The 115343-nt window shown below is 50.3% G+C and carries 103 protein-coding genes, 1 tRNA gene and 1 pseudogene (2 of these 105 cut by a window edge); 59 read left to right on the top strand and 46 right to left on the bottom strand.

The genetic code is table 11. The features are described from left to right. Positions 1-610: the 3' end of a U-box domain-containing protein gene (locus ACY2RQ_RS09665; protein WP_490112761.1), read on the top strand. Its footprint begins 1652 nt before the window's first position; only the last 610 of its 2262 coding nucleotides appear in the window; the start codon falls outside the window, past its left edge; its stop codon occupies positions 608-610. A gap of 190 nt (positions 611-800) precedes the next feature. On the opposite strand, the gene ACY2RQ_RS09670 is transcribed toward ACY2RQ_RS09665, so the two are convergent. Then, a complete protein-coding gene (locus ACY2RQ_RS09670) occupies positions 801-2324 on the bottom strand; it encodes a fumarate hydratase (RefSeq protein WP_490112762.1) in 1524 nt (507 codons plus the stop codon). A 231-nt stretch (positions 2325-2555) separates the two neighbouring features. Here ACY2RQ_RS09670 and ACY2RQ_RS09675 point away from each other — a divergent pair, with 231 nt between their 5' ends. Then, positions 2556-3470 (top strand): 2Fe-2S iron-sulfur cluster-binding protein, encoded by a 915-nt coding sequence (locus ACY2RQ_RS09675; protein WP_490112763.1) that lies wholly within the window; start codon positions 2556-2558, stop codon positions 3468-3470. A 112-nt stretch (positions 3471-3582) separates the two neighbouring features. On the opposite strand, the gene ACY2RQ_RS09680 is transcribed toward ACY2RQ_RS09675, so the two are convergent. The 3 genes from ACY2RQ_RS09680 to ACY2RQ_RS09690 all read right to left on the bottom strand — a co-directional run bounded on the left by ACY2RQ_RS09680 (position 3583) and on the right by ACY2RQ_RS09690 (position 5282). After that, a complete protein-coding gene (locus ACY2RQ_RS09680) occupies positions 3583-4398 on the bottom strand; it encodes a hypothetical protein (protein ID WP_490112764.1) in 816 nt (271 codons plus the stop codon). A 65-nt stretch (positions 4399-4463) separates the two neighbouring features. Next, the gene (locus ACY2RQ_RS09685; protein WP_490112765.1) at positions 4464-4661 is read right to left on the bottom strand and encodes a hypothetical protein; all 198 of its coding nucleotides are present in this window, start codon (positions 4659-4661) and stop codon (positions 4464-4466) included. Between the two features lie 60 nt (positions 4662-4721). After that, a complete protein-coding gene (locus ACY2RQ_RS09690; RefSeq protein WP_490112766.1) occupies positions 4722-5282 on the bottom strand; it encodes a DUF2846 domain-containing protein in 561 nt (186 codons plus the stop codon). Between the two features lie 193 nt (positions 5283-5475). On the opposite strand from ACY2RQ_RS09690, the gene ACY2RQ_RS09695 reads away from it, so the two are divergent. Then, on the top strand, positions 5476-5973 hold the full coding sequence (locus ACY2RQ_RS09695) for a hypothetical protein (RefSeq protein WP_490112767.1): 498 nt from the start codon (positions 5476-5478) through the stop codon (positions 5971-5973). Between the two features lie 18 nt (positions 5974-5991). Here ACY2RQ_RS09695 and ACY2RQ_RS09700 read toward each other — a convergent pair whose 3' ends face one another. Beyond that, on the bottom strand, positions 5992-6216 hold the full coding sequence (locus tag ACY2RQ_RS09700) for a hypothetical protein (protein WP_490112768.1): 225 nt from the start codon (positions 6214-6216) through the stop codon (positions 5992-5994). A 99-nt stretch (positions 6217-6315) separates the two neighbouring features. On the opposite strand from ACY2RQ_RS09700, the gene ACY2RQ_RS09705 reads away from it, so the two are divergent. The 5 genes from ACY2RQ_RS09705 (at position 6316) to ACY2RQ_RS09725 (ending at position 11211) form a co-directional block, all read left to right on the top strand. After that, positions 6316-6888, top strand: a complete 573-nt coding sequence (locus tag ACY2RQ_RS09705) for a TetR/AcrR family transcriptional regulator (protein WP_490112769.1) — start codon at positions 6316-6318, stop codon at positions 6886-6888. Positions 6889-6988: 100 nt separating this feature from the next. Beyond that, positions 6989-7996, top strand: coding sequence for a nucleoid-associated protein (locus ACY2RQ_RS09710; protein WP_490112770.1), 1008 nt, complete (start codon positions 6989-6991; stop codon positions 7994-7996). 73 nt (positions 7997-8069) lie between these two features. Continuing rightward, positions 8070-8720: a cytochrome b/b6 domain-containing protein gene (locus ACY2RQ_RS09715; RefSeq protein WP_490112771.1), complete on the top strand. Its 651-nt coding sequence runs from the start codon at positions 8070-8072 to the stop codon at positions 8718-8720. Positions 8721-8797: 77 nt separating this feature from the next. Next, positions 8798-10750 (top strand): hypothetical protein, encoded by a 1953-nt coding sequence (locus ACY2RQ_RS09720; protein WP_490112772.1) that lies wholly within the window; start codon positions 8798-8800, stop codon positions 10748-10750. 41 nt (positions 10751-10791) lie between these two features. Continuing rightward, positions 10792-11211 carry a hypothetical protein gene (locus ACY2RQ_RS09725; protein WP_490112773.1) on the top strand — a complete coding sequence of 140 codons (420 nt, stop codon included), beginning with the start codon at positions 10792-10794 and terminating at the stop codon, positions 11209-11211. A gap of 24 nt (positions 11212-11235) precedes the next feature. Here ACY2RQ_RS09725 and ACY2RQ_RS09730 read toward each other — a convergent pair whose 3' ends face one another. From ACY2RQ_RS09730 to ACY2RQ_RS09740, 3 genes are all read right to left on the bottom strand, one after another. Continuing rightward, on the bottom strand, positions 11236-11715 hold the full coding sequence (locus ACY2RQ_RS09730; protein ID WP_490112774.1) for a c-type cytochrome: 480 nt from the start codon (positions 11713-11715) through the stop codon (positions 11236-11238). 168 nt (positions 11716-11883) lie between these two features. Then, positions 11884-12975, bottom strand: coding sequence for a redox-regulated ATPase YchF (ychF, locus tag ACY2RQ_RS09735; protein WP_490112775.1), 1092 nt, complete (start codon positions 12973-12975; stop codon positions 11884-11886). A gap of 81 nt (positions 12976-13056) precedes the next feature. Then, complete coding sequence (locus ACY2RQ_RS09740) at positions 13057-13791, bottom strand: hypothetical protein (RefSeq protein ID WP_490112776.1); 735 nt, start codon at positions 13789-13791, stop codon at positions 13057-13059. 277 nt (positions 13792-14068) lie between these two features. Between ACY2RQ_RS09740 and ACY2RQ_RS09745 the strand changes: the two genes are divergently transcribed. The 7 genes from ACY2RQ_RS09745 to ACY2RQ_RS09775 all read left to right on the top strand — a co-directional run bounded on the left by ACY2RQ_RS09745 (position 14069) and on the right by ACY2RQ_RS09775 (position 27218). Then, on the top strand, positions 14069-14218 hold the full coding sequence (locus ACY2RQ_RS09745) for a hypothetical protein (RefSeq protein WP_490112777.1): 150 nt from the start codon (positions 14069-14071) through the stop codon (positions 14216-14218). A 125-nt stretch (positions 14219-14343) separates the two neighbouring features. Continuing rightward, positions 14344-19110 carry a hypothetical protein gene (locus tag ACY2RQ_RS09750; RefSeq protein WP_490112778.1) on the top strand — a complete coding sequence of 1589 codons (4767 nt, stop codon included), beginning with the start codon at positions 14344-14346 and terminating at the stop codon, positions 19108-19110. 207 nt (positions 19111-19317) lie between these two features. Next, entirely contained in the window at positions 19318-20880 is a 1563-nt protein-coding gene (locus ACY2RQ_RS09755) for a hypothetical protein (RefSeq protein WP_490112779.1), read from the top strand. A gap of 300 nt (positions 20881-21180) precedes the next feature. Next, positions 21181-23346: a marine proteobacterial sortase target protein gene (locus ACY2RQ_RS09760; protein WP_490112780.1), complete on the top strand. Its 2166-nt coding sequence runs from the start codon at positions 21181-21183 to the stop codon at positions 23344-23346. Then, positions 23343-23945 carry a class GN sortase gene (locus ACY2RQ_RS09765; RefSeq protein ID WP_490112781.1) on the top strand — a complete coding sequence of 201 codons (603 nt, stop codon included), beginning with the start codon at positions 23343-23345 and terminating at the stop codon, positions 23943-23945. Before ACY2RQ_RS09760 ends, ACY2RQ_RS09765 begins: the two co-directional genes overlap by 4 nt. 162 nt (positions 23946-24107) lie before the next feature. Next, positions 24108-25100 carry a fatty acid desaturase family protein gene (locus ACY2RQ_RS09770; protein ID WP_490112782.1) on the top strand — a complete coding sequence of 331 codons (993 nt, stop codon included), beginning with the start codon at positions 24108-24110 and terminating at the stop codon, positions 25098-25100. A 1107-nt stretch (positions 25101-26207) separates the two neighbouring features. Continuing rightward, on the top strand, positions 26208-27218 hold the full coding sequence (locus tag ACY2RQ_RS09775) for a hypothetical protein (protein ID WP_490112783.1): 1011 nt from the start codon (positions 26208-26210) through the stop codon (positions 27216-27218). A 44-nt stretch (positions 27219-27262) separates the two neighbouring features. Here ACY2RQ_RS09775 and pth read toward each other — a convergent pair whose 3' ends face one another. From pth to ACY2RQ_RS09805, 6 genes are all read right to left on the bottom strand, one after another. Continuing rightward, positions 27263-27862, bottom strand: a complete 600-nt coding sequence (pth, locus tag ACY2RQ_RS09780; RefSeq protein WP_490112784.1) for an aminoacyl-tRNA hydrolase — start codon at positions 27860-27862, stop codon at positions 27263-27265. Between the two features lie 31 nt (positions 27863-27893). After that, complete coding sequence (locus tag ACY2RQ_RS09785) at positions 27894-28520, bottom strand: 50S ribosomal protein L25/general stress protein Ctc (RefSeq protein ID WP_490112785.1); 627 nt, start codon at positions 28518-28520, stop codon at positions 27894-27896. Between the two features lie 578 nt (positions 28521-29098). Continuing rightward, complete coding sequence (locus ACY2RQ_RS09790; RefSeq protein WP_490112786.1) at positions 29099-29545, bottom strand: acyl-CoA thioesterase; 447 nt, start codon at positions 29543-29545, stop codon at positions 29099-29101. 138 nt (positions 29546-29683) lie between these two features. Then, on the bottom strand, positions 29684-31885 hold the full coding sequence (katG, locus tag ACY2RQ_RS09795; protein ID WP_490112787.1) for a catalase/peroxidase HPI: 2202 nt from the start codon (positions 31883-31885) through the stop codon (positions 29684-29686). A 223-nt stretch (positions 31886-32108) separates the two neighbouring features. Continuing rightward, positions 32109-33050 carry a ribose-phosphate pyrophosphokinase gene (locus ACY2RQ_RS09800; protein WP_490112788.1) on the bottom strand — a complete coding sequence of 314 codons (942 nt, stop codon included), beginning with the start codon at positions 33048-33050 and terminating at the stop codon, positions 32109-32111. Positions 33051-33141: 91 nt separating this feature from the next. After that, positions 33142-33216, bottom strand: a tRNA-Gln gene (locus ACY2RQ_RS09805). A 298-nt stretch (positions 33217-33514) separates the two neighbouring features. On the opposite strand from ACY2RQ_RS09805, the gene ACY2RQ_RS09810 reads away from it, so the two are divergent. Continuing rightward, positions 33515-34369, top strand: a complete 855-nt coding sequence (locus ACY2RQ_RS09810) for a hypothetical protein (RefSeq protein WP_490112789.1) — start codon at positions 33515-33517, stop codon at positions 34367-34369. 18 nt (positions 34370-34387) lie between these two features. On the opposite strand, the gene lolB is transcribed toward ACY2RQ_RS09810, so the two are convergent. Both lolB and ACY2RQ_RS09820 read right to left on the bottom strand, forming a co-directional pair. Continuing rightward, positions 34388-35023, bottom strand: a complete 636-nt coding sequence (gene lolB, locus ACY2RQ_RS09815; protein WP_490112790.1) for a lipoprotein insertase outer membrane protein LolB — start codon at positions 35021-35023, stop codon at positions 34388-34390. Positions 35024-35094: 71 nt separating this feature from the next. Then, on the bottom strand, positions 35095-36822 hold the full coding sequence (locus tag ACY2RQ_RS09820) for a tetratricopeptide repeat protein (RefSeq protein ID WP_490112791.1): 1728 nt from the start codon (positions 36820-36822) through the stop codon (positions 35095-35097). Positions 36823-37217: 395 nt separating this feature from the next. Here ACY2RQ_RS09820 and hemA point away from each other — a divergent pair, with 395 nt between their 5' ends. The 5 genes from hemA to ACY2RQ_RS09845 all read left to right on the top strand — a co-directional run bounded on the left by hemA (position 37218) and on the right by ACY2RQ_RS09845 (position 44016). Continuing rightward, positions 37218-38477, top strand: coding sequence for a glutamyl-tRNA reductase (gene hemA / locus ACY2RQ_RS09825; protein WP_490112792.1), 1260 nt, complete (start codon positions 37218-37220; stop codon positions 38475-38477). A gap of 41 nt (positions 38478-38518) precedes the next feature. Next, entirely contained in the window at positions 38519-39607 is a 1089-nt protein-coding gene (gene prfA / locus ACY2RQ_RS09830) for a peptide chain release factor 1 (protein WP_490112793.1), read from the top strand. Positions 39608-39614: 7 nt separating this feature from the next. Next, positions 39615-40502 carry a peptide chain release factor N(5)-glutamine methyltransferase gene (prmC, locus tag ACY2RQ_RS09835; protein ID WP_490112794.1) on the top strand — a complete coding sequence of 296 codons (888 nt, stop codon included), beginning with the start codon at positions 39615-39617 and terminating at the stop codon, positions 40500-40502. Continuing rightward, positions 40492-41238 (top strand): HesA/MoeB/ThiF family protein, encoded by a 747-nt coding sequence (locus ACY2RQ_RS09840; RefSeq protein ID WP_490112795.1) that lies wholly within the window; start codon positions 40492-40494, stop codon positions 41236-41238. Before prmC ends, ACY2RQ_RS09840 begins: the two co-directional genes overlap by 11 nt. Before the next feature lie 546 nt (positions 41239-41784). Then, entirely contained in the window at positions 41785-44016 is a 2232-nt protein-coding gene (locus ACY2RQ_RS09845; RefSeq protein WP_490112796.1) for a DUF748 domain-containing protein, read from the top strand. Positions 44017-44125: 109 nt separating this feature from the next. On the opposite strand, the gene ACY2RQ_RS09850 is transcribed toward ACY2RQ_RS09845, so the two are convergent. Both ACY2RQ_RS09850 and ACY2RQ_RS09855 read right to left on the bottom strand, forming a co-directional pair. Next, entirely contained in the window at positions 44126-46780 is a 2655-nt protein-coding gene (locus ACY2RQ_RS09850) for a spectrin repeat-containing protein (protein ID WP_490112797.1), read from the bottom strand. Between the two features lie 288 nt (positions 46781-47068). Continuing rightward, a complete protein-coding gene (locus tag ACY2RQ_RS09855; protein WP_490112798.1) occupies positions 47069-48208 on the bottom strand; it encodes an acyl-CoA dehydrogenase family protein in 1140 nt (379 codons plus the stop codon). A 162-nt stretch (positions 48209-48370) separates the two neighbouring features. On the opposite strand from ACY2RQ_RS09855, the gene ACY2RQ_RS09860 reads away from it, so the two are divergent. Beyond that, positions 48371-50080, top strand: coding sequence for a hypothetical protein (locus tag ACY2RQ_RS09860; protein WP_490112799.1), 1710 nt, complete (start codon positions 48371-48373; stop codon positions 50078-50080). A 121-nt stretch (positions 50081-50201) separates the two neighbouring features. Here ACY2RQ_RS09860 and ACY2RQ_RS09865 read toward each other — a convergent pair whose 3' ends face one another. The 3 genes from ACY2RQ_RS09865 to ACY2RQ_RS09875 all read right to left on the bottom strand — a co-directional run bounded on the left by ACY2RQ_RS09865 (position 50202) and on the right by ACY2RQ_RS09875 (position 52103). Beyond that, positions 50202-50420 (bottom strand): hypothetical protein, encoded by a 219-nt coding sequence (locus ACY2RQ_RS09865; protein WP_490112800.1) that lies wholly within the window; start codon positions 50418-50420, stop codon positions 50202-50204. Positions 50421-50574: 154 nt separating this feature from the next. Next, a complete protein-coding gene (locus tag ACY2RQ_RS09870; RefSeq protein WP_490112801.1) occupies positions 50575-51066 on the bottom strand; it encodes an FKBP-type peptidyl-prolyl cis-trans isomerase in 492 nt (163 codons plus the stop codon). Between the two features lie 80 nt (positions 51067-51146). Continuing rightward, a complete protein-coding gene (locus ACY2RQ_RS09875; RefSeq protein ID WP_490112802.1) occupies positions 51147-52103 on the bottom strand; it encodes a DUF4062 domain-containing protein in 957 nt (318 codons plus the stop codon). A 112-nt stretch (positions 52104-52215) separates the two neighbouring features. Here ACY2RQ_RS09875 and ACY2RQ_RS09880 point away from each other — a divergent pair, with 112 nt between their 5' ends. Then, the gene (locus ACY2RQ_RS09880; protein ID WP_490112803.1) at positions 52216-53670 is read left to right on the top strand and encodes an alanine/glycine:cation symporter family protein; all 1455 of its coding nucleotides are present in this window, start codon (positions 52216-52218) and stop codon (positions 53668-53670) included. Positions 53671-53797: 127 nt separating this feature from the next. Here the strand turns inward: ACY2RQ_RS09880 and ACY2RQ_RS09885 are convergent, their stop codons facing one another. Beyond that, entirely contained in the window at positions 53798-54157 is a 360-nt protein-coding gene (locus ACY2RQ_RS09885; RefSeq protein WP_490112804.1) for a hypothetical protein, read from the bottom strand. 424 nt (positions 54158-54581) lie between these two features. On the opposite strand from ACY2RQ_RS09885, the gene ACY2RQ_RS09890 reads away from it, so the two are divergent. Genes ACY2RQ_RS09890 through ACY2RQ_RS09900 form a run of 3 tightly spaced genes read left to right on the top strand, consistent with a single transcriptional unit; the run spans position 54582 to position 57492 of the window. Beyond that, positions 54582-54833, top strand: a complete 252-nt coding sequence (locus ACY2RQ_RS09890; RefSeq protein WP_490112805.1) for an exodeoxyribonuclease VII small subunit — start codon at positions 54582-54584, stop codon at positions 54831-54833. 2 nt (positions 54834-54835) lie between these two features. Continuing rightward, positions 54836-55729 (top strand): polyprenyl synthetase family protein, encoded by an 894-nt coding sequence (locus ACY2RQ_RS09895; RefSeq protein ID WP_490112806.1) that lies wholly within the window; start codon positions 54836-54838, stop codon positions 55727-55729. A gap of 26 nt (positions 55730-55755) precedes the next feature. Next, entirely contained in the window at positions 55756-57492 is a 1737-nt protein-coding gene (locus ACY2RQ_RS09900) for a 1-deoxy-D-xylulose-5-phosphate synthase (protein ID WP_490112807.1), read from the top strand. Positions 57493-57529: 37 nt separating this feature from the next. Here ACY2RQ_RS09900 and ribA read toward each other — a convergent pair whose 3' ends face one another. Then, positions 57530-58123: a GTP cyclohydrolase II gene (gene ribA / locus ACY2RQ_RS09905; RefSeq protein WP_490112808.1), complete on the bottom strand. Its 594-nt coding sequence runs from the start codon at positions 58121-58123 to the stop codon at positions 57530-57532. Between the two features lie 277 nt (positions 58124-58400). Here ribA and ACY2RQ_RS09910 point away from each other — a divergent pair, with 277 nt between their 5' ends. Then, positions 58401-58916 (top strand): hypothetical protein, encoded by a 516-nt coding sequence (locus tag ACY2RQ_RS09910; RefSeq protein ID WP_490112809.1) that lies wholly within the window; start codon positions 58401-58403, stop codon positions 58914-58916. Positions 58917-59110: 194 nt separating this feature from the next. On the opposite strand, the gene ACY2RQ_RS09915 is transcribed toward ACY2RQ_RS09910, so the two are convergent. From ACY2RQ_RS09915 to glyA, 11 genes are all read right to left on the bottom strand, one after another. Then, entirely contained in the window at positions 59111-59737 is a 627-nt protein-coding gene (locus ACY2RQ_RS09915; RefSeq protein ID WP_490112810.1) for a retropepsin-like aspartic protease family protein, read from the bottom strand. Between the two features lie 81 nt (positions 59738-59818). Continuing rightward, positions 59819-60286 carry a phosphatidylglycerophosphatase A family protein gene (locus ACY2RQ_RS09920; RefSeq protein WP_490112811.1) on the bottom strand — a complete coding sequence of 156 codons (468 nt, stop codon included), beginning with the start codon at positions 60284-60286 and terminating at the stop codon, positions 59819-59821. A 120-nt stretch (positions 60287-60406) separates the two neighbouring features. Further along, on the bottom strand, positions 60407-60826 hold the full coding sequence (locus tag ACY2RQ_RS09925; RefSeq protein ID WP_490112812.1) for a hypothetical protein: 420 nt from the start codon (positions 60824-60826) through the stop codon (positions 60407-60409). Positions 60827-61192: 366 nt separating this feature from the next. Beyond that, on the bottom strand, positions 61193-62131 hold the full coding sequence (thiL, locus tag ACY2RQ_RS09930; protein WP_490112813.1) for a thiamine-phosphate kinase: 939 nt from the start codon (positions 62129-62131) through the stop codon (positions 61193-61195). Between the two features lie 66 nt (positions 62132-62197). Next, positions 62198-62731, bottom strand: coding sequence for a transcription antitermination factor NusB (gene nusB / locus ACY2RQ_RS09935; protein ID WP_490112814.1), 534 nt, complete (start codon positions 62729-62731; stop codon positions 62198-62200). A 1-nt stretch (position 62732) separates the two neighbouring features. Further along, positions 62733-63209, bottom strand: a complete 477-nt coding sequence (ribH, locus tag ACY2RQ_RS09940) for a 6,7-dimethyl-8-ribityllumazine synthase (RefSeq protein WP_490112815.1) — start codon at positions 63207-63209, stop codon at positions 62733-62735. A gap of 152 nt (positions 63210-63361) precedes the next feature. Next, positions 63362-64471 (bottom strand): bifunctional 3,4-dihydroxy-2-butanone-4-phosphate synthase/GTP cyclohydrolase II, encoded by a 1110-nt coding sequence (gene ribBA, locus ACY2RQ_RS09945; protein ID WP_490112816.1) that lies wholly within the window; start codon positions 64469-64471, stop codon positions 63362-63364. Between the two features lie 84 nt (positions 64472-64555). Further along, a complete protein-coding gene (locus tag ACY2RQ_RS09950; RefSeq protein WP_490112817.1) occupies positions 64556-65233 on the bottom strand; it encodes a riboflavin synthase in 678 nt (225 codons plus the stop codon). 73 nt (positions 65234-65306) lie between these two features. Beyond that, positions 65307-66446 carry a bifunctional diaminohydroxyphosphoribosylaminopyrimidine deaminase/5-amino-6-(5-phosphoribosylamino)uracil reductase RibD gene (gene ribD / locus ACY2RQ_RS09955; protein WP_490112818.1) on the bottom strand — a complete coding sequence of 380 codons (1140 nt, stop codon included), beginning with the start codon at positions 66444-66446 and terminating at the stop codon, positions 65307-65309. Between the two features lie 5 nt (positions 66447-66451). Then, the gene (gene nrdR, locus ACY2RQ_RS09960; protein ID WP_490112819.1) at positions 66452-66931 is read right to left on the bottom strand and encodes a transcriptional regulator NrdR; all 480 of its coding nucleotides are present in this window, start codon (positions 66929-66931) and stop codon (positions 66452-66454) included. 224 nt (positions 66932-67155) lie between these two features. Further along, positions 67156-68424, bottom strand: coding sequence for a serine hydroxymethyltransferase (gene glyA / locus ACY2RQ_RS09965; protein WP_490112820.1), 1269 nt, complete (start codon positions 68422-68424; stop codon positions 67156-67158). A 363-nt stretch (positions 68425-68787) separates the two neighbouring features. Between glyA and ettA the strand changes: the two genes are divergently transcribed. Beyond that, the gene (gene ettA, locus ACY2RQ_RS09970; protein WP_490112821.1) at positions 68788-70455 is read left to right on the top strand and encodes an energy-dependent translational throttle protein EttA; all 1668 of its coding nucleotides are present in this window, start codon (positions 68788-68790) and stop codon (positions 70453-70455) included. Positions 70456-70701: 246 nt separating this feature from the next. Further along, positions 70702-71178 carry an Mpo1 family 2-hydroxy fatty acid dioxygenase gene (locus ACY2RQ_RS09975; RefSeq protein ID WP_490112822.1) on the top strand — a complete coding sequence of 159 codons (477 nt, stop codon included), beginning with the start codon at positions 70702-70704 and terminating at the stop codon, positions 71176-71178. On the opposite strand, the gene ACY2RQ_RS09980 is transcribed toward ACY2RQ_RS09975, so the two are convergent. Then, positions 71172-72359, bottom strand: a complete 1188-nt coding sequence (locus ACY2RQ_RS09980; protein WP_490112823.1) for a dicarboxylate/amino acid:cation symporter — start codon at positions 72357-72359, stop codon at positions 71172-71174. The genes ACY2RQ_RS09975 and ACY2RQ_RS09980 overlap by 7 nt on opposite strands. Before the next feature lie 127 nt (positions 72360-72486). On the opposite strand from ACY2RQ_RS09980, the gene radA reads away from it, so the two are divergent. Then, positions 72487-73866, top strand: coding sequence for a DNA repair protein RadA (gene radA / locus ACY2RQ_RS09985; RefSeq protein ID WP_490112824.1), 1380 nt, complete (start codon positions 72487-72489; stop codon positions 73864-73866). A 20-nt stretch (positions 73867-73886) separates the two neighbouring features. Here radA and ACY2RQ_RS09990 read toward each other — a convergent pair whose 3' ends face one another. Next, positions 73887-75959 (bottom strand): protein kinase domain-containing protein, encoded by a 2073-nt coding sequence (locus ACY2RQ_RS09990; RefSeq protein WP_490112825.1) that lies wholly within the window; start codon positions 75957-75959, stop codon positions 73887-73889. A gap of 155 nt (positions 75960-76114) precedes the next feature. Between ACY2RQ_RS09990 and thiE the strand changes: the two genes are divergently transcribed. The 5 genes from thiE (at position 76115) to coaE (ending at position 80493) form a co-directional block, all read left to right on the top strand. Then, entirely contained in the window at positions 76115-76783 is a 669-nt protein-coding gene (thiE, locus tag ACY2RQ_RS09995) for a thiamine phosphate synthase (protein ID WP_490112826.1), read from the top strand. Positions 76784-76799: 16 nt separating this feature from the next. After that, on the top strand, positions 76800-78083 hold the full coding sequence (hemL, locus tag ACY2RQ_RS10000) for a glutamate-1-semialdehyde 2,1-aminomutase (protein ID WP_490112827.1): 1284 nt from the start codon (positions 76800-76802) through the stop codon (positions 78081-78083). A gap of 13 nt (positions 78084-78096) precedes the next feature. Then, entirely contained in the window at positions 78097-78732 is a 636-nt protein-coding gene (locus tag ACY2RQ_RS10005) for a DUF6962 family protein (protein WP_490112828.1), read from the top strand. A 261-nt stretch (positions 78733-78993) separates the two neighbouring features. After that, a complete protein-coding gene (locus ACY2RQ_RS10010; protein WP_490112829.1) occupies positions 78994-79866 on the top strand; it encodes a prepilin peptidase in 873 nt (290 codons plus the stop codon). Positions 79867-79887: 21 nt separating this feature from the next. Then, positions 79888-80493 carry a dephospho-CoA kinase gene (gene coaE / locus ACY2RQ_RS10015; protein ID WP_490112889.1) on the top strand — a complete coding sequence of 202 codons (606 nt, stop codon included), beginning with the start codon at positions 79888-79890 and terminating at the stop codon, positions 80491-80493. Here coaE and ACY2RQ_RS10020 read toward each other — a convergent pair. Continuing rightward, positions 80451-81311: a histidine phosphatase family protein gene (locus ACY2RQ_RS10020; protein WP_490112830.1), complete on the bottom strand. Its 861-nt coding sequence runs from the start codon at positions 81309-81311 to the stop codon at positions 80451-80453. The two genes, coaE and ACY2RQ_RS10020, sit on opposite strands and share 43 nt — an antisense overlap. Before the next feature lie 93 nt (positions 81312-81404). Here ACY2RQ_RS10020 and ACY2RQ_RS10025 point away from each other — a divergent pair, with 93 nt between their 5' ends. Together ACY2RQ_RS10025 and ACY2RQ_RS10030 are read left to right on the top strand one after the other, a co-directional pair. Further along, complete coding sequence (locus tag ACY2RQ_RS10025; protein ID WP_490112831.1) at positions 81405-82184, top strand: hypothetical protein; 780 nt, start codon at positions 81405-81407, stop codon at positions 82182-82184. Between the two features lie 126 nt (positions 82185-82310). Next, positions 82311-83543, top strand: a complete 1233-nt coding sequence (locus ACY2RQ_RS10030) for a dicarboxylate/amino acid:cation symporter (protein ID WP_490112832.1) — start codon at positions 82311-82313, stop codon at positions 83541-83543. 20 nt (positions 83544-83563) lie between these two features. On the opposite strand, the gene ACY2RQ_RS10035 is transcribed toward ACY2RQ_RS10030, so the two are convergent. After that, positions 83564-83899, bottom strand: a complete 336-nt coding sequence (locus ACY2RQ_RS10035; protein WP_490112833.1) for a hypothetical protein — start codon at positions 83897-83899, stop codon at positions 83564-83566. A 74-nt stretch (positions 83900-83973) separates the two neighbouring features. Next, complete coding sequence (gene bioA, locus ACY2RQ_RS10040) at positions 83974-85269, bottom strand: adenosylmethionine--8-amino-7-oxononanoate transaminase (RefSeq protein WP_490112890.1); 1296 nt, start codon at positions 85267-85269, stop codon at positions 83974-83976. Between the two features lie 446 nt (positions 85270-85715). Between bioA and ACY2RQ_RS10045 the strand changes: the two genes are divergently transcribed. Together ACY2RQ_RS10045 and ACY2RQ_RS10050 are read left to right on the top strand one after the other, a co-directional pair. Beyond that, on the top strand, positions 85716-86630 hold the full coding sequence (locus ACY2RQ_RS10045; protein ID WP_490112834.1) for an endonuclease/exonuclease/phosphatase family protein: 915 nt from the start codon (positions 85716-85718) through the stop codon (positions 86628-86630). 49 nt (positions 86631-86679) lie between these two features. Continuing rightward, positions 86680-87540 (top strand): 6-pyruvoyl trahydropterin synthase family protein, encoded by an 861-nt coding sequence (locus tag ACY2RQ_RS10050; RefSeq protein ID WP_490112835.1) that lies wholly within the window; start codon positions 86680-86682, stop codon positions 87538-87540. Between the two features lie 19 nt (positions 87541-87559). Here the strand turns inward: ACY2RQ_RS10050 and ACY2RQ_RS10055 are convergent, their stop codons facing one another. From ACY2RQ_RS10055 to ACY2RQ_RS10070, 4 genes are all read right to left on the bottom strand, one after another. Further along, positions 87560-88813, bottom strand: coding sequence for a hypothetical protein (locus ACY2RQ_RS10055; RefSeq protein ID WP_490112836.1), 1254 nt, complete (start codon positions 88811-88813; stop codon positions 87560-87562). A gap of 527 nt (positions 88814-89340) precedes the next feature. Further along, on the bottom strand, positions 89341-90993 hold the full coding sequence (gene groL / locus ACY2RQ_RS10060) for a chaperonin GroEL (RefSeq protein WP_490112837.1): 1653 nt from the start codon (positions 90991-90993) through the stop codon (positions 89341-89343). Between the two features lie 56 nt (positions 90994-91049). Continuing rightward, positions 91050-91346 carry a co-chaperone GroES gene (locus ACY2RQ_RS10065; protein ID WP_490112891.1) on the bottom strand — a complete coding sequence of 99 codons (297 nt, stop codon included), beginning with the start codon at positions 91344-91346 and terminating at the stop codon, positions 91050-91052. 240 nt (positions 91347-91586) lie between these two features. After that, complete coding sequence (locus ACY2RQ_RS10070; RefSeq protein ID WP_490112838.1) at positions 91587-92057, bottom strand: FxsA family protein; 471 nt, start codon at positions 92055-92057, stop codon at positions 91587-91589. Between the two features lie 167 nt (positions 92058-92224). On the opposite strand from ACY2RQ_RS10070, the gene ACY2RQ_RS10075 reads away from it, so the two are divergent. Both ACY2RQ_RS10075 and ACY2RQ_RS10080 read left to right on the top strand, forming a co-directional pair. Then, positions 92225-92527: a DUF533 domain-containing protein gene (locus ACY2RQ_RS10075; RefSeq protein WP_490112839.1), complete on the top strand. Its 303-nt coding sequence runs from the start codon at positions 92225-92227 to the stop codon at positions 92525-92527. 38 nt (positions 92528-92565) lie between these two features. Next, positions 92566-93171, top strand: a complete 606-nt coding sequence (locus tag ACY2RQ_RS10080; protein WP_490112840.1) for a class I SAM-dependent methyltransferase — start codon at positions 92566-92568, stop codon at positions 93169-93171. On the opposite strand, the gene ACY2RQ_RS10085 is transcribed toward ACY2RQ_RS10080, so the two are convergent. Next, entirely contained in the window at positions 93159-94400 is a 1242-nt protein-coding gene (locus tag ACY2RQ_RS10085; protein WP_490112841.1) for an ROK family protein, read from the bottom strand. The two genes, ACY2RQ_RS10080 and ACY2RQ_RS10085, sit on opposite strands and share 13 nt — an antisense overlap. 27 nt (positions 94401-94427) lie before the next feature. Then, a complete protein-coding gene (gene nagA / locus ACY2RQ_RS10090; protein WP_490112842.1) occupies positions 94428-95699 on the bottom strand; it encodes an N-acetylglucosamine-6-phosphate deacetylase in 1272 nt (423 codons plus the stop codon). Positions 95700-96025: 326 nt separating this feature from the next. On the opposite strand from nagA, the gene nagE reads away from it, so the two are divergent. Then, the gene (nagE, locus tag ACY2RQ_RS10095; RefSeq protein WP_490112843.1) at positions 96026-97741 is read left to right on the top strand and encodes an N-acetylglucosamine-specific PTS transporter subunit IIBC; all 1716 of its coding nucleotides are present in this window, start codon (positions 96026-96028) and stop codon (positions 97739-97741) included. Further along, complete coding sequence (ptsP, locus tag ACY2RQ_RS10100; protein ID WP_490112844.1) at positions 97738-100290, top strand: phosphoenolpyruvate--protein phosphotransferase; 2553 nt, start codon at positions 97738-97740, stop codon at positions 100288-100290. The genes nagE and ptsP overlap by 4 nt, the downstream gene beginning before the upstream one ends. A gap of 102 nt (positions 100291-100392) precedes the next feature. On the opposite strand, the pseudogene ACY2RQ_RS10105 reads toward ptsP, so the two are convergent. After that, positions 100393-101070: pseudogene (locus tag ACY2RQ_RS10105) on the bottom strand (IS1 family transposase); the annotation flags it as partial. A 140-nt stretch (positions 101071-101210) separates the two neighbouring features. Here ACY2RQ_RS10105 and ACY2RQ_RS10110 point away from each other — a divergent pair. From ACY2RQ_RS10110 to ACY2RQ_RS10185, 16 genes are all read left to right on the top strand, one after another. Further along, positions 101211-102278, top strand: coding sequence for a sodium:calcium antiporter (locus ACY2RQ_RS10110; protein ID WP_490112845.1), 1068 nt, complete (start codon positions 101211-101213; stop codon positions 102276-102278). Positions 102279-102399: 121 nt separating this feature from the next. After that, a complete protein-coding gene (locus ACY2RQ_RS10115) occupies positions 102400-103014 on the top strand; it encodes an HAD family hydrolase (protein ID WP_490112846.1) in 615 nt (204 codons plus the stop codon). Between the two features lie 157 nt (positions 103015-103171). Further along, positions 103172-103639 (top strand): helix-turn-helix domain-containing protein, encoded by a 468-nt coding sequence (locus ACY2RQ_RS10120; RefSeq protein ID WP_490112847.1) that lies wholly within the window; start codon positions 103172-103174, stop codon positions 103637-103639. 112 nt (positions 103640-103751) lie between these two features. Further along, positions 103752-104372 carry a transposase gene (locus tag ACY2RQ_RS10125; protein WP_490112892.1) on the top strand — a complete coding sequence of 207 codons (621 nt, stop codon included), beginning with the start codon at positions 103752-103754 and terminating at the stop codon, positions 104370-104372. Between the two features lie 55 nt (positions 104373-104427). Continuing rightward, entirely contained in the window at positions 104428-104811 is a 384-nt protein-coding gene (locus ACY2RQ_RS10130; protein ID WP_490112848.1) for a DUF4236 domain-containing protein, read from the top strand. A 407-nt stretch (positions 104812-105218) separates the two neighbouring features. Continuing rightward, on the top strand, positions 105219-105740 hold the full coding sequence (locus ACY2RQ_RS10135) for a hypothetical protein (protein ID WP_490112849.1): 522 nt from the start codon (positions 105219-105221) through the stop codon (positions 105738-105740). 64 nt (positions 105741-105804) lie between these two features. Beyond that, positions 105805-106443 carry a VWA domain-containing protein gene (locus tag ACY2RQ_RS10140; protein ID WP_490112850.1) on the top strand — a complete coding sequence of 213 codons (639 nt, stop codon included), beginning with the start codon at positions 105805-105807 and terminating at the stop codon, positions 106441-106443. A 44-nt stretch (positions 106444-106487) separates the two neighbouring features. After that, positions 106488-107150 carry a vWA domain-containing protein gene (locus ACY2RQ_RS10145; RefSeq protein ID WP_490112851.1) on the top strand — a complete coding sequence of 221 codons (663 nt, stop codon included), beginning with the start codon at positions 106488-106490 and terminating at the stop codon, positions 107148-107150. Between the two features lie 14 nt (positions 107151-107164). After that, the gene (locus ACY2RQ_RS10150; protein WP_490112852.1) at positions 107165-108196 is read left to right on the top strand and encodes a TerY-C metal binding domain-containing protein; all 1032 of its coding nucleotides are present in this window, start codon (positions 107165-107167) and stop codon (positions 108194-108196) included. Positions 108197-108348: 152 nt separating this feature from the next. Further along, positions 108349-110079: a PP2C family serine/threonine-protein phosphatase gene (locus tag ACY2RQ_RS10155; RefSeq protein ID WP_490112853.1), complete on the top strand. Its 1731-nt coding sequence runs from the start codon at positions 108349-108351 to the stop codon at positions 110077-110079. Then, positions 110072-111568 carry a helix-hairpin-helix domain-containing protein gene (locus tag ACY2RQ_RS10160; RefSeq protein ID WP_490112854.1) on the top strand — a complete coding sequence of 499 codons (1497 nt, stop codon included), beginning with the start codon at positions 110072-110074 and terminating at the stop codon, positions 111566-111568. Before ACY2RQ_RS10155 ends, ACY2RQ_RS10160 begins: the two co-directional genes overlap by 8 nt. A gap of 151 nt (positions 111569-111719) precedes the next feature. Next, entirely contained in the window at positions 111720-112883 is a 1164-nt protein-coding gene (locus ACY2RQ_RS10165; RefSeq protein ID WP_490112855.1) for a TerD family protein, read from the top strand. A gap of 265 nt (positions 112884-113148) precedes the next feature. Beyond that, positions 113149-113601, top strand: coding sequence for a tellurite resistance TerB family protein (locus ACY2RQ_RS10170; RefSeq protein ID WP_490112856.1), 453 nt, complete (start codon positions 113149-113151; stop codon positions 113599-113601). 217 nt (positions 113602-113818) lie between these two features. Continuing rightward, positions 113819-114391 carry a TerD family protein gene (locus ACY2RQ_RS10175; protein ID WP_490112857.1) on the top strand — a complete coding sequence of 191 codons (573 nt, stop codon included), beginning with the start codon at positions 113819-113821 and terminating at the stop codon, positions 114389-114391. Positions 114392-114450: 59 nt separating this feature from the next. Continuing rightward, positions 114451-115029, top strand: a complete 579-nt coding sequence (locus tag ACY2RQ_RS10180; RefSeq protein ID WP_490112858.1) for a TerD family protein — start codon at positions 114451-114453, stop codon at positions 115027-115029. A 132-nt stretch (positions 115030-115161) separates the two neighbouring features. Beyond that, positions 115162-115343: the beginning of a phosphoribosyltransferase domain-containing protein gene (locus ACY2RQ_RS10185; RefSeq protein WP_490112859.1), read on the top strand. It continues 925 nt past the right edge of the window; only the first 182 of its 1107 coding nucleotides appear in the window; the start codon lies at positions 115162-115164; its stop codon lies off the right edge, out of view.

Consider the following 115343-nt stretch of genomic DNA (forward strand, 5'->3'; position numbering starts at 1 on the left):
GGAACACATCGCTCCGAGGGCGAAACAGAATCAGGATCTGATAAAGCTCGCCAGCCTTATGGCACCATATCCGGAGGCATTTGCCCACGCGCTGGGCATCCACTCTTCAAGCAGCAGCACACTCATTGCTAACTACCCCCATGACAAAAAGCGCGTCATTATTGAACTGATCCAGCACTATAAGGCCAATATGCCTGCCACCCGCCTGGAGATGATGCAGGCTGTGACAAAGGCCGCACAGCTGTGTCTGCATGATGCGCCTTTCAAAACAGAAGACCCGACAAAGGTACCGCTGTTGTCTTCTGAAGCGCTACAGGAGCGTGCGGAAAGCGAATATAGTCAGATGCTCAACAACGCTGTCTTGTCCTGCCTTGAGATTCCCCAGGAGTTTATCTGTCCACTGAGTCTTGAAGTGATACAAGACCCGGTTTTCCTGGAAACAGAACCCACGAAAATCAGACATAACTTTGAACGTGGATACCTTATGAGGGCCTTCCGGATCAAACCGGAAAACCCACTTTCTCGTCAGCCCATCACAGCAGCGGACATTCAGACGGACCATGAGTTCCATCATAAATTACAAACCTGGCTGTGCGAACAACTTACATGACATCCCTTGACAACCGGTACGATGGTTTGTCTGACTGAAACGATCAAACGTTACCTCTCCCCTGTAGCTTTCCCCGTTCCCCTGAATATAGGTGACAGGCCGTTTTTCTATCCGGGTATAAAAAACGCCACAATTAATAATAATTGTGGCGTCTATATTTTGATTACAGAAGTCTCAGGCCAAGCACTAATCAGCCAGTAATCTTGACCGGATCAAATTCAGCTATCTTCGCCTTCCACTCAGCCGGGCCGGTTTCATGGACAGAACTGCCCTTTGTATCAACCGCCACGGTGACCGGCATATCCTTTACATCAAACTCGTAGACCGCCTCCATTCCCAGCTCGGGAAAGGCAATAACTTCTGCCTTTTTCACTGCCTGCGCCACAAGATAAGCAGCGCCTCCGACGGCCATCAGGTAAGAAGCTTTGTTATCCTTGATCGCTTCAATGGCCACCGGGCCGCGTTCGGATTTACCGATCATGCCGATCAGGCCGGTCTCTTCCAGCATGGTGCGGGTGAACTTGTCCATACGGGTTGCAGTGGTCGGGCCTGCGGGGCCAACAACCTCATCACGTACAGGATCAACCGGGCCTACGTAGTAGATAAAGCGGTTCTTCAGATCAACCGGCAGTTCTTCGCCTTTGGCGATCATATCGGTCATCTTCTTATGGGCCGCGTCACGACCTGTGAGCATTTTTCCGCTCAGCAGAACAGTGTCACCAGGCTGCCAGGCTTCCATATCTTCTTTAGTCACAGTGTTCAGGTCGACACGGTGAACATTCTCGCCCACTTCCCAGCTGATATCCGGGTAATCATCCAGACTCGGAGGCGTCAGTTCCGCAGGGCCACTGCCGTCCAGCACGAAGTGCGCGTGACGGGTTGCTGCGCAGTTGGGAATCATGGCCACAGGCAGAGACGCTGCGTGGGTGGGGTAATCCATGATTTTGACATCAAGAACAGTGGTCAGACCACCCAGACCCTGAGCACCAATACCCAGTCTGTTTACAGCATCAAAGATTTCCAGACGCAGCTCTTCCGCACGGTTCTGGGGACCGCGCTCTTTCAGTTCGTGGATATCAATGGGGTCCATCAGGGACTCTTTGGCCATCACCGCAGCTTTTTCTGCAGTACCGCCAATACCAATACCCAGCATGCCGGGAGGACACCAGCCCGCGCCCATTGTGGGAACAGTTTTTACAACCCAGTCCACAATGCTGTCGGAGGGATTGAGCATCACCATCTTGGATTTGTTTTCAGAGCCGCCACCTTTCGCAGCCACCTGAATATCAACGGTATCACCGGGAACCAGTGCGGTATGAATAACAGCCGGCGTATTGTCTTTAGTGTTCTGACGCTTACCCGCAGGATCCGCAAGAATGGAAGCACGCAGAACATTATCAGGGTGGGTGTAGGCCTGACGGACACCTTCGTTAATCAGGTCATCCAGGCTTTTTTCGGTTTCAAAGCGGACGTTCATGCCCACTTTGACAAAAACAGTCACAATACCTGTGTCCTGACACAGGGGACGCTTACCCGTGGCGCACATACGGGAGTTAATCAGAATCTGGGCCATGGCGTCTTTAGCCGCGGGAGACTCTTCACGCTTCCAGGCTTCGTGAACACCCTGGATAAAATCAACGGGGTGGTAGTAGGAAATAAACTGCAGGGCGTTGGCAACGCTCTGGACCAAATCATCTTCACGGATAACCGTCATAGTGAAACCCCGTTCTCAGGCAATGCTTTGCAATCATTATTATCAGGCGCGGCCATTATATCACCGGGATTTCCGCTGTCTGCCCATAGACAATAAAACCTGCAAAACCCTGGCTCTAAAATGCGTTCAGGCAGTGATCCACAGCCATTTATTCAGAATATCCTTTACCCGGACACTCAGGCTTTAATACACTTCACGGGTAACAGACCCGGAACATAATGCTGATTCGCCATGGCTGTTATTCAATTTGAAGAACACATGCTGGATTGCCCGCCGGGTGATTCCGTTCTTGATACCCTTCTGCGTCATAATGTTCAGGTACCCTGGTCCTGCCGGGCCGGTTTATGTCACTCCTGTATGGTTCAGGCGACTGAAGGTGATATTCCCTTATCTGCTCAACATGGCCTGACCCAGGAACAGCGACAGCAGGGTTTATTACTGGCCTGTCAGTGCCACCCGGATTCAAAGCTGGTGATGCAGCCCCTTCGCCGGGCCCTGCAGCCCATGCAGGCCATTATTACCGAGATAAAAGACCTGACTCCCACACTTCGGGAACTGACTTTTTCTCCACGGCTTCCTGTCAATTACCGTCCGGGGCAGTTCTTGAATATCTCCCGCGACAAGAAGGAACAGGGCAGCCGTTATACCCTGGTTTCCCGCCCCTGGGCAGAACCTGATTTAAGGGTTCATATTATCCGCAGGGTTGGGGGATATTTTTCCGCCTGGGTATTTGATGAAGCTAAACCGGGCACCCAGCTCTGGTTGCAGGGACTGGCTGGAGAATGCTGCTATCAAGCGGACCATCACGGACCATTAATTCTATTTGGCACGGAAGTCGGTGCTGACGCAGCACTGGCAACAGCAGAAGATGCCATCTGGCATAATCACTCTCAGCCTGTTCATGTGCTTCTGCAAACAGAACATCTGGAAAACCATACCCACAACCTGTCGAATAATCTTATCCAACAGGTCTCCGGTTCCGATATTCACGAAAAAGCCGCCACCCTTATTAATAATTCAGCATTTCGCCATGCCAGATGGCTGTTGTTTGGTCAATCCAAACTGGTACTTGCCCTGACTGCATGGCTGGGGGAACAGGGAATTACCTCAGACAAGATTTTTCCGCTGGCCTATCGATCGCGGTAACAGAATGGAAAACCCGTAACAGGTATTGATCTCCGAGAGGGGGGAATTTAGTCAAATTTTTATAAATATTTCTGTTCCTGAAACTGATGTGGTTTTTTAAAAATAGAAGTCTTTAATCCTTACAAGTTGCTACCGATACAGCTGGAGGAACTTCGACCGGAGTCGGCGAACCGATTTTCTCAATGTAGATATAGTTTTCAGGGAAATTCCTGGGAAGAGTTCCCCTTAAATAGAAATCATCAGCTGCAACGGTATAGGTTTTGCCTTTTTCCACGAAACCAACCTCATCATTGGTTTCTGGTTCAGGGGTAGTCATATACTCAACGTTATAGCTCCGGAACTCTACATCAGTGGCCCCTGACTTTCTAAACCCCTCCATTATTTTCTTATTTACGGATTCTCCATAACAAATGACCATATCAATCTGCTTAGGCTTTAGTTTTTTAGCTACTGTACCGAGAAGCTCCCCAAACTCCTCTGCCCTGTATTTTATGTATTGATCTTTAAACTCAAACCCTATCATCCCGCTATCTTCCTGCTCTGGTTCTCCTGCATGGGTATTGACAACAATTCGCCCATTATAAGAAATTGTTTCGCCTGAACTGAGTAATCTTAACCACCTTTCACTTGCCTTAATTGATTCACTCTCTGCTGATAATAACTTTGAGTAACGGGCCATTCTTACAGGAATACGCCATCGCCTTGAATCAAATGCGCCAAAATTTAAAAAACCAAGTTCGTTAATTTCCAATGACATCGTAGGTGAATGCATCATAAAGGTAGCGACTTGCTCATAACTGCTTAAAAGAAGAGGACGATCACCATAACTCATGGGGCTTCCCTTAATGGTAAGAGGGAAAATAACCGCCCCCCCTGATTGCACCATTAGAATGCCTGCTATAAACAACAGTTCTTTTCTATATTTCATAAGGTACATCACAAGACTTTAACACTTACACTGCTAGTTTTTAATTCTAGATATGGCTAACTAACTTATCCAAAATTTTCTGTCATCCCTTCCCTGAATACTGCTAATAAATAACGCAGGTTCGGATAAGTATCCGGAATCACTCGCACAGGTGCCGCGATAATAAAACCGGGATTAAGGGTCATTGGCAAAAGAGAACTCCGGCATTGGCCCAGCCAGCGCTCCCTGCCAACGCCCAAAGCAATATTCAAAGCAATGTCCACACCAGCAGTATCTGTACCCTGATGTTCATACTTTTACTGATTGCAGATTTTGCCGAGAGTTTAATCAGTCGTCAGCGTTTTCACCTGTTGGAGACTGCGGGTCTGCTGGAGTTCCTCCTCTGCGGCGTTCAGGCCAATAAACTGTACCGGCCCATCTCCAAGCAGCAGCTCTCCATCATCCGGCGAGTAAGAAGGGGATGTCAGCTCGGAGTAACGGAGATAGTATGTCTTCCCGCCAGTCGCGTTCAGAACAAACTGACTGATACGGTTAAAATTCACAGGCTGGTCTTCAAGAAAAGTATCTTCAAAAAAGAACATGTCCATTCCGAATACCGGCCGTTTGAACAGCAGATTATAAGCGCCGGGCTTAAGGAAAAACATACCGTAGCTATTGCTGCCTATGCTCAGCTCTTTTTTGCCATTGATGTAAACGCTGGGGGCTTCCAGTTCATCTTCTGCCCACTCGCTGTAGGGACGGTAAATCACCAGCAGAGCCTGATCATCACCAGGCAGAGAAACCGGCTGATATCTCAGGGGGGAATGGGACTCCCCAAGAAAACTGCACCCTTGCAGAAAAGCCAGTAAAAATACAAGAAAGCAACCCGTTTTAGCCCTGAGCATTATTTTTATCATTCTCCATCAGGCGGTATTTCAGCAAGAGCTGATTATAGAGCAGCGGTTATTCCCGCAAATTGACCTTATCACATCAGACATGATATCTAATGGTCAATGGCCTTATGTTTCAAACCTGTAAAGTTTATTAATGGAAAGAAGCCCCGGCCATTCCGAGAAAATGCCAAAAAGAATAACAAGAATGCCAATAGTCATGGATCGTGTCCTTACCTCCGCTGTACTGCTTACCTTCTGCCTGTCGAGTAATGCCTGGACAGATGAAGATAACCCGGACAAGCCCGTTTACGATATCGGGGACAACTTCCACCAGTACCCTCCCGATTACCGGGAGCCAGATCCGGAAGCGCCTGTACGCTATGGCCGCACAACCGCAAAAAACTTTCCCCTGCAACCCCTGGAGCAGGAGGAGCTGGCCGCAGCCCAGGTTCCCGGTGCCCTGCAGGTGACCGCCGCAGGTCAGACTCTCAGTGAACAGGAAACAGAAATTATTAACGGTGATGGCGCTGTCACCATTGAAGAACTGGAAAATACTGCTGTTAAACTGAACACGCTGCAGCTGCCATCAGGCCAGGGAGTAAGTAATACCTCAACTATTACCATCAATAACCAGACTTACAGCGTGGGCAACACCAGCAATGTAAACGTACAGCTGGATGCTGTGATTACCACCAGAAATTAAAACCCGTTCAGAGACTGCTCACGACTTTCCAGCAGTCTCATTCTCTTCAAACCAATGCTTTAACGCGACCCGCACCCTGCGGGACTCGATCAGGAACTCCGGATTAACTTCTCCGCTCCCGACACGGATATGTTTATCCAGGGCTTCCAGTTGCCGGACATCAATGCCAATATGATGGCTACGGATATAGTCGATCATGGCCAGGGCCGGTCCATTCAGAATCTGGTGCTCTCGGGTAGTCATAACAATGCCTGCTCATAGTCACATTCAACAAGTTATCGACGGTCCACAGGTTAATATTTAGAGCCTGTTCATGATCCTGGAATCAAGGAAGGTTCTGTTATGGGAAGACCTGCAGGTTTCAGTAAAGAAGATATTCTGGAGCGGGCCATGGACCCGTTCTGGCGTAACGGTTATGAGGGCACCTCCCTGCGCCAGCTGGAAGAAGCCACCGGCCTGAATCCCGGCAGTCTTTACCATCATTTTAAAAATAAGGAAGAACTGTTCCGGGCTGTTCTGGAGCATTACATCGAACATCACCTTCTGGCTCGTCTTGCCCACTATCTGAACAATAATAACCCTTTAGAAGGACTGCGCCTGTTCTTCACCACCAGTTACCGACAGGATGATATAAAAGACTACCGCTGTGGCTGCCTGATGGTGATGGCCATGATGGAGGGTCAGCGCCCTGCCCTTACGCCATTAATCAAAGATGCCTTAACCCGATTAAAAAACGGGTTTTCCGCCGCACTGGGAGATACCCATAAATCATTAGCCAACTCATCATCAGATCAGGGACGTATTCTTCTCGACAACTACCTTTCCCTGCAGCTTTCCGGTCACCTGTACGGCACTCGGAAAAGCCTCGACGCCCATGTCCGGTCTATCTTTGAGCAACTGCCGTCGGGCAACTGAGACTGTATAATGCCCGACTGTATTTTCACCGGTCGCAGCTATAAGCGCCAGCATCTGCACTTTTTATCGAACGATCGAACTATCGAGCATCAGCCAACTTATGAGCATTACCAACCTTATTGTTCACCGTATTGAGCGTCGCCCGGACGCGAACGCTTCCGAGCTGCGAACCCGTACCACACCACTGGCCAGTAACAATATCTGTGAAAGCTTTCTGGAAGACCTGATCGCCGCCTACAATAAAAAAGGCGACAAGGGCCATGGTGCTTTCGGCGGTGAAGCTACTGTGTTCCGCACCCAGATGGAAGCATATCTTATGGAAGAGAGCCTGGAAGGTCGCATGACCTTTACCGAGTTCAGCCTGACAGTGGCCGAAGGTCTGAAAAACAAGCTTGATGAAGCCGGCATGTTCCCCGGTGGTTTTATTCTGGTGGCGCACTACACCAGCGGCCTGACCAATTATTTGATTGTCGCCACACTCCCACCGGCCACCAGCACGACAATTACCGAACAGCTGGAACTGTCTGACACCACTCACCTGGACCTTGCCCGTTTAAGCCTGGCGGCACGCATCAATATCAGCGAATGGCAGAACAATCCCAACAGCTCCCGCTATATCTCCTGGATCAAACCACGGGCCGGGCGTCGTCTGAGTGACTGCCTGACCACTTTTCTTGGCTGTGAGGAAACCGGCGATACCAAGCAGGATACCACCCAGCTGATGACCGCTGTCAGTGACTACTGCAAAACCATCGAAAACGACGGTGAACGCAGTGACGTGAAAAAGAAAGTTTACGAATACTGCGATAACCAGCTGCAGGAATACAAAACCATCTCTTTGGGAGAACTGTCCGCCCATCTGAACGAAGATGCCCCGGAAGGGTTCGAACGGTTCGTGAATACCCGTGACTATGATGTAAACCCCGATATCCAGCCCAGCCGCAGCCAGCTGAAAAAGCTGGTACGTTATACCGGAAGGGACAAGGGCCTGAATATTGCCTTTGACTCTGATGTTCTGGGCACCCGGGTACAGTACGACAAAGAGCGTGACACCATCACCATTATCGGCGTACCCGACGCTCTTAAAGAACAGCTTGCGAACAATTAATTTCGACAGTCACTAAGACCTGTTGAGGTTTTATGATCGGATCAGTGGCTCTCAAATAAGAATGAGGTCAGCTATGGGCGAGCATCGCAGGATTCGCGTCTGGGATTTACCAACACGGCTATTTCACTGGCTGCTGGTGCTCTGCTTTGCCGGACTCTGGTACACAGGCACAGAAGGAGATATGGATAATCACCTGCGGCTTGGGTACACCATGGTCGGCCTGCTGGTTTTCCGTCTGGGCTGGGGTTTTGCCGGCGGACATTTCAGCCGTTTCCGCGCTCTGCTGCTCGCCCCCAGGCACACGCTGAACTACCTCAAAAAAGGCATGCATACGGATTACCCCGGCCATAACCCTCCGGGCAGCTGGGGCGTGGTATTTATCCTTCTGGAACTGATCATACAGGTGGGAACCGGCCTGTTTGCCAATGACAGCATTCTTACAGAAGGTCCACTGGCGCAGTTTGTCAGTGGCAGCACCAGCGACTGGATGACCACAGTTCACTCCTGGAACTTCGATATCCTGCTCTGGATTATCGGGCTGCATATCGTCGCTGTACTGTTTCATATCATCGTCAGGAGGGAAGATATTCTTTCGGGAATGATTACCGGTCGCCGCTGTATCCACCTGAGTTATTCCGAACCTGACCGGCATTCCTGGGAATATTTTATTCTGCTGCTGTTGCTCGTCATCATGGTAGTATCATGGCTCTCCGACCAGGCCTGACGCTCATATAGCCCTTTTCCCTGCCGATATGCCCTTGCAATTGGCGAGTGCATAGCCGGCGGAGAAAAATAATGTCCATGAATGTAGGCAGAGGTGGAGGCGTTGGTCCTCTCCAGCCCCCTGTCACCCAGCCTCAGGAACAACCCCAGATTCGCCAGCCCCAGGAACAGGCTCCTTCTCCGGCCCGGGGCAGAGGACGTGCAGGACGCGCCTTTAATAATGTTCGCAACTTTAACAACCAGCCGATCAGCCAGGATCTGTTGCAGGTTCAGCAGTGGCTGACCAACCTGAGACACGCGGACCAGCCTGGCCGCTCTGCGCCACCACCTCCAGCTCGCCAGGAAGCACCACCCCCGCCACCACAGCCTGAGACACAAAATCTTCAACCCAGAGGCCAGGAAGCCGTAGCTCCGACTCCACAACCTCCTGCCCCGGCATCTACACCTGCGCCTGCGCCAGCAGCACAGGAACCGGCACCCGCTCCAGAGCCTGTACCGTCCCCTGTGGAGACACCTTCACTTGATGACACCCAGAAAGCCACCCTTGCCAGTGGCATACAGAAAATGTCTAAAGCTTTAGGCATGTCAAAGACCGAGGTGTCCCGTTTTGTTCATGCCCGGGCAAAAGGGAATGACCAGCTGCTTGCCTATCATATGGGCCAGCAGGGTATGGACACTGCTGACGCCAAAGGTCGGAAAGTTGTCGCGGCTCTCGACAAGCTGCTGCAGAGTATCAACGGTGCCCCGGAAGCTATTGCCAACCGGACAGCCAGAACCTTTGTACTGGGAGATGCCAAAAAGCTGGCTGAGGTCCTTGAAGTTCCTGCCAGCCTCGCCGTCGATCTCGGTGCCCTTACCCATCAGGAGCATGACCGTTTTCTCCAGCTGGCAGAAACCTCCGGGGTAAGCCAGGAGAAAGCTAACGATATGCTGACCGGTTTTGAGAAACTCGCGAAACAATACGACATACCTCCGCAAAAGCTGGATGAAATGTTTGGCGAAGCCTCACAGGCTGTGAATACCCGAATTGGCAAAAATATGAAGCAGGCTGCCGCAGACCTGAATCTGAATACGGAAACCATGAATACCATGGCCCATGCCGTGCTTACCAAAAACACCCAGAAATTTATTGAAGCCGGGCGACAAATCAGCCTAAGTAATGGTGAACTGAAAACCCTGTTGCCACAGGTGAAGAAACAGGTGGCCGAGATGCAGCAGGGTGCTGTCATTACCGGAGAGAAACTGCTCAGGTTTACCAGCAATACTTCCATCCAGAACCAGATCACCAAAGCCGGAGCTGCATTCAATCTGGAAGACGACCAAAGTCTTCTTCTGGCCGCAGCCTACGCCGATGGTGGGCAACAGAGCTATAACACCCTGGCAGCAGAGCTCGGTCTTGGCGATAACAGCGCGGAGCTGCTTGGCAAATTCCAGGGGTTCAATGCTGGAGACATCAGCCTGGCAACAAACAATGTTGACAACATACTGGTCCAGAATCGTCTGGTCAGAGAGTTAGGGCTACAGGCTGAACCCATACAGTGGCAGACCTCGAAAGAAGTACCCACTCAACAGCCCATGACCTTTATGGCAACGGTTGAGCCAATGGTACAGGCCACAGGGGTTCCCACAAATACAGAAAAAATACCCCAGGAAAATATTGACCAGGTACGCCACGTCAAGCTTGAAGACCGCCAGCAGGAGTTAATGGCCCAGATTGACGAACTGGCGGACAGGCGCAAGGAAGTCTCTCTGCCCCATATTCGGGAAACCATTGACGCCAAAATTAATTCACTGACCGAAGAGCTGAATGGCATCACCAATGAAGTGGATACGATTGAAACGGTGGGCCACGCGCCAACTCCAGCCCAGAGTGCCAGAATGAGACTGGTGGAACAGTTTGAACAGCAGAAAGAAAAACTGGCCTATATTGAACAGCTGGCCGCAGCAAATCCGATGATGGCAGCGATTCATTCCATAACCATCGCCACTCTTAAAATCGGCATTCAGGCCACAGAGAAACAACTTCAGTAACTGGTTCAGTAACTGGATAACACCAGAGCAGGGAAAGCCTCATGTCAGGACAATTTCAAAAGCAAGCCCAGGAGCAGCCCACAGACAAGGCCGTCGCACACGCCATGCAGCGTGTCTACAAACACTATAAAAAGCATTACGACGATGTGAACGTCCTGTGTGAAACCGTCGGCCTTGCCCTGTCCCCAAAAATGCAGTATTCGCATACCTCCGATAACACTATTGATTTACCGGAGATGGCCGCCCGGGCTAACCAGAAACTGGAGCTGTTCCAGAAATACAGTGCGGATATTCAGGACATTACCGCCCTTAACATGGAGAAGAATCCACAATTGGCAAAAGCCCTGGCTGATTACAGGCAGGAACTGGAAGTGCTTTTCGGATCAATACAGGCTGTGCGGGCGAAAGCGCCGAAAACCAAACGGAAAGCCGGCGTCAAGGCCAGAACCAGAAAGTTCTGACCCTGCCGATTCATAAACTCTTAATTACTTATGCTTGAACTTTTTATGGCAGGCACCGCAGTTTTCCCCCATAGCCTTAAACGCAGGAATACTGTCTTTCAGGCTGCCACTGGCTGCGGCCATTTTTAATTTGTCCGCATGCTCCCCCAGTTCGTTCATCAGCTTGTCGAACTCCGCCTTGTTCTTCCAGATATCCTCTTTGGCTTTTGAATCACTGGTCAGGAGATTCTGTTCAAATCCTTCATGAATCCAACGGGTCACTATGGCCAGACGATCAGCATCTGTCTGGAACTGCCTGGCGTCAAACGGCTGCTTGCCTTTTATCATGGCACCCATATCACCGAAGTAGGTGCCAATCAGAGTCATATGGGCCTGGCGAAGGTGAACAGCTTCATCGGCTTTATTAAAGTGCACCGAATGGGCAGACACACTGGCCATCATTGCAACAGTCGCGGCGGTTGCCAGAACATAGCCTTTGCCGAAAAACGCAAGCGGAGTTTTCATAGGAATCCTCATTGGGCGTGTTTTAGTATTTTTGTTTCAGGCCAGTTCAGCTTAGTAGCACAGAGGCAGGCAAACCAATTCACACAGGATAAATATGTCTGACATGAAAAAAGCCACACCGCGAACGGTATGGCTTTCTTAATTAACGATAAAAACTGCGAAAGGAGTTTATACGTTAAAGCGGAAGTGCATCACATCACCATCTTTTACAATGTACTCTTTACCTTCAAGGCGCAGGCAACCAGCTTCCTTGGCACCCTTTTCACCGTTGTACTTGATAAAATCATCGTAGGCGGTCACTTCAGCGCGGATAAAGCCACGCATAAAGTCGGTGTGGATAACGCCTGCAGCTTCCGGCGCGGTTGCACCCACTTTCACGGTCCAGGCGCGGACCTCCTTCACGCCAGCGGTGAAGTAGGTTTGCAGGTTCAGCAGCTCGTAACCGGCGCGGATTACCCGATCCAGGCCCGGCTCATCCATGCCCAGATCAGCCAGAAACTCATCCCGCTCTTCATCGTCCAGCTCACCAATTTCTGCTTCCAGCTTGTTGCATACAGGAACAACAACCGCACTCTCGGCGGCCGCCAGTTCCCGTACCTTATCCAGATAAGAGTTATCTTCAAAACCGTCTTCATCGACGTTGGCAATATACATAGTGGGCTTGGAAGTCAGCAGGAACAGCTGCTTCATCAGCGTTTTTTCTGCGTCATTCAGCTCAAGAGCACGGGCCGGACGGCCTTCTTCCAGGGCAGGAATGATCTTTTCCAGCAGGGCTACCTGGGCTTTTGCGTCCTTATCACCACTCTTGGCCACACGTACCACACGCTTCAACTGCTTTTCACAGCTGTCCAGGTCTGCCAGGGCCAGCTCGGTATTGATGATTTCAATATCCGCGACAGGGTCAATATGATTGGAAACGTGGATGACATTTTCATCCTCGAAGCACCGCACCACATGGGCGATAGCGTCGGTTTCCCGGATATTGGCCAGGAACTGGTTACCCAGGCCCTCACCCTTGGATGCGCCTTCTACCAGGCCGGCAATATCCACAAACTCCATGGTCGTAGGCAGAACCTTTTCAGGATTTACGATCGCGGCCAGTTTATCCAGGCGCGGATCAGGCATAGGCACAATACCGGTGTTCGGCTCAATGGTGCAGAACGGGAAGTTTTCGGCATCAATGCCGGCCTTGGTTAATGCGTTGAACAGCGTGGACTTACCCACATTCGGCAGGCCAACAATGCCGCAGTTAAAACCCATAATGCAATCCTGTCAGGAAATCGAAAAATCAAAGAGCGGAATTATACGAAGCTGTTGGGCAAGGCGCAAAAGATGGATGACTCAGGGAGTGCAGCCATCAGGGGGAGGAATATCTGCCACGGGCGTTACCGGCCCGGGTTTTCCCAGAACTTTGGTGAGTCGAATACCTTCCGGCATGTCAGCAGGGAAGTTGCCCCGGGTTATAAAATCAGACACTGGAGAGGAGTACGTCTTCCCGTCAGGACCATCAACCTCAAAAAACACAGATTCACCTGCTTCACGGGCCATACAGGGTTTTCCGTCCACGGCATTAAACTCCAGATTGGTATAATCTGCCGGAAAAGCATCGAAAAACTCTTTAATCGCTGTATCACCATGGCAAACATTGAGATCCAGCCTTTGGGCCTGGATGCCATAATCCCGAAGCAGGGTATACATCTCAGTGGCCGCAGATGAGCCCGGCACAGTTACATCCATCGTGCCGTCTTCACCTACAGCATATTCAAACGCGATTTTATCCGAGTCTGTCCCATGGTGGGCATCAAGAATAACCCGCCCGTTAAAATCCAGCTTATCGCCAGAACTGCGCAGCTGCCCCAGTAACTTGCGAGACCTGTTAATCAGTTTTAGCTCCTCCGGGGAAGCCCAGGATTTCCTGAACCCCATAGGGGCAAAGGCAGCATAATGGAGAAAGCCGACTGCATTCTCCGGAGCCAGCAGGGTTCCATCACTAAAATAACCCCGCACACCATCCCATGTGCCGATGATCAGGGGCCTGTCACTGAAAGGTAACTGATCTCCATTGAAGTCAATCATTTTGATGGGTGCCCAAACACCCGTAGAAAGAGTCAGGAACAGGGAAAATATAAATAAAAGGCAGGAACAAAACCGAAACATAAGCGACAAAGGGCAAAAGGCGGGAGTTTGAAAAGTATAGATGCATTTATGAATGGCACTTTTCCACTTTTAACAAAGCCTCTACCGAATAATTATATTACCCGAAGTATGACTTCTAACGGACTCCGAAGAGGTGATCTACTGACTTATATGAGGGCAGAGAAAATCTCCGACATAATGGTCGCTGGATGCTTTGATGCTGGCTGTATCGCGAAAACAGCGGGAATCATACGACAGACTACTTGATGATGAATGGCTGGATCTGCTGAAAGAGTTCTGGGCTAAAAACCTTAAAATGGTTTCCAAAAAGCCCCTTAAATCCTGGTACGCCTGTTTCGAGTTTTAAGCCTGCAAAAATTCCCACGCGCTTTTCCAGAGATAAGCTACTTTTACTAACTCTGCTGAGACAGATACCTGTGTCTTTAGCTTTCGTATATCCACCCTGCCTGACATTCAGATGTAGAAGCCACCATGAAGATGAGTGATTACGCCACACTATCCAGGCTTACCCTGGCCATAGTCATGGCCTGCACCAGCAGTTCCAACTTGCTTGCTGGCTCCTGCAATCCGGCCGAAGCCTACGAAGATGCCGCGAACAAACTGAACGACGACACCCAGTCAGTCACCAATGTTGGCGAAGTAATCAAAAAGTCCGGCCCTCCCCAGGAGTGGGTGGAGATGCAGGAAACCCTGATTTCAGGGACACCTTCCGCTACAGAGACTGCGTTCAAGGTTGAGCAGGATCCCATCCTTGGGGATAGTGAGTTTCTGACAGGCTCCCAGATGAGCAAAATGATTGGTGAGGCTGGCTCAAGCGCAGAGCTTAAGCCTGTTATAGATGAAGCCAACCAGTCAATCAGGGATATGGGCCAGGATCTGTCCAATTTCAGGCGCTCCGGTTTACTTGATGCCACCAAGATTTCCTTTGACGATGAATACGCAGGACGTATAGGAGCCCTAACCGACGGAGCCTTTGGCTTGAGCGATATGCTGGAGGCAGCCGCAGGATTTGTAGGGTTTCTTATCCCGATAATCGCCAATGAAATTATCGCTAATATGACCACCGATGATACCCAGCCTCAGCTGCCCTACAAGATGAGCACACTGGATTACCTGAGATTCATGAACGGAATTATAGGGGGGCAGGCCGTTCTTGATGCCTTTGTACTCGACGAACTGGCAGGCTTAGTTACTTTGTTTGTTATTTCAATTATATCTGGCGGTATTGAGGCCGCTGAAGCCGCCCAAATGGGTGTCAAATCCCTGGGGCAATTCGGCATTATTCTCGACAATGTTATGCAGGGCCTGGTCGCCTTAGTTACGTTCGGAGTTACAAATCCATCGGCCAAAGTCCTGAACGGTGCTACTTCCCTTATCATGGCAACGGGTACAGCCCAGCACTTTGTCGATCAGCTCAATGATCAAAATGGTAACTTGCAGCGCTCAGTGCTTGCGTCCATCAAAGATCATTTCAAGCTCTTAGGGATGGACGATGATCCGCTGATTTGTCCACCATTCACCACAGTCGAAAAAACATCAGCCACCAATGGTACACGTCGCTGCCGGGTGGACCGGGTGCCCTACGGACAAATGCCCAATGTAGGGCTGTTCGATCATGTCACCGAATCCTATGGCATGCCCAATCTGTATACCTATGCCCTCGCGGGGAACAAGTGCCCAACAGGATTTACCTTTGACAGTGGCCACTGCTACGCCGATCCACCTATCAATATGACGGACCGGAACGGATTCATTGATAATGGCACCCTTTACGTCAGCGCCCTTCCGGAAGAATGCGAATACGGAACAACCTACGACACAGACACCCAGATGTGCGTTTTTGACGGCATTCCCAAAGGGAGTATGGACGGTAGAAGAGCATGGATAGGGCGACAGGGCAATGTACTGGCCTCAGGATCCAAGGATAATTGCCCCCCCAGTTTCGCGTGGGGTGGCGGAACCAGCTGTTGGGCCAACCAACCCGTAATTAACGGCTCGGGTCGCGGTGTTCATATCCATGACGGCAGACTTTACCTGAGTACCATTCACTCAAGAGGAATGTCCAGCAGAGTCCAGTCTCTCAGGGACCCCTATCTGTACAACAGCGATAAAACACCGAACTACGACTTCTATGGCAAGTTAGGCAAACTCAAGGGAGGAGATAAACTCGTTGCCGGCCTTGACCGGCTGCTTGATGCCGTAAAAGAAAATGTACCTCTGAGTTACATCAATCCTCAGCTGCTTGCTAAAACGGCCTACGAACTGCAATCATTTCAGTACCTGCTGGCATTCCAGACCGTCGCAGCCATGCGTATAGCGATTCTGAAACGGGAGCTGATGCTTCTTTCAGCGTCTGCAGAAATGTCCATGGATAAGTCACTGAATCTGGTATACCGGGGCATGGCAACCTGCTCAGATAATCTGTCAGATCCTTTTGGCTTCAAAACGGACGTGGATGCATTGTCACAACTGAATTACTGCCAGAAAGTCAATACCCAGAGGGATGTCCTGCATTTCACCAGCGAAAATGTAAGTCAGCAGGCAAAAAGCTATTTTGAACAGTACGGCAAACTTCGGGACTTGAAAGAAAAAGCCATTACCAAGGCTGTAGAAGACCTGAAGAAGATAAGGGGCCAGTTGCTGACCCAGTTCCAGAAAAAAGTCGATGCCCTGGCCCAGAAAAAAGACCCAATGGAAGCAGGCAAAGAACAATTGCCGAAAATGCTTACCAAAGCCGGAGCAGACACATTTAACAGTCTGATGAACAGCAATACCCTCTGCTTTGCCGGTGTGGACTCTGGTGATGCTAACTGCACAATCCATGCGACCTCCTATCTTACCGGTCAGGACGCAGAATACGGATATACGGTTTGTATGCCGATTTCATCCCGGGCGGACTTCAGAGCCAGCTGTTTCGGCAATGCTGGTGCTGCTCAGGGTTTTTACGAAAGCCTGGCAAAAAAAATTAACAACAGCATGCCTGACAATGACGAGGATCATGGTAAGTGCCAGAATATTTCCATCATATTCTCCGGAGACTGCGGCAAGAGCAATACCTTCAAGTATCCCTACACCCATGGCAAAGATCCCCTGTTTAACCCGTCCATAATGACAGATCCCAGAGTGGCAAAACTGAGAACGATTCTTCAATTCAATGACGGAAGTATTACTCCCCTGAACAATCTTGCGTACGCCATGGACAGACAAGCCTATATCGATCACCTGACCGGAACCCCTAACTCCAGCCCGATTTTCCCCAACCAGCACAATAGTTACTCCAGCAGCTGGCGTAACCGGTTATTTATGGATTTCAAGGGTGCCGGAGACCCCAGAAACATAAATTGTGTGGATGAAAAAGGCGTGCTCACCCTTACCGAGGATGCAGCTGTTCGGTTTGGCACAGCTGGGCAATACACATTTGCCATGCATAAAAAAGGAGAAAAAGTTAACTGCACGCGGGAGGCATTCGCCTTCAAAGATCCGGCACCGGGAAAAACAAAACAGTGTTGTCAGATCAACGGGGAAAACGCAATTTCGCTGGAACAATATGAATCTGAGCTGTTTTCAACAACACCCAGCTTTATGACGGCGCTGGATAACTACTTCCGCAAGGTATTCCCTGATATTCCCGGCTACCTTGCCCACAACAATCCGGATTTGATGGAATATATCTTCCTTCAGGCATCACAGGCTTACTGCCAGAACCAGAAAAAGCAGAAAAAAACCGGAGATTGCTATCGTCTTGTAGTGCCGGTTGCCCGTGCATTGCTTGATGATGTCACCGCACTGGATATATTACAGCTTGTGAAACAGGGAGAGAAAGGCTCCGAGACTGTTTTCAAAATTGCCAAGAATCGTTCTTCAAAACCTGACTTTGACAAACAATGTGCAGACCATTGCGCCTCAGAGCCAAAAGGTTTCCTAAGAAAAATCTGCTATGCCCTGTGCATGAAAAGAGAACCTGACGAATGGAGTAAAAAAATATATCTGAAAAATATCAAGGTACCCACATCAGGTCTGCCTTCAGGCTTCCAGGTCACCCTGACAAATGCCCAGGCATACGGGATGAAAACCAAGCCGGGTATTCTGTATACCTACAGGGTTATGGAGCAGGCTTATGTTGATTACGGTGGCTGGATGGGTAATCTGGACGATCTGGTCAAAGATATGCGTCCTGATACTACAAACCTGAATGATATTGAGACATTCCTGTCGTCTCTTGTTCAGGACAACCCTGACCTCTACACCCGGGCAAATACTATTCTCAATCATATTGCCAATACCAGCAGAAGCCCCGGCAAGTCATCAAAGCAGAAACCGCCACAGAGTGTTGTTAACACAGCAAATTTAAGAGCTGATGTGTTTAATGCCGCTCTTGATATTACGGTCTCCAAAGAAACGCTGGATAAACTGGTCAAAGGGAAAACCATCTCTGACGACAAATACAGCCTTCTGAAACAGGGCTGGAGCGTAACTGATAATCACGGTCCCTTGTCACCTTTGGCAGATAATACCGCCAACAGCCTGGTTGTTTTTGCTCCCCCGGTACCGGATCAGGGTGAACTGGTGTTCAGCAGGAAGTCTGACCCGGAATTCACTTACACCACTCCCAGTGGGGATGAGGATAAACCCGGGAAGAAGGAAACCATTATCTTCCATGACGGTATCAAGATTGCCATGGCTCTCAGCTGCATGGACAAGGATCACTATACAATGCTGAACAGCCAGTCCTCCAGCCTGTTTACCCTGCAGGTTGGCAGTGACAGCAAGCACATGTTCACCATCGACCTTGATCAACAGGGAACAGTGACAGCCACCAAACAGGGAGGAGAGCAGGAGACAACCAAAAAACTGTTCACTGCGGATAGCCTGCACTGCGCCAATGCCGGTAATATTCCAGGGACCCAGGAGCAGTTTGAAAGCCCGGATGAGCATAACCTGATCTATATTGAGTTTTACTTTGGAAAAACACCGGGTTATGTACCTCCAGCCAAAGGCAGCAAGCCTGATCCGAAGAACAAAATTTCACCCTATAGCTACAAGTTGAGCGTGAATGGCACCATGCTGGGTGGAAACCTTGTAGAAGCGGACTTTACCGGTGTAGACCTGAACACCTTCTCCCTGAAGACAAACTATCAGAACGCTCACGGATTTGGCTTATACAGCCCCAGCATGACCTACATGAAATATCCGGAGATAAAAGAGAGCGGTCCTAAGGTTACAGATGCTCAGGAGTAAGCCGTAACAGCCATAGGAGAAATGAGGCAGGCCACTATTGGCCTGCCTCAGAGTTACAAGGAGGCTCAGCTCAATTCTTGACGCGAAACTAATGTGTTAATGACACAAGATGACATGCTGTCGCTCTGCTGACTTCTGCAGCCAGAGTCTCTACCCGGCTGCTAACCTCAGAAGACCTTAAAGCAATGGAATGTCGTGGTCAGTGCCATGAAAAGCTCATTCAAATGGCTGCTCTGCCTCTTTCTCAGCGTTTCTACCTCTGTATTTTCTTCCCCGCTCTCTGACTCCCGTCAAGCAGACCTGCTGACTGAGCTTAAGCGCCAGGATAACCAGCACTGGCAAGACCGCATGAATATGTCTTTCCAGACTATGGGGGAGTGGTTCTCTGCCAGGGAAAAAGAGCAGATGCTCAGCGATGAACAGGGGCTCGCCCTTTACCAGCTGAAAGAAGAGCAGGTCACTGCGATTCATCACTTCCTGTCCACAGCCCTTGGATCTTTGGGCTACTTGCGCTTAAACAGCCTGATCCACCTGGGTCAGATCCAGCAGGAAATGCGGGTTCCAAATCAAACCATGCCTTTCCGTATTCGTATGGTTATGTCAGAGAAAATTAACCGGTTTATTCTTACAGGCCCTACCGCAGAGCTGGTCATATCACACAGAGATAATATCTGGACAACAGACACCTTCACCCTGCGACAATGGCCCGCCAGAATTCCACCGGCTCCGGAGCCGGACTTCAGCAAGCCCGATATTCATTACCCTTTTATTCGCTGGCGTGAATATGTGGGGGAATCTCCCCTTGGACAGACAGTCAGTCTGGCTACACGGGTTTTGCACAGCCTGTCAGAGGCAGAGAAACGTAAAGCCTGCATAGTGGAAACAGCCGAATCCCTCTGCTCTTTTGAAGAATGGCCTGAAGAAGTCCCCATAAATGTTTCCCTTGTAGAGTTAAGCGGTAAAGCTTCCTATCTTGCCAGCCAGCTAGCCCAAGAATTACAAAATCATCTAGTACATGACGGCAACAAAGAAGATAACCTCGCAGTGTCCTGGGGAGGTATACTACCTGCCAATACCATGCGAAACGACAATGTCGATATGCTATTCAATCTGAAAAACCAGAGCGGTATATGGCATGTCATAAAAACCAGCAGTATGCCGGAAAGTGGTTTTGCATGGCTTCCACCAGACACGCTTATCCTCAGTTTCCATTCCCATGAAAACAATGGGCAGTACAACCTGAAAAATGGATGGAAATCTGCTCCCACTTCAATGCAAGAGTCTCCTGCAGAAAAATATTTTTCCGAGCCTGCCCAGCAACAGCAGTCAACTATTGTTGACAGTGTAAAGCTGACTATGGCCGGGGGTTCCACAAATGATAGAGAGACAAAGGTTTCTCCAGATAAAAAAGACTCTGAACAAATCATCTGGCTGAAAAACCCCGCATTCCTTAACGGGATGAGTCTGGCGCTGGGATATATGCAAACACACACTGATTCAACACATCAGGTACAGCCTGTTGTCCAGGTTAAGAGAGAAGGACGCCCCCACAAAAATATCAAAGTCCTCTTTTCCATCCGAATGCAAGGCAGTGAAGACCTCTGGCTGAAAGACCTGCCGCTGAATTTTGACGAGGCATTCCAGGATTACCGTTCAAACCTCCGTATTCCAGAGAAACTGGCTGAACAGGAACTGACGTTTATATTCAGTGTCCATGAGCCTGGTACCCGCTACGAAGGTATTTATCAATATAAACTGACGCTGCCTTAGCCAGAGTAATAGCCAAGGACAGAACAGTCATCAAAACTTACTGAAAAATGCAGTGTTCCAAATTAAATGGCGACTCAAACGAGGACAAATTTAACTTTTTATCTCTGACACCCCCTATCCTGCCTATAGATGCCCACCCTACAAACAATGTCCCCAAGGGCTGTTCTCTCCAGGAAAAATGTCAGCTTTCGCCATAATTACTACACAATCCATCATTTTTTATCCCGGGAAAAACCATAATGCTGCGGTGTAATCGTTCTCACCAAACTCTCACCCAACAAAAAAGAGAACGATACACCTATGGATGCCTCTCAAATATCACATCGAACTTCGGAACCGGTTTCCCTGTTTGCGTTAGCACTGGTCTTTATTCTTGGCGTCCAGGTTTTTACCGCCAGTGCCGTTATTATTTCTGACGGAACTAACGTTACTTCCGCCGGAAAGACCTATACAACTCTGAATGAAATCGAAGGTGGCCAGTTGTTATTTCGTACCGGAGATTACGGCCAGTTCCAGCAATCGATACTTCAGAAAAGCCATGTTCAGATCTCCGTCAGCGGTATGCTGGCCCAGGTAAAACTGACCCAGACATTTACCAACAGTACACAACAATGGCAGGAAGGTATCTATGCCTTTCCCCTGCCTGATAACGCGGCTGTTTATCGTATGAAAATCACCATAGGCGAACGGGTTATTGAGGGGGAAATCAAAGAGAAGCAACAGGCCCGGAAAATCTATACAGAAGCCGCCAGTAGTGGCAAACGAGCCGCCCTGGTAGAACAGCAGCGTCCCAATATGTTTACAACCAGTGTCGCCAATATTGCCCCCGGCGATACAGTCATGGTAACCCTGAATTACCAGCAGAATATCAGCTATGACCAGGGCCGGTTCAACCTGCGCTTCCCCATGACCATCACGCCCCGTTATATTCCGGGAAAAGCCATATCAAAATCAGAGTTCGCAGAAGAAACCATCGTCTTTAGCCAGGACACAGGCTGGGGAACAGCAACGTATCAGGTACCCGATGCCGCCAGCATTACTCCTTTCTCCCTGCCCTCTGGCAGCACGCAGAAGATCAATAATCCTGTACAACTGGCTGTCAGCCTGAATCCGGGTATGCCTCTGGGAAAAATCACCAGCCCTTCTCACCAGATTGATATTGCCCGCAATTCCGGCTATTACCAGATCACCCTGGCCACACCCGAAGTCCCCATGGACCGGGATTTTATTCTCAGCTGGAGGCCGGAAGCCGCCCTGGCACCAAGAGCTGCCCTGTTCTCTGAAGCGGAATCCGAAGACAGCAACAGCCTTTTACTTATGCTTATGCCACCCCAGGAGCAGTCAGAGCAACAGTTTGAGGCGCTGCGTCCGTTACGGGAAATGATCTTTATTATCGATACTTCCGGCTCTATGGGAGGCACTTCAATTCGCCAGGCAAAACAGGCACTGGAAACAGTTGTCAGCCGCCTGTCGTCAAAAGACCGCTTTAATATTATTGAGTTTAACTCCAACCATCGAAACCTTTTCTTACAGCCAGTACAGGCTACCGATAATAACCGTCGGAAAGCTCTCGCATTTGTTTCCCAACTGCAGGCAACCGGTGGTACAGAAATGTCTTCAGCTATAGAAGAAGCCCTGATCCGACAGGGTGAAACCCCGAAAGGTTATCTGAAACAGGTCGTCTTTATTACCGATGGATCTGTGGGTAATGAACAGGCGCTATTTTCCCAGATTCAGCGACAACTTGGCCAAAGCCGTTTATTTACCGTAGGCATTGGCTCCGCTCCCAACAGCTGGTTTATGCGTAAAGCCGCAGAAACAGGCCGTGGCACCTTCAGCCATATCGGAAATCTTCAGGAGGTTGCCGAAAAGATGTCGGAGTTGTTCTATAAACTGGAATCCCCCTTGGTAACAGATATCCAGCTGCACTGGCCCAAAGATATACAAATAGACATGCTGCCCGAACAGGTTCCCGACCTCTATGCCGGAGAACCCATTATTATCAGCGCACGGCTACAGGGAAAATCAGGGGAAGGACAACTGCTGATTACCGGAAAAACCGGAACCCGATCCTGGCAACAGAATATCTCCCTTAACCAAAGCGGCCAAGACCAGGGAGTTGCCCGGCTCTGGGCCAGAAAGAAAATTGAACAGCTTGAAGACAGTAAAATCCACGGAGCCGACCCAGAGCAGGTTCGGGCACAGGTTCTGCCCCTGGCGCTAAAAAATAACCTTGTCTCTGACTACACCAGCTTTGTGGCTGTGGATAAAACCCCGGTTCGAGCTGTGGATAATTCACTGAAACAATCCGCTGTTCCCAACAATGCTCCCGCCGGGCAGTCTTCCCAGCCTTATGCCTGGCCTCAAACAGCTAATGGGACAACTTTGAATCTTATTCTCGGTTTACTCGCTCTTTTGGCTGCTCTGGTTATTGGCCGTAAAAATAGAATTATGGTGTCAGCGTGAACAGAAAAAAAATCCTGTCATCAATATTGTTTCTTTCCTGTCTTACAGTTGCCATATGGCAATTGGGACAGGCCGGTTATATATACGCCAAGGCGACACTGGCCCAATACCTGATTGCTGACTCCTGGACACAGACACTGAAAACAGGATTACCTATCAAACCCTGGTCATGGGCTGATACCTGGCCTGTGGCAAGATTGCAGGTGCCGGAGCTTGGCGTTGATCAGTATGTTCTGGCAGGCAGCTATGGCCAAAGCCTGGCCTTCGGGCCGGGCATGGTGACCGACGAATTATCAAAGACTGACCCAGAGACAAAAACTGTCGCTATCAGCGGGCATAACGATACCCACTTTCGCTTCCTGGCAAATATCCGACCGGGAGACAGGATTCAACTGCAAAACCGGGATGGCATATGGCGGCATTTCACAGTCTCACAGACTCAGGTTGCCGATACCAGAACCGGCCCTTTGCATATCCCCGCCGGAGGAGGGCTGGTTTTAATTACCTGTTATCCCTTTAACAGCCTGAATACCGGAGGGCCATTGCGATATATTGTCAGCCTGCGCCCGGCAGTGGAACTCTCACTATCAGCACTCTGACCGGTATCTTTTGCCTATCACCATGGACTTTCCGGCACTTGTGATAACAGGCCGGGCTGATCAATATGGGGTGCAATATCCAGACTGTAAACTGCCGTACCGGAAAGTCTGATCTATAACAACACCATTTATAATAACAAGAGCAGATTAACGGGTGAGACCGTGGAAAAAACAGATACCGGCTTTAAAAAGCTGCTGACCAAAGAGGATATACAGCCTTTCACCGGAAAATCCGATTTACGGGCCTGGTGGATGACAGGGTTTAACTGGGGGCTGGTCGCTCTGGCTTTTGCTCTTCCGGCCCTGTGGTTCAACCCGCTGACAGTTCTTCTCAGCCTGATTCTGCTGGCCAACCGCCAGCTTGGGCTGGGTATTCTTATGCACGAATGTTCCCATAACAGCTTCTTCAAAACCCGTAGCCTCAACAAATATGTGGGTGAATGGTTTTTTTCAGCTCCGCTTATGGCCAGCCTTGATGGTTATCGCAGTTACCATTTAAAACATCATCGGGATGCCGGTACCACAGAAGATCCGGATTACCCCAATTACAAAAACTACCCCGTTACCAAACAAAGCCTGTGGCGGAAAATTCGTCGGGACTTCACCGGCGAGATCGGCATAAAAACCTTTTATGCTGTGCTGCTGATGAGCACTGAGATGCGCGAATATGACATGGTCTATAAAGAGCGAACCACAGAGCGCCGACTGCCCCTGCTAACCATCCTGAAGAATATGGTGAAGAATCTGTATAAAGCGGTGGTTGTACACCTGCTGCTGTGGGGAGTTCTGTACCTCAGTGGTCACGGCTGGCTGTATTTGCTCTGGTGGGTGTCCTACTTTACCTTTTATATGTTTATCCTGCGCATCCGCAATGCCGCTGAACATGCCAACGTGCCCAATCTGCTCAGCCCAGACCCACGGCAACATGCCCGCACGACTTATGCCTGCTGGTGGGAACGTCTGACCTTCGCCCCCAACTTCGTGAACTTCCATATGGAGCACCACTGGCAGGCCGCTGTACCCTGCTACAACCTGAAATCCTTTCACTATCACCTGAAAAACAAGGGAGTGCTGGACGGCGTGGATATTGTGGATGGTTATATTGGCGTCATCCGACGTATGCTGGGATATAAATCCACACCCTCAGAAATTTGAAGAACAACGCTAAAGAACAGGAAAAACAGGAAGTCAGTATGAGTATTTATCATGCTGACTTTCTTATTATCTATCGTAATTGATTACAAAGCTTATGCTCCGGACAGCTTTCCATCTCCCCCTGCTCCCATCCCCTGGCAGAGAGACTCCACTGCCAGTCACCATCGGCAATATCATTGGTGGTAGCGTAATGATCGACCTGTTTAACTGAGGCGTATTTCTCAAGAAAGACTGATTCCTTCCTGCAGACTGCAACGCAGCCCGTGCTAACCGGTTATTTCTGTCTATCCTGTTGCTCCCAGAATTAAGAATAATTTTTTACTTATGACCGGTGATTCCAACAGACTCCCCCATATTGGCTGCCGTTTCCTGTGCCTGATTCTTCCGAGACAGCTTTTACTAAAGCTGTTCTTTCTGGGACTGCTTTTTACTGGTCAGCAGTGCCACGCAGGAGACCCGCCTCCACAGTATCTCTGCCCCTTGTGCCAGGGAGTTCTGGAGTACCCTTTTAAAGCCCGGCCCTGTGGCCACAGCTTCGATCCCTACTGTGCAGAGAACCTTCTTGGCATACCCTGTCCCGCAGAGGGCTGCGGTCAGACAATCACCGCCATGACAGAAGATTCTCAGCTCAGGGAGAAGGTTCTACACTGGAAAAAACAAAACACGGACCTTTTGAGTGAGATTATTAATACCAGTCCTCCCCCATGTATACGCTGTGGAAAACCCAATGGGGATCTGATAGTCACGAACGCGGGAATCGCACACAGAGAATGCTCAGAGGAAACGTCTGCACCCAACTCACCTGAACAGGTTTTACGGATATCAGAAGAGGAATCCATAGCTCCGGGACAGCCTAACGCCGGGCCTTCAGAAAAAGTGGAGTCATCGTCGGAAAAGATCCTTAGAGAAGCTCTCGCAGATTTTCTCTCTTCTGCTCAGCTACAGGATGCCTTTGAACAACTCTCCCTGCAGAGTCCCGCTCCATCTGTTATTGGTGACCATATAGAAGCCGTCCCGAATATTCTGGGAGTACGTTTCGCCGAGCCGAAAGAACTCGAAGGTGTACGTCCCTCCCAGGGTATGAGTTCTTCAGGAATTACCGGTTTAGTGGAATGGCTGTTCAGCAAACAGAAACAACCCTATGGCTATATCTTCCAGGGAATTCAGGATTTTCTCTATAATTTCCCAGAACAACTGAATCGTAGCCTTACATCTCTGCCCACCTCCAAATACCTTATTATTCTGCTAATTAATAAAAGCCTAAGACGCCCTTTCGCCCAATTAATGGCATTAAGCAGAGGACCAGAAAAAACAGGTGGTAAGCTCTATCTTCTCACCACACATGTAAAGCAAGATCATGCCGACAATCATCTGATCGCCTACACAACGCAGGATACACACAACCTGGCATCTTTCACCCAGTTTATGGTGTCGCAACATACCCCTTCCCAAATTCTGCTGCTGAATTTCACCGAAGATGGTGCACCCATTGAAGTTGATTCTTACATCGCTCAGGAGACCATTTACAACTTTCATCCAACACCTGCCCATGAAAGCCTTTCAAATCTGGTTATTGGCTCGATTGCACCGTCACTTGAAGTTTTTGTTCGACGCCCCGAAGGTGAGGCATATACCCTGACCAATCTTTTTGAGTCCAAACCTGGCAGAGTTATTGATGCTGTCGATCTGGAAAGAGCTTTTGTAGGACAGGGACTTACAAAACAGGGAACACGGATTTTTACTCCCGACGCAGATACCAGAATTCTGATGGATCAGGAAGATGAACTGTATAAGGTTTATGCTGCCCAGCAACAAAATGAAGCTATGGATTATTTATTTACCCAACTGCAGGACAGTATTCTGGGCATTGCCCGTATTCAAGCCGTACGGAAAGATAACAGCACCGATTTCTATTACCTGATTTATGAGAACGGCTATTACTTTTTCATAGATGTAGAAGGTATTTACACAACCGTGAAAATTGACGAAGAGCAAATGGGCAACGTGATCCTTAATTCAGACAATCCAGAAAAATTAAAGCAATTTTTCAAAGTGCTGCTGATGGGAAGGAGTTGTCATACAGTCAAAATCACGCCTTATCTCTATAAAGCGACATAAAGCAATACAGCTTTATCATCGACTCAGTACAATCAGGCAGACAATCAGGCAGAAAAGGTATGCAGCTGCTGTACGGCCTTAGCCCAGGAACCATTCATGGCTTCCGGCATAACCCGCGCGGATTCATCAATGGCTTCACGAATCTTTCGGCCATCTTCAAGGGAAGGCTTGTTGAGCACATAGCCAACCACCTTGCTGCTGTCACCGGGATGACCGATGCCAATACGCAGACGATAGAAATTTTTATTATTGCCAAGACTGCTGATAATATCTCGCAGGCCGTTATGGCCACCATGACCACCACCCAGCTTTAAACGGGCAGTCCCCACCGGAATATCCAGTTCATCATGGGCCACAAGTATTTGCTTAGGAGAGATGCGGTAAAAATTGGCCATAGCAGCCACCGCCAGACCACTGCCATTCATAAATGTGGTCGGAAAGAGCAGACGGATATCCCTGCCCTGCAGAGATATCCGTGCTGTCAGCCCGTGGAATTTCTTCTCAGGCTGAAGAGTAGCACCGGCGGAGCGAGCCAGCTCTTCAATAAACCAGACGCCGGCATTATGGCGGGTATCGTCATATTCACGACCGGGATTCCCCAGCCCTACGACCAGTTCTATGGGAGCGTCAGCTGCCTTAGTCACAAATACCCTGCCTGTTTACCGGTTGTCCAACTTATTCTTCGCCTTCGGCTTCTTCGCTTTCTTCGCCTTCAGCTGCTTCACCACCGCGAGGAGCGTTAATGCTCACTACGGGCAGATCGTGATCCGCGCCATGGGTCAGCTGAGTCAGAGTTACGCCAGCCGGTATGGTCAAGTCGGACAGGTGCAGGGAGGCACCCAGTTCAACAGCAGCCATATTAACTTCGATGAACTCAGGCAGATCTGCGGGGAGGCAGCGTACTTCCACTTCCTGCAGGTTGTGAGCAACAGCACCACCTGCCTTAACCCCAATAGAGGTTTCTTCGTTGATAAAGTGCAGAGGAACAGTAGTGGTGACTTCATGAGTAGCGTCTACACGCAGGAAGTCCATGTGCATGGCGTCGCCACGGGCAGGATGACGCTGTATATCTTTCAGCAGAGCCTGTTGAGTCTTGCCATCAACAGATACAGTGATGATGGAGGAATAAAAAGCTTCAGCTTCCAGAGCCTTACGTACAGCCTTACCTTCCAGGGTTATCTGGACAGGAGCGGCTTCACCGCCGTAAATGATAGCCGGTACCAGATCAGCGTGGCGCAGGCGGCGGCTCGCACCTTTCCCTACATCCTTACGCTCTACAGCGTTCAGAGTAAATTCGGACATGACAGTCTCCAGTTAAGAACTCGGCGGATTTGCGACCAATCCACCCAAAAAGCAAGCGGCGTATAATAACGGCACCACAGCCATTTGCCAAATGATTCCGGAGGTTTTTTACCCTTAGAACGACACCAGATATCCCTATTTACCAGTAACAGCATTCACCACTACAGCATCCACCAGAGCAGCCCCTGGCAGGTTTTCCTGTTACACAAGGCAGGCAGCCGGATGAATTCTCAGTAGTTGCAATTCCCATCATAATTACAAACCGGCCAGGGAGCATCATTATTATCGACACAACGCAACTTGCTGTTGAACAGTGTTGTATAGCATCTTGAGCAGTGCCCATGCTGGTCACAGCAGGCGGAACCCTCATGCTTATCCGAACCACACTCCGGCTCGTCTCCCCTGACCGATGATCCAAAAAGTAAGATGAATGAGGAAAAGCACAGCCCAAAGGTGCTGAGCCTGATGCTCTTTACCATATTCGCCATAACCGACTCCTGACTGATGATAACTGCACACCCCTTATATATAGTCATTACATCAGGGTTCAACAAAGTTCTCAGGGGCGTCCTCAGGAGCTATTGACAGGGTTCTGGTTTTACAGAGGCTTGCCCCCGAAGAACCCGGAATACCGGTTCAGGCCAATCGGCCCTTGCACCCTCGCGATAATTGAAACTCATCACCTTACCGGTACCCTCCGCGACCACCCGGTTCTGGCTTTCACTGACTACGGTGTAGCGCTGGACACAACTATTCTGGGTCAGTTCCTCCACTCGAATTCCGACATACACGGTATCTGGAAAAGTTAACGGTGCTTTAAACCGACAGCTGGTTTCGGCAAGAATGGGGCCAACCCCACCCTTATTCATATGCTTCATCAGGTTTAGCTGTTCAAGATGCTGGATGCGGGCATTTTCAAAGTAGCGGAAATAAATGGTGTTATTGACGTGGTTAAAGGCATCCATCTCGCCCCAGGTTACCTTATGGGTATAAACACAGACATTGTCCTGTAACAACGCATGCATGATCGACTCCCGAAAGTGGAAAAATGGTCTAATAACCTTATCCCGGCTCCCACTGCAGCACACTTGCCAAAACTATCATCCTGACCTGCATACTGTGCCCTCACACCCAAAACAGGCGCGAGGGCCGACAGCCCTGTCTTACAGATCAAAACGATCCAGGTTCATCACTTTGGTCCAGGCGGATACAAAATCACGGATAAACTTCTCCTTCCCGTCATCACAGGCATAAACCTCTGTCAGCGCCCGCAGTTGTGAGTTGGAACCAAAGACCAGATCTACCCGTGTCGCTGTCCACTTCCGCTCTCCAGTTGAACGATTCACTCCTTCAAACAGCTTCCGATCCTCAGACATGGGTTTCCATTCAGTTTCCATATCAGTGAGGTTTACAAAGAAGTCATTTGTCAGGGTTCCCGGCTGGTCAGTCAGAACCCCATGACCGGTTCCACCATGGTTTGCTCCCAACACCCTCATACCACCAACAAGAACCGTCATTTCCGGCGCTGTAAGAGTGAGCAGCTGGGCTTTATCCAGTAACAGTTTTTCAGAAGAATCAGTGCAAGCGGCCTTCTTATAGTTCCGGAATCCATCGGCAATAGGTTCAAGAACCCAGAATGAATTCACATCTGTCTGCTCTTCAAGAGCGTCAACCCGGCCAGGAGTAAACGGTACCTCGATATTCATACCGGTATTTTCAGCTGCCTGTTCAATCGCGGCGCAGCCACCCAGGACGATCAGGTCTGCCAGAGAAACAGACTTGCCAGATCGGGCTGAGTTATAGGTTTTCTGGATTCCCTGATAAATCTCAAGCACTTTCTGCAGCTGCTTCGGCTGGTTGGCTTCCCAGTGTTTCTGAGGCTCCATGGCGATACGGGCACCGTTAGCGCCGCCACGATAATCCGAACCACGGAAAGTCGAGGCTGAAGACCAGGCTGTATAAACCAGTTCGGTAACGCTTAAGTCTGAATCCAGTATCTGCTGTTTTAGGGTAGCGTTATCTTCGCTGTCCACAAGTTCATAGTCACGCTGGGGTAACGGGTCCTGCCAGATCAGGTCTTCCTGTGGCACTTCAGACCCCAGATAACGGGATTTCGGCCCCATATCCCGGTGGGTCAGCTTGAACCAGGCACGGGCAAAGGCATCAGCGAACAGCTCCGGATTTTTATGGAAGCGTTTGGATATTTCCCCGTAAATCGGATCCATGCGCATGGCCATATCCGCAGTGGTCATGATAGTGGTTACACATTTGGAAGCATCATGGGCCTGCGGTGCCATATGGTCCTCGGTGACACCCACGGGAATCCACTGCCAGGCACCGGCGGGACTTTTCACCAGATCCCAGTCATATCCAAACAGCAGATCGAAATAGCTGTTATCCCAGCGAATGGGGTTTGGTGTCCAGGCACCTTCAATACCACTGGTAATCGTATCATCCCCCTTGCCGCAGCCATGGCTGTTTTTCCAGCCGAAGCCCATTTCCTCAAGAGGAGCAGCTTCTGGCTCCGGACCGACCAGGTTCGGGTCGCCTGCACCATGGGCTTTACCGAAGGTGTGGCCTCCGGCGGTGAGGGCAACGGTTTCCTCATCGTTCATACCCATGCGGGCAAAGGTTTCCCGAATATCCCGACCTGAAGCCAGTATGCTGGGCTCACCATTGGGGCCTTCCGGATTTACATAAATCAGCCCCATCTGAACCGCCGCCAGAGGATTCTCCAGCTCACCTTTGTCTGAATAGCGCTTCTCACCGAGCCATTCGCTCTCCGTGCCCCAGTACACATCTTCTTCCGGTGCCCAGATATCTTCACGGCCACCTCCAAAACCAAAAGTCTTCAGACCCATAGACTCGATGGCAACATGACCGGCAAGAATAAACAGATCTGCCCAGGACAGGTTCTTGCCGTACTTTTTCTTGACCGGCCAGAGCAACCGCCGGGCTTTATCCAGGTTACCGTTATCCGGCCAGCTGTTCAGGGGAGCAAAGCGCTGGTTACCACTGTTGGCACCGCCACGACCGTCGGCAGTACGGTAGGTTCCCGCGGCATGCCAGGTCATACGAATCATAAAAGGTCCGTAGTGCCCGTAATCCGCAGGCCACCATTCTTTGGAGTCTGTCAGTACAGTTTTAATAGATTCTTTAACTTCGCTCAAATCGAGCTTTTGAAAAGCGTCTGCATAATCAAAATCCTCACCCAGAGGATTCTCTTTGCGATCATTCTGGTGCAGGATTTGCAAATTTAACTGGTTGGGCCACCACTCCCTGTTTTGTGTGCCTCTACTAACCTGTCGTGTATTACCTCCATGCATAACAGGGCACTGATCCGTTTTTCCTCTTTCACTTTGCATATCGACCTCCGGTTAAACAGAGACTGAAAAGAAAGGTATCTTGCATCAGGCTTTTTAAACCAATCATGTCTGGGTCGCTATGCCACCCGGATGATTTTTCCCCTTCAACTTTATGCCCAAAAATTGCACAGTGCATAGACAGTATGCGACAAGATCAATGTTTTTCTTTCACCCACAAAAAAGCCCGGCTAATCCGGGCTTTTTGTGGGCGGCATGTCCTCGATTAACGGAACATGGCGCTGATGGATTCCGCATTGCTGATCCGGCGCACAGACTCTGCCACCAGGGGCGACATATCCAGCACACGAATTTTGTCCACAGCCTGGGCAGCCGGACTCAGGGGGATCGTGTTGGTAATCACCAGTTCGTCAAGCTCGGCATTGGTAAGGTTTTCCAGCGCACGGCCGGACAATACCGGATGGCTGGCGTAGGCGATAACTTTCAGTGCGCCTTTGGTTTTCAGAGCCTTGGCCGCCATGCACAGGGTGCCGGCGGTATCCACCATATCATCCACCAGGATGCAGGTGCGGCCTTCAACATCACCGATAATATTCATCACTTCAGCCTTATTGGCTTCAGGACGACGCTTGTCGATAATGGCCAGGTCCGTATTCAGGTTCTTGGCAAAAGCACGGGCACGAACCACGCCACCATGGTCGGGAGAAACAATCATGGTATTCTCAAAACCGCGGCGCTCGATATCGTCCAGCAGTACCGGGGAACCGTAGATGTTATCAACGGGAATATCGAAGAAGCCCTGAATCTGGTCAGCGTGCAGATCTACGGTAAGCACACGGTCAACGCCCACGCTGGCGATCATATCGGCAACAACTTTTGCGCTGATAGGCACTCGGGAGGAACGGGGACGACGATCCTGGCGGGCATAACCAAAGTAAGGCATAACCGCTGTCACACGCTGCGCGGAAGAACGACGCATGGCATCAGCCATTACCAGCATTTCCATCAGGTTGTCGTTAGTAGGAGCGCAGGTGGACTGAATGATGAAAACATCCTTACCGCGGACGTTTTCCTGAATTTCCACGGCGATTTCACCATCGCTGAATCGGCCAACAGAGGCCTTGCCCAGGGGAATGTGTAGATGGTCAACAACTTTCTGAACAAGTTCCGGATTGGAGTTTCCGGCGAATACCATCATTTTAGACACGACAGATACCTTGGATCATTGCGGGTGAAAGAGCTCTGGTTTCGGGGAGGGCTGACATCAAACACGAACAATACTTCAACGCTGGGGTCTATGGCTGGGGTGGCAGGATTCGAACCTGCGCATGACGGGATCAAAACCCGTTGCCTTACCGCTTGGCGACACCCCAATTGACTTCAACGAACAGCACTGCTGCAGTACTTTATTTATTATTTTCTCACCCGAATGCTGGAAGACTACACCGACACCCGAGATAACTGCAACCTGCGAAGGCAGCCTGGGAACCTGCAAGGTACTGTTTTCAGCTATTCGGAAGAGTCCGTCTCCCGAAGGCGGCGCTACTCTACTGAATACAGCGGTTAAATGTCAAACAGGATTATCTCCGCTGCTGCTAACCCGCATTCAGAAGGCCTCAAATCATCTAAAATCCATACACCCTGGTTTTTCTATCAAGTGAATTACCTTGTATGCGAATCCTAGCAATTCATATCATATATTCTTTTTTGCTGCTCAGTTCATCCGATGCTCTGGCTGATCGATACATGCCCTCCCCCCGAGCTCTCCAGCGCATAACAGCCATACTTGATCCCATTCTTGCCCGTGGCGAAGACGTTGTTATTTACAGGGTTAAGTTTTTAGGGGCCAGAGGCGAGCCTGAAGAATTTCAAATAATGGCAGACAAACCTCCCCGTGTTTTCACTGAAGCCCTGCAGGACGACAATATTAGCGAACTCCTGTTTCACACAGATTACATAACAGGAAGGTACAGCGACCAGATCAGGGTAGAGCATGTCTATGTTGATACGGTGAAAACTCCCGACATGAGAGGTGAGTTGCTCATAGGAGAAATTCGTGACCGTGAGGATCCCACATACAGCATCTTAAAAGTAGTAATGGGCGAGGAGCCTTCCCATAGTCCTGAAGACACAGAAACCTTTCTGAATATCACCATAGACAAAGAAAATCTTGACTTTATCAACCCCGATGAAACTAACCGTGGCATTGCAGAACCTCTTAACAGGAAAAGCATAAACAATGCCGTTATTGTTGGTGATTCTGACCCTACCCTCTATGGCAAAATGACTGAAACCATCCTGAAAAACAGGCCCAGAGCCAGGATTATACTTGACCAGGATTTCACCGTACCGCAACGCAACCTGGTTGGTGATGACCCAATCTTAAACATTGGAGATGATTCAAGGCGGGCTTATAACCTGGCAAAAACCAGAGAAAGAAAATGGATGACGGACTTGAAGAAGGAAACAGGTTCTCAAGTCCAACTCAGTAAAGTAGACACAGCGCAGTTTCGGTGCACACATTGATAAGCGGGTACTTATGTTTTATCCCTGATCAGCCAACTGCCATTCGCGAATGGAAAGCATCACACTAACACCGTTTTTCTCTGCCTTGATACGCTCTGGCAACTGTATACCGGCTACCTCCCGGTAACGACCGAAAACAATCTGCCAACCATTCTGCTGCAACTCAGCCAGATATCCCTGGGCATTGAGAACCCGGACATAATCTTCACCGGGAGCGGGAATACCGCGCATCCAGTATTTAAGAGATGAGAACGGTAGCCACCAACCGGTCGCCCGATACAGAACATTTTCTGCGGAATGGGAATTTACCGGCTTCTCACCGGGAATATCCAGAACAACATTTTTACCCTTCCCTTCCAGGCGAGCCAGGGTCTGCCCGAAAGGGCCGGTCATATAAATAGAAAAGTGTACTGGGGTATGTTGCCAGCGAATGGTGACAACACCTGAACGCTCCGAGGTTTTTACGCCGGCCCGGCCATTGATTTTCCAGCTTTCCAGGGCCATGGCTCTGGCTTTATTTATTCCCCAGGCCTGCTCCAGTGCTGACGCGGATAACTCAATCGATTGGGTGTTACGGGCAGGAGTGGTGGTACAGCCAACTAACAGTACCGGCAGTGCCAGTACCAGTATCTGAAAAAGTGATTTCCTGTTCATAGCCTTATGTCGCAGAGAGCGAGGGCATCAAATCCCTTCGATACCCGGGCAGTGTTCATAAAAAATACTGACTATTTATTTTCGGTGCTCTGTAACCTTTCAATAGTAGACTTGAGAATTTCGCTGTCCGGAGTTTGTTCCATGGCCTCCTCCCAGAGTTTCCTGGCCTCGGCCCTGCGTCCACTGACCCAGAGAACCTCACCGAGATGAGCGGCCACTTCCGCATCATCAAATTCGGCGTAAGCCTGCCTGAGATAGCGGATGGCCTGTTCATAATTGCCAAGGCGATATTCAACCCAACCCATGCTGTCAATAATGGACGGATCATTCGGGCTCAGTTTATGGGCCCGACGCACAAGCTCCACAGCTTCTTGGTAACGGGTCGTTCTGTCTGCCAGGGTATAACCCAACGCATTCAAGGCAGCGGCATTTTCCGGGTCCCTGGCGATAATTTTGCGCAGGTCCTTTTCCAGCCTGTCCAGGTCATCAAGCTTTTCCGCCAGCATGGCCCGGGCATAAAGCAGAGACAGGTTATCCGGGTATTTGGCAACGGCCGCATTGTAAACCCTGGCCGCTTCATCATAACCATGTTGCTCCTGCAGGACTTCTCCTTCCATCAGGAACAGCTGCGGGCCGTAATTCGGATATTTTTTCCGGGCATCATGCAAATCCCTGCGGGCCAGTTGCCACTGTTCATGGTCAGAGAGCATTCGCACCAGGGAAGACCAGGCCGGAATAAACTGCTGGCCGGGGTTCACCCGCAGAAAGTGTTTGCGGCCCTCTTCCCAATCATCCATCTGCTCCGCAAGCTGACCAAGGTAATAGTTGGAAACATCTTCACGGCCGGGAATTTTGCTCAATCTGTGCAGATAGAGGCCGGCTTCACCGAACATACCATTCTCCATCGCCACCAGCGCCACAGAAAGCAGTAGATCAGGGTTAGAAGGGTGCTGGCGGGCCAGTATCTCGAACTGCTTCTGGGCACCGGTCAAATCCCCCTGTTTTACCAGTAGCCGACCATACATTAACCGCAACCTTGGAGAATCCGGGTAATCTCTCACAGCCTGCACCAGCAGGGCCTGGGCTTCGTCAGTTCGTTCCATCTCAGACAGAAGGCGTGCTTTCAGCAGCAAAATCTGGGGATCTTCACCATGATCCTTCAGAACCTGGGTGATCTGGGCCAGGGCCCCTTTGGCATCTCCCTTCTGATGCAGCAGCATCGCCCGGCCAATCTGCAGGCTTTCTTCTTCCGGGTAGGTTTTCAACAAAGCGTTATAACGGGACAGAAGCCTGTCCCGGGTTTCGCTGTCCTCGTCCGCAGCCTGCATGGCGACAAAGGCAAAGGGAGCGTCTTCTCCGGCGGCACGCACTTTCGCCAGCAGCTCGATAGCTTCCAGAGGTTTGTCTTCCCAGGCTTTCTCTACAGCGTCAGCCCGAATCGCCAAAGGATTATCCGGATCAACCTCAACCCACAATCTTGCCGCATCTCCGGCCGCCTGGCGGGCATTAATAAAGGCAGCGATCTGATAAGCTCTTTCCGCCAGGCCGGGATCCCGTGTTTTATGTGCCTGCTGCAGATAGTTACCCAGCGTGATGTCATAACGCTGTTCATAGCCGGCAACTTCCGCGACCAGCAGGTCATAGAGGGTATCCGTATCAAAAGAGGCGGGTGGCAACTGCTCTTCAGGCTGCGGGACTTCAGCCCTGACCTGGACAGTATCAGACGTTGCGATGGAATCATCAGCCGAACGGCCTGGCAGATAAAAACCGGCGCAGCCTGTTAAAATACTTAAGGTCACAGCCCCGGCCAGACGCAGGAAAACGCGAGGTTCTGTCCTGCACAAGCGTGGCCGGCAAAAGAATCGGGGGAAAACAGCCATCGGAAATTGTTTTTTTCTCACATGCATGTGAAGTAATGGTCTCATGATGACATAACATTCTCAGGAAAACACCGCACTCCGGAAAAACAACCGATTTGCAGTCACGGGGCATCCATAGGACAATCCCGCTGGTTGCTAAGTGCCCTGTCCTCTTAAGATTAGGAGACCGTCAGAACAGGCGCTGAACAAATATATAAAGCTCTGATATGAAGCTCTGATATAAAGTTCCGGCCAATGGCAACACTCTTTATATCTGTTATCGTCTGCCCCCCGGTTATGAGCGGCAAAAAACAGAATGGCACAATTGGTAGGTTATGGGATTTCTTGCAGTTGGAATTAATCACCGGACGGCTCCAGTCAATCTCAGAGAAACTGTGTCCTTTACTCCTGAGCAGTTAATTCCAGCCCTGCAGGCCCTCAGACAGCTTGAAGGGATTGAAGAAGCCGCGATTCTCTCCACCTGTAACCGCACAGAGATTTATGTTGAGGCTGAAGGCCCTGCGTCCCGACTTCTGCACTGGCTTGGCGAGTTTCACCATGCCGACCCCCAGCTTCTTACTGAACACAGTTACAGTCACTCCGATGCCGAAGCCATCCGCCATATTATGCGGGTCGCTTCCGGGCTTGATTCCCTGGTACTGGGAGAGCCCCAGATTCTCGGACAGATGAAATCCGCCTTTGCCGTCGCTCAGGAAGCCGGCACTGTTCATAACCTGCTGCGCCGGATGTTCCAGAGCGTTTTCACCGCCGCCAAAACTGTTCGAACCCACACCACTATCGGCGAGAACCCGGTGTCCGTAGCCTATGCCGCTGTGACCCTGTCCCGGCAGATTTTTGCCAACCTGAAAAACAACACCGCTTTACTGATAGGTGCCGGTGAAACCATTGAGCTTGTGGCCAAACACCTTCAGGACCAGGGTATCGGCAAGATTATTATCGCCAACCGCACCCTGGAACGGGCTCTGCGACTGGCGGAAAACTTTGATGGCGAAGCGATTCTTCTGGCGGATATTCCGGAATACCTGCAGCGGGCGGATATTGTTATCGCCTCAACCGCCAGCCAGCTTCCCATTCTCGGAAAGGGCGCGGTGGAGCGGGCCCTGAAACGCCGTCGCCATAATCCCATGTTTATGGTCGATATCGCCGTTCCCCGTGATATAGAGCAGGAAGTGGGCGATTTAGCGGACGTTTACCTGTACACAGTGGATGACCTGAAAGAGGTTATAGAGGACAATGTCCGCAACCGTCAGGAAGCTGCCCGGGAAGCGGAACAGCTGATCATCACCAGTACCGATGAATTTCTCGCACACCTGCGTTCCCTCGATGCCGTAGAAGTGGTCAGAGCCTACCGCGGACAGGCGGAATCCATCCAGGTGACAGAGCTGGCCAAAGCCATGCGCCAGCTCGAAAACGGCAAGCCGCCGGAACAGATTCTCCAGCAGCTGGCCCGGGGTCTGACCAACAAACTGATTCACGCCCCCTGCGTACAGTTGCGCAAAGCCGGCAGCGAAGGTCAGACTGATCGGCTTGACTGGGCCCGGGAACTGCTGGAACTCGACACAGACGGAAATTAAGTCCGTAATACTGCCCACATCACCAGAATTTTTAGTGACCGATGAAAGAATCACTGCTCGCCCGGCTCGACAGCCTGGTTGATCGTTTTGAAGAACTGGGCGCCCTGCTCAGTGACCCGGAGGTCATCGGAGACCAGAACCGTTTCCGTAAACTGTCCAAGGAATATGCCGAGCTGGAACCTGTTATCAACAGTTACAAAGAGTTCCGCCAGACCCAGGAAGATCTGGCCGAAGCTCGCTCCATGCTCAGCGACGGCGATGCCGACATGAAAGAACTGGCCCAGGAAGAAATCCAGGACGCCAGTGCCCGCCTGGAAGTCCAGGGGCAGGAACTGCAGATTCTGCTGCTTCCCAAAGACCCTGATGATGCCAACAACGTATTCCTGGAAATCCGGGCCGGCACTGGTGGTGATGAAGCGGCCATCTTTGCCGGTGACCTGTTCCGCATGTACTCCCGTTACGCAGAATCCTGCCGCTGGAAAGTGGAAATCATCAGCGCCAGCGAAGGTGAACATGGCGGCTTCCGGGAAATCATTACCCGGGTTGTGGGTGAAGATGTGTATGCCCGCCTGAAGTTTGAGTCCGGTGCCCACCGGGTTCAGCGGGTACCGGCGACCGAGTCCCAGGGCCGCATCCATACCTCCGCCTGTACCGTGGCCATTATGGCGGAACCCGATGAACAGGAAGAGATTAATATTCGCAAGGAAGACCTGCGTATTGATACCTTCCGCTCCTCCGGTGCCGGTGGTCAGCACGTAAACACTACCGATTCGGCGATCCGTTTGACCCACTTGCCTACCGGGGTGGTGGTGGAATGCCAGGATGAACGTTCCCAGCACAAGAACAAAGCCAAGGCCATGGCCCTGCTCAGCGCCCGTTTGAAAACAGCGCAACAGGATGCCCACGCCAAGGAAATTTCCGATACCCGGAAAAACCTGGTGGGCAGCGGTGACCGCTCCGAGCGTATCCGCACCTACAACTACCCCCAGGGACGGGTGACCGATCACCGTATCAACCTCACCCTGTATAAGCTGCCGGACATCATGGAAGGGGATCTGGCACCGGTGATTGAACCCCTGGTGACCGAACACCAGGCGGATCAGCTGGCCGCCCTCTCCCAGGAATCCTGAGGCCGCTGTGCAAATACAGGACATTTTAAACCGGGCCGGGGAACTGGCCCCGGTCAGTGATACCCCAAGGCTCGACCTGGAACTGCTGCTCTGCCATGTGCTGGACAAACCCCGCAGTTTTCTGTTTTCTCGCCCGGAACACGCCCTTTCCAAAGAACAGGAAAAACAGATACAGACGCTTCTGGAACAGCGCCTTTCCGGGCACCCGATAGCCCATCTTACTGGCACACGGGAGTTCTGGACCCTGGAACTGCTTGTTGAACCAAGCACGTTAATTCCCCGCCCGGACACTGAGTGTCTGGTGGAACAGGCTCTGGAGCTTTGCGATCCTCGCCCAAAATACGTGCTTGACCTTGGCACAGGAACCGGTGCTATAGCTTTGGCGCTTGCCAGTGAACGGCCGGGATGGCAGGTATACGGCTGTGATCGCGTACCAAAAGCCGTTGCCCTGGCCAGGAAAAACGCCAGCCACAACAGGCTTGAGCGGGTCACCTTCTGCGAAAGCTACTGGTTTGACCAGCTCCACCAGCTTTCCGTCGAGAAACACTCTTTTGATCTTATTGTCAGCAACCCGCCGTATATTCGGGATGATGACCCGCACCTGAACCAGGGAGATGTCCGCTTTGAGCCATCAAGCGCCCTCACCTCCGGAACAGATGGTCTGGATGATATTCGCCATATAGCATCCCAAAGCCCGAAATGGTTGAACGACAACGGCTGGTTAATGGTGGAACACGGCTATGACCAGGGCGAGGCCGTTCGAGCCATTTTTGCTGAAAACGGTTTCTCCGATATCTGCACCAGACAAGATCTGACAGGGCATGACCGCATTACCCTTGGCTGCCTGAAACAGGACAGCCATCTGGAAAGGAATACCAAACCTTATGATGAATGATGATCAGCTGCTGCGATACAGCCGGCAGATTATGCTTCCTGAATTTGATATCGCCGGACAGGAAAAACTTCTGAAAGCCCGTGTACTGATTATTGGTGCCGGCGGGTTGGGCTGTCCGGTCGCGCTCTATCTCGCCTCCGCCGGTGTCGGAACCCTGGTGATCAGCGACCACGACCAGGTGGATATGAGTAACCTGCAGCGACAGATTGCCCATACTACCCGGGATATCGGCAAGGACAAGGTGGTTTCACTGAATGAAACCATCCATGCCCTGAACCCCGATACCCATGTGATGGCCATTACCCACAAACTGGAAGGAGAGTCCCTGAAAGAGCAGGTAGAACAGGCGACACTGGTTATCGACTGCACCGATAACTTCCCGTCCCGTTTTCACCTGAACAGTCTGTGTGTACAGACCCGCACACCATTGGTCTCCGGTGCGGCAACAGCCTTTAACGGGCAGGTTGCCGTTTTTGACAGTAGAGATCATGGCGCTCCCTGTTACAACTGCCTGTACAGTGATGTTGATGAACAGCAATTGTCGTGCAGTGAAACCGGAATTCTTGCCTCTGTCGTCGGGGTTATCGGCTCCCTTCAGGCCACGGAAGCTATCAAAGTTATTACCGGCATCGGAAAACCCCTGGCTGGCCGCCTGCTGATTTTTGATGGCATGACCATGGATTTCCGGACAATGACATTGGCAAAAGACCCGGACTGTAAAACCTGCGGCAGCTAGCCCAGATATTTCACCATTGTTTTTCAGCGGGCCGAAGCCCTGCGTCGTTTCCTGAAATATGCCCTTAACCACCCTTTTATCTGTCTTTGCCGCAGAAGAGATATTGCCCGGCACTGGCGTGAAACGGTGCTGTGCGATTAACCTGCTCGGTAAATATCAAATCCCGGATCAGGATGCAGGTACAGTCAGTGGCATCCCCAAAGAAAGCGTCGTTAAACTCCTGGTTACTGTGACCTGAATAAGTGAAATACCAGAAACCCGGTGATCCCGGCGCGAACTTATTATACTTTCAACCTCTGCCTCCACCGCCAAATGGGCACGACTCCTGCCCGGTCTGGCAGCAGGCTCCCAGGGTTTTGGGAAGCGGTAAGCCGCAGGATCGAATTCGATGTTCAGGCTGCGGTCTATATGAACCGTAGCATCAGTTTTTTTGCAAAAATGAGGATTTACAGACAGTCATGCCAAGGGTTCTACGTTTTCGGACAGGCACTGTTTATACTACGCCTTATTATAAAAATTGGAGCCGTTATCGGGGAAGCCTTCAAAATGATAAGCAAATTCTTTCGAGTCCTGTTGATATTCTTACTGGCCTATAGCATTGTCGGCTTTGCTGTACTCCCTGCCCTGGTTCATCTTTCCATAGACCGTCTTTCTCTCCGTTACCTGAACGTTCCTTTGCAGATTGGTTCTGTCACATTTAACCCATTTACCCTGCGCTTTGGTCTGAATAATTTTCACATTGGCGATAAATTTCATGCTCCTCTGATAGGTTTCCAGAAGTTGGAAACACAGCTGTCATGGTCATCCATCAGTCAACAGGCACTGCTTATTGAGCATATTGCTCTTATCAATCCGGTTGCAGATATTCGCCTGAACAAGGATGGTCAGCTTAACCTTGCAAGCCTCCTGAAAGGTTTCCCATCCGAATCAGACACTGATAACAAGCCAGACAACCCACCACAGACAAACACTGAACCGCGTATACCCGTTGTACTCAAAACCCTTCGTGTTCAGGGTGGGTCTGTAAAAATGACAGATGCTGCAAATACTTCCCCGACGCAGCCTTTCCATACAGAACTTCATGGGTTCGATATCCGTGTCACAGATCTGCGCATACCGCAAATAACGGGCAAGGCTCATATATCTGTAAAAATACAACAGGAGTCTGACGTTACCCTGGATATGGCCCTGAAAACGGAACAGTCAGTATCCGCCCGCATAGTTATAAATAATATTACACTGCCCCTTATACAACCCTACCTGGAACCGTTCCTGTTTATCTCTCTGCACCAGGGTACGTTGTCAGGAAAGATCGATGCCATCTGGAACCCTGCCGACCAGCTACAGGCATCCGGCAATGTAAATATTAATGACCTTTCCCTGAAGGACTCCCGGGATAATTCACAGGTTCTGGACTGGCAGAGTTTGAGGCTGGATGGCCTGAACTTTCAGCAGAAACATAACAGCCTGAGGCTGGCTACAGTCACCCTGAACAAACCTTCCGCAGTTGTGGTTATCGATAAGCAGTTGCAGGTCAACTTTGCTGGGCTTGTGAAACCGACTACAAAACACCAGGCAACAGATACGCCCCAGAAAAAGCCAATGGCAATTGCCATAAATACCTTTAACATAAACGATGGTGCTATTCAGTTTGCCGACTACTCCTTCAAGCCGGGTTTCAGTGCTCCCATTACCGGCCTCAAAGGTGACGTCACCGGGTTTAACAGTCTATCCTCTACGCCAATAACCCTGACTCTGTCTGGTAATGTGGATAAATATTCCCAGGTTCAGATTTCCGGACATCTTATACCAACTGCACCCCTTGAAGATTCTGCCGTTAAACTGTCTTTTCAGGATCTTGGACTAACGACACTAACACCATACTCCGGACGTTTTGCTGGCTACAAAATCCGCAAGGGTCGGATGAACCTGAACCTGGACTACACCATCAGGAACAGCCAGCTGAACGCCCGGAATCATATTGTTCTGCGTCATTTGACCCTTGGCGATAAGGTAGCCAGCGAATCTGCCATCAACCTTCCTCTTAAGCTGGCTATAGCACTTCTTAAAGACCGGAACGGAAAAATACTGGTGGATCTGCCGGTCAGCGGTGACCTGGATGACCCTGAGTTTGAACTGGGTCCGGTTATTCGCATGGCCGTTGTGAATTTCATTACCAATATTGTTTCCGCCCCCTTCGACTTTCTGGCCTCCCTGGTATCCGGTAATGGGGAAGAAATGTCTACCGTCGCCTTTCTTCCCGGCAGCAGCAGGCTCAATCCACAGCAGCAAGACACACTGAAAAAGCTGACGGACGCTATGAACCAGCGCCCGGAACTGCAACTGGATATAGAGCCCTTTACCGATAAAACCCTTGATGGCCCGGTTATTGCCAAAACGCAGTTACAGAAACTCCTGCAAAAGCATTATCGGGAATTATTAAAAGGCACCGGACAATCACTTCCCAAAGAAGCAAACCCGGTTATTCCTGATAAGGAGCTGGAGACAATAGTTCAGGCTATCTCCATTAAGAAGTCCATTCCTCTGAATACCAGCCTGAGTACCACTGAAAAGCTGAAACAGCTCATCAGTCAGTGGCCCATACCAGCAGAAGCCCTGCGTACTCTGGCTATAAAGCGGGCCAAAAGTATAAAAGACGCGCTTATCGGTCAGGGGCTGGAATCACGCCGTGTTTATATTCTCAGTGCTCAGGAAACCTACCTGCCTGCAGGAAAAAGTACACACATAATTACTCAACTAAAGATATCAGCGGAATAGCGGTGGCAGGCGGTGACAACCAAATATCGGTTACAAAATTCCGGTGGTAAACAAAACCAGATAAAAAAGCCCATGGATCAGGCGGAACCCATGGGCAGACTTATTTTATTCAGGCATTCGAGGACAGGCTACTCTCCATCTCTGCACCGTCATCTGCTGTTGTTATCACATCGTCTTTTTCTGGCAGTTGTTCCGAGAGTGTTTCCAGAAAGTCATCTTGGTCCGCTTCCACCGGTAGCGATGTCAATGCCGGTGCCGGTTTTGACGTTATAAATGGATTACCGGCTTTCTTTTTCGTCTGCGGTTCTATTCCGGTGCCATAGTAATAGCCCTTCACCCGGTTATAGCCCTCATAGGTGTAGTGCTTGGCAGTATCGTAAATCGCGCTGCCCACCAGACCGCCTGCGATTGAACCGATATATTCAACCGGGAACATGGATGACACATAGGGCACCGCAAAGGCGTAAGGCAGAACAGCATGTCCGATGGCGCTGCCCGCAGCCACCGGAAGTGCCCTTACTGCTGCGTCGGCCATGTCATAGGCAAACTCTGTCCCTGTTGACCGGCCTTTCCAGTATTCGTAACCCGCAGCCGCGGAGCGTGCCGCAAAGCTGGAAATACCGCCGGAAATAACGCCGGCAAAATTGTTTCTCAGGCCAGCCGACTTGAGTACATAAGGGCTGGCATCCTTAAACATATGCAGCTTGTCCGCGACCCATGGCATAGCAAGACTGTTTACACCGGAATTGATAGCCATCATGGTACCGGTATAACTGGCCCGCTCATGCTGCTCGTTGCTTTCCTCCACGGTGGTATCCCAGGGCAAAGTACCGTGATTGTAATAATCACTGATGGCATCTATACCACGCTGCATCATATAACCGGTGGCCCAACCCGTACCCGCTGCATACAGAGTTTCCATAACCGGCCCATAGTACTTCTGCATGCCTGTCGCCCTTTTCAGGAGGAGCTCCTGGGCATAACTGTCCTCAAGGCTTTTTACGACATGGCCAACCCGCTCTTTCTCCATTTGCTGGCGCATTCCATCGGTCAGCTTCACATATTTGTCATACTCCGGCTGACCAGCCCCCTCTTTGAGAACCATCTGAAAAACCTTGGGCTTATTGCCTTCAAGATTCTTCAGAGCTTTTCTGGTCAACTCACCGTCATGGCTGGCATTGGTAAAGGAGAAGTAGGAAGTGCCCCTGACTTTATCCACAATATGAACCGGAACCGCTGACTCATAACCAGAGGAACGCACCAGTCCATCCAGGGAAGTCACCCCCTTCTGCTTCATATTGTCTTTTACCAACCGGGCCAACCCTTCAGGTTGATAAGCCTCTTTGTTGTAGAAGCCTTTCAGCCAGGCTTTCCAGCCGGCTTTATTCAGAGCTTCCTGCATTTCATTAACCTGGTCGTCAAACGCCATAAACCGGTCTGGCTGCTGCCCGGCTTTATCCATAATGCCTTTCATCTGCTTAAGGGCACCTTCCGCGCTGGAGCTGTTCACGACACCATGGCTGACGCCATTGACTCGCAGCAGCGACACCGCCAGATCGCCGTTTTCAATGTACGACGGAGGCACCTCACTCCCTTTTAAACCTCCCCAGGCTTCGGCCAGCTTACGGGTCAGATAGGAGACATAGCTTTCATTTCTCAAACCGCTATCAGGCTCAAAAAGAACTCTGTCGTCCATGCGCACGGCGCTCTGAAGGGTTCGGGTCACGCCCCGGCCGACATCTTCCATTTTTACTTCAAATTCTTTGTTGGCGACAACATTCTTCAGCAACTTGTCTATCACCATCATGCTGCTGGCCTGGCCTGCCAGCTCCAGACCGGAATCCCCGGTAAACTTCACCCAGTTACTGGCTTCGTAATTTACCTTCTCGGTCACGGCGAAAAATTCAAACTCTTCAGGAATCTCCAGCTGTTTATACAAGCTGCGGAAACGTTCCTTCAGGCCATCAATCTCTTCCATTTTCGGTTGCAGATCGTCACGATCCCCGGTCACCATCATCTGCACCACTTCCTGGCTGAGGGTGCCAATCTGCTTTTCCAGTTCCTGCAGTTCCTGCTGCAGATCCTTGCGCTGGGATAGAGAATCGGGAAGATCATCGGGGATAACCACGTCATAACGCATCTCTTTATCAGTCAGCATCTGCCCCAGGTACTCCAGCCCTGTTTCAGACTTTCGATAGATGCGAATATCCAGGTCACCGTTAGCGCGCCGGAAGATCAGCACGCAGTTACCCTGCATAAGGTTGTCACGTTCATTAAAGTTACCCTTGCGGCTGAGGCTGATCAGAAGTGTCCGATAGGCTTTGTAGATATTGTCTTCAAACTTGCTGCTGTCCACAGCACTACCTGCTCCGCCCTGTTCGATCTCTTCCAGAGTGAATGCCAGACGACGGAGATGAAGCTTACCGTAGGTGCCGGCGCTGTTATGGGCGTCAATTACTCCGGGGCCATGTTCACCATCAAAGCTCAGGGTCATCATGCCGTTCTCACCTTCCTGAACCTGGGTCAGACCGGTGATATCCCCCGGAACACCTTCCGGTACATCAAGATGGAGCTGAACCCCGCTGCCGGTATCTTCCAGCCTTCCTGTGGCAAACAGAATCTCTGCGGGCGTATTCTTTCGGACTGTTTCCACACCTGCTTCCGCAGACAAACCGGTCAGGGACGCTTCCGGTATGCCAGGCTCAACGCCTTCTGCCCAGCTGCGGGTGATTCCGGATATGGCCAGACAGAGACTGCCCGCCACCAATAGCCCTGACCCGGCTAACGATCTTTTCTGTGCCCCTGCAACCATGTTCAACTCCGCCCGAGTGGTTTTTTTGGAGTGAACAAGTCTTGATCAGAACGACCGTTCTGCAAGTTAAAAAGCTTTGCAGAATGTTTTTTCCCGGCACAGGACGTAAGAAAAACCCGGACAGACTGGTTTCTTCTAAAGAAAATCAAAGAGTTAGAACAAAACGAAAGGGCAGGAGAAAAAGCTGAAAATATTTCCGGAGCAGCTCGCAAAAGGGCTGCACCGGAAAATAGAGAGGGCTTACACCAGTGCGCGGGCGATAATTTCTTTCATAATTTCGTTGGTACCAGCGTAAATACGCTGTACCCGGGAATCGGCCCAAGCCCTGGCTACAGGGTATTCCCACATGTAACCGTAACCCCCGTGGAGCTGCAGACACTCATCAATAACTTTGCACTGCAGATCCGATGTCCAGAGCTTGGCCTTGGCGGCTGTAGGTACATCAAGCTTGCCTTCAATGTGAAGCTCAAGGCACTTATCCACAAATACGCGGGCAACGGTCAGTTCCGTATCCATCTCAGCCAGCTTGAAGCGGGTATTCTGGAACTTGGAGACAGACTTCCCGAAGGCCTGACGCTCTTTCACATACTCAATAGTCTGCTTAAGGATGGACTCAGCACTTGCAATAGCGTTAATGGCAACGGATAAACGCTCCTGGGGCAGTTCCTGCATCAGGTAAACAAAGCCCATGCCTTCTTTACCCAGCAGGTTCTCTTTAGGTACCCGTACGTCCTCAAAGAACAGTTCTGAGGTGTCCTGGGCCTTCATGCCTATCTTGTCCAGGTTACGGCCTTTCTGGAATCCGGGGGTGTTGACATCCACCAGCAGCAGACTGGTACCTTTCGCGCCGGCGGACATATCAGTTTTCGCCACCACTACCACCATATCAGCCTGCTGACCATTGGTGATGAAGGTTTTGGAACCATTCAGGATATAGTGGTCGCCATCCAGAACAGCAGAAGTACGCACGCCCTGAAGGTCAGAACCAGCGCCCGGCTCGGTCATGGCAATCGCGGTCACAATTTCACCACTGATCATACCGGGCAGATACTTCTGTTTAATCTCTTCGGAAGCGTAATGCTCGATATAGGGTACGGAGATGTCGGAGTGCAGGCCAAAACCGATACCTGACAGGCCAAGACGGGCAGTCTCTTCCGCTACAATGGCGTTATAACGAAAATCAGCGCCTGCACCGCCATACTTTTCATCAACAATAGGGCACAGGAAACCAAACTCTCCGGCTTTGTTCCATAAAGCCCTGTCTATCTGTCCGTTCTTTTCCCATTTAGCATGATACGGCACGGCTTCCTGTTCCAGGAAACGACTGACGCTATCCCGAAACATTTCATGCTCTTCTTCATACACAGTTCTTGGAATCATCAGATGCTCTCCCCTGTTCCTGATTTTGACCAGGTCACTTTGCCAGAGAGTAGGTATAGCTGTCGCTGGCATTTGCAGTCAGTTGGACTGACGTCTTTTTTCACAGCAAAGCCAATTCACCTTCTATACTCCCTGCCCGGCAAGAGTTAACTCTGGAATAATATGCAACGACCCCATGCTTTTATAAGAACCCTGACGGGTATTTTCATACTCTTTCTGGTTTTTCTTGGGGGAACACAGGCAAGCGCAGCAGACAGCACGGCCCATGCCATGCAGCATTTGAGATCTGGCAATGCTTCCCCTGTGGAAACGGCTCCGTTAGACATCGAAGCTTTTTACAAAGGAACCAGTTGGAAAAACTATTTTCAGAATGAAGCCGTTGTGTTCGGCAAAACCCTGGGAGCTGCCTTGGGCTGGCAGATTGCAGCATCCTATGCAGGCTACGCCAATACTGTTGTCTCAGAGGCCATTCTGCACGCGTTCACCTCATTTACCAGTAGTGACTCCTACCAGGAATTTGTATGGAAAGTATTTTCTCAGAACCTTGACGTCCCTCTTTATTTACTGGTTCCCAATTATCCTGGTTCCTATCTGAAAACAACCGCCTGGATTGCCAAACAGGCTTTGGCCATTACGCCACTGGTCATATCAATTATTCCTGATGCCCTGGCCCAGCTGCGTTCTTACAAAGACCAAAGCAAAGCCATTCGCTTTGTCCATACAGAGCTGAACCCATATTTTCCTTTCACTTTAAAACTTAAGGCAAACAACCCAGACCCGTGGATTGAAACAGGGTATTTCCAGGAATATCCATCTCCAACAACAGAACTGGAATTTACCTTGAACAAAATTGCGACAGCCATGAAAGAAAACGCTGTCGTCAACATAAAACTCTATCCCCGCCGTTTTAACGGACACCTGCTATTGCTGGTTCAGCCGTTCTTCGCAACTGAGCAGAAGGAAGGTCGACCTGGCCCGGTTTATCATCTGCAGGGGATTTTTGGCAACCAATACAGTCAGTGGTGGCCTCAGCAAGTCATCGAACGTCGTCTCGGAGGAGGCCCCGTGCCGTGGTTGCAGAATAAACCATCAAGAACAGTCTCTCCCCTCCATATCTCCATTCTGGAACAACTGCCGGAGCTTCTGGCAAACGCATCCAGCCTGTATCCAGAAAATAGTGAAGACCTTGAAATCAAAGGAACACCTGGGGAAAGAAATGCGGATATAAATAAAATTCTTATTTCTGCCAGAGACTGGCCTACAGATATAAAGCTTTCGGCCCATGAAGCAGATATTGATTATTCAGGGCATCTTGCAGTAATCAATCAAGGTTCAGGCAGGCTGTTGATAAACAGCGTATTAACTCGGGGAACAACATTACCCAATATATTTATTCACAGTCGTCCACTGCATGAGGGTGAAACGATAATGTGGCCAACCTCATGCCAAAGCGATATTCCTCCTCCACGGGGAATTGAAATGCTTACCCATACCGCTGCCCGAATAGTGTTTACCCTGGCCGCAACACAGCTTGCCAGATCTATCAGCGAAATTGTGGAAGAAAATATGTTCAGGGAGTACCAGATCAGGAAAGCACCATCCTCACATAAACCGAAAGAGAAAGAGCAGGTACTACCACCTCCTGTACTACCACCTCCTGACAAACAGGCAAAACCAAACTCGCCCCCAAAGTCATCTTTAGAACATGCCAGAAATCTCGGGCATCAAGGAGTATGCGCAACTACAGGAACGACGAGACATCAAACACTGCAACAACAGTTTAATGAGCTGAATATTCTCTGGGATAATTATTACCGCATGCGTGAACGGGTGCCCCCTGGCAATCTTCAGAGTGAGCAATCTTCAGAGTGAGCAATCTTCTGTTGAGCAACCCTCACTCGGGCTGTCTTCAGCCAGGCATGATATGAGCATTAATGCTTACAACGCTTCGGAATAGCAGTCTTCGGAATAGCGGTCTTTGAAATGGTGCCTTTCAATACAGGCGATCTTCACTGTCCAGGGGAATGCCGGCCAGGGATTTTACCAACCTCATGGCCTGTTCTATTGAGCGGAAGCGGTCAAGAAACTCCTCCTCAGGTGTCAGTACTTCATAACTGATCGAAGTGACCACTCCATTTTCATCACATTTCTCTACCCGATAAATAGTGTAACCTTCAACTCCACCAAATTTCTGCCGTTGTGTCTTTGCCATTTTCGTATTCCCTGTTTTATCCACATATATCCTCGGGTTTAGAGAATCACGTGCACTATAGTCTATTTTATACAAGAAAAACCGGCTTACTGCCGGTTTTCTGCTTTAGACGACCAGTGCATTTAACCGGGCGCTGTATATTGTAAATCGTGAATCAGTGATTACAGCCTGGTCCGTGAACATGACCATGTTCCAGTTCATCCGCTGTGGCCTCACGGACTTCCGTCACTTCCACATCAAAGTGCAGGTTCTGCCCGGCCAGTTCGTGGTTAGCGTCGATTACCACTTCATTCTCATGGATGCCAACTACGGTCACAACCCTCGGGCCAATTGCTGTATCCGCATGGAACTGCTGGCCAACAGAGACTTCATGTTCACCAAACTGCTCGCGGGGAACAGGTTGAACCAGGCTGTCGTCAAACTCGCCGTAGGCTTCTGCGGCCTCAACATAAACAGACAGTTTGTCGCCCGCTTTTTTACCTTCCAAGGCATTTTCCAGCCCGACAATAACATTTCCCTGCCCCTGCAGGTAGGCGAGAGGGTCATGGCCTTCAGAGCTGTCCAGCACTTCACCATCATCGTTTTTCAGGGTGTAATGAATCAGAACAACTTTCTTATCTGCAACTGTATCTTCAGCAATAGCCATTAACGGAGCATCCGGAAAAAAATGTAGCTGATTAGGATAACAGCCAGAGAGCTGTCTGCACAGAACCTCTTTACCTGTGTTCAGACAACAGCGGCCTTTCCCATCAGTCTGATACCCTCTTCGGTGATCTGCCATACCGTCTGGTGTCGGCTGGAAGCCTGGGTATCCTTACGAATCAAACCTTCCCTGCGCAGTTTCAGGCGAATTTTACGCATGGATGTTTCAGTGAACTGAAAGTCAGTGGCCGCATGAGCTTCTGTATACAACTTGAGAACCGTTGCCCGGAATCTTTTCAGCAACAACTCAGACAACGCTCGCTGGATCTTGTCTTCACTGCCTTTAGGGGAAAGAGGTTTCAAAAAAGCTTCGCACACATCGGACCAGGCCAGAGAGTCTGAGTGTTCTACTGTTTTACAGTTGCCCCGAATAAATACCTGGCAGAGAAATGAGAAATTCTCCCGGGAGTTAATCCAGCTGGAGATATCCACAGGAACAGATTCCGAATCATCAATATCAGGAACTAACTCAATATTCGTTTTTACAGTCTGGACAGAGATAAGTCCATTCTTCACCCACCCGGGGGCCGGGCGGCTTTTAATAAAAACAGGCCATACTGCACTCAACAGCTCGGGAATATCCTTGCGTTCCAGCCAGTTGACCGAAAAGCAATTATCCAGTTGCGCCCGAAAGGCTTCAAGCCTGGCCAGGGTTTCCGGTTCCTTCACCTGACGACCGAGCCTGCTGGCATCCAACATTGCGGCAAAAACAGGCAATTGTCGTGTAAAAGCCTGATTCAGCTCCCGGTGCTGCCAGCTTACGCCCGCCGGCGGCCGGGCTATATAAGTATGCCCGACCAATAACAGCATATAGTCACAGCTTTCCATTAAAGTCTTTCTTTCAGACCAGGATGCCCGGGGCTCTGGCCACACGGGCATAACTCCCAGGCGCAGTAACCCCGGAAGCAGTGTTTCAACTCTTGGCTCCCCCAGAGCTGGAGAAACACTCACATAAACCCGATAAAACCTGTCTGTCGCCATCTGTTATGAAACCTGTTCCTGATGCAGGCTTATACTTGTGTGATGGATTATAACCATATTTCTCTGGAGGGAACCGGTTCTGCCTTGGAAAAACGAGACAGAATCTATAAAAATGATGATTCCTGAACTGATATCTTCTGCCAATTCCCTCTTCTGGAATTATTGCCTGGTCTATTTTCTTCTTGGAACGAGTATCTGGTTTACCCTGCGCAGCCGGTTTATCCAGTTCCGCCTTTTTCCTCTGGCAACCCGGCTGCTGCTCCATTCACGGGCTACACCTGAAGATAAAAAGAAAGGTATATCCACATTTCAGGCCCTCTGCACCAGCCTTGCCTCCCATGTAGGAACCAGCAACCTTGCCGGTGTCGCCATTGCCATCAACCTTGGTGGCCCGGGAGCTGTATTCTGGATGTGGGTGATGGCCATGCTGGGTATGGCAACGGCCTTTGTGGAAAACACCATGGCCCAGGTCTACAAAACCCGGAATCCGGACGGCACCTTCCGGGGAGGACCAGCCTATTACATTGAAAAAGGATTGGGCCAGCGCTGGCTTGGGCTGGTTTTTTCCCTGTTTCTGATCAGCACCTTTGGTTTTTCCTTTAACGCTGTACAGGCAAACTCCGTTTCCACTGCTATTGAAGAGGCCTTTCATATTCCGGTCTGGGGAACAGGCATTCTTCTGGCGGGTTTAAGCGGTCTGATTATTTTCCGGGGCATTCACATCCTGGCGGAATTTGCGGAGAAGGTCGTTCCTTTGATGGCAGTCAGCTACATAGCTTTGGCGTTAATCATCACCTTCCTCAATATTCATCAATTACCTGATATTGTAACACTTGTGGTACGCAGCGCCTTTGGTCTGGATCACGCTGTCGCCGGAGGAGCCGGATATTTAATGTCCCAGGCTATTGCCCATGGTATTCGCCGAGGGCTGTTTTCTAATGAAGCGGGTATGGGCAGCGGCCCGAACCTTCACGCCATAGCCACTCCTTACCCGGACCACCCGGTCACCCAAGGGTTGGTTTCCATGTTCAGCGTATTTATCGACACCATTGTAATCTGCACGTCCACCGCAGCCATTATCCTGATCTCCGGTGTTGAATTTGGCGTAGCGGGCGAAACCGGCATAGTGCTGACCCAGAACGCCATGGAAGCTACCATTGGCAGTCTGGGCAAACCATTTATAGCTCTTACGACACTGGCCTTTGGTTTTACATCCATCGTTGCCAACAGTTACTACGGGGAATCCAGCCTGCGCTTTATCCAGAACCGGGAGACACTGGTGGTCGGTTATCGTTGCCTGGTGATTGTGATGATTTACTGGGGAGCTACAGGAAGTCTGCCTCTGATCTGGGCACTGGCGGATATTACTATGGGACTGATGACGTTAATTAATCTTGCCGCCATTCTGATTCTTTCGCGGCATGCCTTTCAGCTACTGGATGACTTTGAAAACCAATATGCCGCAGGACGCAGCCCAGTTTTTCAACGGCAAAGCTTTCCGACCATTGATAGTGTGATTGAAGCAAATGTATGGCCCGTAGAGCATCAAAAGTCCTCGACCAAGTAATATCAACATAATCAGAATTACCCATTTTCCCCAAAGAAAAAGGCCAGCATTCCATAAGGAAGAACCGGCCTTTTTACCAACAGCAATTTCATTAACAGTAACCTTATCAACGGCTATTATTTTCAGTTCAGGGGTTAAACCTGATCTTGATGGAACTGTTACCAAAGTTTAGTCCACGAATCTGCACGTTACCGAAAGCAGGTCCCTGGCTGCCTGCGACACGCAGATTATTGAAATTGATGTTCTCGATGTACTCAGGCAGGTTCAGTGTGATTGAGCCTTCAACAAGATTGAAAATCACTGGGGGAACCCCTTCCTTATAACGCACACCTGAGACCGATGTATCTGCCTGCAGAAAGTTCAGTAAAGGAAAGGTAGTACGTGCAATCTGGGTCAGGCCATTCAAACTGGCTCGCTGTTCGGTAACAGCCTGAACATCATTATCAACACCCTGTCCGGCAATGCTGGCCATCTGAAAGTCATTCAAGGGACGTAATTCAGATTTCGAAAAGGGCGACAACATCAACAGACAGCACGCAAACAGAAACACAAAGGAAAAAGCTAAGGTTCGGCGGGGTATCGACAGAACTCCGGCATCACATCTTCCGGTTTTCATAGTGCCTGTATCCTGTGCAGTTTTTTGTGGCTTTATGGCTCCCACAATCTGAAGATTTCGGGAGTTCCGGCCGGATCATCCTTGTCCGGCCTTTCCACTATAGATAGGGAGAGTCCCGGGCAATCGACAAAATACAGGCGTGACCTGTCACCGCTAATGAGCATCGCACCTGCCTCCGGCAACTTTCTAACAAACCCAGCCTTCTTTATTCCCTCTTATATTTATCCGAGAGTATCAACCGCCCCCCCTGTTCTGTGGTAAATTACTGCCTCCATCACCCACACCAGGGCCTGACATGGCGAACAAAAAACAGAGTTTTGCCTTTGAGACCTCTCTCGGCGAACTGGAAAAAACCGTACGTGAACTGGAATCCGGCGACCTTCCCCTGGAACAGGCTCTGGCGGCCTTTGAAAAAGGCATTGGCCTGACCCGGGACTGTCAGAAAGCCCTGGAAGAGGCGGAACAGAAAGTCCGTATTCTGCTGGAGAAAGATGGCCGCACAGAAACCCGCCCCTTTGATCAACCAGGCGAACAAGACACTATTTAAATATGAGCCTGACCATGCCTTTTTCCGACTATCTGTCTCTGTGTCAGAGCTGGACCAACAACGGCCTGAGAAATATTCTTGAGCAATCGGCTTCCGACCATGACCTGCTTCGGGAAGCCATGACTTACTCAACACTGGCCGGAGGAAAACGTGTTCGCCCGCTATTGGTCCGTGCTGCCTGTGAAACCCTGGGAGGAACACCGGAACAGGCTCTTTCTGCCGCCTGCGCTGTGGAATTAATTCACACTTATTCCCTGATCCATGACGACCTGCCCGCCATGGATGATGATGACCTGCGCAGAGGCCGCCCCACCTGCCATAAAGCCTTTGATGAAGCCACGGCTATTCTGACCGGTGATGCCCTGCTGACTTTGGCTTTTGAAGTTCTCTCCGATAATGCCGTGCTCTCTGCGGAAACCCGCCTGCAGCAAACCCTCACCCTTTCCAAAGCCGCCGGTGGACATGGTATGGTGTCCGGGCAGATTCGGGATATGCAGTCAACCGGAAAAAACCTTGATCTTGAAGCCCTGCAGGGCCTGCATCAACGCAAGACCGGAGCCTTAATCAGCGCCGCCTGTCTGCTGGGCGCCCAGGCTGCCGGTGGAACACTGGAACAACTCAGCGCCCTTTCCCGGTATGCTGACGCTATTGGCCTGGCCTTCCAGGTTCAGGACGATATCCTGGATATCACCTCCTCCACGGAAGTAATGGGAAAGAACCAGGGCAAGGATATTGAACAGGGCAAGAACACCTATGTTTCCCTGCTGGGTCTTGAAGCAGCCCGGAAAAAAGCCCTGTATTTGAAGAATGCAGCCCTGTCCGCCCTCGACTCCTTTGGTCACAGCGCACAACACCTGCGCGCGCTGGCGGATTATATTATCAGCCGTAATCACTAGGCTTCCGGACGACCTAAGGCATCACATTGCTGGATACACCTTTACTCAACGCCCTGTCAGGGCCTGCAGACTTGCGCACCCTTGAAGAAAGTGAACTACCGGTTCTTGCAAAAGAACTGCGGGAGTATCTGATTCACTCCGTTTACCAGACCGGCGGTCACCTTGGTGCCGGGCTTGGTGTTGTCGAGCTGACCATCGCCCTGCATTACGTCTTTCACACTCCGGAAGACCGGCTGATCTGGGATGTAGGCCACCAGTGCTATCCCCATAAAATCCTGACCGGACGCCGGGAGCAGATGTCCAGCCTGCGCCAGAGTAAAGGATTGTGCGGGTTTCCGGCCCGGGAGGAGAGCGAATTCGATGCTTTCGGCACAGGCCATTCCAGCACGTCCATCAGTGCGGCCCTGGGTATGGCTCTTGCGGCCAGGGCCAAAGGTGACAATCGTCAGGCTATCGCTGTTATCGGTGATGGTGCCATGACCGCCGGCCAGGCTTTTGAAGCCCTGAATCATGCTGCCTGCGCCCAGGCTAATCTGCTGTTGATTCTGAATGATAACGATATGTCCATCTCCCCCAGCGTGGGCATGCTGGCCAAATACCTGCGGGGCATCCAAAGCCATCTACCGGAACATAACAGTGACCCCATTGTCCGGCTTGAAGACCAGGGTATGAGTCTCACCGGCCCGGTTCCCGGCCATAATCTCCCGATTCTTATTAAAACCCTGGCGCAGTTACGCCAGAAGCCCGGCCCAAAACTTCTCCATGTTATTACCCGCAAGGGAAAAGGTCTGCCGGAAGCGGAAGCTGATCCGGTACGCTACCACGCAGTTTCCAAAGTCGCAGGAAAACCGAAAAGCAATGGACGCCCCACCTGGTCCAACCGCTTTGGCCAGTGGTTGTGCGAAACAGCTTCAAGGGATAAACGTCTGTACGGCATTACCCCTGCCATGCGTGAAGGTTCTGACTTAATCGCATTTTCCCGGGAGTTTCCTGACCGTTACTGCGATGTAGCCATCGCAGAGCAGCACGCGGTCACCCTCGCCGCCGGTATGGCCTGTGAAGGCATAAAGCCTGTGCTGGCTATTTATTCCACCTTTCTCCAGCGGGGATATGACCAGTTAATCCACGATGTGGCGCTGCAGAATCTTGATGTGCTGTTTGCTGTAGACAGGGCTGGCCTTGTGGGGGAAGACGGCCCGACCCATCACGGCGCTTACGATATAGCGGCTCTGAAAACCATTCCCAATATGGTGCTGATGGCTCCTTCTGATGAACAGGAACTGCACCAGATGCTGACCCTGGGTTATGAATATGCCGGCCCGGCAGCGGTTCGCTATCCACGGGGAGCCACCCTTGAGCCTGCGGTATCCGGGCAAGATACCGCCCTGCATTTAGGCAGGGGGCGTATCCTCAGAAAAGGTGAAAATGCCGCGTTTCTGGCCTTTGGCTCCCTTGTCCAGACTGCGATTGAAGTGGCAGAAGAAACCAATTCCACCGTTGCGGATATGCGCTTTATCAAACCTCTGGACAAGGATTTGGTTATAAATCTGGCCAACCGCCACAGTCACCTGATTGTGCTTGAGGAAGGCGCGGTGAAAGGCGGTATTGGAGAGGAGATTCAGGCTTTACTGCAGGGGCATACCAGCCGGGTGACAGCCCTGGGTATTCCCGATCAGTTTATTGCCCATGGCACCCGGGCAAATCAGCTGGCTCAGTGCGGCCTGAGCACGGAAGGTCTGTTAAAGACCGTCCGCACAGAGTGAAGGTTTCAGGAACTGAAGCTCAGGCTGGTTACGCATTTCAGGCGTTATTATAGAGGTGACCCAGCTTGCCAACCTTGGTGGCAAGATAACGTTCGTTATGGGGGTTCTGGCCAGTCTGCAGGGGCAGACGTTCGACGATGTCGATATCCAGCCCTCTCAGGGCATCAATTTTACGGGGATTGTTGGTCATCAGGCGCATTTTGGTAATGCCCAGGTGCTTGAGCATAACTTCACACATATCATACTTGCGCATATCCGGGGCAAAACCCAGTTTTTCATTGGCTTCTACGGTATCTGCGCCACCGTCCTGCAGCTCGTAGGCCCGGATTTTATTCAACAGCCCGATACCCCGACCCTCCTGACGCAGATAAAGAATAACTCCCCGGCCTTCTTCGGCAATAGCCTTCATGGCCGCCTCCAGCTGTGCACCACAGTCGCAACGCATGCTGAACAGGGCATCGCCGGTCAGACATTCAGAGTGGATTCGACCCAATACCGGTTCACCACTACCTATATCTCCCATTGTCAGAGCCAGATGCTCCTTTCCGGTAGCCTCATCCTCAAACCCGTGCATCATAAAAGTGCCATAAGGCGTTGGCAGACGGGAAGAAGCCACAAAAACAGTTGACACTCGACTTTCCTCAACAGCTGATCGCGGGCTGGCATTGTACCAGCGGTAGACCATTCAGGCGAGATGTTACAAGTTTTCCGGGCAGGAATACCTAGAATTTTATCCAGGGGCTGTTTACGTTTCATGGCCAGCTCAGTCCCTGCCCGAAAAAGAATCCATAAAGCATACAAAAAAACGGAAAGAAAACACTGCAGAAAAAATTAATCTATAATTGCCCAACTATCCCGATCTGTCCTCCCTTAAGTTGTCTATAGCTATGTTCACAGGAGCATTTACCATGCACCCACGAATTGCTGCCTTACTTGTATCCATCACTCTTCTTTCCTTTACAGGCATAACCAGCGCCCAGTTCTATCATCAGGATGGCGAAAACCGGCCTGTACCCTCCAAACCGCTCACTCCTACGACAAGAACCACTTATGATGCAATCCTGGATACTTTGAAAGCAGGCCGGTCAGTGAAGGGTTACCTCAACCTCAAACAATGCAGAATGACCCACTCAACAGAGCACTTTCAGGATCTTCAAAAAAGGCCCTCCATGGTCAGTGTTAATTTTGACCGCTATTTCGTGATGGAAAACCGCCTGCACGAGCTGCATACCCTCTCCTTGGCCATGTCCATGACGGAAGAGGTAGGTTCACCAGGAGCCATTCGAACCTTTTTCATGGAAAACAGTATTGGACAAAACGAACTGTTTATTACCCATAAACTTCATATAACCGACTTGTCCGGAACAGTAACAGGCAGTTATGAGTTTCAGTGTGATCTCCTGAGGGGGGCGTATATTTGGTGATCACGGAAAATCCGGGCATTGAGCAGACATTCTTTACACTTTAAAAATATAAGACAGAGATTAACTTTGTAAAATCCAGCTCGAAGCGGAGTGGTGATGCATCACATGTATTCCTTGCCTGGTCATCAGTCACTGGTTTGCCTGTTGAATCAAGCCCGCCACTCTGACTCGTTTTTATGATTGATATCTGCCACTTAATACTTGGGCACCAGATAGAGAAGGTTTCCCTCTTCTCTCATATTTACATTGTTGAGAAAACTCATCCCCAGTAGCACCGTGTCGTTATTGGGGGTGATTGTCGCCTCAACATTATGCTGGGTAATGCTGTTTACCGTAACAGATGCCAGATTAACCCTATAACCGATAACCACACCATTGGCCGTACCAACCCTGATCTTTTTCCCATTGCGATAACGAACCCCCAGCCTGCGGGCGATGGACTCCCCAAGGGCAACAGATGTAGCGCCGGTATCCAGCATCATACGGACACTGCGACCGTTGATTTTACCGGTTGTCCAATAGTGGCCATCGTTGCTGCGTACCAGCCGTACAGATGCTTTCTCCGACTTACGAAAGCCTCTGGAATGCGCTCTGGTCAACCCCAGGGTCTGGCGCTTTCCGTTGATTTCCACCACGGCCCGTTCATTGTCAGCGGAAATCAACTTCACCGCACCTTCTGACCTTCCGGCTTTCAGCAACTTGCGCTCGCCATCAATCAGCAAAACTGCAGCCCCCGGAAACAGTCCCACCACCTGGACACTGGCTGCCCAGGCATGGATGCTCGACAAGAGTAAACAGAACAACATGGCTATCTGTTTCATGGTTCCTTCCAGTCTGTTTTTATTTTTACCGGTCAGGAGAAGAAGACAGATCTTCTTCCTATCAGTCATTCACTTTAAAGGTTACAGGAAATACCAGGCAAGCCCCTGCAGCACCAGAAATGCATAAACACCGGCAATCAGGTCATCAATCATGATACCCAGCCCGCCATGAACTTTCGCGTCCGCCACGCTGATGGGCCAGGGTTTCCAGATATCAAACAGCCTGAACAGCAGGAAACCCATCACAACCCACTGCCAGCCAGCCGGAGCTGCAATCATCGTCAGCCAGTAGCCACAGAACTCGTCCCAGACAATGCCCGGATGGTCATGCACATCCATATCATTAGATGTTCTTCCACAAATGGCGATACCCACCACACTGGCAACCACAACAAAAGCCAGATAAAGAGGCAAAGAAAGGTTCTGCAATAACAGATACAAAGGCACCGCTGCCAGGGTTCCAAAAGTCCCCGGTGCCTTGGGGGCCAGCCCGCTGCCAAAGCCAAAAGCCAGAAAGTGCCAGGGGTTGGAAAGACTGGGTTTGCTCAAAGGAGTTCCTTATCAGGTAATTGCCAGCAAATCTTTGCATGATACAGGCAAAGAAAGCATCGTTACCAACAGAACCAGCATCAGCTTCTTCCCCCTGTTTTTGCACAGACACGCTGCTTATCAGCTCTTTGGCCTCATAGTGACTGTATAGGTTAAACCTGTCATGCCCGGAAACTTACCGGTTCCACAAAAGTGGCTGCAACTGGTATAGGGCGCTTTTACAGTCACTGTGTAAGGCGGATCTACGTAGCCATCGCTTTGTTTTCCATGACTCAAGGTGTTGGTGTTAAAGGTGAGACATTTCTGCTTACGGTCACATGCCTCAATGGTTACAGGTGTCGTAAATCTGGGAATTTCATCAAGCCCATAGTCGTAGACGGTACCGCTTCCTACTATTTTTTTGCCGGTAATCGTGGCTTTCCCATAGAACACATCTGGATAATGTTTATCCGGTTTTATATCAGATACATCCAATATAAAGTCACCATGATAACCAACCCATCCAAATACCTCTGTGCCCGATGAGGCATTGATGCACATTGACCATTCCCTGTGTTCTTTTAGGTAACTGATCAGGTCTGGGCATTCCCCCATGTGCAGAGAGCCCGGACAGCCGCTTTCACTGTGAAAATCTGCCAGGCACTGATCATCGGAAGCAAAACTCTGGATACTGTAAAATACAAATAACACTGAGGCTGCAACCAAATGCATACTTCTGGAAAAAGCTATATGTCTCATTGTCTTCAAACCTATTCAACCGCAACGGCCAGGCTTTATCTGTCTACCACCTGACGTCCTATATTTAGTCGAAGTTTGGCAGCAGGTAGAAAAATACGTCATGGCTCGTTGTTTGAAGACAAAACTGTTCGCGAAGATACCAACCCCGAGCAGGACATTAGAGACGAGTTAGAAATGTCGATAACTACCGGAAATAACCGGCTCACCATCCAGCAGAAATTCTCCGGAATGGGGTGTTACAGTTCCAATACAGGAGACAGGTACAGGAACATCGTCAGGTAAAGGGCGATCACCGGGCCAGCAGAAACAGAGTTCATAATCATCTCCGCCATTCAGGGCCTTATCCAGCGCCTGCTCTCCATACACTTCTTTCAAAGCATTCGAAACGGGAATTTTCGTGCTGTTAAGCTCCGCACCACAATCTGAAGCTTTCAGGATATGTCCAAGATCCCCCAGTAAACCATCGGACACATCCACCGCGGCAGTTGCTCCATGTTCCAGCAGCCACTGTCCAAGATTTATACGAGGTGTAGGCTGCCAGTAACGGTCCACCATTCGTTGATGGGCAGAAGAAACGACAGGCGACTCGTTTAAAATATAAGGCAGCGCGCCACAGGCTTCACCGGGTGTTCCGCTGACATACACGGCATCTCCCGGTCGTGCGCCACCACGCATCAGCGATTTTCCCGTGGGAACAAAGCCCTGCACATGGACAGAAATGGTTAAAGGGCCACGGGTAGTATCACCACCTGCCAGAGAAATACCGGATTCACCAGCCATAGCCGCCAGACCTTTACTGAAAGCTTCCAGCCAGTCGAGGTTGGATTCAGGCAAAGTCAGGGCGAGGAAAAAACTGTGGGGAGTTGCACCCATAGCAGCCAGGTCACTGACGCTGACAGCCAGGGAACGGTAACCGATAAGGAAGGCATCCCCATCGGCAGGAAAGTGTACATCAGCGGCAAGAGTGTCGATACTCTGCACCAGCTGATGTCCCGGCGGTGGCGAGATAAGGGCACAGTCATCGCCTATGCCCATATCCAGGTGGCCGCCGGCCGTCGTAAGTTCCGGTCTCTGGAACATCGTCCGGATCAGGGAAAACTCATCCATGGGTTGTCGACTCCACAGGACGGCTACTCACAAAGCTGCTCTTTGTACAGAAACGTCCGCTAAGTATCAGCGGGACTTACGACGGTTGCGGTATTCCTTCACCTCAGCCGGGCGAAGGGCAGGCGCCAGTTTGTCGAGAATACCGTTTATGTACTTGTGGGAATCCTGGGCACCGTAGCGCTTGGCCAGTTCAATGCCTTCGTTGATCACCACACGGTAAGGTACATCCGTACGTTTCATCATTTCATAGCAACCCAGGCGCAGGGCTGCTCGCTCAACCGGGTCCAGCTGATCCAGTGGCCGGTCAAGTAAAGGCGCGATGGTTTCATCCAGTGCACTGACCTGTTGGGCAACACCCAGCAGCAGTTCATGGAAAAAACCACCATCCACCTTGGTCATATCGTTTCTGGCCCTGAACTGGGCTTCGATATCCGTGATAGACGTACCGGTCATCTGCCACTGGTACAGAGCCTGCAAAGTAATTTCCCGGGCCTTGCGACGGTTCTGGGAACGACTTCTTGGCTTCTGTTCAGCGGAACTCTGCTCTACAGCGTCTGGCTTTTCAGCATCGGGACCGATAATTGTATTCTCGGCACTCAAATCAAGACTCCAGATTTTTGAGCAGGCTCACCATCTCAAACGCGGCCAGGGCAGCTTCTCCGCCCTTATTACCCATTTTGGTTCCGGCCCGTTCGATGGCCTGCTCGATCGTATCAACTGTCAGTACACCAAAGGAGACCGGGATATCCTGCTCCATCATGACATTGGCCATACCCTTGGTGCATTCTCCTGCAACAAATTCAAAGTGCGGTGTGCCACCGCGAATGACCGCGCCCAGCGCAATAATGGCATCGTAAGTGCCCTGACTGGCTGCTTTCTTTACTACCAAAGGCAGTTCAAAAGCCCCCGGGCAGCGGATAATGGTGATCTGCTCTTCTCTCACACCATGACGCTTCAGTGCGTCAACGGCGCCTTCTAACAGACTCTCCACCACGTACGCATTCCAGCGGGTTACAACAATGGCGTAATGGCCATCGTTCGGGGTAAGCACTCCCTCAATAGTCCTGATGCCAGTCATGGCGAATCCTCATTTTTTTTAAGCAGATTTACCCGGATACCGACCGGGCCCAATCGATCAAACCTTAATTACCCGATGCCACCAGTTTCAGAAAACAACAGTTCAGGAAACCGTCCTCCAGAAATCAAGCGGCAAACAGGCCCCACGGGTTATTATTCGTAGGGGAGATATTCCGTAATTTCCAGATCAAAGCCGGAAATAGCACTAAACCGAATGTTCGGACTCAATAGGCGCATTTTGCCAACTCCCTGATCCCGCAGAATTTGCGAACCGGTGCCTACAGTCATATACACACCAGCGGGAGCGCCGGTACTGTGCAGCGGACGGTCTTTTTCAGAGAAACGAGCCAGACTGTCTCCCAGACTTTCATACTCGTCGGCATCAAGAAGAACAAGAATACCTTCACCCTCTTTGGCTATCCGCGCCAGCGTTGCTGGCAGCGGCCAGCCAGTGTTGCCGGGCTTACGTGCCCCCAGGAGGTCACGGAAAGTATCTCCCTGGTGAACCCGCACAAGTGTAGGCTTATCCGCTGAGGGCTGCCCCATAACCAGAGAGAGATGGGTGCGACCGGTCAGGTTATCCCGGTATTCCGTCATCTGGAAGTCGCCGTAAACCGTTGCCAGCTCCCTGGTATTGCCACGAACAACCGTTTTCTCGTGGTGAATACGGTACTGGATCAGGTCCGCGATGGTTCCGATCTTCAAACCGTGGGTTTCTGCAAACTGCTCAAGATCAGGACGGCGGGCCATAGTACCGTCTTCGTTCATGATTTCAACAATTACTGCCGCAGGTTCGAGTCCTGCCAGACGGGCCAGGTCGGTTCCAGCTTCAGTATGACCAGCTCTCTGGAGTACACCGCCATTCATGGCACGCAGGGGGAAAATATGGCCGGGCTGGATAATATCCTGGGGGCGAGACAGGGGGCTGACCGCAACCTGTACGGTTTTCGCCCGGTCTGCAGCAGAAATGCCAGTGGTCACACCTTCCGCAGCTTCGATAGATACAGTGAAAGCAGTACTGTGGGTTTCCTGATTGTTTGCAGTCATCTGGTGCAGGCCCAGATAGTCGCAACGCTCCGCGGTCATAGGCATGCAGATCAGGCCACGGGCGTGGGTGCACATAAAGTTGATGATTTCCGGCGTGACTTTCTCCGCCGCAACAATCAGGTCACCCTCATTTTCCCGGTCCTCGTCATCCATCAGGATGATCATGCGTCCCTGGCGAATATCTTCAATCAGTTCTTCTGCGGTATTCAGCTGCATATTTCTTCTCTGTTTCGCCCTGTCTGTACTGCGGGCGATATCCTGTCAAGCTCACGGCTACTTGGTGGTGGGTTATATCAGATATCAGCGTTTTCTGAAAAAACCGTGTTCGGCCAGAAAACCTTCGGTCAGTCCACCACCTGTATCCTGCGCACCATTCTCAGGGTTACTGTTACCGGTCAGCAGGCGTTCCAGATAGCGGGCAATAATATCGACTTCAAGATTGACCCGGCTGCCGGCACGGTAATGAGTGATAATGGTTTCCTCTGCGGTATGGGGAACAATATTAAGCAGGAAAACGGCCCCTTCCACGCTGTTTACAGTCAGGCTGACACCATCCACGGTGATTGAACCCTTCTCGGCGATATAGCGTGCCAGTTCCGTCGGCGCTTCTACTCTATAGACCAGAGAGCGCCCGGACGGAGAAATTCCCACAATCCGGCCCACGCCATCCACATGTCCGCTGACGATATGACCGCCAAAGCGGGAGGTCGGTTGCATGGCCTTTTCCAGGTTTACAGGACTGCCGACGCCCAGCTCTCCCAGACCTGTGCGGCTCAGGGTTTCGTGGGAGACATCTGCGGCAAAACCATCTCCCGGCAGCAGAACGGCTGTAAGGCAGACACCATTGGTGGCGATACTGTCCCCCAGTTTGACATCCACCAGGTCCAGATCACCGGTAGCGATATGGAGGCGCATATCCCCGCCCCGGTTTTCCATTCGCCGGATTGAGCCTACCGCTTCAATAATTCCTGTAAACACTTACAAACCCCGTGTACTAGCTACAACTCGTGAAAATATAAAAGCGCACATTTCAAGGGAAAGAAAACCCGGATTATGCCTCCGGAGCGGCAAGTCTGCCCGGTCGGGCGGAAATTCTCCAGTCCTGCCCTAAAGCACGGATGTCCTGAATTTCCAGGGGCAGCTTTTCATTCATGGTTGTAAACGGCAACTGCAGCAGCGGCCGGGCATCGCTGCCCAACAGAACAGGGGCCATATAAACAAGCAGCTCATCCACCAGCCCGGCCTGCACAGCGGAACCTGCCAGGGTCGCGCCGGTTTCCAGCAGCACTTCATTACAGTCCCGATCCGCCAGCTCTTTCCACACAGCTGCCAGATCCAGTCGACCGTCCTTACCCGGAAAAGTCAGCACTTCAATGCCCCTTTCTATCAGAAAGGCCGCCTTCTCCCAATCAGGTTCAACAGTCGCCAGCAGTGTTTTACCGGGAAGGGAGAGAATACGGGCATTGAGGGGAATACGCAGGGAAGAGTCCAGCACCACCCTTAGAGGCTGCTTCTCAGCAGCCGACTCAGGGTTGTCGATACGAAGCTCATCGGGACGAACTGTGAGGGAGGAATCATCATAAATAATAGAGTCCACCCCGGTCACAATGGCGCAGGAGCGGGCCCGCCACTGCTGAACATCCGCCCGGGCATCGGGGCCGGTAATCCACTGGGATTCCCCGGAGGCCATGGCAGTGCGGCCATCCATACTCATGGCCAGTTTACAGCGTACCAGGGGCATACCGGTTTCCATACGTTTGAAAAAGCCGACATTTATAGCCCGGGCTTCTTTTTCCATCAAACCGGACTTGGTCTGGATATCGGCATCATTTAACAGCTTGAAGCCGCCACCGTTGACCCGGGGGTTTGGGTCACGCATGGCGGTGATAACTTTTGATATACCTGAATCTATAAGCGCCTTTGCGCAAGGCGGCGTACGCCCAAAGTGAGCGCAGGGTTCCAAAGTTACGTAAGCTGTTGCGCCTTGAGCAGGCCCATTGACTGACGCGAGAGCATTAATTTCCCCATGGGAACCGCCGGCCGGGCTGGTATAACCTTCACCAATCACCTTTCCATCCCGCACCAGCACACAGCCCACGCTGGGATTGGGCATGGTGGTGTAAATACCCTTTCGGGCAAGACGCAGGGCCCGTGCCATAAATTCGCGGTCAGCTTGGGTGAATGAGGTCATGAAACTCACTTATCCCGGGTTAAAGACCCATGGGGCAATTTTTCCAGCCGCTCAATCTCTTCACGGAACTGGTCCAGATCCTGGAATTGGCGGTAAACAGAAGCAAAACGAATATAGGCGACTTCATCAAGATCTTTAAGGGCACCCATCACTTCTTCCCCCAGGGTGAAGGATTTCACTTCCCTTTCACCGGAGGCTCTCAGGCGCTGCTTGATGCGGTTGATGGCTTCTTCTATCTGTTCTGTGCTGACGGGGCGCTTTTCAAGGGCTCGTTGCAGGCCGGCCCGAAGCTTAGTTTCATCAAAGGGCTCCCGGGAACCATCTCGCTTGATCAGCCGGGGCATAACCAGCTCAGCGCCCTCGTAGGTGGTGAAACGCTCACTGCAGGTGGCACATTCCCGCCGCCGACGCACCTGGCTGCCATCCGCAACCAGCCGGGAATCGATAACCTTGGTGTCTTCCGCGTTACAAAAAGGACAGTGCATGGGTGCCAGGAAAGCCGTTTCTCAGAAAACTGAGATAGTACCCTTTAAGGAGTGAAACACAAGTCCAAACGCCCGGCCACGCTGATTATGGTAGATTTACAGTCCTACTTCATTCCCGTCAAAGCAACAAACAAAGAAAACCGCCATGGAAAACAATCTCCATGGCGGTTTTTTATGAAAAGAAAAAACCTGTTAGTGGCGTAAGCTCTTAGCTCTTAAAACTGTCACTTACCATAAACCGGCAGACGACCACAGATTTCCAGAACCTTGCCTTTTACTTCTTCAGCTACCTGGTCAGCCTTGTCGGTGCCAATGCTGTCCAGAATATCAGCAATCCAGTTACCCAGGTTTGCAGTGTCTTCAGCATTGAAGCCACGACGGGTAATGGCCGGAGTACCCACACGCAGGCCACTGGTGACGAACGGAGAACGGGGATCGTTGGGGACAGCGTTCTTGTTTACGGTGATATAGGCTTTGCCAAGGGCTTCTTCAGCATCCTTACCGGAGTAGTCCTTGCCGATCAGATCCACCAGGAACAGATGATCGTCAGTGCCACCGGAAACTACGTTGATGCCACGGGAGATCAGAGTCTTGGCCAGTACCTGGGCATTAACAGCCACTTGCTTCTGGTACTCCTTGTACTCTTCGCTCATGGCTTCCTTGAAGCACACGGCCTTGGCAGCGATCACATGACACAGAGGACCACCCTGGCTTTCAGGGAATACGGCAAAGTTCAGCTTCTTGTGCAGGTCTTCATCATCAAGGGCGGAAACAATCAGACCACCACGGGGACCACCCAGGGTTTTGTGGGTAGTGGTAGTGGCTACGTGAACATAAGGCAGCGGGCTGGGGTAAACGCCAGTGGCAACCAGACCGGCGACGTGGGCCATATCGGCAAACAGGTAAGCGCCAACCTTGTCAGCGATCTCACGGAAGCGCTTCCAGTCAACCACACGGGAGTATGCGGAGAAGCCGGCAATAATCATCTTCGGCTTGTGCTCCAGGGCCAGGCGCTCAACTTCTTCGTAGTCGATTTCGCCGGTATCCGGGTGCAGACCGTACTGAACAGAGTTGTAGATACGGCCGGAGAAGCTGACCTTGGCGCCGTGGGTCAGGTGACCACCGTGGGCCAGGCTCATACCCAGAACGGTATCACCCGCTTTGCACAGGGCCATATAGACGGCAGCGTTAGCCTGGGAACCGGAATGGGGCTGCACGTTGGCATACTTGGCACCAAACAGTTCTTTGGCACGGTCGATGGCCAGCTGCTCGACCACATCTACATGCTCACAGCCACCGTAATACCGCTTGCCAGGATAACCTTCAGCGTACTTGTTAGTCAGAACACTGCCCTGAGCTTCCAGAACCCGGGGGCTGGTGTAGTTTTCAGACGCAATCAGTTCGATGTGCTCTTCCTGACGCGTAGCCTCCGCATCCATGGCGGCTTTCAGTTCGGGATCGAAATCTGCGATATTTGAACAATCTTTAAACATGTCTGTCCCCCGACAGTTGTTTTATAACAATTCTGGTATCTGCTTTGTGGCGCCATTCTAATACAGCCCACGCAAATAGATAGCCTGTTTGCGAGAAAGGTTGGCCCTGAATAAGGCCAGAATGTCGGTCATATTCCTGGTCGGTTCCAGAGCATGCCCGGGTAAAAACTCTTTACTAAAAATGGCACCCGCTCTGTTATTTGCCTCTGCCTGCTCACTCTCTATTCGCACTTTTTATTGAGAACATCCAGAATCGCAGGCACTACCGGCTCTTTCAGATAAATCTACGGGATCATTGCCCGAACACTTTTCATTCAGTATGTTTAGCCGTTTAATCGTTTTTCACTCAAGAGACATGCTCTGATGGCTCAATACGTCTATACCATGAACCGGGTCAGCAAGGTTGTGCCCCCCAAGCGCACAATCCTAAAGGACATCTCCCTGTCCTTCTTCCCGGGAGCCAAAATCGGTGTTCTTGGCCTGAACGGCGCGGGTAAATCCACCTTGCTGCGTATCATGGCCGGTGTTGATAAAGAGTTTGACGGTGAAGCCCGCCCCCAGCCCGAACTGAATGTGGGCTATCTGCCCCAGGAGCCGGAGCTGGACCCGAATAAAACCGTACGCGAAATTGTTGAAGAAGCACTGGGGGAAATCAAGGAAGCCCAGGCCAAGCTGGATGCGGTTTACGCCGCTTACGCCGAACCCGATGCGGACTTCGACAAGCTCGCCAAGGAACAGGCCAAGTGGGAAAACATTATCCAGGCCGCCGACGCACATAACCTGGAGCGTAAACTGGATGTGGCTGCCGACGCCCTGCGCCTGCCCGAGTGGGAGGCCAATGTCGCCAACCTCTCCGGTGGTGAGCGCCGTCGTGTAGCCCTGTGTCGTCTTCTGCTGTCGGCTCCTGACATGCTGCTGCTGGACGAACCCACCAACCACCTGGATGCCGAGTCCGTTGGCTGGCTGGAGCGCTTCCTGCTGGAATACCCCGGTACTGTTGTGGCTATCACCCACGACCGCTACTTCCTCGACAACGCTGCCAACTGGATTCTGGAACTGGACCGTGGCCACGGTATTCCCTGGGAAGGCAATTACAGTAACTGGCTGGAACAGAAAGAAGCCCGACTGGAAACAGAGCAGAAGCAGCAGGACGCTCACCGCAAGGCCATGCAGCAGGAACTGGAATGGGCTCGCTCCAATGCCAAAGGCCGCCAGTCCAAATCCAAGGCCCGTCTCTCCCGCTTTGAAGAGATGCAGTCCCAGGAATTCCAGAACCGTAACGAGACCAACGAAATCTACATTCCGCCCGGCCCCCGTCTGGGTGACAAGGTGATTGAAGTTAACGGCATTTCCAAAGGTTTTGGTGATCGCCTGCTGATTGATGACCTGAGCTTCAGTGTTCCCAAAGGCGCGATTGTCGGCATTATCGGTGGTAACGGTGCCGGTAAGTCCACCCTGTTCAAGATGATTACCGGTCAGGAACAGCCTGATGCCGGTTCTATCGAACTGGGTGACACCGTCAAAATCTCCAATGTACAGCAGCTGCGGGACGAACTGGACGATAGCAAAACTGTATGGGATGCCATCTCCGATGGTCAGGACATCCTGCGCATCAACAACTATGAAGTGCAGTCCCGTAAATACATCGGCCGCTTCAACTTCAAGGGCGGTGACCAGCAGAAGCGTGTCGGCGAACTCTCCGGTGGTGAGCGTGGTCGTCTGCAGCTGGCCGCGACCCTGAAGCACGGTGGTAACGTACTGCTGCTGGACGAACCCTCCAACGACCTGGACGTGGAAACCCTCCGTGCCCTGGAAGAAGCCCTGCTGGCCTTCCCCGGCTGCGCCATGGTGATTTCCCACGACCGCTGGTTCCTGGACCGTGTTGCCACTCATATTCTGGCTTATGAAGGCGAGTCCAAAGTGACCTTCTTTGAAGGTAATTACACCGAGTATGAAGCCGACCGGAAAGAACGCCTGGGTGAAGAGGCCGCTGGCCCCCACCGGGTGAAATACAAGCGTATTGACGCCTGAAAACTACAGAGATGGGCACCATAAAGGGTACCCATCTCTATCCCATCCTTCGATTAAACCCTTCTTCTAATTCCCTATCTCATTCTGAACTAACCTTACGACGAAAGTCGCTTGAAATGGGTGTAATCATGACGCTCCTGTTCCACAAAGAAGTAAAAACGAGATAAATCAATTTATTATAAACAATCGGGCAGTGTTAATGTGTATAACAGCTCAAGTACCAATAAAAACAACAAAGAGGTCTTTATGTCTGTAAAATCTGCCCAGCAATGGTTCGATGAATATGGCGAAAGCCATCAGAACACAACCAACAAGCTGATTCACTGGATCTGCGTACCACTGATTTTCCTCGATATCCTGGCCCTGCTCTGGACCATTCCCGTACCCCAAGCCATGGCTGCAATTCACCCCTGGCTGAACTGGTCAACACTGGCCTTTCTGTTTATCGGTGGGTTTTACCTGCGGCTCTCTTTCACCCTGGCCATAGGCATGACTGTTATAAGTGCGGTTTGCTATGCCCTGATCGCCTGGTTTGCGGCAACCCAGACAGCCTCCCTGCTGATTACCGCCGCTTCCGCTTTTCTGGTGCTGTGGATTCTGCAGTTTGTCGGGCACCATATCGAGGGAAAAAAGCCTTCATTCTTTAAAGACCTTCAGTACCTGATGATCGGCCCGGCCTGGTGCCTTGGCTTCCTTTACCGCAAAATGGGCATTTCCTACTGATGGGACTGGCTTTTTTCAGTGCTGATCCAGCGATCAGTACTGATATGATCCACGGCAGCGGCTATGGCTCCATCTCCGGTGACATTACAGGCCGTACCAAAACTGTCCTGGGCCAGATACAGGGCGATCATCAGGGCAACCGCTGAATCACTGAAGCCCAGCATGCTTACAAGCAGACCAAGAGAAGCCATCACTGCCCCACCGGGAACACCGGGAGCGGCTACCAACGCAACCCCCAGCATCAGCAGAAACGGAAGAATCTCTGTAAACCCCGGCATTCCCATGCCAGTCATTAACATAACTGCCACCGTACACACGGTCAGAGTAATAGCACTGCCAGAGATATGAATGGTCGCACACAGCGGAATGGTAAAATCCACCACATGGCTGTTTATCTTAAGTTTTCTCGCACAGCTCACGGTCACCGGAATTGTCGCTGCACTGGATAAGGTTCCCACTGCAGTCAGATAAGCTGGCAGCATGGTTTTAATCATCGCTACCGGATTACGCCCTGTTCCCAATCCCGTTGTCAGAAATAGAATAATCAACCATATCCAGTGAAGGATAATGACCAGGCCCAGAATCCAGGTGAATGTGGTTATTGTGTTCAATACATGTCCTGATGCGGCCATTTCCCCAAATACCGCACAGATGTAAATTGGTAATCCTGGAATAATCGCCTTCAACAGTGTCAGTTCAACAATGGCCCGCCCATGTTCAGTTAATGTCAGAAGCGGTCTGCTATGGGTAACAGAGATACCCATGCCAAACATAAACGCAGTAATCAGTGCTGTAGTCACCCCCATCAAGGGAGGTATATCAATTCCCATCCATGGGCTTATCCGTTCTGAACCTCCCCCTGCACTGAACCCATTAACTTCAACAAACCCGGGCAGAAGTTCAGACGCCGCAAAAAATGCGAGAACACTGGCAATGATTGTGGATAAATACGCGAAGGCTACTGTCGTGCCCAGTAAGCGACCTGAACCTTTTTGCAGATTCCCAATACCGGACATAACATAAAACAGAATAATCAGGGGAACGGTGAAATTCAGAAATTGACCGAACAGCTCTTTAAAGGTCACCAATCCCCGGACAACAGGGACAGGTGCATAAAAACCCAGCACAACACCTGCGGCAATTCCTATTATCAGCCTGATTATCAGTTTCACTTCTGGCATACCTCCGTCGACTGTCTATCTCTATTCGCACCCAAAAAGCATAGACGCATAACCCAGCCAGCTGTTGACCTGACTGCAACATCCCCCAAAAATATGCGTTCTTAACGTTGATTCAGAATCCACCGGAATGGCAAAAGCTAAAACCCGTAAAGCCTTCGTTTGTACCGAATGCGGCAGTGAATCCAGCAAATGGCAGGGGCAGTGCCCCGATTGCCACACCTGGAACACATTCAAGGAAGTCAGTCTCGGCTCATCCCGCCCTCATACTATGAATGCCGGCAGTGGCAGCCGTTCCGGTTTCGCTGGTTCACTCACAGCCGTGCACAGCCTGTCAGAAGTCAGTACCGAAGAGGCCCCCCGTTTCAGCACCGGCTCCGGAGAGTTTGACCGGGTTCTGGGAGGCGGATTTGTTCCTGGCAGCGCGGTTCTGATTGGCGGCCACCCGGGAGCGGGGAAAAGTACCATCCTGCTGCAAACCCTTGCCCATGTCGCAGCGTCGATGAAAGCCCTGTACGTTTCAGGGGAAGAATCCCTGCAGCAGATTGCCGCACGGGCCGGGCGTCTCGGCCTGCCAACAGACCAGCTGAAAATGCTGGCGGAAACTTCCGCAGAACGCATTATCCAGGTGGCCGAACAGGAGAGACCCGGTGTTATCGTGATCGATTCTATCCAGGTGATGTTTATGGAAGGAGTGGATTCCGCCCCCGGCGGTGTCGCCCAGGTGCGCGAATCCGCCGCCTTCCTTACCCGTTTTGCCAAGCAGACAGGCACTGTGCTGTTGATTGTCGGCCATGTCACCAAGGATAACTCCCTGGCCGGCCCCATGACCCTCAGTCATATCATTGATACCCAGCTGATGCTCGGCAATACCGATGACTCTCGCTTCCGTATTATGCGGGCCACCAAAAACCGTTTCGGCCAGGTGAATGAGCTGGGCATTTTCGCCATGACCGAAAAAGGCTTGAAAGAGGTCAAAAATCCTTCAGCCATTTTCCTGTCACGGGGAGAAGAGCCCACATCCGGCAGCATTATTAATGTGCTCTGGGAAGGTACCCGTCCTCTGCTGGTAGAGATTCAGGCCCTTGTGGTGGAATCCCAGCTGGGCAATCCGCGTCGGGTAACTGTGGGCATGGATCAAAACCGCCTGGCCATGCTGTTGGCGGTACTTACCCGCCATGGGGGTATTTTTACCAGCGATCAGGATGTATTTCTTAACGTCGTAGGCGGAGTAAAAATCACTGAGACAAGCGCCGACCTTGCAAGCCTGCTGGCTATTGTGTCCAGTTTCAGGGACAAGCCCCTGCCCCAGGATTTAATCGCCTTTGGAGAAGTGGGCCTGGCGGGAGAAATCAGGCCAGTCGCCAACGGTCAGGAACGTATTGTCGAAGCGGTAAAACATGGTTTCAGAAAAGTCATAGTGCCTGCCGGGAATAAACCCCGAAAGCCTGTGTCCAATGTCGAAGTTATTGGTGTGCACAAACTTTCCGAAGCCCTGGATGCAATTTAACGATTTTATTTATTAACTGTTCATTTCTCTTTCAGGAAGGGGGAAGCTATCAGTTCACTGATGCTGGCTCTCTTCCTGTAGTCATACTGCAACATGGAGTTGAGGAAATTATAAAGACCCTGGGCCTCCGCAGGCTCATCACCGGGCCGTAAAAACCCGCTCAGTATATATTTGTGCTGACTCTTTTGCGTGTTCATCTTTTGCAGAACCTTACTACCGAAACCCAACCGGGCTATCCCCAGTTTTCCTCCCAATTCAACAGCAACGCCACCCGCCGACCACAAATCAGCCTCCCAGGGCGCGTTTTTTCCTCCTTCAGGGCTACGGAATAAAGGTGTCAACACCCTTTTCCAGCCAAACCCTTCATTATTCAGATAAGCAGCCCCATCAAGATCCAGGAGTCTTAAGTGCCCCTTATCATCTATCGCCATATTGCCCGGCTTGATATCAAAGTGCGCAATACCAGCGGCTTTTAGTCCTTCAATACCCAACAATATCTGACGCATAATGTTTTTATATTCAGCAATATCTTTTACTTTGTAGTCCCGCAGGCTTTGCCCGCCATCTTCTTCAATCATTACAAACCGGGCCTTATCTGTTCCGGTATTCTCAACCCAACTGTCATGCACCCTGATCACATTGGGGTGGGAAATACCAGACAGCATATATTCCTCCCCAAGCAAGCTCACATAATCCGTACTTACAAAGCCTTCCTCCCTTACAGCCCCCCAGGAAGCCGATTTCCTTATCCAGGTTTTCCCGTTCCTGTCCCGCACCCGTTCAACCAGGGTTCCCCCACTTTCACCTTTTTTCTGCAGGACTTCCATAAATTCGTAGTTATGGGCACCGTGCCAATGCAGATAGGTCTGATCTAAAAGGGAGCCAACAGCGGCTTCAGCAATTATCTCCGCAGTCTGATACAACAAAGCCTCACCAGCCTGAACGGCCCATTCCGGCATACGATATTGCTGCGATGTTCTTTCATTACTTAACTCGTCCAACAGGTCAGGAATCAATGACAGACTTCCCGGCAGCCCCGGTGACCAAGTGCTGTTGGGATTCACCGTCAGAAAGCCCTGACTTCCCTCAGAAGAGCGGGATTCAAAAATAATGGCCTTACCACCGTCACCCGGATAATGGCTTAAACCCTCCAGAGGCTTACACAGTGAAGTATCCCCCGACAACCGGGACGCCATACAGGACAGGCTTGCAGGTTCCAGAAAAGAAACAAGGCCATTGTCAGGAACACTCTGGCGAAATGATTTTTCAAGCCAGTACAGGAGGAATTCACGGGAATCATCGCCAAAGGAGAATAACTCCAGCATCTGGGGTATATCACTGTCCTCACTGGTCCAGCCATCCCGGGTATGCCAGTCCAGTACTGCAATGCCACCTGCTGGAACCGAAACCTTTATAACATCAACCCCCTTATTCAGTGCTGTATTTACCAGCAGCCCCAAAGCACGTTGCCAGGAAGATTCGACATACCTTAAATCGACAGAGCGAAGGGGATATATCTCCAGGCTGCGCTTTTGCTCCGAGTCTGGAAATCCCAAGGGTAAATTTACGTTTATAAATACCGCCTGATCCAGTTCCCTGCCCGGATAAACCGGCATAACGCCCTGCCGCCTGGAACCGGTTATATTGGAAAAACGCAGGGAAGCTTCCTCTATCGCAGTAAGGCTTATGTCATACAGCCTTTTCAGCTGCATAGCCCAGGTCCAGAGATTCACGGGGATCATCAAATGGCCACTTTCATAGAGCTTTATCAGCTGCTCATAGCGAGCATCAGAGAGATAGCGCCAGACTCTGGGTATAGCCATGTTCACCAACATATGGGCAGCCCTGCGCACAAACACCGAAGCGCCGGCCTGCATAAATGTGCTGATAATCTGTTTAGGAAGGTGAACACCGGGCAGGAAGATTATGCTGGTGCCATGTTGAATGAAAGTACCTGATGCTGTTGTATAAACAGGTATTCTGTGCAGGTGATCATGCTCTTCAACTGACTTCTCAATTGGATTACCTTCCGCCTTCAACCCGGCAGAGATACACCCCAAAAGAAATATTGCTGCAACAAAACATCTGGCCATTCATTATCTCTGGAGCAATGCAGAAGCTGCCCAAGATTAGCAGCGTTTAACAAAGTCGCCCGGCTCGGATACCTTCTATTACAAGACTTGTATTCCCGGTTTCAACCCCTCACATTAGGAGTCATTTTTGCCCCATCCATTTACAGGCTTTCACTATGACTGCTCCCCTTGATACCACCTCCTATGAGCTTCAGGGCCTTTACGGTATTACCGACAGCAAGCTGATGCCCGATGACAAAATCCTCCGTAAGCGGGTCGTCTCAGCCATTCACGGAGGCATGCGTATTCTCCAGTACCGGGATAAAAGTTCTGACCAGGTTCTTCGGGAACGCCAGGCACGAATGCTTGCCGGGCTTTGCAAACAGGCCGGCGTGCTGTTTCTTATTAACGATGATGTTGACCTGGCCCTGACCAGCGGTGCCCACGGTGTTCATCTGGGCCAGAGCGACGAAGAGCTGACAGAAGCCCGAAAACGCTTAGGGTCAAATGCCATTATCGGCATCACATGTGAAGCTTCACTCGAACTGGCCCGTAAAGCCTGGAAAAACGGGGCGGACTATGTTGCCTTCGGGCGTTTCTTTCCTTCCCGCACCAAACCCAGTGCCCGCCCTGCTCCACTCTCATTATTACGCGATGCCCGTCAGAAACTGAAGCTGCCAATAGTAGCCATCGGTGGGATTACCGGGGATAATGCCCCCCAATTAATAGAAGCCGGTGCGGATATGCTGGCTGTGGTTAATGATCTGTTTGCTCCGGCGGATCCGGAGGAGATAACCAGACGTGCGCAACATTATCTGGATCTCTACGCATACGCAGCTATCTGATAACAGGATACCCATAATGAGTCGTTCTGAAGTTCTGTTTGAGCAGGCCCGTCAATCTATTCCCGGTGGCGTGAACTCTCCTGTACGGGCTTTTCGTGGTGTGGGCGGCACCCCGGTATTTATCCGCTCTGCCAAAGGTTCTAAAGTTTACGACGAAGATGACAAAGCCTATATCGATTACATCGGTTCCTGGGGTCCGATGATTCTCGGTCACAACCATCCGTCTGTTATTGAAGCAGTCCATAAGCAGGTTGATCTTGGCCTGAGCTTTGGCGCGCCTACTGCCCTGGAAATTACCATGGCCGACAAGGTCTGCGAGCTGGTGCCGTCCATGGATATGGTCAGAATGGTGAACTCCGGAACCGAAGCCACCATGTCTGCTATTCGTCTGGCCCGGGGTTATACCGGGCGAGATAACATCCTGAAGTTTGAAGGCTGTTACCACGGTCACTCCGACGCCCTGCTGGTAAAAGCCGGCTCCGGTGCCCTGACCCTGGGCGTACCCAACTCCCCCGGTGTTCCTGCGGACTGTGCCAAACACACTATTACAGTGACGTTTAACGACCTGGATAGCGTTGAACAGGTGTTTGCCGAGTCCGGTGATGAAATCGCCTGCATTATTGTTGAGCCTGTTGCCGGCAATATGAACTGCGTTCCTCCCAAAGCCGGATTCTTGGAAGGTCTGCGTCGTATTTGTGATAAACATAAGAGTGTTCTGATATTTGACGAAGTGATGACCGGCTTCCGCGTCGCACTGGGCGGTGCCCAGGAGTATTACAATGTGACTCCCGACCTCACCACCCTCGGTAAAGTCATTGGGGGCGGCATGCCGGTAGGCGCTTTTGGCGGTAAGCGTGAAATTATGGAGCAGATCGCTCCCCTTGGTCCGGTTTACCAGGCCGGCACCCTGTCCGGTAACCCTGTAGCCATGACTGCCGGTTACACGGCTCTTGAAGAGATCAGCAAGCCCTGCTTCCATAAGCATCTGACCGAACGACTGGAAACCCTGCTGGCCGGTCTGCGGGAACAGGCTGCCAAAGCAGGTCTCTCCCTGCGCACCAATCAGGTGGGAGCCATGTTCGGTCTGTTCTTTACCGAGCAGGAACAGGTCACCAGCTTTGAGGAAGTCATGGCATGCGACAGTGAACGTTTTAACCGTTTCTTCCACGCCATGTTAAAAGAAGGTGTTTATCTGGCACCGTCATCATTTGAAGCCGGATTTATTTCCAGCGCACATACAGAGGAAGATATTCAGGCCACCCTGGATGCCGCGGAACGCGCATTTGCCCAGATAGCCTGATAACAGAAACTTTATGGACAGCTCCTGGACCTCACTGGCGATATCAGATGCCATCCTGGCTTTTTCAAGCTTTTTTGCTGTATTCCTGATGTTCCAGTGTTATCGCCTGACGGCAGAAAAAATGCCTCAGGTCGCGGCTTTACTGGCTTACCTTCTCACAGGCGTAGCATCAACCCTGGGAACCCTGAGATACGGGTTCTCATCGGCCTATGAGCAACCCTATGTGATGATTCTGATGGCAGCGAAAACTCTGGCCCCACCACTGCTGGCTGCGGCTGTGGCCAACCTGGTCTGGAAGTTGAACTGGAGCCGGGCAGCATGGTGGCGACTGCTGATAGGACTTATGGCGAGCTACGAGTTATCACGGCAGACAGGCTTCGGGACAGAATTCCTGTATACGACAGCGCTTGCTTCCCTGTTGGTTATGACCGCTGCCGTTTTACCCAGCACGCATAAAGATCATGGGTTAACCCTTTTTGGGATTATTGCCGTTCTGGCTTATGGCCTTGCGGCTCTGGTGATTGGTACAGAAGGCACTCTGGCGGGTTATCTGAGACTGGATCTGTACCGCTACCTTGTGGCTCTGGGTAACCTGTTCTCAGCCAGCGCTCTGTTTGTATTTATTAAACGGCTGTCCCGTTCTTCCTGAGGCAATGAAAACACTCACCGCCCGGATTAATACGTTTAATTTATCGTGTATCACTGCTGTCCGATTAAGCATATCCAAGTTCAAAAAAAACCTGACCCTGGAATAAACAGCCATGGGAGTGAGTGTAAGCGATGTTCATGGTTTTTACTTCCTTTGGTGCACCTATCCACACCTCACCTGTGAAAGCTTCTGACAAAGCTTTATACTTTTTCCAGACCGGATTCAGTGTCCGAAAAACCAGATAATATAAGGGAAATCATTGTGTCCGACGTGGCTGTATTTCTTAATGATCCTCAACTGTGGGCCATCATCTGCCTGATTCTTGGCTTACTGGTTGGCAGCTTTTTGAATGTAGTTATCCACCGCCTGCCGGTTATGCTGGAGAATAATTGGAAGTCCGAATGCCGGATAATTCTTGACCAGGAACCTCTTCAGGAAAAATCCGAAAAATATAATCTTGTCACCCCCGTATCCACCTGTCCCAAGTGCTCCCACAAGATTCGTCCCTGGGAAAATATTCCGTTAGTCAGTTACCTGTTTCTCCGTGGACGCTGCAGCAGTTGCAAAACCTCCATACCCATACGTTACCCCGTTATTGAGTTAAGCGCGGGTCTTCTTGCCCTCGCCAGCGCTATTGCCTACGGCCCGGGAATGGCTTCATTTATGGCGTGCCTGCTGTGCTGGATGCTGCTGGCCATGTCGATGATTGATATCGACCACCAGCTGCTGCCCGACAATATGACCCTGCCCCTGCTCTGGCTCGGTCTCCTGTTAAATACATCAGGCATGTTTACTTCCCTGGAGAGCGCTGTATTTGGTGCCATTGCCGGATACATGTCTCTCTGGTCTGTGTACTGGCTGTTCAAACTGACAACCGGAAAGGAAGGCATGGGTTATGGTGACTTTAAACTTCTAGCCGCTCTGGGCGCCTGGATGGGCTGGCAACTGCTTCCAGTGATTATTCTTTTGTCATCCCTTGTCGGGGCTGTAGTAGGAATATCCATGGTAGTTATTCGTGGCCGTGACCGTAATATACCTATTCCCTTTGGACCTTATCTTGCTGCCGCGGGTTTGATTGCCATGTTCCAGGGGGAACAGCTTATTGCGGCCTATCTGCAGTTTGCCGGTCTTTAAGGGGATTATCGATTGTTTATAGTGGGCATTACCGGCGGTATAGGCTGCGGAAAAACGGTCGTTACAGACTATCTGGCCGAACAGGGAATCACCATCGCTGATGCGGACCATGCGGCCCGCGTGGTTGTTGAACCCGGCCGCTCAGCCCTTGAACGTATTGCGGAACATTTCGGCGGACACCTGATTCAACAGGATGGCTCCCTCGATCGCCGGGCACTGAGAAATATTATTTTTGAAGATGATTCACAGCGCCTCTGGCTGGAGCAACTCCTGCATCCATTAATTAACCAGCAACTGCGCGCAGAACTTGAACAGGCCACGTCTCCTTATACTGTGCTGGTATCTCCCCTGCTGGCAGAAACCCGCCAGAAAGCCATGGTTAACAGGGTGATGGTGATTGATGTACCCGAGAATATTCAGATTGAGCGTACCGTGGCCAGGGATAATATCTCCCGGAAACAGGCTGAGGCTATTCTGAAAAGCCAGGCCAGTCGACAGCAGAGACTGGCAATTGCTGATGATATTATTGATAACAGCCTGTCACTGGAAAAACTCTACGACCAACTGGCAGTCTTCCATCAGCACTATTTGCAACTGGCCTCACAGCATGGAGTTCCCTCTTCCTGATCGACCGCACAACTTACATTTACCACAACGTACTCCGCATTCCCTAAACGGCAGCCTTCCCCGCAAACGGCTGCCGTCAGGGAATGAATAGGCTGCCCGTGAGTGACCAGTATCACATGACCACTTCCCGGCCAATGTACAGCCCGAAACCATGCCTCCAGTACACGCTCCCGCACCTGCTCAGTGGTCTCACCATGGAACAGCTCCGGATGTTCCGGATACCAGTGATCCCCATGACCAAGAAAGTAATAGGGCAAACCATCCTGATAACCCAAGTCCCGTTCCAGCAACCGGTCATCAAACACAATCTGTTCCTGCCCATCCATACCCAGGGCGGTCGCGATGATATCTGCTGTTTCAGCGGTTCTTGGCAGGGGTGAGGAAATAATCACATCAATATTGTCCCGTGTATAACCTTCCCTGCGCATACGTCCCCCCATTTTACCGGCCTGCTCCCGCCCTTTGCTGGTAAGGTGAGCTGGAAAATAGTTGGGATTCGCAGGGTGGGTACTGAAACTCTGCAAAAGATTTCCCATGGACTGGGCATGACGTAGAATAATAATCTGGCGTTTCACCGGTGCCTTTCCTTCATCCCCATACAGACACGCTCCCTGGGTGAGACCAGACATCAGCAAAACGGAAACCATTACTTGACAGAGGAAAGGCTTCTGTCTGGCCAGGGAAACAATAACAGACAGAACACAGGCAGCAGGCAACATCAACAACCACACCGGCATAAACAACATATGCATACCCTTGGCAGGAAGGTGTCGGCGAAAAGGCGGTAAATGTAGCAGATACAAATACAGGTGCTGCATTATTCCCCCAGACAGGATCGCAGCCATTGTCACGGGCCGCTGTCTTCCTGTAATTTGGGTGGCGTCAAAGTTTATAAAAACACCCAGGCATTCATGACAACCTTTCTGCTTCGGCTCATCCCCGTACTTTTCCTGATCAAAATTTCCGGAGCGGCTCTGGCCAGTGAACTCTGGTATCTCGGGCAGAAACTGCCTGACGTTAACAGGCCATGGACGTCTTCCGACTATCGCCTCACCCTGAAATCCCTCAAGGCCATTGACGAGAACCAACCCGATGCCCTGCCCCGACGGGGAGGAAGCTACACAGGTGCTGTATTTGAACGTATGGTCAGCGAGGAAAATATTCGCGCTCAGCTGGATATCTACTCCTCCCTCGATTTCCGACGCGAAGAGGCTTCCCGCATCCTCTACTCCCTGCGGGAAATGATGCGGCTCTACTTTGATTTTTCCGCCAAACAGCAACCCTATGGCAGCGAAGCCCTCAGCCTGATGCGTCACTCCCTTCGCCAGCAGGCGGTGCTGTTTGAACTGACCGTAGAATTCTGGCTCACCCTGCCCGCTTCGGAGCAAAGCAATGAAGACCGGCTGGCAGGGTTGGCTGATACCAAAGACGCAGCCGCTCTGCTGGCATCCAGCGCCCTGGATTACACCACCCTGAATAGTCAGTTTGATGCCAAAGTGCTGGAATTGTATGCCTACGAAATTGGTAAAACCTTTCCCGAGCTCTACGTCCATCTGCGCCAGAAAGATCGCACCCACCTTTTGCAGAAACTGGATAAACTGACCTCGGAACAGCCCAATCCAGCGATCCGCAAAGCCCTCAGCGATCTGAAGCCCCTGCTGGTATCCATTGATAAAGGAATAAGTAAATAGCAAAACAGCCTTAATAAGGCATAACAAAATGTCTACGTTAGCTGAACCGATACGTCCCTGATCCGTCTTATTCTTTAGAGAAACACTTTATAAAAACGGATACAGGGTTAAGACCAGGAGAGGCCAATGCGTAGTTATCTTTCCAGCCTGCTGACAAATTCAGGTTCACTTGTTTTACTGGCTGCGGCAGCAGGCATAGTCTGCGGGCTGATAAATCTGCCAGCCCTCAACAGCCTGGCCACGGTTATTGGAGAACTGTTTATCCGCCTGCTGAAACTGGTCAGCACCCCCATTATCTTTTTCTCTGTACTCTCCACACTCACCGGCATGGGTAATCTGAAGGAAGCAGGTCACCTGGGAGGCCGTGTGATACGCTACACGCTGCTGACCACGGTTATCGCCGCAACGATTGCCCTGGGGTTGTTTCTTACCCTGGACCCTGCGGGCCAGTTGCACAGCGCATCTGTATCCGCACCCGCTGCGCAAGAGACCAATACCGGTTACTGGCAGTACGCCATTGATATTATTCCCAGCAATTTTATTGAGCCCTTTGTGCAGGGACAGGTAATCAGCGTACTGTTTCTGGCGCTGATCCTGAGTCTGGCAATCCTGTCTTTACCGGACCAGCGCAGGGAGCGCCTGAACAGCTGGTTTGAAGACCTGTTTGCCGCCATTATGAAACTTACGTCCGGTATTCTTAAACTTCTGCCTCTGGCGGTGTGGGCTTTTGTCACCGGCTTTATTGAAAGCTTCTCCCAGGATTCCGTTGGCGGCCATCTGGCCATGTACTTCCTCTGCATACTGCTGGCCAATCTGGTTCAGGCCATCGTCGTTCTGCCGTTGTTGCTGACCTCCAGGGGGATATCGCCTCTGCAGACATTCCGGGGCATGCTGCCCGCCCTGACCGTCGCATTCTTTGCCAAGTCATCCAGCGCAGCCCTGCCGGCAGCGATGGATGCAGCCCGGAGCAGGCTTGGCGTCAGTTCCCGGGTGGCAAGGTTCAGTTTTCCCCTGTGCACAACTATTAATATGAATGCCTGCGCCGGTTTTATATTAATTACCGTGCTCTTTGTCTCCATGTTGAACGGTATAAGTTTCTCCACAGCAGAGCTGGTTGCCTGGGTTGTTATTGCCACCATTGCCGCTGTTGGCAACGCAGGCGTTCCCATGGGCTGTTTTCTGCTGGCCAGCACCCTGCTCGCCACCATGAATGTTCCCCTGGAATTGATGGGGGTAATTCTTCCTGTTTATGCCCTGATTGATATGTTGGAGAGTGCGATTAATGTCTGGTCCGACGCCTGTGTCACCTGTATTGTTGATCGGGAAACAGACTCCGCCCCCATAGAGGCCAGCTCATAACTAAAGAATCACCGTACCTGTCAACCTGCGGGAGAACCGGTACTGATATCCTCATCCGGCGTTCCCGAATGGGGCTGAATAATACGACGCATACAGTCTGAAAAAGCTTCCATCTGCAATTCATCCGCCCCTTCTGAGAGAACTTCAAACGCCCCCTCAACATTTGGTGGGGTCGAACCTGTATCAATCACACCCCGTATTTCCAGCATATAGAGATCTCCCTTCGGCAACAGCGTGGCACAGCCCTGCAGGGTTTCCTGGGGTTCAAGGCTTTTCTGACAACCAGATAACAGCACCACAGCCAGAATCCCACCCAGAATTTCCATAAGGGGTAAAGATGAAATACGTTCAGACATAAAAGACTCCCGCTGGTTATTAACGGGAGCAGTCTGGTTCAGGGAAGGTCTTTGTCAAACATCAAGAAGAAGAATCAACCCATCTCAGAAATTACCCGACAAATAGCCCGGCACAGGAATGAAAGGTCTTCGTCGTTCATAATGTAAGGAGGCATCACGTAAATCAGTGTGCCAAACGGACGAACCCAGATACCCTCTTCCACCAGGCGCGGCTGAAGCGTCTGCATATCCACCGGTTCTTTCAACTCAACCACACCTATGGCGCCCAGCACCCGTACATCAGCAACAGCGGGCATAGCGGCACAGGGGGTGAGTTCTTCTGCCAGCTTTCTTTCAATACGGGCAACATCTTCCTGCCAGCGACCCCGGGAGAGAATATCCAGACTGGCGCAGGCAACACGACAGGCCAGTGGATTTCCCATAAACGTCGGACCGTGCATAAATACACCATTGTTGGAAATTGTATGGCTGACCTCTTCAGTACAGATGGCAGCAGAGAGGGTCATATAGCCACCGGTCAGTGCTTTACCAACGGTCATAATATCGGGGGTAATACCCGCATGTTCGCAGGCAAACATTTTTCCTGTGCGGCCAAAGCCAGTAGCAATCTCATCCAGAATCAACAGCATACCGTATTCTTTGCACAGCTCACTCACCCGACGCAGGTAGTGGGGTGAGTAAAAACGCATGCCCCCGGCCCCCTGCACCACCGGTTCCAGAATAACGCCGACCAGTTCTTTGCCGTGCTCTTTCAGGGCTTGCTCAAATTCCGTGATATACCGTTCATCCCAGGCATCATGAAAACCACAGGCCGGAGCATCCACAAACACATGTTCCAGCAATACACCACGAAACAACCCGTGCATACCATTCTCAGGATCACATACCCCCATGGCACCATATGTGTCCCCATGGTAACCACTGCGAACTGTTAACAGGCGCTTGCGCTTCTGGTCGCCTTTACTGCGCCAGTACTGAACCGCCATTTTGATGGACACTTCTACAGCAACGGAACCTGAGTCCGCCAGAAAGACTGTCTGCAAGGATTCCGGTGTCATATCCACCAATTTACGACACAACTCGATAGCGGGTTTGTGGGTCAGCCCGCCAAACATCACATGGGACATGTCCTCCAGCTGGCTGTGAACCGCAGCATTAAGTTCCGGATGGTTATAGCCATGAATCGCAGACCACCAGGAAGACATGCCTTCAATAAGCTCTCTGCCATCACTTAAACGAATGCGCACCCCTTCTGCAGATTCAACCGGAAAAATCGGGGTCGGATGAGTGACAGAGGTATAAGGATGCCAGATATGATCTCTGTCAAAACGGAGATCATCGCCAGTTACACTGCATTCAGGCGTACCCAGTTTTTTTTCTGCACAAGACACTTCAGACAAAACAACTTCAGACAAAACAGCTTCCCTTATTTGAACCGTACACTCTTTGAACCGAATAAGCAGAGATAATCCCTGTGATGGCCATAGGATATTATGAACGCACTGCATACCCAGCGATTACTTGTAAACTAAATTACCTTATTTAAGTTGACAACAAAATATTGCAGAGTCCTGCCTCTGCTCTATTCTTCAACCCACGAACAATTACTCATTGTTGTATTGCACCAATGAATAAAAACCGGGGATCTGTTGCCTGCTCACTGGCACTCCTATTAGCACTGACAGGTTCAGGCGCATTCGGGTTAATTTATTCTTTTCCCCGAATCCTCGGATACTACCCACCCCGCCTGGAACAGAAACCCGTCTTTTGCAGTTCAGATGTTCAAAAAATCCAGGCCGGCCAGACATTGAAAGTTATGACCTGGAATATCCAGGGTTTTGCCGGGAAGTATTACCCCTACTGGACAGACACCTTCTCAGCCCCCCTGATTACATCAGCCCATGTCGATAAAACCCTGAAAAGGGTTGTGGATGTTATTCAGGCAGAGAATCCCGACATCCTGTTTTTACAGGAGGTTTATCTGCAACACCCCCACGCACGGGAGCTTAACCAGCTCCAACAGATAACCAGAAAACTTTCCGAACTTTTTCCCTGCTACAGCTCCGCGACTTACTGGAAAACCCGTTTTATTCCCCACAAAAACCTGACATCACCATCGGATATGGCACTGGTCACCATGAGCAGATACCGAATGGACTCAGCCTCCCAACAACTCCTGCCACCGACCAAGAGCCAGAGAGCCCTGATACCTTTCTACCCCCGCCACTCCCTTCAAGAGGTTAACTTTCCACTGGCAGGGGGAGGAAGACTTACCACGATCAATACACACCTTGATGCCCCAACACTGGGAAGGGGCAACATGGGTAACCAGATTCACGCTGTATTACGCAGACTGACCCGGCTTTCAGAAAAAAAACGTCTGTGGCTGTTTGCCGGTGACCTCAACCTTCTCCCTCCGGGCTTTTATCAACACCTTCCTCAAAACCAGAAGTCCCACTACCCGGAGCTATCTCCATTAAAGCCCTTTTATCAGCAATTCACGGGGATCCCCTCTCTGGCGAATTTACAGGAGGAAAACGCCTCACAGTGGCTAACAGCCTATGACCTGAATCCCGCCAGGCTGGAACTGGTTCTGGACTATTTCTTCCACCCCCGAGCCATAGTCTCATCTGACAGCCGTGTTCTTCCCCTGCCCCTGGATATTTCTGATCACATGCCGGTGGCAACCCATATAACCCTTCCGTCGGGATATAGCTCTCGCCACAATTGATCATCTGACATACAATCCCGTCTCTTTTGTCTGAGCCTGTCGTGGGATTATGAACGCCCTGTTTGTTGAGCAGTTATCGACCATCGATTTTTCATTTCTCTGCCCCGAGCGAGGACTTGTCGGGGAAACCTGGCTGGTTGACGTAGTGCTCTCCGGGGAACTGAATGATGAAGGCATGGTGTTTGACTTCGGTCATGTCAAAAAAGAAGTCAAAAGCATGATTGACAGCTATGCCGACCATGCCCTGCTGGTTCCCATTGAAAATACGGCAGTTCAGGTTCAGGAAAACGAAAAACAGAGAGAAGTGACTCTTCAGCAGAACGATGGTGGAACAATTCGTTGCCGGGCACCTCTTCAGTCCATACTGCCTCTGCCAGTGACAGAAATTACTCCGGACAATGTCCGCCCACTCCTTGAAAAGTATATTCTGGCTGGGTTGCCGGATAATGTCACCGGTATTGAACTGCACCTTTACCCCGACAATATCCAGGGGGCTTATTACCACTACAGTCACGGGCTGAAGAAACACCAGGGTGATTGCCAGCGTATAGCTCACGGTCATCGCTCGCCGATCAAGGTGTTTGTCAATAACCAGCGCAGTCTTGATCTGGAAAAAGAGGTTGCCCATACCTGGAAGGATATTTATATCGCCACCCGGGAAGACCTTATTTCAACCACTCAAATTGATGGCCTGGAACACAATACCTTTGCCTATCAGGCACTGCAGGGGCAATTTGTGCTTCTTATTCCTGCTCGCCAATGCTACCTCATGGAGACAGACACAACTGTCGAACTGATGGCCGCTTATCTGGCCGAAAAACTCGGACGCAAAGCCCCTGGCAAATCAATCAGAGTTATTGCCAACGAAGGTTATTGCAAAGGCGCTATCGGTCACTTCCCTGGCGAATAACAGTCCCTGACAACAGTTTCTAGTAATGAGAATGAGGTTTGGGTGCAGTAAAAGAAAAAGGCTGTAGAGGAAGCTGGCTATTTATATCCGGTTTTAAAGAATCATTATCTGCCCTGCAGACCTGGCCACTGCACATGGGATAACTTTTGCTGGTCAGCATGCTTTCCTGCACATTGAAGGTAACCACTGGAATAGAAATAGAATTTGCCCGTCTTTCTCTGGGTGCCCTCTTCACAGGATAGGGGTCAGAGATTTTCCTTCTGGCCCTGCGGGTACCAGGATGATTTGAAGTTCCCGGTGGCTCATTACTGTCCCCGCTCACCTCTCTTCCTGACACAGCTCTTACCGGAACAAAAACGGAAGAAAGCGGCCAAGTGGCTGTCTGCACATTCGCCGTACAACTTGACTGTATAATATAAGGCTCAATATGCTGCCGGGGACTCGCCAAAAAAGCAGAACTATCAGAGAAAAAGAAAACATCACGGGCCTTCCTCCCCCTTCCCCTTTCAACATACGCGATATTCGGCTGCAGATTCGACGATGTATCCCAAACTTCGTACCAGGTATTTCCATCTTCCCCTATAAAAATGCTACTTCCTGTAGACAGAGCCAGGGTATTAATATCCTTGTTATAAGTCATCGACTGAATAGAAGTCATGTTTTTTAAAGGGCGCAGACGATCCTGGAGAGCGTTGATATCAACCACCTGAACCTGTTGGCGTTCATTTGCAAGCGTTAGCACGTTATGGTCACAGGCAAAGAACACAAGTATCTGAGGGGTTGCGATTATCAAACCATTTTCAGTAACGGCCATTCCCTTTATCTGCTCTGCACTCTCAACAACATCTCTTATGGACATACTGGCAACCAGTTTCATCCTCCCTGTCTCTGCCTTAAATTGATAGAAAGACAGTCTACTACCATAGGCAATCAGTAAATCAACAGGTCCCTTCTCATTCAGTTCTAATCGGCCCGAGACATTCAATAACCATGAAATATCGTCAGGAAATTCCTTGTCCTGATCAGTTAGGAAATCAACGTCTCCCTCGCCCTCTTTGTCCAGGCTATCACCGCCCCCCTGGGGTATAAGCACATTGATAAGTTCCTCAGAAAAAAACGGTACTAACATCTTTTTATTTTCATCATCCGGATCTTGATTCTTGTCGTTATGGTATGTCATCCCGGAATTACTTCTGAATCCCAGCAAAGCCTCCTGATAAGAAACCAGCCTGGGGGAAAATTCTTTTACAAATACCTCATTTTTACTGGCCATAAACAGCCTGTACATCAACCCTTCCCCAACACATGATGCAGGAACCTGTTGTGTAGCAATACCACCGGTCAGCCCCACGCCTGAATGACTGAGAAAGAAATCTCTTCTTAAGCCCAGCTCTTCAAGGTCAATGCAGAAAAAACCACCATCCTGTTCAATCCGCAAACATATGCTTCTACCATCTTCCTGCAGCCATACCGACATATTAGAGCTGCAGTCCGACAAACTGGCTCTGGGAGAAGGCCTGCTCCCCGGGACCAAAGCACTGGCACCCACCGCAATACTCCAAAGCAGCAATGTGCGAAAAGTAAATAAAGCTAAGGCCCGGATAAAAATAGCGTAATCCCCCCAACAATAAACAGCACACAAGGTGTTCTGCCACAACAACCCCATACATTTAAGCGGAAAAAAACTGATGCGCCAGAGGTGGAATTACTTAAAGACATCAATAAAAAAACCCACGCCCTGCATAAAGCAGGACGCGGGTTTTCAGCAATACTGGGTCAGTAGAGCCGGGTGGAAGATGATTACATCATACCGCCCATGCCACCCATACCGCCCATACCACCCATGCCGCCCATATCAGGGGCAGAAGCAGCCTTGTCCTCAGGCATATCAGCAACCATGGCTTCGGTAGTGATCATCAGGCCAGCTACGGAAGCAGCAGCCTGCAATGCGGAACGGGTGACCTTGGCTGGATCCAGGATACCCATTTCCATCATGTCACCAAATTCGCCGGTTGCAGCGTTGTAACCGAAGTTACCTTCACCGTTGCGAACCGTCTCAACCACAACAGCAGCTTCGTCACCGGAGTTGGCAGCGATCTGACGGATAGGACCTTCCAGGGCACGCAGAGCCAGAGCGATACCGGCTTCCTGCTCCTTGTTGATACCTTCAACAGAGATGTTGCTCAGGGCACGGATCAGGGCAACACCACCACCGGCAACTACGCCTTCTTCAACAGCGGCACGGGTTGCGTGCAGAGCATCTTCAACGCGGGCCTTCTTCTCTTTCATTTCCACTTCAGAAGCAGCACCAACCTTGATCACGGCAACACCGCCGGCCAGCTTGGCAACACGTTCCTGCAGCTTCTCTTTGTCGTAATCGGAGCTGGAGTTCTCGATTTCAGCGCGAACCTGCTCAACACGGGCAGAGATGTCTGCCTGGTTGCCGGCACCGTCAACAACAGTGGTGTCGTCCTTAGTGATAACAATGCGCTTGGCAGTACCCAGGTCGTCCAGGGTTACCTTCTCCAGGCTCATGCCAATCTCTTCGGAGATCACAGCACCACCGGTCAGAACAGCGATATCCTGCAGCATGGCCTTGCGACGGTCACCGAAACCAGGTGCCTTGACAGCGGAAACCTTAACAATACCGCGCATGTTGTTCACAACCAGAGTCGCCAGAGCTTCGCCTTCAACATCTTCAGCGATGATCAGCAGGGGCTTGCCAGCCTTGGCCACGGCTTCCAGGGTCGGCAGCAGATCACGGATGTTGGAGATCTTCTTGTCGAACAGCAGGATGAAGGGGGTTTCCAGTTCAGCAGACATGCTTTCCTGGTTGTTGATGAAGTAGGGAGACAGGTAGCCGCGGTCGAACTGCATGCCTTCTACAACATCCAGTTCATTTTCCAGAGAGTTACCTTCCTCAACGGTGATAACGCCTTCCTTGCCAACCCTTTCCATTGCTTCAGCAATGATGTCACCAACGGTTTCATCGGAGTTGGCGGAGATAGTACCTACCTGGGCGATAGCCTTGCTGTCGGCACAGGGAGTGGACATGTCCTGCAACTGGGCAACAACAGCGGTAACAGCCTTGTCGATACCACGCTTCAGATCCATGGGGTTCATGCCGGCGGCAACGTACTTCAGACCTTCGTTTACGATGGACTGAGCCAGTACGGTTGCGGTAGTAGTACCGTCACCTGCCTGGTCGTTAGCCTGGGAAGCCACTTCCTTAACCAGCTGGGCACCCATATTTTCGAATTTGTCTTTCAGTTCGATTTCCTTGGCTACGGATACACCATCCTTAGTGATGGTGGGCGCGCCGAAGGACTTCTCCAGCAGAACGTTGCGGCCCTTGGGGCCCAGAGTTGCTTTTACCGCATCAGCCAGGACGTTTACGCCCTCAAGCATTTTTTTGCGGGCGTCGTCACCGAATTTGACTTGCTTGGCAGCCATCTTGATGTTCCTTGAATCGGGTTAGATAAAGTCGTTGAACAAACAGCCTGTGCTGCTTATTCGCTTTCGATTACGGCAAAGATGTCAGACTCAGCCATCAGGACGTGCTCAACGCCGTCAATCTTGATGGTGTTGGAATCGCTGTGGTAACCGCCAAATACGACCTTGTCACCCACCTTCACGACCAGCTCAACCACGTTGCCGTTGTTGTCGATACGGCCAGAGCCGACAGCAACAACTTCACCACGATTGGTCTTCTCGGCCTTACCGGGCAGTACGATACCGCCGGAAGAAGTAGTCTCGCTTTCAAAGCGGCGCACGAGCACCTGGTCACGCAAAGGACGGAGCTTCATTGATAGTCTCTCCACTGTCTTTAACAGAGCTATGAATTACTTGACCGGCAAGCCGGCAATACCCAAAAAACACTTCCCGTCCAGCCCGGAGCTGCCCTTGGGAAGCCAACGGAAAAACGCCATAAACGGCCAGTTTCCCGCTAAACTGTTCGCTGGTGCTTCGTATAAACCGAAGCTGACCTCTTGCCCGACATAGATAGGGCCAGCCATTTCGCATTTCAACCCCGGATAGAAAAAAAATTAATCTTCCCTGCGAAATTCACCATCAATGGCATCACTGTCCCCGGCAGATCTGGAAAAATGACCGTTAAACCCGGCACCGGAAACATGTCCATTCATAGTGGCCGAGGTATACATCTGGAATCTTGAGCTGCTGGACATTCGCTTAATCAGGACCCTGCGCAGGGGAGGAATCAAGCCACAGAAGGCAATAACATCAGTAATAAAGCCGGGAGCCAGCAGCAGGGCACCACAAAACGCAATAACCAGCCCTTCCATCATTTCCATAGCCGGCACTTCCCCCACAGCCATTCTCTGGCGGGCCCGGGTCAGGGCGCTGAAGCCCTCCCGGCGCAGCAAGTAAAGCCCTGCCGATGCGGTAAACAGAATCAGAGCTACGGTGGGCAGCACGCCAATCAGGCTACCCACCTTTATAAGAATCATCAGCTCCGTAATCGGGAGCAGGACCAGCAAAAAAAAGCCAAAACGCACTGTTTTCTCCGTTTGAGACAGAAGTCCCCTGATTGTAAAAGCTATATGGCACTGGCCTGAGTGATTTCAAGGTCTGTCTGGAAAAAGTTCTGAACTATCAGCCCGGCGTTAAGCCTCGGTACATTCTTACTTAAGAAGGTGCTGGGTGTTCCGGAATCCGGCAGCGAGTGCAGTGCCATGCTCTTCGGTATGGGCAACAAGAAAGCCCGCAAATTGGGAGGATCAGCTCTGACAGCCGGGGGAACAGCCTCTATTGGTGCCCTCGCCTGGAAAGCTCCCTGAACCCGGCAGAGATTGCCAGAAAAGTTCGTTCCCCGGAACAGGCTTCCGAGGTCTATCTTATATCCTTGCTGATTATTGATGAGCAGAACTTTATGGAGAAAAGCTATTTACAGGAGCTGTCCAGACAGATGAGTCTGGAGCCGGAAGCGATAGCACTGCTGGAACAAAAAGCCCGGGATACCCAATAAAACACCCTTCCAATATCCGAGGATCAGGTTAACAACCCGTGAATGCCTTTCATTTCTTTCAGCAGTTTCTGCACAACCCGGCTCAGACCGGAGCCATCATGGCATCCGGGCCGAGCCTCTGTCAGCAACTGGTACAAACAGCCAGAGTGGAAAAGGCCGGAACCATTCTTGAATTCGGCACAGGGACAGGGGTGGTGACGGAAGAGATCTGCCGCAGAAAACCGCAGCAGGCAGAATTAATAGGTTTTGAAATTAACAGTACCTTCGCTGAAGCCACCCGCCGGCGCTGTCCCCAGGCAGATATTATTGACGGCTGCGTAACCTCAGCCCGTGCCGTTCTGGAAGAACGCAACCTGGAATACTGCGACACCATTGTCAGCGGGTTACCCTGGGCTGCTTTTTCCGCCCATGTGCAACAGCAGTTTCTGAGAGCCGCCATAGAAGCATTGCGCCCGGGCGGTTACTTCGTGACTTACGCCTATGTCCATAGCCTGGCGTTGTTTACCGCTCAGCAGTTTCACAAGAACCTGCAGAGCTCCTTTGACTATGTCAGCAAAAGCTCGATTATTTGGGGCAATCTTCCCCCGGCTATAATTTATATTGCCCGGAAAAAAGACCACACAGCAGAGGTTCAGGCACTGTAACTGACGGCCCGTTCCTGTAACAGTCGCCAGATACCTCCCTGTTCCAGCAATGCCCTGCGCGCCAGAGCAAAGCCAGCATACCAGGGACTGCTATAGAGCTGGCTGTTCACAATTTTTACGCCAACACCATCACTCAGAGTGAGGGACTGGGTATCCAGTGCATGCTGTATCACCGGATGCACCACTTTCTCTGCCCTGAACATTTCGCCGGCCAGAATAACCACGTCAGGCCTGATCAGGTTCACCGCCATGGCGATGGCCTTGCCCAGTTTTGCCGCTGTATCCCGGAGCAACAGCTCAGCCAGAGCATCTCCACCCTGAGCAGCCTCAACAATATCGCCCACCGAAACCAGATGTCTCTCAGAACGCAAAGAGCGAAGTACACTCTCCGCCCCCTCTTCCAGCATCTGACGACAGCGGCGCTCAATCACCGAGTTGGAAACCTGGGTTTCGAGGCAGCCTATATTGCCGCAGTAACAGCGCTCACCCAAAGGGTCAGTCTGAATATGGCCAATCTCCCCTACAGCCAGGCTGCTGCCTTCGTAGAGTTTTCCATCCAGCACCATGCCAGCACCCACACCATTATGGACAGTCACCAGCAGGCTGTTAGGAATGTTGCGACTGACGCCAAAGTGGTGTTCGGCCAAAGCCATTGATGAAATAAAGTTGCCAAGATAACAGGGCAGTCCAGTTGCTTCCGTCACCTGCTGCGCAAGGGGGAGATTATCAACCTTAAGATGGGGCAGAAAACGAATCACACCATCACTGGAATGAACCAAACCTGGTGTTGTCAGGCCGATACCGGCCAGGCAGTGAATGCGTGCAGAATTGTCATTGATGAACTGCCGCAGGTTAGCAATAAAATGGGTGCTGAATGCAGACTCACTGGCCGGAGAGCAAGGCACAGATATACGTGCCAGCAATTCGCCGGACAGATCACACAAGCCAAAGTGGAAATCTGTTCTACCCGTCCGGGCAGCCAGAATCTGGATCTGCCCGGGAGCAGGCATCAGGGATGTGGCTTTGCGCCCCCTCTCGGACGACTGAGTTTCACACTCAACCACCAGCCCCGCTTCAATCAGCCGCCGGGTAATACGCGTGACACTGCCAGCAGAAAGATTACAGTTACGGGCAATCTGTATGCGGGAAACAGGATGGCTCTCAACGATTGTTTTGAAAACGACAGAGGTATTCTGCTCTTTAACGAAATCCAGATTGGCAATGGCCACAGTATTAAATTTCCCTTTACACCTACATCAACTTATACCGGCCTCTACTGGCAAATAGTGACCACCACTGACAGTTGCCCGAACCTGATAACTTTCGTCAACAACCACCAGATTGGCGATCTGCCCGGCAGCCACATTTCCAAACTTTCGCTGCACTCCCAAAACCCTTGCCGGATTACATGTCGCCATACGAATAGCAGCCGGTTCCGGTATGCCCTGGGCAATACTGTTTCTCACTGCCTCAACCATAGTCAGGGCAGAACCGGCCAGTGTGCCGTCGGCATTCATACAGCAGCCATTCCTATGGTAAATGGTCTGACCGGCAAAACGAAACTCAGTCATATCCGTTCCTGCCGCTGTACTGGCATCGGTGACCAGTACCAGACGGTCCTGCAACAACCGGTGGGCGATACGCATATTTTCCCATGCCAGATGATGGCCATCGGCGATAATACCTGCTCCCAGGGTGGGGCTGTCCAGTGTCGCGCCCACCAGCCCTGGCTCACGACTGCCTAGTGGGCTCATGGCATTATGCAGATGGGTAACAAAACCAGCGCCGGCTTTCTCAGCCGCTCGTACCTGCTCCGCCGTAGCATTACTGTGACCGAGGGAGACAACTATTCCCGCTTGAGCAAACACCTGAATTACACCATCCGGACACACTTCCGGAGCCAGCGTTATCATGCGAATGACATCGCTATTGTCACAGATATAGTCGATCATGATCTGTGAAGGCGCGCGTATCTGACCAGCGTCATGTATACCTTTGCGGTCATGATTGAGATGCGGACCTTCCATATGAAGACCATGTACCCGCTCTGGGCAGGACTGCTGATAGGCCCTGACCACCTCAACCGCTGCACGAATATCATCATCCGGGCTGGTAATCAGGGTTGGCAAAAATGAGGTACAACCTGCCTTCAGATTGGTGTGATGCATGATATCCAGAGTTTCACCGGAGATATCATTGTTAAACAGCACACCGCCACAGCCGTTTAACTGCAGATCGATAAACCCGGGGACGATAGTCAATCCGCTCAGATCGGTCACCAGACAATTATTCGGAACTTCATCCTCACGGCAGACTCCAACGATTTCGCGACCTTTCAGCACAATCGCATTGGCCGTCTTATCACCGCCTTGCTGTTGCCCCGTACGAATAAAACAGTTCACAAGTGCATGGCAGATTTCAGACACAGGCAGGCTCCGCAGGGTGCGAACTTTTAAATCCAGTGTGGCCGGGTCATCGCACACCATGACGGCTTTAGGATGGCTTTGCAGGGCAGAGACTGTCCACATATGGTTTATCGCACCTTCCACTGCGCAGTTTTTCGGGTATCACTTAAAGGAATAAAACGCATTCTCCTTCACTCCCTGCTTCTGAGCTGACAGGCCATTCTCATAAATAACAGCTACCCAACCCGGATATTTCTAAAATATACGAGCACCTTACACAATTATTTTTCATTGAGAATGATAAAGTTCAAAAAATCACAATAGAAACCACAAACACACAAAGAAACTGCCACAAAGCACCATCTTATCGAGCATTTAATTTTTATTAAAAAATAAATAGTTAATATAGTCACACTGTCGTATCACGCAAACAGGTAGCGGTATATACAATGAACATACTTGGATATCTGCAAAAACTCGGTAAGGCACTGATGCTGCCTATAGCCGTTCTACCCGTAGCAGCACTTCTGCTTCGATTGGGGCAAGATGACCTGCTTGGCATAGCATTTATGGCCAAAGCCGGGGATGCCATATTTGGCAATCTGCCGCTCCTGTTTTCACTGGGAATCGCTGTGGGTATCTCCAAAGACTCAGCCGGTGCTGCAGCCCTGGCCGGTGCCATTGGCTACTTCGTGCTGACCTCCGCAGCCGGCACCATTAATGCTGATATCGATATGTCCTTCTTCGGCGGTATTATCAGCGGTATCGTGGCCGGACATACCTACAACCGCTTCCATAATACCGCCCTGCCCGCTGCTCTGGGCTTCTTCAGTGGCAAACGACTGGTGCCTATTGTCACCGGCCTTTCCATGCTGTTGATTGCCTGGGTCTGTGGTTATGTCTGGCCATCCATCCAGAATGGCATAGATGCTTTCGGCCATGGCGTGGCCGAGTCCGGCGCTATTGGCCAGTTTATCTACGGTACAGTGAACCGTGGCCTTATTCCCTTCGGCCTGCACCATGTACTGAACTCCTATTTCTGGTTTGGACTGGGAGAGTTCCAGGGAGCCACCGGTGACTTGGGTCGCTTCTTTGCCGGCGACCCTGAAGCTGGCGTATTCATGACCGGTTTCTTCCCTGTGATGATGTTCGGCCTGCCTGCAGCCGCACTGGCCATGTATATAACCGCCCGCAGCGAGCGCAAAGCACAGATTGGCGGCGTACTCTTTTCTGTCGCCCTGACGGCTTTCCTCACCGGTATTACCGAGCCTCTGGAATTTATGTTTATGTTCCTGGCTCCCGGCCTGTATGCCCTGCACGCAGTCCTCACCGGTTTGTCCCTGGTTACCACAAACACTTTGGGGCTGGCCCACGGCTTCGGTTTCTCCGCCGGTCTGTTTGATATGGTGCTGAACTGGGGCCTTGCCACTAATCCAGGCACTCTGATACTGGTTGGCCTGGCTTTTGGTGGTGTCTACTTCATGACCTTCTACGCAGCTATTAAAGCCTTTAACCTGAAAACTCCTGGCCGTGAAGAGGAAGACGCTGTACAGGCCGTTCCGCAAACTTCCAACGTTACAGGAATGAGTGAAAACGCCTTCAAGGCCCGCCAGTTTGCCAAGGCACTGCGCGGTTTCAGCAACATTACCAATATTGATGCCTGCATCACCCGCCTGCGTATGTCTGTCAAGGACTCTTCCATCATTGATGACCAGGTGATGAAAGCTCTTGGAGCCTCCGGTGTCGTACGCATCAACGACACAAGCATCCAGATTATCCTCGGCCCTCTGGCAGAAATTATTGCCGGCGAGATGAAGTCCATCCCCGTCACCGAAAACCTGGACACTATTCAACTGCCAGCACAGACCAACACCGCTGCCCGAGACATTCTGGCCCAAAAATACCTGAAAGCCCTGGGAGGTCAGAACAACCTGACGGAGATTGACGCCTGCATTACCCGCCTGCGTCTGACAGTCAAAGAACGCTCAATCATCAATGAGAACACTTTGAAAATCCTTGGAGCCACCGGTGTCGTGCCGATTGGCGAGAATAATGTGCAAATAGTTGTTGGCCCTGAAGCAGAGATTATTGCCGGGCAAATCCAGCAGCTTTGTGACCAGCACCCTGGCGAAAAGACAAATACTGCAGCAGAGGCTTTTGCATGACACAAATTGAGAATGGGAGCCAGCCTGTGCTGGCTCCCCTCTCTGGAGAACTGGTCAGCCTTGACCAGTCTCCAGATCCGGTTTTCGCCCAGCGCATGGCCGGGGACGGCGCTGCCATCAACCCAACCGACAACACCGTGCTGGCTCCCTTCACCGGTACTATCACCCAGGTTCACAGTTCAAAACATGCGGTTGCGGTAAAAAACGACGTTGGTATAGAGATTCTAATTCATGTGGGTGTTGATACCGTCCTGCTCAAAGGTGAAGGTTTCAGCACTCTGGTCAATGTTGGTGACCAGGTTCAGTCAGGCCAGCCATTGCTGACCTTTGACAGTGAGATCGTCGCCGCCAAAGCCGCCAGCCTGCAGACCGTTATTCTGATGACGTCATCGAACACAATCACTCCTGCGGATTTTGGACAGTACATTACCGCCGGAGAGAGCACCGTGTTTTCCGTAGCAGCACTTGATTCCACCACTACGGAAGCCTCAGTTTCTTCCAGCGACCTGTCGGAGAAAACCTGTTCACAAGAGGTCATTATCCCCAACCCTGCCGGCCTTCATGCCCGCCCCGCAGCCAGACTGACCGGCATCGCAAACTCCTTCAACGCGAAGGTCACCCTGAGATCGGCTGATAAAAATTCAGAATGTGCCGCTAACAGCCTGACCGCCATTCTTGGGCTGGAAACTGTTCTTGGTACACAGCTGACAGTCACAGCCCGAGGCTCTGATGCAGAACAGTCACTGGCAGCGGTTGTTGAAGGCATTGCGTCAGGTCTTGGTGATGATATCTCTTCCCACACCACACTTAATGAGAAGGAGGAAGAACTCCCCGAGGAGCCGCCTCTGCTGGGAGCTGAAGCAGCGGACAACAATATCCTCAGCGGCATTAAGGCCGCTCCGGGCTCAGCCATAGGTTCGATTTTCCAACACTCTCGCAACCTGCCCTCCTACCCGGAACAGGGCGTCGATATCGAAGAAGAACTTGGCCAGCTAAATTACGCTCTGGATAAGGCCCGCACTGAGTTACAGGTTCTGACGAATTCACTGAGAGAAACCATGCCAGACCAGGCGCAGGTTTTTGCCGCTCATCAGGCTCTGCTTAATGATCCCAGTATTCAGGATGCTGCGGCCCGGCATATTCGTGATCACAAAAGCGCGATCTGGGCATGGCACAACAGCTTCCAGCAGGAAGCTGATCACACACGACAACTCTCTAATTCATTGCTGGCGGCCCGGGCTGCCGACATAGAAGACGTTGGTTTAAGGGTTCTGTCCCACCTTTTAGGCGTCAATATCAGCCTTACAGACCTGCCGGAAAACACTGTACTGGTACTGGAAGATATCACCCCCTCGGAAGTGGTCAGCCTGAACCGGGACAATGTCTGCGGCATCTGCACCATAGCCGGTGGTACAACGTCCCATTCAGCGATTCTCGCCAGCTCCCTGGGCATTCCCTATCTGGTGAATACCTCTGCAGAGATCCTGTCCGCAACCAACGGCACACCTGTGATTGTTGATGCCGACAATGCCCAGATCTATCTCAACCCCGAGCCGGAACAGGTCAGCAGGTTCAGGAAGCAGAAACAGGCCAGCCAGGAAGCCATGATGCAGGCCAGGGCTTCAGCCCATAAACCTGCCGTGACTCTGGACGGCCAGAAGGTCACTGTCGCTGCCAATATCGGCAGCCCGGCCGATGCCCGCGCAGCGGTTGAAAACGGTGCCGAAGGTGTTGGCCTGCTGCGTTCCGAATTCCTCTATCTGGACCGTACCTGCGAGCCGACCATCGCTGAACAGCAGAGTGTTTACAAAGAGATTCTCGACACAATAGACCCGCAACACTCTGTTGTTATCCGCACTCTGGATGTTGGCGGAGACAAGCCCCTCTCCTACCTGCCTCTTCCCCGGGAAGAGAATCCGTTTCTGGGGGAACGGGGAGTGCGTATATCCATCCAGCGTCCGATACTGCTGCGCAAACAGGTGCGAGCGATCTTTGCCGCAGCGAAAGGCTACTGTCCACACATTATGCTGCCAATGATCAGCTCCCTTGATGAGTTTCGGGCAGTTAAAACACTAATTGTCGCGGAGCAACAAAAAGCAGATATAGAGAAGATGGAACTGGGCATTATGATCGAAGTGCCCTCCGCAGCACTGATGGCTGACAAATTTGCTCCGGAAGTGGATTTCTTCTCCATCGGCACCAACGACCTGACCCAGTACACCCTGGCAATAGACCGCAGCCACCCCCGCCTTGCAGCAAGAGCCGATGGCCTGCATCCGGCAGTTCTACGGTTTATTGATATGACGGTGAAAGCAGCTCAGAAAGAAGGCAAATGGGTAGGCATCTGCGGCGGACTGGCCAGCGACCCGGATGCTACAGCTGTACTGGTTGGTCTGGGCGTGGAAGAACTCTCTGCCAGTATTCCGGCTATTCCTTTGATCAAAGCCAGAGTAAGGGAGCTGAGTATTGAGAACTGCCACGAACTGGCACAGAAGGCTCTGCAACAGAGTACTGCCTGTGATGTACGACAGTTACTTAAAAATAAATGATCCCGTATAACCAACTATAAATCAGCAAGTTTGAGGGTGAGAGCACAGAGCACCAGCGGTTGATTTCTGTTAGCTTTTTGGGTAGTGGGCCAAATGTGTGTTTCATGCGTAAATATCCCGACCAAACTCGACCTTGTTTATGAGCATTCCGATAACGATATCGTGCATCTTTTCTAACTTGGAAAAACATATAGTCTTACGGGCTAAACGCTTTATCCATGTTCTAAAATTCAGATTCTTTCGCTCGATCTTCTATGTATTTCTCTTGCCCACTTCATGTTTGTGCTCATCGAGATTTCTTTCATAGGCACCCCAGTCATCAGTGTAAAATTTCTGGATACCAAAAGGCTCCAGAAGCGCTTTCAGTTTGCGAAAAACATCATCTTTTCTCTTTCCAAAAATATAGGCCAAAACAATGTTGGTCTTATGATCGACGGCATACCAGAGCCAGCGCTGGTTGGCTTTATTGCCAACAAATGACCACTGTTCATCGAGTTCGGCAGCATCACACGCAAGCAGGATATGCGCCGATGTATCGCACTCTGCGTCTAATACCCAGCGGATATGAGAGTTAACCGATACAAGCTTTCCTTCTTGGCTTGCGATCGTGCTGATAACAGTACTTTTGTTGATCCTGAGAACGCGCCCGATACCCCGAGTACCGCTGCCATTGATTGCTATATCCAGGACCTGTTTTCGAATACCTGGCATACAAGCCCTGTAGCGATATTCGAGCATAAAGGTTTTCGTGTCACACTCCTGGTTTTTACAGCGGTAACGCTGGCGGCCACTACCGTTTTAGGGATAGTAAACGACATTATAATTATATTTGGGGTGTGTTAGTGTTCATCGGTGCACTGAATAGAGATAGTGACATTTTGGGGACAAATATTGATGAATTTTAATGGGGTAGGGTGTCTATGAGTCTTGCGATGGCGTTTGTCGTTGTATTTGTTGTTTCGGTAGTGATTAAATACGCCTGTGATACATTCGAGCAAAGTGCCGAATACCTTGGGCGGAACATGAGTGAAGGGGGGAAAGGGGGGTTAATTAACGCAATAGGGTCATCTTTACCTGAAATGATGACCGCTTTTGCCCTGTTGTTTTTGCTTAGGGATGAGTCTGGTTTTGCCGCTGGTATATCTGTGACAGTCGGAAGTGCAGTCTTTAATGCTGTGGTCATACCGCTGGTATGCATACTTGCAGTACGCTTTTGGGGGGCTAACGGGAAGCGAGTTAAGGCTTTTGAAGTCAGTAAGGTCGCACTCAAGAGAGATGGTTTCTGGTTGTTGATGAGCGAATTTGTCTTGATAGCAATGCTGATGGCTTTTGATGTGTTTGAGTGGTGGATGGGGGTCGTGCTTCTTATCGTGTATATGGGCTATTTGATACACATGCTCAAAAGCTGTAATCAGGACGGAGAAGGTGATTATGAATATGAATCTTTGGAAAACTCATCAAAGTTCATAGCTCTGGTTAAGTTTGATTTTAACAAAGTGTTTTTTAATGACCGTCCAGTTACAAATTTATCGGCAAGTGTTAATTTGCTACTTGCCACTGTTGTAATTGGTATTGCCTGTCACTTTCTAAGTGTTGCTGTAGTTGATATTTCTCGTGGTTTAGGTATTCCTGTTTACATGTCAGCGCTTATTTTTGCAGCTGCGGCGACGTCTGTTCCTGATACTTTTTTGAGTGTTAAAGATGCTGTGAAGGGTGAGTATGATGACGCCGTAGCGAATGCTTTTGGTAGTAATACTTTTGATATTACCGTTGCTTTAGGTTTGCCCTTAATAGTCTATGGGCTGGTTTTTGGCGCGATCCAAATGCCGGGAAGTGAAGAGTTGGCTGTGTTGCGAATTGTTCTGGTTGGAGTTACTTCCATTGTATTGGCGCTATTGTTTTTCCCGAAAAAAGTGAATGGCTGGACTGCCATAGGTCTTTTCTCTCTTTTTGCTTCCTGGGTTGGATATTTGATGTTGGCAATATAGCAGGTTTGGGTATTTATGATTTAAATGGGCTTATTTATTCCAAGGTCGATTAATCGATCTTGGAATATCTAAAATCGTATGACTGGTTCTTTAAAGCTGGTAAATATTAAGGTGTTTAATAATGAAGTTGGCGGTTTTTGATTTTGATCAAACATTGATTCTAGAAAATAGCCTCAGCTGTTTGTTTAAGGCAGCAGCAGATAAAGAATTTCTTTGGTTAATGGTTTTACCTCTATTTTTTACGCGGGATTTTTGGCGTCAACCGAAGTTTAATATTAAAAAGTATCTCTATAGTGCATGTCTCAATGGTCTTGATGAAAGGGAGGTCTATGATATTGGGTTGCAATGTGCCAAGTATTTTACGCCAAACCAGAAGGTAGTTGATGCTTTGCTTCGGCATAAAGCTAGCGGAGGTGAGGTGTGGATTGTTACTGCATCGCCGGAGTCGTATGTTCGTGGTATTGTCGACCGCTTAGGGTGGCCTTGTTGCAAGGTTATAGGTACGAAACTGGTTGCAAATAATGGTGTTTTAACAGGTGAATTCAAACGAGAGTGTGCATTTGAAGAGAAAGTTTTACGTATTAAAAAAATGATTGAATTAGATGGCCGCTACTTAGATGCTGTATTAGGTTACGGTAATTTACCGCCGGACAGTCCTATGCTCTCCATTGTACGGCAAGGATTTGTTGTGAATGGGAGTGGGGTGCGCCATTTTAATAGGACTGAAATTGGGTGATAGATTTCCTGTGGATAAGTGAAAGCGGGAGTTTATTTCAAATAATCACTCTTTCAATATAAGTGTACTAGTGCAACTAAGCCCTGAAAACCCCACCGAAGTAGAAATATGTTTTAATAGCTCTCAGGGTTTCCACAAGAAATAAGAAGTAGCAGGGATGCCAGCAGATTATTGCAAACAGTTTGTTCTTGATGCTCAGCAGCGTGAAGAGCTTGACAGTATCGTACGTAAACGCAGCAGTACTCAGGCTCAGGTTCTGCGAGCCAGAATTATCCTAGCTGCTGCTGAAGGACTCAGTCTTCGGGCATCAGCAACAGCTCTGCAGTGTGACCGCGAAACCGTCACGCTCTGGCGTAAGCACTGGATTGAACGCTCCGACCTGTCCTCTGTTATCGCGCGCCTTAAAGACGCTCCTCGTCCGGGTCACCCTCCCAAATTTTCTGCTGAACAGATTTGCCAGATTATGAAACTGGCCTGTGAGAAACCGGAAGACCATGGATTTATATTAAGCCACTGGTCCCAGAATGCCCTGGCTAAAGCCGTTGTGAAAAAAGGCATTGTCGATTCTATTTCCCAGCGCCAGATCGGGCGATTTTTAAAATCAGGCCGACATTCGTCCCGATAAGGTTCAGGGCTGGGTCAACACCCCCAAAGACGAAGCGTTTGATGAACGCTGTGCTGATGTCTGTGAAACTTATCAGCAGGCCCCGGAACGGAATAAGCAGGGCATTCGCACCATTTCTTTTGACGAAAAGACTGGTATACAAGCATTGGAGCCTGTTTCGCCGGGCAAATGCGTTCAGCCTGGTTATATTGAAAAACGTGAATTTGAATACCGGCGACATGGCACCCAGGCCCTGTTAGCGGGTATGGATGTGGCGACGGGTAAGATTACGCCCCTGGTTCGTGATACTCGCAGTGAGCAGGATTTTGCTGACTGGTTGCAGACCATGCTGGATAGTGATGACAATGCTCTTGGCTGGCATATTGTCATGGATAACCTCAACACGCATATGTCAGAGGCTGTGGTCACAATGGTGGCGGAGATTGAAGGAACGCCGTCGTCAGAACTGGGGGTTAAGGGGAAGTCCGGCATTCTGAAAAACGTGAAAAGCCGGACAGCTTACCTGTCTGATCCGTCTCACAAAGTGGTGTTTCACTACACGCCAAAGCATGCCTCTTGGCTTAACCAGATAGAGATCTGGTTTTCAATTCTGGTAAGACGATATCTCAAACGAAGCAGCTTCTATTCAAAGGACGCTTTGAGGAGTGGGCTCCATGCATTCATACAGTTTTTCAATGAGACGATGGCCAAGCCCTTCAAATGGACTTATATGGGCAGGCCATTACAAGCATGAGATGGCCTGGCTATTTAGGCTATGCAGCACTAGTAATTTGTAGTTGAGGATCTCTATGGGTCTACGTTTCCGTAAAAGCATTAAACTTTCGCCAGGTATCCGAGTCAATCTTGGTCTGAAAGGAGCCTCTTTATCAGTAGGCACGAGAGGAGCATCTGTAAATATTTCTTTAAGAGGAGTGCACGGGAATGTTGGACTGCCTGGTACTGGTCTCTCATATCGGGCACGGTTGGATAGCCGCTCAGGCCAAAGGAAATCTTCTTCTTCCGTCTGCGCCCCATCAAAAGTATATTTATCAATTAAAAACACTGGAATAGTTGAAGCGTATAACGAGCGAGATGAACGCTTGCCCCCTCGATTTGTTAAGGAGGAAGAGAAAAGAGACCCGGCAGGCTTTCAGGCGTTTTACAGGATAAACGAAACAGTATTAATGAATTAACTCAGAAATTAACAGATCTTGTATTGGCTATCCCTGAACCCAAATACCGGCCAACTCTGATTCATCGCCCCTTTTCTTACGCTATTCCTGAGAAGGAGGAGAACTCTGTTATCATTTCGGAATTACCATCAGTGCCCAAGTGTCCTCAGTCTTCTTGGCTGGGTAAGACGATTTCTCTTTTTCAGTCACGCAGGATGGCCAGGTATGAATGTGCTCAGGGTGAATACAGGGAAGCCTTGAAAAAACATCAAAGACTCCAGAAAGAATACACTCTTGAGCAGGATAGAATCGATAAGACTTATCAAAAGGCAATGAATCGTTATCATGCGTTGCGTCAAGTACATGAAAATGAAACGCGAGGGTTGTAAGATCAGCGTGAACGGTCGTTACGTGAGAGCCTGGATGCTATGTATGAGGTGTTTGAGGATGCAGTTCAGGAAGTCGACTGGCCACGAGAAACGCTTGTATCATTCAAATTTAGTCGTGATGGAAGACAGTTGTATATAGATGTTGATTTACCTGAAATTGAAGATTTCCCCCTGAAGGAAGCTGAAGTTGATGGTCCTCGATTGAGGATTAGAAAGATGACTGTTACTAAGCAACGCAGTATATATGCTCATCATATAGGAAGTGTTGGGCTTCTCCTGTGTGGAATAGGCTTCAACCGGCTGCCAAGTGTTCGGCAGGTGATTATTAGCGGATTTTCACAACGGATAGATGTACGTACTGGCCACACCAATGAAGAGTACCTTTATAGCAGTATCATGAGTCGCAGACTTTTTAGTCAAATTGATTTTTCGCATCTTGGCGATATAGACCCTATGAGCACCTTTTCTATTGGTGAACTGCGGTGCAATATGTCCAAAACAAATTTATTTAAACCAGTTTTACCATATAGTGAAGACGACATAGTAAGTCTGTATGGTTAGTAGATGCCCTTTGCGATGGCCTGAATAACGAAGTAATCGCATAACATTAAGGAAAAACGATACTGTGAGACGTTTACCTGTTTATCTGTTAATCGATGTATCCAGTTCAATGACTGGTGAGCCTATTGCGGCCGTTCGAAATGGTATGGATACCCTGTTGAGCAGTCTCCGGCAGGATCCTCATGCTTTGGAAACGGCAGCACTTTCAGTTATTGAGTTTGGCTCTGAGGCAACGCAAAGTGTGCCGTTGACTGAATTGATCGGATTTCAGGCTCCAACCATCGAAGCAAATGGTTGGACGGCTATGGGGGAAGCACTCTCTCTGCTGAATTCCAAAGTTGAACAGGAAGTTAGAAAAACGACACCCGATATGCGCGGAGACTGGAAGCCTTTGGTTTTTCTCTTTACTGATGGCATTGCCACGGACGACTTGCAGAAAGGTGTGGACAGCCTGGATCGGTCTAAACTCGGCATTGTTGTGGCCTGCGCTGCAGGTCCTCGTGCTCAGATCGAAGAGCTGAAAAAAATAACGGATAGTATCGTTCGTTTAGATACTCTTGACAGCGCAGGGATTGCCGCATTTTTTAAGTGGGTTTCAGCTTCTGTGAGTACCAGCTCGGTCAAGATAGATCTGACTAAGAAAGAGATTTCAAGCCTTGATGAACTGCCTCCTCCTCCGGAAGAAGTGCAGGTTGTTTTTTGAGTGTGCGATGAATAGCCCTTTATTTTCAAATTCTGGTCTTGTCGTTGTGTGAGGTTTTTATGGCTCGTCGTCTACCTGTTTATTTATTAATTGACTCTTCCGGCAGTATGGCGGGAGAGCCTATTCATGCTGTTAATGTTGGATTAAGCTCTTTGGTTGCCGGGCTTCGGCAGGATCCCTATGCGCTCGAATCAGTGGCTTTATCAATTATTACGTTCAGTAATACTATTGAAGAGCTGTTTCCTCTGACTCCTTTGGAAGATGTTCAGATTCCTGAAATTGTTTTACCAAGAAGTGGTGCCACACATCTAGGTGAAGCGCTTGAGTCCCTGTGCCAGAAAGTCGAACAAGGTGTTCAGAAGTCCACATCGGCAAATAAAGGTGACTTCAGGCCTATGCTGTTTGTGTTGACAGATGGTAAGCCAAGTGATCTTCAGCTGTTTGATCAGATGACCGTAAAGATTAAACAGGCCAACTTTGCAGCCATTATCGGGTGTGCAGCTGGTCCGAAAGCCAAATCAGAATTTCTGCAAAAGCTGACCAGTACAGTTGTCACATTGGATACTATGGACTCGTCGGCTTTTAGTGCGTTCTTCAAGTGGGTATCTGACTCTATAGCTGCAGGAAGTCATTCCGCTGGCATTTCAATGGATACAAGCAATGGCACTCTGCCTCCTCCGCCTGAAGAAATTCAACTGGTTCTGTAAACAGGGAGATAAGAATGCGCCGATTACCGGTTTATTTTGTCCTGGATGTCTCAGAATCCATGGTTGGTTCTCCGCTCCGGCAGCTGGAAAGTGGTATGGAGCAAATTGTGCGCTCCCTGCGGACAGATCCTCACGCACTGGAAACCGTATATCTCTCAGTGATTGCTTTTGCCGGGAAAGCTGATGTTATTGCACCATTGATTGATGTTGTCAGCTTCTATCCACCGCGCTTACCTATAGGAAGCGGTACTGCACTTGGCGATGCCCTGAACTGTTTGATGAGTAGTATCGAACGTGATGTCGTTAAAACCACTCCCGAACGTCGTGGTGACTGGAAACCAGTGGTATTTCTGATGACTGACGGGCATCCGACGGATCAGACTGATAACGCTATTACGCGATGGAAAACTCAATTTTCCCATCGTGCGCAGTTAGTTGCTATTACTCTTGGTAGTCAGGCCGACACGTCAATACTTTCCAGCCTGACTGATGATGTGTTGTGTTTCGAAGGAAATGATGAAAAAGCATTCAGGCAGTTTATTGATTGGGTGAGTGCATCAGTCACTGCGACCAGTCATTCTGTGAAAGCTCATGTTGACGGTGTATCTCTGGCCAAGAAACCCACAGGCCTTACCCTTGTTAAGGATTTCCCTGCACATGTAGAAAGTGGTGTTGACGACTCTGTCGTTGTTCTCACCGGGCGTTGTCAGAAAAGTGAGCGCCCCTATCTTATTAAATACAACCGCAGTGAAGATAATCCGTTTTGTGGCAAGGAGTACGACCTGGAGGGGGCATTCGCTGTTGAAGAAGGCTTTTTTACCTGGTCTGCATCAAGTAACGATGGCCCCCAAGTCAACACCGAGGAACTGGCAGGTGTTCCCCCCTGTCCCCATTGCGGTAATGCGACAGCGTTTGCGATGTGTGGATGCGGGAAGTTGCTTTGTACTAACGGACCAGGTCCGTATACCTGTCCCTGGTGTAAAAATACGGGATTGTTCTCTGAAGGAAGTAGTGGTGATTTTGATGTTACGCGAGGGCGGGGATAATGGGACAACGGCGACCCGTATCTTTCTGTCAGGTGCGTGATTTGGTCTCTGCAGTAGGGCAAAATCCCAGTGATGCACTGATAAACCAACTATTAAGCGATACCGTTTTTTGCTCTATTTTTGAAACTGTTAAAACGTCCGTATTACAGAATATGAAGCATCTGGATATCCATTCTGTAGTTGTAGATGAGGCACATTTTAACCTCTCCTGTTCAGTAACCGCGGAGGAGGGGGGGAAGTCATCAGGGAGCCAGTGCTCTGAAGATGATAAAAGCGGTGAAGTTGAGTCATCTCAGGGTGGGCAGGATAGAGATATGGGTAATGTTGGCAACGAGTTCCCTGAGTGTCAGGATGTCGTTCCTATCGAGTTTATTGCTGCATCGATTGTTGAACAAGAGAAAAATCCCCCCCAGCCAGTCACTAGCCTGACAACCTCCCTTGAGCCTGATGGGCATAATCATGAAGAGACAGACTCTCCATTGATGCCAGGGCAACCCATTGAGACCGAGGAAGATGCGTTAGCCCAAACCTGTAGCCCGGATGCTTGTCCGATAGAAAAATTGGGTGTTAATGATCAGACTCCCACCGTTTCCGGAGAAGTTATGGACAATGATAAGGATAAATCATCTGACGTGTCAGTAAATAAGCTCACAGTGGTTGGTAAGCCCAAGAACGATAGAAGGACTCTTCGTGTCAACATGCCTAATGGAATGTGTGGGCGTGAGTATGAACAAAAAGTGCCGGTAGATAATCTTTATATTGAGGCTTGTCATATTTCGGATGATTTGCATGTTGAGTTTGATAAAGACTTTCAGCAGGTAAAGGGCACACCACAACAGGCAGGTGATTTTGACGTTCGCATTGAGGGTTATTTGTGTGGCAGTGATGATAAACCTGCAAGCCGGCGGGAAGATGTATTCGTTATTGCACGTATGACGGTGAATCCTGACCCGCGTTCTCTCTGGAAGGAATTACCCTCTGACCAGGAGGCACTGTTCCATAAGCCGGATATGGCCAGTGCCAGTATAGATACCAGTTGTTACCGAATGATGGCAGTCAGCCGCCGGGGGCGGAGTCATGCCCATAAGGGGGCGCACCGAGATGATGAAGCCAGCGTGAAACATCTGCAGGAGAGTGGCTGGCATATTCTGGCAGTGGCTGACGGTGCGGGCAGTTGCAGTTATTCACGGCGTGGCTCAGAGATTGCGGTGAAAGTTGCCGCTGACCACCTGACGAATGTGCTCAACAGTCCGATGGGCGACACGCTTGTATCTGTCTGCCTGGAGCAGGACGACCTTGAAATCAGCTTCAGCAAGGCAACAGTCAGCGCTTTGCGAGAGACTTTGGTGAATGCAGCTTTTCAGGCCGCCAAGGCGATTGAAGGTGAGGCAGAAACGCATAACCTTGCTAACAAAGAGTTTTCCACAACATTGCTATTGTTGATTCATAAGAAAACAGAGAAAGGCCACCTCGTAGCCACGTTTTCTATTGGTGATGGCGCGATTGTTTCGTATGACAAAGAACAGGGTGTCAATCTGCTTTGTACACCGGATAGTGGTGAGTTCGCGGGGCAAACACGGTTTCTTGAGGCCGGTTTATTCCAGTCTGATGCGATTTACCAGCGTGTTAAAATTTGTCTGCTTCAGGATTTTACAACACTCATGGCCATGACGGACGGCATCACGGATGCAAAGTTCGAAACTGAAATTATGCTGAGCCAGGATGAGCCATGGCATGCGTTATGGGCTGAAATTGCGGCAAAACTGTCAGGATCATCTGATCAGGCTGAATCGGCCATGCTGGAATGGCTTAATTTCTGGGTACCCGGAAACCATGATGATCGTTCCATTGCGCTGATTACCGGAGATGGCAGGCATGAGTAATATTGTTCGTGTCCCGTTACCCAATGATGATTACATCGAGTATGTTGATGAAATGATTGGTTCCGGGGCAATGAAAGATGTGTATTTCACGCCCTGCAAAACCAAAGTTGTTGCATTCTATCGAGAACCTCAGGGTGCCGCTGCTCGTGATCGTCTTGAGATGATTACCAGTGTTTATCGTGAACGCATTTTTAACGCGCCAGGCGGCGAGTATTGGAAAGGTATGTTCTGCTGGCCCGAACAGGTCATTGAATACCAGGGCAAGCTGGGCCTGATTATGCCGGTCTATCCCAAACATTTTTTCTTTGAGCACGGCAGTGTTAATGGAGATATGCTCGGAATTAAAGGCAAAGAAAAACAGGGGAAATGGTATGCCTCCCCAAATAACCAGACACGCTTCCTTGACCCGCGGGAGCGTGGTCACTGGCTCAACTATTTACAGGTCAGCCTGAAAATTGCCCGTACGGTCCGACGGATGCATGCGGCCGGGCTGGCTCATTCTGATTTGAGTTATAAGAATGTCCTCATTGCACCAACTCAGGCTCGGACCAGCGTGATTGACGTCGATGGGCTGGTCGTGCCGGGTAAATATCCGCCGGATGTCGTTGGAACACCGGACTTTATTGCCCCTGAGTGTGTGGCAACGGCGCACCTGGATAAAAATGATCCGCAGAGAAAATTGCCAAGTATTTACACGGATCGGCATGCGCTTGCCGTACTTGTGTATCACTACCTTTTACTGCGCCACCCTCTCCGGGGCGATAAGGTTCACGCACTGGATCCCCATGAAGATGAAACATTGGCCATGGGTGAAAATGCACTGTTCATTGAGCACCCGACCGAGACTGGTAATCGTATCAAACTGAATAATGTTCGCGAGAGCGAGCTACCCTGGAAAGATACAGAAAAGCTGCCGTATACGATCACTGGACCTTATTTATGCAAGCTGTTTGAACGTGCCTTTATAGATGGTTTGCACAATCCCGCTGTAAGGCCAACAGCTGATGAGTGGGAAACAGCTTTGGTCAAATCGTTAGACCTTGTTCAGCCATGCTATAACGATGGCTGTTCCCAACGCTGGTATGTATTTGATAACACGACCAGCCCGGTTTGCCCATTCTGTGGGGCCAGATACCAGGGGCAGCTCCCTGTGCTGAATTTGTATTCGTCGCGGGATGGCCAGAGCTTTAAGCCGGATAATCATCGCCTGATGGTGTATCGGGATCAGTCTTTGTTTCCCTATCATATTAACAGGCAGATAGTGCCTAACGAGCGTTTGGTTGATAGCAACAAAAAGCGAGTAGGCTACTTCATTAAACACCAAAATAAGTGGCTGCTTGTTAATGAAAGGATGGACGATTTAACGGATGTGGCTAGCAAACAACGGATTCGAACTGGCAGTCATGTTGAGCTGACTGATGGGTTACAACTGCTTTGTAACAAAGAGCCCGGTGGTCGACTATTCGTGGTGCAGTTAGTCAATGGTTGAGGAAAGGAGGTAGGAGTGGATATAAGTCGCTGGACATGTAATGGGTGGGGCGATAAGGTTTCTGGAGACTAGAGTTTTCAGGGGGGCTTCTTCGAAGCCACCAAAAATTGCAGTATGACTCCTCGATTCTATGAAAACAGCTGGATAAAAAATGCAGTTACAATCAGGGCAAAATGTACAAATTTCAGGCCAGCAACTAACTATAACCTTTAAAGCTCAACAGATACCCTCAGGGTATATTGTTGACTACAGCTGCTTTGCGCTGACAGGCCAGGGCAAGGTGCGTAGTGATAATGATTTTGTGTTTTTTAACAATTGTGCTCTCGGTCGGGCAGTTACTTTATCCGTTAAAGATAATAGCTTTTCGATGGACATAGGATTAATTCCAGAGCGGGTGGAAAAGCTGGCATTTTGCCTGACATTGCAGAAGGGGGAGGAAAAAAGGCAGACAGTTTCCGGCCTGCAACAAGTTGTTTGTAACATCCGCGGCGAGATGTTTTCTTTTAATCTGGATACAACAGGGCGTAATGAATGTGCTTTGATCATGGCGGAAATCTATCGTCGTAATGGTATCTGGAAGTTCAGAGCACTTGGACAGGGCTTTAATGGTGGGCTACAGCCACTGGCAGAGAGCTTTGGGGTGGAAATTGATGAGGCTGAAAGTTCGCAAACGAAAGAATCATCCAAGCCGATCAGCTTAAGAAAAATCACTCTGGAAAAAAGTGGCGATAAAGTTTCTCTAGAAAAAAAGGGACGCTCATTAGGTGAGGTTGTTGTTAATTTGAACTGGCAGAGTCGTGTGCCCGCCAGCTCAGGTTTCTTTGGCAATTTTCTCCGGGGGAGCGATGCGAGTGCAATTGACCTAGATCTTGGCTGTCTTTTCGAACTTAAAAGTGGACATAAAGGTACCGTTCAAGCTCTGGGTAATAGCTTTGGTCGCTTGTCTGGACCTCCATATATTGCGCTTGATGGCGATGACCGTACTGGCAATAGTCGGGCTGGAGAAACGCTACGTATTAATGCTCGACACTGGGAGTCTATCCATCGTGTGTTGATTTATGCCTTTATCTACGAAGGAGCTCCGGCTTGGAATGAAGCACTCGCTAAAGTTACAATTCAATCATCAGATCAGCCTGAAATTGTTGTGAATCTTGATAACCATTCCCAAGGTGAAGGTATGTGTGCCATTGCACTCTTGGAAAATGTAAATGGTGCTTTGCAGATTCGTAAAGATGTGAAATATTTTCGTCGAGGTCATTCCCAGATGGACGAAGCCTACGGCTGGGGTATGAGATGGAAAGTGGGAAGTAAATAGTAAAAGGTCTGAACTCTCGTTCATCGTTAAACTTCGATGATAATTTTAGTGTGGATGAAGTATATAGACACCATAGTAACTGGGTATCCTGAATGTCCGTCTAGGTTTAAGGGTATACAGTTGAGAGCAAGTTAAGGTTGGTTGCGTTATAAGAATTTACTCAAGCACTGTTGATGACATTTATCTCATGGTGATTGTTTATAGCTCTCAGTCCATAGCATGGATTGAGACTGTTATTTATAAGTCGTACAAAAGGAATATCAGAGTGTTGAAAAATTTGTTGAGACAGGGTAAAGAAAAATTTAATGAGTTGAAAACCGAAGCCCTGAAGTATAAGTCTAAGGATTTTTTGAGTGCAAGCCTGGCCGGTTCTGCTCTGGTCGCGATGGCAGACGGCTCAATTGATTCTCAAGAAAAACAGAAAATGATGGCGTTCATTGAGAGCAATGAGGCACTGTCTGTCTATGAAACCAGTGATGTGATTAGTACGTTTAAAAACCATATTGAAACTCTGGAATTTGACAAGGATGTGGGTGAAGCCAAAGCTTTTCAGGCAATCGGTAAAATGCGTAACAAGCCTGAACAAGCTCGCCTGATTATGCGCATGGTTATTGCTATCGGAGCATCTGACGGAGATTTTGATGCAGACGAGAAAGCTATTGCCTGCCGTATTGCGATCGAGCTGGGTTTGCTACCGGCAGAGTTTGATCTAGCTTAAGCTTTGCTAACTCATTGCTTGAGATAAAGCAATGAGTAGGGGTATACCTACTCTGGAAAGTTGTAAAACAAGGAGTGACTAAGCCTCTTGCAATCCTTGTATGCAGGCTGTACATATACGACTATGGATTCGCGTGATGTCTGTGTATTTCTGCAATGTAGCTTTTCAGGTTTTTTATTCGCGCTTACGATAATTTACTCACTACAGGAAGGCCAGAATGGCTATTAATCTCAATAAAGGTTCTCGAATCAACCTTGAGAAAGAATCACCAGGGCTGACCAAGCTTCACCTTGGCCTTGGCTGGGATTTGCGTAAAACCGATGGTCAGAGTTTCGATCTTGACGCTTCCGTTTTGATGTTGGATGAAGCTGATAAAGCGATCGGGGAGCAGGGTTTTGTATTTTACAATGCTAGTACCTCTGGTTGTGGTTCTGTCGTACACCAGGGAGATAACCTCACTGGGGAAGGTGATGGCGATGATGAAGTTATCACTGTTGATCTCAGTAAAATCCCTCAGAATGTTCAGAAGTTGCTGGTTGCCGTGACTATTCATGATGCAGGCTCCCGTAATCAGAATTTTGGCATGGTAGATAATGCATTTATCCGTATCGCCAACCTGGAAAATGATGCAGACATAGCGCGTTACGACCTGACTGAAGACTACAGTGCTGAAACAGCATTGATTTTTGCAGAGATCTACAAAAAAGATGGACAGTGGCGAGCTGTAGCCAAAGGAGATGGTTTTGCTGGTGGTCTGTCAGCGTTCCTAGGTACGTATGGCCTGAGTTGATTGGTATTTTTTCATGGTGAGGCAACTTACCACTTCATGCTAGAAAGGAGTTAAATGTCATGGCTGTTTCTTTGTCTAAAGGCGGTAATATTTCTCTGGAGAAGGCTGATCCAGGTATCAAAAATATCCTTGTCGGCCTTGGCTGGGATGAGCGTGCTACCGATGGGAAGGACTTTGATTTGGATGCCTCCGTGTTCCTGTTAGGGGAGAATGGAAAAGTACGCGGTGATCACGATTTTATTTTCTACAATCAGCTGACCTCTCAGTGTGGTTCTGTTGTACATCAGGGAGATAACCGCACAGGTGAAGGTGATGGTGACGACGAGGCAGTTAAAATCGACTTGTCTTCAGTGTCTGCTGATATCAATAAGATTGCGGTTACCGTTACTATTCATGATGCAGAGAAAAATGGCCAGAACTTTGGTCAGGTTGCCAATGCATTTATTCGTGTTGTGAATGATGAAACCGGTGTTGAAGTTGCTCGATACGACCTGACTGAGGACTACAGCATCGAAACTGCGATGATTTTTGGTGAGTTGTATCGCCATAATGGTGAGTGGAAGTTTAAAGCTGTTGGTCAGGGCTTTGCTGGTGGCTTAGGTCCAATGGCGAAAGAGTACGGTGTTAACATCGGCTAGGCATCTTAATATTATTAAGCCCTCCCGCATATGCTGGGATGGGCTTTGTCATATTTACTGTTTTTTACTGTTATTATTTTTACTTGCTGTGTGTCTTAAAAGGGATTTGCGCAAGATAAAAGCGGAATTTTTATGACGTTATCTACTTTTGGTATTCGCGCCGGACAGCTGAATTTCCGTACCACTCATGAGAGGCGTTCACTCGATGAGTTGTTGGATTTTGCCAGTCGCGAAAACCCTAAACGTGGATTCTTATTTGTATCTAAGATTCTTGGAAAGCATATCCCCGTAGCCCCGAGTGCAATGCGGTCTAT

It is taken from the genome of Parendozoicomonas sp. 209JJ7-1 (assembly GCF_058147085.1).

What these genes read in the sequence shown, in the direction of transcription:
- ACY2RQ_RS09670 (WP_490112762.1), bottom strand. Translation starts at nt 2,324, where the DNA reads ATGACGGTTATCCGTGAAGATGATTTGGTCCAGAGCGTTGCCAACGCC.
- ACY2RQ_RS09675 (WP_490112763.1), top strand. Translation starts at nt 2,556, where the DNA reads ATGGCTGTTATTCAATTTGAAGAACACATGCTGGATTGCCCGCCGGGT.
- ACY2RQ_RS09680 (WP_490112764.1), bottom strand. Translation starts at nt 4,398, where the DNA reads ATGAAATATAGAAAAGAACTGTTGTTTATAGCAGGCATTCTAATGGTG.
- ACY2RQ_RS09690 (WP_490112766.1), bottom strand. Translation starts at nt 5,282, where the DNA reads ATGCTCAGGGCTAAAACGGGTTGCTTTCTTGTATTTTTACTGGCTTTT.
- ACY2RQ_RS09695 (WP_490112767.1), top strand. Translation starts at nt 5,476, where the DNA reads ATGCCAATAGTCATGGATCGTGTCCTTACCTCCGCTGTACTGCTTACC.
- ACY2RQ_RS09700 (WP_490112768.1), bottom strand. Translation starts at nt 6,216, where the DNA reads ATGACTACCCGAGAGCACCAGATTCTGAATGGACCGGCCCTGGCCATG.
- ACY2RQ_RS09705 (WP_490112769.1), top strand. Translation starts at nt 6,316, where the DNA reads ATGGGAAGACCTGCAGGTTTCAGTAAAGAAGATATTCTGGAGCGGGCC.
- ACY2RQ_RS09710 (WP_490112770.1), top strand. Translation starts at nt 6,989, where the DNA reads ATGAGCATTACCAACCTTATTGTTCACCGTATTGAGCGTCGCCCGGAC.
- ACY2RQ_RS09715 (WP_490112771.1), top strand. Translation starts at nt 8,070, where the DNA reads ATGGGCGAGCATCGCAGGATTCGCGTCTGGGATTTACCAACACGGCTA.
- ACY2RQ_RS09720 (WP_490112772.1), top strand. Translation starts at nt 8,798, where the DNA reads ATGAATGTAGGCAGAGGTGGAGGCGTTGGTCCTCTCCAGCCCCCTGTC.
- ACY2RQ_RS09725 (WP_490112773.1), top strand. Translation starts at nt 10,792, where the DNA reads ATGTCAGGACAATTTCAAAAGCAAGCCCAGGAGCAGCCCACAGACAAG.
- ACY2RQ_RS09730 (WP_490112774.1), bottom strand. Translation starts at nt 11,715, where the DNA reads ATGAAAACTCCGCTTGCGTTTTTCGGCAAAGGCTATGTTCTGGCAACC.
- ychF (WP_490112775.1), bottom strand. Translation starts at nt 12,975, where the DNA reads ATGGGTTTTAACTGCGGCATTGTTGGCCTGCCGAATGTGGGTAAGTCC.
- ACY2RQ_RS09740 (WP_490112776.1), bottom strand. Translation starts at nt 13,791, where the DNA reads ATGATTGACTTCAATGGAGATCAGTTACCTTTCAGTGACAGGCCCCTG.
- ACY2RQ_RS09745 (WP_490112777.1), top strand. Translation starts at nt 14,069, where the DNA reads ATGCTGGCTGTATCGCGAAAACAGCGGGAATCATACGACAGACTACTT.
- ACY2RQ_RS09750 (WP_490112778.1), top strand. Translation starts at nt 14,344, where the DNA reads ATGAAGATGAGTGATTACGCCACACTATCCAGGCTTACCCTGGCCATA.
- ACY2RQ_RS09755 (WP_490112779.1), top strand. Translation starts at nt 19,318, where the DNA reads ATGAAAAGCTCATTCAAATGGCTGCTCTGCCTCTTTCTCAGCGTTTCT.
- ACY2RQ_RS09760 (WP_490112780.1), top strand. Translation starts at nt 21,181, where the DNA reads ATGGATGCCTCTCAAATATCACATCGAACTTCGGAACCGGTTTCCCTG.
- ACY2RQ_RS09785 (WP_490112785.1), bottom strand. Translation starts at nt 28,520, where the DNA reads ATGTCCGAATTTACTCTGAACGCTGTAGAGCGTAAGGATGTAGGGAAA.
- ACY2RQ_RS09790 (WP_490112786.1), bottom strand. Translation starts at nt 29,545, where the DNA reads ATGCATGCGTTGTTACAGGACAATGTCTGTGTTTATACCCATAAGGTA.
- katG (WP_490112787.1), bottom strand. Translation starts at nt 31,885, where the DNA reads ATGCAAAGTGAAAGAGGAAAAACGGATCAGTGCCCTGTTATGCATGGA.
- ACY2RQ_RS09810 (WP_490112789.1), top strand. Translation starts at nt 33,515, where the DNA reads ATGCGAATCCTAGCAATTCATATCATATATTCTTTTTTGCTGCTCAGT.
- lolB (WP_490112790.1), bottom strand. Translation starts at nt 35,023, where the DNA reads ATGAACAGGAAATCACTTTTTCAGATACTGGTACTGGCACTGCCGGTA.
- hemA (WP_490112792.1), top strand. Translation starts at nt 37,218, where the DNA reads ATGGGATTTCTTGCAGTTGGAATTAATCACCGGACGGCTCCAGTCAAT.
- prfA (WP_490112793.1), top strand. Translation starts at nt 38,519, where the DNA reads ATGAAAGAATCACTGCTCGCCCGGCTCGACAGCCTGGTTGATCGTTTT.
- ACY2RQ_RS09840 (WP_490112795.1), top strand. Translation starts at nt 40,492, where the DNA reads ATGATGAATGATGATCAGCTGCTGCGATACAGCCGGCAGATTATGCTT.
- ACY2RQ_RS09845 (WP_490112796.1), top strand. Translation starts at nt 41,785, where the DNA reads ATGATAAGCAAATTCTTTCGAGTCCTGTTGATATTCTTACTGGCCTAT.
- ACY2RQ_RS09855 (WP_490112798.1), bottom strand. Translation starts at nt 48,208, where the DNA reads ATGATTCCAAGAACTGTGTATGAAGAAGAGCATGAAATGTTTCGGGAT.
- ACY2RQ_RS09860 (WP_490112799.1), top strand. Translation starts at nt 48,371, where the DNA reads ATGCAACGACCCCATGCTTTTATAAGAACCCTGACGGGTATTTTCATA.
- ACY2RQ_RS09865 (WP_490112800.1), bottom strand. Translation starts at nt 50,420, where the DNA reads ATGGCAAAGACACAACGGCAGAAATTTGGTGGAGTTGAAGGTTACACT.
- ACY2RQ_RS09870 (WP_490112801.1), bottom strand. Translation starts at nt 51,066, where the DNA reads ATGGCTATTGCTGAAGATACAGTTGCAGATAAGAAAGTTGTTCTGATT.
- ACY2RQ_RS09875 (WP_490112802.1), bottom strand. Translation starts at nt 52,103, where the DNA reads ATGGCGACAGACAGGTTTTATCGGGTTTATGTGAGTGTTTCTCCAGCT.
- ACY2RQ_RS09880 (WP_490112803.1), top strand. Translation starts at nt 52,216, where the DNA reads ATGATGATTCCTGAACTGATATCTTCTGCCAATTCCCTCTTCTGGAAT.
- ACY2RQ_RS09890 (WP_490112805.1), top strand. Translation starts at nt 54,582, where the DNA reads ATGGCGAACAAAAAACAGAGTTTTGCCTTTGAGACCTCTCTCGGCGAA.
- ACY2RQ_RS09895 (WP_490112806.1), top strand. Translation starts at nt 54,836, where the DNA reads ATGAGCCTGACCATGCCTTTTTCCGACTATCTGTCTCTGTGTCAGAGC.
- ACY2RQ_RS09910 (WP_490112809.1), top strand. Translation starts at nt 58,401, where the DNA reads ATGCACCCACGAATTGCTGCCTTACTTGTATCCATCACTCTTCTTTCC.
- ACY2RQ_RS09915 (WP_490112810.1), bottom strand. Translation starts at nt 59,737, where the DNA reads ATGAAACAGATAGCCATGTTGTTCTGTTTACTCTTGTCGAGCATCCAT.
- ACY2RQ_RS09925 (WP_490112812.1), bottom strand. Translation starts at nt 60,826, where the DNA reads ATGTGCATCAATGCCTCATCGGGCACAGAGGTATTTGGATGGGTTGGT.
- thiL (WP_490112813.1), bottom strand. Translation starts at nt 62,131, where the DNA reads ATGGATGAGTTTTCCCTGATCCGGACGATGTTCCAGAGACCGGAACTT.
- ribH (WP_490112815.1), bottom strand. Translation starts at nt 63,209, where the DNA reads ATGACTGGCATCAGGACTATTGAGGGAGTGCTTACCCCGAACGATGGC.
- ribBA (WP_490112816.1), bottom strand. Translation starts at nt 64,471, where the DNA reads ATGCAGCTGAATACCGCAGAAGAACTGATTGAAGATATTCGCCAGGGA.
- ribD (WP_490112818.1), bottom strand. Translation starts at nt 66,446, where the DNA reads ATGACCTCATTCACCCAAGCTGACCGCGAATTTATGGCACGGGCCCTG.
- nrdR (WP_490112819.1), bottom strand. Translation starts at nt 66,931, where the DNA reads ATGCACTGTCCTTTTTGTAACGCGGAAGACACCAAGGTTATCGATTCC.
- glyA (WP_490112820.1), bottom strand. Translation starts at nt 68,424, where the DNA reads ATGTTTAAAGATTGTTCAAATATCGCAGATTTCGATCCCGAACTGAAA.
- ettA (WP_490112821.1), top strand. Translation starts at nt 68,788, where the DNA reads ATGGCTCAATACGTCTATACCATGAACCGGGTCAGCAAGGTTGTGCCC.
- ACY2RQ_RS09975 (WP_490112822.1), top strand. Translation starts at nt 70,702, where the DNA reads ATGTCTGTAAAATCTGCCCAGCAATGGTTCGATGAATATGGCGAAAGC.
- ACY2RQ_RS09980 (WP_490112823.1), bottom strand. Translation starts at nt 72,359, where the DNA reads ATGCCAGAAGTGAAACTGATAATCAGGCTGATAATAGGAATTGCCGCA.
- radA (WP_490112824.1), top strand. Translation starts at nt 72,487, where the DNA reads ATGGCAAAAGCTAAAACCCGTAAAGCCTTCGTTTGTACCGAATGCGGC.
- ACY2RQ_RS09990 (WP_490112825.1), bottom strand. Translation starts at nt 75,959, where the DNA reads ATGGCCAGATGTTTTGTTGCAGCAATATTTCTTTTGGGGTGTATCTCT.
- thiE (WP_490112826.1), top strand. Translation starts at nt 76,115, where the DNA reads ATGACTGCTCCCCTTGATACCACCTCCTATGAGCTTCAGGGCCTTTAC.
- hemL (WP_490112827.1), top strand. Translation starts at nt 76,800, where the DNA reads ATGAGTCGTTCTGAAGTTCTGTTTGAGCAGGCCCGTCAATCTATTCCC.
- ACY2RQ_RS10005 (WP_490112828.1), top strand. Translation starts at nt 78,097, where the DNA reads ATGGACAGCTCCTGGACCTCACTGGCGATATCAGATGCCATCCTGGCT.
- ACY2RQ_RS10020 (WP_490112830.1), bottom strand. Translation starts at nt 81,311, where the DNA reads ATGCAGCACCTGTATTTGTATCTGCTACATTTACCGCCTTTTCGCCGA.
- ACY2RQ_RS10025 (WP_490112831.1), top strand. Translation starts at nt 81,405, where the DNA reads ATGACAACCTTTCTGCTTCGGCTCATCCCCGTACTTTTCCTGATCAAA.
- ACY2RQ_RS10030 (WP_490112832.1), top strand. Translation starts at nt 82,311, where the DNA reads ATGCGTAGTTATCTTTCCAGCCTGCTGACAAATTCAGGTTCACTTGTT.
- ACY2RQ_RS10035 (WP_490112833.1), bottom strand. Translation starts at nt 83,899, where the DNA reads ATGTCTGAACGTATTTCATCTTTACCCCTTATGGAAATTCTGGGTGGG.
- ACY2RQ_RS10045 (WP_490112834.1), top strand. Translation starts at nt 85,716, where the DNA reads ATGACCTGGAATATCCAGGGTTTTGCCGGGAAGTATTACCCCTACTGG.
- ACY2RQ_RS10050 (WP_490112835.1), top strand. Translation starts at nt 86,680, where the DNA reads ATGAACGCCCTGTTTGTTGAGCAGTTATCGACCATCGATTTTTCATTT.
- ACY2RQ_RS10055 (WP_490112836.1), bottom strand. Translation starts at nt 88,813, where the DNA reads ATGGCCAGTAAAAATGAGGTATTTGTAAAAGAATTTTCCCCCAGGCTG.
- groL (WP_490112837.1), bottom strand. Translation starts at nt 90,993, where the DNA reads ATGGCTGCCAAGCAAGTCAAATTCGGTGACGACGCCCGCAAAAAAATG.
- ACY2RQ_RS10065 (WP_490112891.1), bottom strand. Translation starts at nt 91,346, where the DNA reads ATGAAGCTCCGTCCTTTGCGTGACCAGGTGCTCGTGCGCCGCTTTGAA.
- nagA (WP_490112842.1), bottom strand. Translation starts at nt 95,699, where the DNA reads ATGTGGACAGTCTCTGCCCTGCAAAGCCATCCTAAAGCCGTCATGGTG.
- nagE (WP_490112843.1), top strand. Translation starts at nt 96,026, where the DNA reads ATGAACATACTTGGATATCTGCAAAAACTCGGTAAGGCACTGATGCTG.
- ptsP (WP_490112844.1), top strand. Translation starts at nt 97,738, where the DNA reads ATGACACAAATTGAGAATGGGAGCCAGCCTGTGCTGGCTCCCCTCTCT.
- ACY2RQ_RS10110 (WP_490112845.1), top strand. Translation starts at nt 101,211, where the DNA reads ATGAGTCTTGCGATGGCGTTTGTCGTTGTATTTGTTGTTTCGGTAGTG.
- ACY2RQ_RS10115 (WP_490112846.1), top strand. Translation starts at nt 102,400, where the DNA reads ATGAAGTTGGCGGTTTTTGATTTTGATCAAACATTGATTCTAGAAAAT.
- ACY2RQ_RS10120 (WP_490112847.1), top strand. Translation starts at nt 103,172, where the DNA reads ATGCCAGCAGATTATTGCAAACAGTTTGTTCTTGATGCTCAGCAGCGT.
- ACY2RQ_RS10130 (WP_490112848.1), top strand. Translation starts at nt 104,428, where the DNA reads ATGGGTCTACGTTTCCGTAAAAGCATTAAACTTTCGCCAGGTATCCGA.
- ACY2RQ_RS10135 (WP_490112849.1), top strand. Translation starts at nt 105,219, where the DNA reads ATGTATGAGGTGTTTGAGGATGCAGTTCAGGAAGTCGACTGGCCACGA.
- ACY2RQ_RS10150 (WP_490112852.1), top strand. Translation starts at nt 107,165, where the DNA reads ATGCGCCGATTACCGGTTTATTTTGTCCTGGATGTCTCAGAATCCATG.
- ACY2RQ_RS10155 (WP_490112853.1), top strand. Translation starts at nt 108,349, where the DNA reads ATGAAGCATCTGGATATCCATTCTGTAGTTGTAGATGAGGCACATTTT.
- ACY2RQ_RS10160 (WP_490112854.1), top strand. Translation starts at nt 110,072, where the DNA reads ATGAGTAATATTGTTCGTGTCCCGTTACCCAATGATGATTACATCGAG.
- ACY2RQ_RS10165 (WP_490112855.1), top strand. Translation starts at nt 111,720, where the DNA reads ATGCAGTTACAATCAGGGCAAAATGTACAAATTTCAGGCCAGCAACTA.
- ACY2RQ_RS10175 (WP_490112857.1), top strand. Translation starts at nt 113,819, where the DNA reads ATGGCTATTAATCTCAATAAAGGTTCTCGAATCAACCTTGAGAAAGAA.
- ACY2RQ_RS10180 (WP_490112858.1), top strand. Translation starts at nt 114,451, where the DNA reads ATGGCTGTTTCTTTGTCTAAAGGCGGTAATATTTCTCTGGAGAAGGCT.